At 51.2% G+C, this 115,343-nt stretch carries 97 protein-coding genes, 3 tRNA genes and 3 rRNA genes (2 of these 103 running past the window's edge); 63 read left to right on the forward strand and 40 right to left on the reverse strand.

The genetic code is table 11. From position 1 onward, the window contains the following. A protein-coding gene (locus HQ393_RS00525) for a mechanosensitive ion channel domain-containing protein (RefSeq protein WP_179356933.1) crosses the window boundary here: on the reverse strand, positions 1 to 1,550 show its 5' portion. 778 nt of this gene lie to the left of the window's left edge; only the first 1,550 of its 2,328 coding nucleotides appear in the window; its start codon is at positions 1,548 to 1,550; the stop codon falls past the left edge of the window. Positions 1,551 to 1,707: 157 nt separating this feature from the next. Here HQ393_RS00525 and thiS point away from each other — a divergent pair, with 157 nt between their 5' ends. From thiS to HQ393_RS00560, 7 genes are all read left to right on the forward strand, one after another. Next, the gene (gene thiS / locus HQ393_RS00530; protein ID WP_179356934.1) at positions 1,708 to 1,911 is read left to right on the forward strand and encodes a sulfur carrier protein ThiS; all 204 of its coding nucleotides are present in this window, start codon (positions 1,708 to 1,710) and stop codon (positions 1,909 to 1,911) included. 79 nt (positions 1,912 to 1,990) lie between these two features. Further along, positions 1,991 to 2,791, forward strand: coding sequence for a thiazole synthase (locus HQ393_RS00535; protein ID WP_281361476.1), 801 nt, complete (start codon positions 1,991 to 1,993; stop codon positions 2,789 to 2,791). A 347-nt stretch (positions 2,792 to 3,138) separates the two neighbouring features. Continuing rightward, positions 3,139 to 3,585 (forward strand): GNAT family N-acetyltransferase, encoded by a 447-nt coding sequence (locus HQ393_RS00540; RefSeq protein ID WP_179356935.1) that lies wholly within the window; start codon positions 3,139 to 3,141, stop codon positions 3,583 to 3,585. A 171-nt stretch (positions 3,586 to 3,756) separates the two neighbouring features. Next, on the forward strand, positions 3,757 to 4,494 hold the full coding sequence (gene trmB / locus HQ393_RS00545) for a tRNA (guanosine(46)-N7)-methyltransferase TrmB (protein ID WP_179356936.1): 738 nt from the start codon (positions 3,757 to 3,759) through the stop codon (positions 4,492 to 4,494). 296 nt (positions 4,495 to 4,790) lie between these two features. Further along, on the forward strand, positions 4,791 to 5,375 hold the full coding sequence (locus tag HQ393_RS00550; protein WP_246307919.1) for an LPP20 family lipoprotein: 585 nt from the start codon (positions 4,791 to 4,793) through the stop codon (positions 5,373 to 5,375). A gap of 26 nt (positions 5,376 to 5,401) precedes the next feature. After that, a complete protein-coding gene (locus HQ393_RS00555) occupies positions 5,402 to 6,655 on the forward strand; it encodes a flagellar assembly protein T N-terminal domain-containing protein (protein WP_179356938.1) in 1,254 nt (417 codons plus the stop codon). Beyond that, positions 6,652 to 7,260 (forward strand): hypothetical protein, encoded by a 609-nt coding sequence (locus HQ393_RS00560; protein WP_179356939.1) that lies wholly within the window; start codon positions 6,652 to 6,654, stop codon positions 7,258 to 7,260. The genes HQ393_RS00555 and HQ393_RS00560 overlap by 4 nt, the downstream gene beginning before the upstream one ends. Positions 7,261 to 7,337: 77 nt before the next feature. On the opposite strand, the gene HQ393_RS00565 is transcribed toward HQ393_RS00560, so the two are convergent. The 5 genes from HQ393_RS00565 to HQ393_RS00585 all read right to left on the reverse strand — a co-directional run bounded on the left by HQ393_RS00565 (position 7,338) and on the right by HQ393_RS00585 (position 11,744). Beyond that, a complete protein-coding gene (locus tag HQ393_RS00565) occupies positions 7,338 to 8,072 on the reverse strand; it encodes an SPOR domain-containing protein (RefSeq protein ID WP_179356940.1) in 735 nt (244 codons plus the stop codon). Beyond that, positions 8,069 to 8,812: a type III pantothenate kinase gene (locus tag HQ393_RS00570; RefSeq protein WP_179356941.1), complete on the reverse strand. Its 744-nt coding sequence runs from the start codon at positions 8,810 to 8,812 to the stop codon at positions 8,069 to 8,071. Before HQ393_RS00570 ends, HQ393_RS00565 begins: the two co-directional genes overlap by 4 nt. Continuing rightward, positions 8,809 to 9,783, reverse strand: coding sequence for a biotin--[acetyl-CoA-carboxylase] ligase (locus HQ393_RS00575; protein ID WP_179356942.1), 975 nt, complete (start codon positions 9,781 to 9,783; stop codon positions 8,809 to 8,811). Before HQ393_RS00575 ends, HQ393_RS00570 begins: the two co-directional genes overlap by 4 nt. Before the next feature lie 47 nt (positions 9,784 to 9,830). Further along, positions 9,831 to 10,406: an ATP-dependent protease subunit HslV gene (gene hslV / locus HQ393_RS00580; RefSeq protein WP_179356943.1), complete on the reverse strand. Its 576-nt coding sequence runs from the start codon at positions 10,404 to 10,406 to the stop codon at positions 9,831 to 9,833. Between the two features lie 111 nt (positions 10,407 to 10,517). After that, entirely contained in the window at positions 10,518 to 11,744 is a 1,227-nt protein-coding gene (locus HQ393_RS00585; protein ID WP_179356944.1) for an STAS domain-containing protein, read from the reverse strand. 173 nt (positions 11,745 to 11,917) lie between these two features. Between HQ393_RS00585 and HQ393_RS00590 the strand changes: the two genes are divergently transcribed. Beyond that, positions 11,918 to 15,529 carry a DUF748 domain-containing protein gene (locus tag HQ393_RS00590; RefSeq protein ID WP_179356945.1) on the forward strand — a complete coding sequence of 1,204 codons (3,612 nt, stop codon included), beginning with the start codon at positions 11,918 to 11,920 and terminating at the stop codon, positions 15,527 to 15,529. A 63-nt stretch (positions 15,530 to 15,592) separates the two neighbouring features. On the opposite strand, the gene HQ393_RS00595 is transcribed toward HQ393_RS00590, so the two are convergent. The 5 genes from HQ393_RS00595 to prmA form a co-directional block, all read right to left on the reverse strand. Continuing rightward, complete coding sequence (locus HQ393_RS00595) at positions 15,593 to 16,375, reverse strand: DUF3025 domain-containing protein (protein ID WP_179356946.1); 783 nt, start codon at positions 16,373 to 16,375, stop codon at positions 15,593 to 15,595. Positions 16,376 to 16,501: 126 nt separating this feature from the next. Then, positions 16,502 to 17,002 carry a thiol peroxidase gene (gene tpx / locus HQ393_RS00600; RefSeq protein WP_179356947.1) on the reverse strand — a complete coding sequence of 167 codons (501 nt, stop codon included), beginning with the start codon at positions 17,000 to 17,002 and terminating at the stop codon, positions 16,502 to 16,504. A 143-nt stretch (positions 17,003 to 17,145) separates the two neighbouring features. Next, positions 17,146 to 17,676, reverse strand: a complete 531-nt coding sequence (gene tpx / locus HQ393_RS00605) for a thiol peroxidase (RefSeq protein ID WP_179356948.1) — start codon at positions 17,674 to 17,676, stop codon at positions 17,146 to 17,148. Positions 17,677 to 17,773: 97 nt separating this feature from the next. Beyond that, the gene (locus tag HQ393_RS00610; protein WP_179358347.1) at positions 17,774 to 18,904 is read right to left on the reverse strand and encodes a DUF3426 domain-containing protein; all 1,131 of its coding nucleotides are present in this window, start codon (positions 18,902 to 18,904) and stop codon (positions 17,774 to 17,776) included. A gap of 27 nt (positions 18,905 to 18,931) precedes the next feature. Beyond that, a complete protein-coding gene (gene prmA / locus HQ393_RS00615; RefSeq protein WP_179356949.1) occupies positions 18,932 to 19,819 on the reverse strand; it encodes a 50S ribosomal protein L11 methyltransferase in 888 nt (295 codons plus the stop codon). A gap of 573 nt (positions 19,820 to 20,392) precedes the next feature. On the opposite strand from prmA, the gene HQ393_RS00620 reads away from it, so the two are divergent. The 13 genes from HQ393_RS00620 to HQ393_RS00680 all read left to right on the forward strand — a co-directional run bounded on the left by HQ393_RS00620 (position 20,393) and on the right by HQ393_RS00680 (position 32,986). Then, positions 20,393 to 21,926 (forward strand): 16S ribosomal RNA (locus HQ393_RS00620). A 119-nt stretch (positions 21,927 to 22,045) separates the two neighbouring features. After that, positions 22,046 to 22,122, forward strand: a tRNA-Ile gene (locus HQ393_RS00625). A gap of 39 nt (positions 22,123 to 22,161) precedes the next feature. After that, positions 22,162 to 22,237 (forward strand) — tRNA-Ala (locus HQ393_RS00630). 353 nt (positions 22,238 to 22,590) lie between these two features. After that, positions 22,591 to 25,477 (forward strand): 23S ribosomal RNA (locus HQ393_RS00635). 164 nt (positions 25,478 to 25,641) lie between these two features. Further along, positions 25,642 to 25,755, forward strand: a 5S ribosomal RNA gene (gene rrf, locus HQ393_RS00640). The 16S, 23S and 5S rRNA genes sit together here with 2 tRNA genes alongside, the layout of an rRNA operon. Before the next feature lie 259 nt (positions 25,756 to 26,014). After that, positions 26,015 to 26,506 (forward strand): adenylyltransferase/cytidyltransferase family protein, encoded by a 492-nt coding sequence (locus HQ393_RS00645; protein WP_179356950.1) that lies wholly within the window; start codon positions 26,015 to 26,017, stop codon positions 26,504 to 26,506. A gap of 5 nt (positions 26,507 to 26,511) precedes the next feature. Continuing rightward, a complete protein-coding gene (locus tag HQ393_RS00650; RefSeq protein ID WP_179356951.1) occupies positions 26,512 to 27,828 on the forward strand; it encodes a mechanosensitive ion channel family protein in 1,317 nt (438 codons plus the stop codon). Between the two features lie 69 nt (positions 27,829 to 27,897). Next, positions 27,898 to 29,082 (forward strand): DesA family fatty acid desaturase, encoded by a 1,185-nt coding sequence (locus HQ393_RS00655; protein ID WP_179356952.1) that lies wholly within the window; start codon positions 27,898 to 27,900, stop codon positions 29,080 to 29,082. Positions 29,083 to 29,136: 54 nt separating this feature from the next. After that, positions 29,137 to 29,487, forward strand: coding sequence for a RidA family protein (locus tag HQ393_RS00660; RefSeq protein WP_179356953.1), 351 nt, complete (start codon positions 29,137 to 29,139; stop codon positions 29,485 to 29,487). A 66-nt stretch (positions 29,488 to 29,553) separates the two neighbouring features. Continuing rightward, positions 29,554 to 30,630 (forward strand): glycoside hydrolase family 18 protein, encoded by a 1,077-nt coding sequence (locus HQ393_RS00665; protein WP_179356954.1) that lies wholly within the window; start codon positions 29,554 to 29,556, stop codon positions 30,628 to 30,630. Positions 30,631 to 30,691: 61 nt separating this feature from the next. Next, complete coding sequence (locus HQ393_RS00670; protein WP_246307920.1) at positions 30,692 to 31,183, forward strand: methylated-DNA--[protein]-cysteine S-methyltransferase; 492 nt, start codon at positions 30,692 to 30,694, stop codon at positions 31,181 to 31,183. Continuing rightward, positions 31,180 to 32,097, forward strand: coding sequence for a site-specific tyrosine recombinase XerD (xerD, locus tag HQ393_RS00675; protein WP_179356955.1), 918 nt, complete (start codon positions 31,180 to 31,182; stop codon positions 32,095 to 32,097). The genes HQ393_RS00670 and xerD overlap by 4 nt, the downstream gene beginning before the upstream one ends. 73 nt (positions 32,098 to 32,170) lie before the next feature. After that, complete coding sequence (locus HQ393_RS00680) at positions 32,171 to 32,986, forward strand: mechanosensitive ion channel family protein (RefSeq protein WP_179356956.1); 816 nt, start codon at positions 32,171 to 32,173, stop codon at positions 32,984 to 32,986. Between the two features lie 67 nt (positions 32,987 to 33,053). On the opposite strand, the gene clpA is transcribed toward HQ393_RS00680, so the two are convergent. Next, positions 33,054 to 35,321: an ATP-dependent Clp protease ATP-binding subunit ClpA gene (gene clpA / locus HQ393_RS00685; protein ID WP_179356957.1), complete on the reverse strand. Its 2,268-nt coding sequence runs from the start codon at positions 35,319 to 35,321 to the stop codon at positions 33,054 to 33,056. A 1-nt stretch (position 35,322) separates the two neighbouring features. Next, on the reverse strand, positions 35,323 to 35,631 hold the full coding sequence (gene clpS / locus HQ393_RS00690; protein ID WP_179356958.1) for an ATP-dependent Clp protease adapter ClpS: 309 nt from the start codon (positions 35,629 to 35,631) through the stop codon (positions 35,323 to 35,325). Between the two features lie 244 nt (positions 35,632 to 35,875). Between clpS and HQ393_RS00695 the strand changes: the two genes are divergently transcribed. After that, positions 35,876 to 36,079 (forward strand): cold-shock protein, encoded by a 204-nt coding sequence (locus tag HQ393_RS00695; protein WP_179356959.1) that lies wholly within the window; start codon positions 35,876 to 35,878, stop codon positions 36,077 to 36,079. A gap of 146 nt (positions 36,080 to 36,225) precedes the next feature. Here HQ393_RS00695 and icd read toward each other — a convergent pair whose 3' ends face one another. Further along, positions 36,226 to 37,449, reverse strand: a complete 1,224-nt coding sequence (gene icd, locus HQ393_RS00700) for an NADP-dependent isocitrate dehydrogenase (RefSeq protein ID WP_179356960.1) — start codon at positions 37,447 to 37,449, stop codon at positions 36,226 to 36,228. A gap of 130 nt (positions 37,450 to 37,579) precedes the next feature. On the opposite strand from icd, the gene HQ393_RS00705 reads away from it, so the two are divergent. From HQ393_RS00705 to HQ393_RS00725, 5 genes are all read left to right on the forward strand, one after another. Then, positions 37,580 to 38,209 carry a pseudouridine synthase gene (locus HQ393_RS00705; protein WP_179356961.1) on the forward strand — a complete coding sequence of 210 codons (630 nt, stop codon included), beginning with the start codon at positions 37,580 to 37,582 and terminating at the stop codon, positions 38,207 to 38,209. A 61-nt stretch (positions 38,210 to 38,270) separates the two neighbouring features. After that, the gene (locus HQ393_RS00710) at positions 38,271 to 38,750 is read left to right on the forward strand and encodes an NUDIX hydrolase (RefSeq protein WP_179356962.1); all 480 of its coding nucleotides are present in this window, start codon (positions 38,271 to 38,273) and stop codon (positions 38,748 to 38,750) included. Further along, complete coding sequence (gene mnmA, locus HQ393_RS00715; protein ID WP_179356963.1) at positions 38,747 to 39,814, forward strand: tRNA 2-thiouridine(34) synthase MnmA; 1,068 nt, start codon at positions 38,747 to 38,749, stop codon at positions 39,812 to 39,814. The genes HQ393_RS00710 and mnmA overlap by 4 nt, the downstream gene beginning before the upstream one ends. A 911-nt stretch (positions 39,815 to 40,725) precedes the next feature. Further along, the gene (locus tag HQ393_RS00720) at positions 40,726 to 41,259 is read left to right on the forward strand and encodes a hypothetical protein (protein ID WP_179356964.1); all 534 of its coding nucleotides are present in this window, start codon (positions 40,726 to 40,728) and stop codon (positions 41,257 to 41,259) included. Between the two features lie 155 nt (positions 41,260 to 41,414). After that, positions 41,415 to 42,851: an IS1182 family transposase gene (locus HQ393_RS00725; protein ID WP_179356965.1), complete on the forward strand. Its 1,437-nt coding sequence runs from the start codon at positions 41,415 to 41,417 to the stop codon at positions 42,849 to 42,851. A gap of 199 nt (positions 42,852 to 43,050) precedes the next feature. Here HQ393_RS00725 and HQ393_RS00730 read toward each other — a convergent pair whose 3' ends face one another. Continuing rightward, positions 43,051 to 44,502: a YdgA family protein gene (locus HQ393_RS00730; RefSeq protein WP_179356966.1), complete on the reverse strand. Its 1,452-nt coding sequence runs from the start codon at positions 44,500 to 44,502 to the stop codon at positions 43,051 to 43,053. A gap of 261 nt (positions 44,503 to 44,763) precedes the next feature. Further along, a complete protein-coding gene (gene purB / locus HQ393_RS00735) occupies positions 44,764 to 46,134 on the reverse strand; it encodes an adenylosuccinate lyase (RefSeq protein ID WP_179356967.1) in 1,371 nt (456 codons plus the stop codon). Between the two features lie 312 nt (positions 46,135 to 46,446). On the opposite strand from purB, the gene HQ393_RS00740 reads away from it, so the two are divergent. Next, positions 46,447 to 46,653, forward strand: coding sequence for a hypothetical protein (locus HQ393_RS00740; RefSeq protein ID WP_179356968.1), 207 nt, complete (start codon positions 46,447 to 46,449; stop codon positions 46,651 to 46,653). Positions 46,654 to 47,000: 347 nt separating this feature from the next. On the opposite strand, the gene HQ393_RS17865 is transcribed toward HQ393_RS00740, so the two are convergent. The 4 genes from HQ393_RS17865 to xseA all read right to left on the reverse strand — a co-directional run bounded on the left by HQ393_RS17865 (position 47,001) and on the right by xseA (position 55,511). Further along, positions 47,001 to 50,216 carry a glycosyl hydrolase family 18 protein gene (locus HQ393_RS17865; RefSeq protein WP_179356969.1) on the reverse strand — a complete coding sequence of 1,072 codons (3,216 nt, stop codon included), beginning with the start codon at positions 50,214 to 50,216 and terminating at the stop codon, positions 47,001 to 47,003. Positions 50,217 to 50,735: 519 nt separating this feature from the next. Further along, positions 50,736 to 52,826 (reverse strand): glycosyl hydrolase family 18 protein, encoded by a 2,091-nt coding sequence (locus tag HQ393_RS00750; protein ID WP_246307921.1) that lies wholly within the window; start codon positions 52,824 to 52,826, stop codon positions 50,736 to 50,738. A 189-nt stretch (positions 52,827 to 53,015) separates the two neighbouring features. After that, positions 53,016 to 54,104: a PLP-dependent cysteine synthase family protein gene (locus HQ393_RS00755; protein WP_179356971.1), complete on the reverse strand. Its 1,089-nt coding sequence runs from the start codon at positions 54,102 to 54,104 to the stop codon at positions 53,016 to 53,018. An 81-nt stretch (positions 54,105 to 54,185) separates the two neighbouring features. After that, positions 54,186 to 55,511 carry an exodeoxyribonuclease VII large subunit gene (gene xseA, locus HQ393_RS00760; protein WP_246307922.1) on the reverse strand — a complete coding sequence of 442 codons (1,326 nt, stop codon included), beginning with the start codon at positions 55,509 to 55,511 and terminating at the stop codon, positions 54,186 to 54,188. A gap of 509 nt (positions 55,512 to 56,020) precedes the next feature. Here xseA and HQ393_RS00765 point away from each other — a divergent pair. Together HQ393_RS00765 and HQ393_RS00770 are read left to right on the forward strand one after the other, a co-directional pair. Beyond that, positions 56,021 to 56,632, forward strand: a complete 612-nt coding sequence (locus HQ393_RS00765) for a MotA/TolQ/ExbB proton channel family protein (RefSeq protein ID WP_179356972.1) — start codon at positions 56,021 to 56,023, stop codon at positions 56,630 to 56,632. Positions 56,633 to 56,804: 172 nt separating this feature from the next. Next, positions 56,805 to 57,224: an ExbD/TolR family protein gene (locus HQ393_RS00770; RefSeq protein ID WP_179356973.1), complete on the forward strand. Its 420-nt coding sequence runs from the start codon at positions 56,805 to 56,807 to the stop codon at positions 57,222 to 57,224. Between the two features lie 89 nt (positions 57,225 to 57,313). On the opposite strand, the gene HQ393_RS00775 is transcribed toward HQ393_RS00770, so the two are convergent. Beyond that, complete coding sequence (locus tag HQ393_RS00775) at positions 57,314 to 57,532, reverse strand: hypothetical protein (protein ID WP_179356974.1); 219 nt, start codon at positions 57,530 to 57,532, stop codon at positions 57,314 to 57,316. 596 nt (positions 57,533 to 58,128) lie between these two features. On the opposite strand from HQ393_RS00775, the gene HQ393_RS00780 reads away from it, so the two are divergent. From HQ393_RS00780 to HQ393_RS00815, 8 genes are all read left to right on the forward strand, one after another. Continuing rightward, complete coding sequence (locus tag HQ393_RS00780) at positions 58,129 to 58,560, forward strand: cupin domain-containing protein (protein ID WP_218871236.1); 432 nt, start codon at positions 58,129 to 58,131, stop codon at positions 58,558 to 58,560. A 233-nt stretch (positions 58,561 to 58,793) separates the two neighbouring features. Continuing rightward, positions 58,794 to 59,888 (forward strand): tetraacyldisaccharide 4'-kinase, encoded by a 1,095-nt coding sequence (gene lpxK / locus HQ393_RS00785; RefSeq protein ID WP_179356976.1) that lies wholly within the window; start codon positions 58,794 to 58,796, stop codon positions 59,886 to 59,888. 3 nt (positions 59,889 to 59,891) lie between these two features. Further along, positions 59,892 to 60,071: a Trm112 family protein gene (locus HQ393_RS00790; RefSeq protein ID WP_179356977.1), complete on the forward strand. Its 180-nt coding sequence runs from the start codon at positions 59,892 to 59,894 to the stop codon at positions 60,069 to 60,071. Positions 60,072 to 60,099: 28 nt separating this feature from the next. Beyond that, positions 60,100 to 60,876: a 3-deoxy-manno-octulosonate cytidylyltransferase gene (gene kdsB, locus HQ393_RS00795; protein ID WP_179356978.1), complete on the forward strand. Its 777-nt coding sequence runs from the start codon at positions 60,100 to 60,102 to the stop codon at positions 60,874 to 60,876. Positions 60,877 to 60,944: 68 nt separating this feature from the next. Next, complete coding sequence (adk, locus tag HQ393_RS00800) at positions 60,945 to 61,601, forward strand: adenylate kinase (RefSeq protein WP_179356979.1); 657 nt, start codon at positions 60,945 to 60,947, stop codon at positions 61,599 to 61,601. Positions 61,602 to 61,911: 310 nt separating this feature from the next. Then, entirely contained in the window at positions 61,912 to 62,343 is a 432-nt protein-coding gene (locus tag HQ393_RS00805; protein ID WP_179356980.1) for a BLUF domain-containing protein, read from the forward strand. A 79-nt stretch (positions 62,344 to 62,422) separates the two neighbouring features. Next, positions 62,423 to 63,673 carry a 6-phosphofructokinase gene (locus HQ393_RS00810; protein ID WP_179356981.1) on the forward strand — a complete coding sequence of 417 codons (1,251 nt, stop codon included), beginning with the start codon at positions 62,423 to 62,425 and terminating at the stop codon, positions 63,671 to 63,673. Positions 63,674 to 63,701: 28 nt separating this feature from the next. Next, positions 63,702 to 64,385, forward strand: coding sequence for a MarC family NAAT transporter (locus HQ393_RS00815; RefSeq protein ID WP_179356982.1), 684 nt, complete (start codon positions 63,702 to 63,704; stop codon positions 64,383 to 64,385). Positions 64,386 to 64,450: 65 nt separating this feature from the next. Here the strand turns inward: HQ393_RS00815 and HQ393_RS17485 are convergent, their stop codons facing one another. From HQ393_RS17485 to mutL, 4 genes are all read right to left on the reverse strand, one after another. Continuing rightward, positions 64,451 to 64,948: a PEP-CTERM sorting domain-containing protein gene (locus HQ393_RS17485; RefSeq protein ID WP_218871238.1), complete on the reverse strand. Its 498-nt coding sequence runs from the start codon at positions 64,946 to 64,948 to the stop codon at positions 64,451 to 64,453. 109 nt (positions 64,949 to 65,057) lie between these two features. Next, entirely contained in the window at positions 65,058 to 66,002 is a 945-nt protein-coding gene (miaA, locus tag HQ393_RS00825; RefSeq protein WP_179356983.1) for a tRNA (adenosine(37)-N6)-dimethylallyltransferase MiaA, read from the reverse strand. After that, entirely contained in the window at positions 65,999 to 66,781 is a 783-nt protein-coding gene (locus tag HQ393_RS00830) for a hypothetical protein (protein WP_179356984.1), read from the reverse strand. The genes miaA and HQ393_RS00830 overlap by 4 nt, the downstream gene beginning before the upstream one ends. Then, positions 66,781 to 68,886, reverse strand: a complete 2,106-nt coding sequence (gene mutL, locus HQ393_RS00835) for a DNA mismatch repair endonuclease MutL (protein ID WP_179356985.1) — start codon at positions 68,884 to 68,886, stop codon at positions 66,781 to 66,783. The genes HQ393_RS00830 and mutL overlap by 1 nt, the downstream gene beginning before the upstream one ends. A gap of 85 nt (positions 68,887 to 68,971) precedes the next feature. On the opposite strand from mutL, the gene HQ393_RS00840 reads away from it, so the two are divergent. Continuing rightward, positions 68,972 to 69,352: a response regulator gene (locus HQ393_RS00840; protein WP_179356986.1), complete on the forward strand. Its 381-nt coding sequence runs from the start codon at positions 68,972 to 68,974 to the stop codon at positions 69,350 to 69,352. Positions 69,353 to 69,383: 31 nt separating this feature from the next. On the opposite strand, the gene HQ393_RS00845 is transcribed toward HQ393_RS00840, so the two are convergent. After that, a complete protein-coding gene (locus HQ393_RS00845) occupies positions 69,384 to 70,784 on the reverse strand; it encodes an N-acetylmuramoyl-L-alanine amidase (RefSeq protein WP_179356987.1) in 1,401 nt (466 codons plus the stop codon). Next, positions 70,760 to 71,233 (reverse strand): tRNA (adenosine(37)-N6)-threonylcarbamoyltransferase complex ATPase subunit type 1 TsaE, encoded by a 474-nt coding sequence (gene tsaE / locus HQ393_RS00850; RefSeq protein WP_179356988.1) that lies wholly within the window; start codon positions 71,231 to 71,233, stop codon positions 70,760 to 70,762. Before tsaE ends, HQ393_RS00845 begins: the two co-directional genes overlap by 25 nt. Before the next feature lie 92 nt (positions 71,234 to 71,325). Between tsaE and queG the strand changes: the two genes are divergently transcribed. Then, a complete protein-coding gene (gene queG, locus HQ393_RS00855; protein WP_179356989.1) occupies positions 71,326 to 72,411 on the forward strand; it encodes a tRNA epoxyqueuosine(34) reductase QueG in 1,086 nt (361 codons plus the stop codon). Between the two features lie 27 nt (positions 72,412 to 72,438). Here the strand turns inward: queG and HQ393_RS00860 are convergent, their stop codons facing one another. Both HQ393_RS00860 and HQ393_RS00865 read right to left on the reverse strand, forming a co-directional pair. Continuing rightward, the gene (locus tag HQ393_RS00860; protein WP_179356990.1) at positions 72,439 to 74,325 is read right to left on the reverse strand and encodes a PAS domain-containing hybrid sensor histidine kinase/response regulator; all 1,887 of its coding nucleotides are present in this window, start codon (positions 74,323 to 74,325) and stop codon (positions 72,439 to 72,441) included. Next, on the reverse strand, positions 74,319 to 75,605 hold the full coding sequence (locus HQ393_RS00865) for a cyclic di-GMP phosphodiesterase (protein ID WP_179356991.1): 1,287 nt from the start codon (positions 75,603 to 75,605) through the stop codon (positions 74,319 to 74,321). The genes HQ393_RS00860 and HQ393_RS00865 overlap by 7 nt, the downstream gene beginning before the upstream one ends. An 84-nt stretch (positions 75,606 to 75,689) precedes the next feature. Between HQ393_RS00865 and pxpB the strand changes: the two genes are divergently transcribed. Genes pxpB through pxpA form a run of 3 tightly spaced genes read left to right on the forward strand, consistent with a single transcriptional unit; the run spans position 75,690 to position 78,067 of the window. Continuing rightward, the gene (pxpB, locus tag HQ393_RS00870) at positions 75,690 to 76,337 is read left to right on the forward strand and encodes a 5-oxoprolinase subunit PxpB (RefSeq protein ID WP_179356992.1); all 648 of its coding nucleotides are present in this window, start codon (positions 75,690 to 75,692) and stop codon (positions 76,335 to 76,337) included. After that, on the forward strand, positions 76,334 to 77,275 hold the full coding sequence (locus HQ393_RS00875) for a 5-oxoprolinase subunit C family protein (protein ID WP_179356993.1): 942 nt from the start codon (positions 76,334 to 76,336) through the stop codon (positions 77,273 to 77,275). The genes pxpB and HQ393_RS00875 overlap by 4 nt, the downstream gene beginning before the upstream one ends. 30 nt (positions 77,276 to 77,305) lie before the next feature. Further along, positions 77,306 to 78,067, forward strand: coding sequence for a 5-oxoprolinase subunit PxpA (gene pxpA / locus HQ393_RS00880; RefSeq protein WP_179356994.1), 762 nt, complete (start codon positions 77,306 to 77,308; stop codon positions 78,065 to 78,067). Here pxpA and HQ393_RS00885 read toward each other — a convergent pair. Together HQ393_RS00885 and HQ393_RS00890 are read right to left on the reverse strand one after the other, a co-directional pair. Next, a complete protein-coding gene (locus HQ393_RS00885) occupies positions 78,064 to 78,858 on the reverse strand; it encodes an alpha/beta hydrolase (protein ID WP_179356995.1) in 795 nt (264 codons plus the stop codon). The two genes, pxpA and HQ393_RS00885, sit on opposite strands and share 4 nt — an antisense overlap. A gap of 13 nt (positions 78,859 to 78,871) precedes the next feature. Continuing rightward, positions 78,872 to 79,696, reverse strand: coding sequence for a fused MFS/spermidine synthase (locus tag HQ393_RS00890; protein ID WP_179356996.1), 825 nt, complete (start codon positions 79,694 to 79,696; stop codon positions 78,872 to 78,874). Positions 79,697 to 79,772: 76 nt separating this feature from the next. Here HQ393_RS00890 and HQ393_RS00895 point away from each other — a divergent pair, with 76 nt between their 5' ends. Both HQ393_RS00895 and murI read left to right on the forward strand, forming a co-directional pair. After that, the gene (locus HQ393_RS00895; RefSeq protein WP_179356997.1) at positions 79,773 to 81,419 is read left to right on the forward strand and encodes a SulP family inorganic anion transporter; all 1,647 of its coding nucleotides are present in this window, start codon (positions 79,773 to 79,775) and stop codon (positions 81,417 to 81,419) included. A 157-nt stretch (positions 81,420 to 81,576) separates the two neighbouring features. Further along, positions 81,577 to 82,386: a glutamate racemase gene (gene murI, locus HQ393_RS00900; protein ID WP_179356998.1), complete on the forward strand. Its 810-nt coding sequence runs from the start codon at positions 81,577 to 81,579 to the stop codon at positions 82,384 to 82,386. A gap of 78 nt (positions 82,387 to 82,464) precedes the next feature. On the opposite strand, the gene HQ393_RS00905 is transcribed toward murI, so the two are convergent. Then, on the reverse strand, positions 82,465 to 82,668 hold the full coding sequence (locus HQ393_RS00905; RefSeq protein WP_179356999.1) for a hypothetical protein: 204 nt from the start codon (positions 82,666 to 82,668) through the stop codon (positions 82,465 to 82,467). 158 nt (positions 82,669 to 82,826) lie between these two features. Between HQ393_RS00905 and HQ393_RS00910 the strand changes: the two genes are divergently transcribed. The 5 genes from HQ393_RS00910 to HQ393_RS00930 all read left to right on the forward strand — a co-directional run bounded on the left by HQ393_RS00910 (position 82,827) and on the right by HQ393_RS00930 (position 86,673). Next, on the forward strand, positions 82,827 to 83,204 hold the full coding sequence (locus HQ393_RS00910; protein ID WP_179357000.1) for a CidA/LrgA family protein: 378 nt from the start codon (positions 82,827 to 82,829) through the stop codon (positions 83,202 to 83,204). Further along, on the forward strand, positions 83,201 to 83,932 hold the full coding sequence (locus HQ393_RS00915) for an LrgB family protein (protein ID WP_179357001.1): 732 nt from the start codon (positions 83,201 to 83,203) through the stop codon (positions 83,930 to 83,932). The genes HQ393_RS00910 and HQ393_RS00915 overlap by 4 nt, the downstream gene beginning before the upstream one ends. 77 nt (positions 83,933 to 84,009) lie before the next feature. Continuing rightward, positions 84,010 to 84,405, forward strand: a complete 396-nt coding sequence (locus HQ393_RS00920) for a hypothetical protein (RefSeq protein WP_179357002.1) — start codon at positions 84,010 to 84,012, stop codon at positions 84,403 to 84,405. Positions 84,406 to 84,618: 213 nt separating this feature from the next. Further along, positions 84,619 to 85,041, forward strand: a complete 423-nt coding sequence (locus tag HQ393_RS00925; protein WP_246307923.1) for a DUF411 domain-containing protein — start codon at positions 84,619 to 84,621, stop codon at positions 85,039 to 85,041. 117 nt (positions 85,042 to 85,158) lie between these two features. Continuing rightward, a complete protein-coding gene (locus HQ393_RS00930) occupies positions 85,159 to 86,673 on the forward strand; it encodes a multicopper oxidase family protein (protein ID WP_179357003.1) in 1,515 nt (504 codons plus the stop codon). Positions 86,674 to 87,265: 592 nt separating this feature from the next. Here the strand turns inward: HQ393_RS00930 and HQ393_RS00935 are convergent. Then, positions 87,266 to 87,350, reverse strand: a tRNA-Leu gene (locus tag HQ393_RS00935). A gap of 180 nt (positions 87,351 to 87,530) precedes the next feature. Here HQ393_RS00935 and HQ393_RS00940 point away from each other — a divergent pair. Continuing rightward, the gene (locus tag HQ393_RS00940; RefSeq protein WP_179357004.1) at positions 87,531 to 88,034 is read left to right on the forward strand and encodes a hypothetical protein; all 504 of its coding nucleotides are present in this window, start codon (positions 87,531 to 87,533) and stop codon (positions 88,032 to 88,034) included. 149 nt (positions 88,035 to 88,183) lie between these two features. Here the strand turns inward: HQ393_RS00940 and purL are convergent, their stop codons facing one another. Both purL and HQ393_RS00950 read right to left on the reverse strand, forming a co-directional pair. Beyond that, positions 88,184 to 92,146, reverse strand: a complete 3,963-nt coding sequence (gene purL, locus HQ393_RS00945; protein WP_179357005.1) for a phosphoribosylformylglycinamidine synthase — start codon at positions 92,144 to 92,146, stop codon at positions 88,184 to 88,186. A 229-nt stretch (positions 92,147 to 92,375) separates the two neighbouring features. Beyond that, entirely contained in the window at positions 92,376 to 93,254 is an 879-nt protein-coding gene (locus HQ393_RS00950; RefSeq protein ID WP_179357006.1) for a helix-turn-helix domain-containing protein, read from the reverse strand. Positions 93,255 to 93,461: 207 nt separating this feature from the next. Here HQ393_RS00950 and HQ393_RS00955 point away from each other — a divergent pair, with 207 nt between their 5' ends. Continuing rightward, positions 93,462 to 95,981, forward strand: a complete 2,520-nt coding sequence (locus HQ393_RS00955; protein ID WP_179357007.1) for a beta-N-acetylhexosaminidase — start codon at positions 93,462 to 93,464, stop codon at positions 95,979 to 95,981. Positions 95,982 to 96,044: 63 nt separating this feature from the next. Here the strand turns inward: HQ393_RS00955 and aceB are convergent, their stop codons facing one another. Together aceB and aceA are read right to left on the reverse strand one after the other, a co-directional pair. Next, the gene (aceB, locus tag HQ393_RS00960) at positions 96,045 to 97,631 is read right to left on the reverse strand and encodes a malate synthase A (protein WP_179357008.1); all 1,587 of its coding nucleotides are present in this window, start codon (positions 97,629 to 97,631) and stop codon (positions 96,045 to 96,047) included. Between the two features lie 122 nt (positions 97,632 to 97,753). Next, positions 97,754 to 99,034 carry an isocitrate lyase gene (gene aceA, locus HQ393_RS00965; RefSeq protein ID WP_179357009.1) on the reverse strand — a complete coding sequence of 427 codons (1,281 nt, stop codon included), beginning with the start codon at positions 99,032 to 99,034 and terminating at the stop codon, positions 97,754 to 97,756. 231 nt (positions 99,035 to 99,265) lie between these two features. On the opposite strand from aceA, the gene grpE reads away from it, so the two are divergent. The 3 genes from grpE (at position 99,266) to dnaJ (ending at position 103,083) form a co-directional block, all read left to right on the forward strand. Further along, positions 99,266 to 99,802 carry a nucleotide exchange factor GrpE gene (grpE, locus tag HQ393_RS00970; RefSeq protein ID WP_179357010.1) on the forward strand — a complete coding sequence of 179 codons (537 nt, stop codon included), beginning with the start codon at positions 99,266 to 99,268 and terminating at the stop codon, positions 99,800 to 99,802. Between the two features lie 162 nt (positions 99,803 to 99,964). After that, positions 99,965 to 101,881 (forward strand): molecular chaperone DnaK, encoded by a 1,917-nt coding sequence (gene dnaK, locus HQ393_RS00975; protein ID WP_179357011.1) that lies wholly within the window; start codon positions 99,965 to 99,967, stop codon positions 101,879 to 101,881. Between the two features lie 71 nt (positions 101,882 to 101,952). Beyond that, complete coding sequence (gene dnaJ, locus HQ393_RS00980; protein ID WP_179357012.1) at positions 101,953 to 103,083, forward strand: molecular chaperone DnaJ; 1,131 nt, start codon at positions 101,953 to 101,955, stop codon at positions 103,081 to 103,083. A gap of 112 nt (positions 103,084 to 103,195) precedes the next feature. Here dnaJ and HQ393_RS00985 read toward each other — a convergent pair whose 3' ends face one another. Beyond that, positions 103,196 to 104,341: an ABC transporter substrate-binding protein gene (locus HQ393_RS00985; RefSeq protein WP_179357013.1), complete on the reverse strand. Its 1,146-nt coding sequence runs from the start codon at positions 104,339 to 104,341 to the stop codon at positions 103,196 to 103,198. A 97-nt stretch (positions 104,342 to 104,438) separates the two neighbouring features. Between HQ393_RS00985 and coaD the strand changes: the two genes are divergently transcribed. The 5 genes from coaD (at position 104,439) to HQ393_RS01010 (ending at position 109,133) form a co-directional block, all read left to right on the forward strand. After that, the gene (coaD, locus tag HQ393_RS00990; RefSeq protein WP_179357014.1) at positions 104,439 to 104,939 is read left to right on the forward strand and encodes a pantetheine-phosphate adenylyltransferase; all 501 of its coding nucleotides are present in this window, start codon (positions 104,439 to 104,441) and stop codon (positions 104,937 to 104,939) included. A 70-nt stretch (positions 104,940 to 105,009) separates the two neighbouring features. Beyond that, the gene (purT, locus tag HQ393_RS00995) at positions 105,010 to 106,218 is read left to right on the forward strand and encodes a formate-dependent phosphoribosylglycinamide formyltransferase (protein ID WP_179357015.1); all 1,209 of its coding nucleotides are present in this window, start codon (positions 105,010 to 105,012) and stop codon (positions 106,216 to 106,218) included. 2 nt (positions 106,219 to 106,220) lie between these two features. Further along, entirely contained in the window at positions 106,221 to 106,625 is a 405-nt protein-coding gene (locus HQ393_RS01000; protein WP_218871239.1) for a VOC family protein, read from the forward strand. Between the two features lie 109 nt (positions 106,626 to 106,734). Further along, the gene (locus HQ393_RS01005) at positions 106,735 to 107,667 is read left to right on the forward strand and encodes a class I SAM-dependent methyltransferase (protein ID WP_179357016.1); all 933 of its coding nucleotides are present in this window, start codon (positions 106,735 to 106,737) and stop codon (positions 107,665 to 107,667) included. A gap of 14 nt (positions 107,668 to 107,681) precedes the next feature. Continuing rightward, the gene (locus HQ393_RS01010; protein ID WP_179357017.1) at positions 107,682 to 109,133 is read left to right on the forward strand and encodes an exonuclease domain-containing protein; all 1,452 of its coding nucleotides are present in this window, start codon (positions 107,682 to 107,684) and stop codon (positions 109,131 to 109,133) included. A 363-nt stretch (positions 109,134 to 109,496) separates the two neighbouring features. On the opposite strand, the gene HQ393_RS01015 is transcribed toward HQ393_RS01010, so the two are convergent. After that, complete coding sequence (locus HQ393_RS01015) at positions 109,497 to 110,354, reverse strand: PIG-L deacetylase family protein (protein ID WP_179357018.1); 858 nt, start codon at positions 110,352 to 110,354, stop codon at positions 109,497 to 109,499. A 250-nt stretch (positions 110,355 to 110,604) separates the two neighbouring features. Here HQ393_RS01015 and HQ393_RS01020 point away from each other — a divergent pair, with 250 nt between their 5' ends. Together HQ393_RS01020 and HQ393_RS01025 are read left to right on the forward strand one after the other, a co-directional pair. After that, on the forward strand, positions 110,605 to 111,633 hold the full coding sequence (locus HQ393_RS01020) for a DUF475 domain-containing protein (RefSeq protein WP_179357019.1): 1,029 nt from the start codon (positions 110,605 to 110,607) through the stop codon (positions 111,631 to 111,633). Positions 111,634 to 111,865: 232 nt separating this feature from the next. Next, on the forward strand, positions 111,866 to 113,719 hold the full coding sequence (locus tag HQ393_RS01025; RefSeq protein ID WP_179357020.1) for a type IV pilus assembly protein FimV: 1,854 nt from the start codon (positions 111,866 to 111,868) through the stop codon (positions 113,717 to 113,719). Between the two features lie 58 nt (positions 113,720 to 113,777). Here the strand turns inward: HQ393_RS01025 and HQ393_RS01030 are convergent, their stop codons facing one another. Further along, a complete protein-coding gene (locus HQ393_RS01030; protein ID WP_179357021.1) occupies positions 113,778 to 114,779 on the reverse strand; it encodes a TerC family protein in 1,002 nt (333 codons plus the stop codon). Positions 114,780 to 114,851: 72 nt separating this feature from the next. Between HQ393_RS01030 and HQ393_RS01035 the strand changes: the two genes are divergently transcribed. Beyond that, a protein-coding gene (locus tag HQ393_RS01035) for a TatD family hydrolase (RefSeq protein ID WP_179357022.1) crosses the window boundary here: on the forward strand, positions 114,852 to 115,343 show its 5' portion. 306 nt of this gene lie beyond the right edge of the window; only the first 492 of its 798 coding nucleotides appear in the window; the start codon lies at positions 114,852 to 114,854; its stop codon lies beyond the right edge, outside the window.

Genomic DNA, 115,343 nt, shown 5'->3' on the forward strand with positions numbered 1-115,343 from the left:
TTTAGGGTGATAAAAAAGCCAATCGTAATCAGCAAAATGGCATATACCACTTTGCCAACGGTGACGCTGCGGGAAATATTGATGGTTTGGCCGTCCACTTGCATGGTATCGGCGACACTAAATATTTCGAATTCCCATACACTGTGCAGTTTTTGCACTATTTTGTCTTGCCAGATTTCCCAGCGCATCGCCAAAGTCTGTTCGGTGTCTTTAACACTAAACTGCTCGCCCCAGCGGTTGATTAATAAGCGCAAGCGCGACACTTCGGACTCCGCGGCGCGAAAAGCATCCGCGCGATCTAGCCAGAGTTGGCGCTCGGTTTTCGCTAGTGCATCAGCGCCTTCAATCAGCGACGCTTCCATTTGCGCAACGGTAATGGATTGTTGAATTTCTGCTGCGATGCTGGTGAGGTGAGAGTCCCATTTCAAGGTGAGACGATGAAATGCGTCGAGGTCGGTGGTTTCTTTATTTGTACCCAGATTGTATTGCATTTGCCAGAATGCACTTTCCAGCGTGTAGCTATTCATCAAGTCGAGCAAGATACCGATGCGCAGCGAATTATTATCTAAGCGCAAATAATTGATGCGTTCTTGCGCGCTAATCTGTTCCAGCGCTTGTTCGAGTTCTGCTGGACTTCTACGCGTGGCTTTCTTTTTATTGTGTTCAGCCGGTGCCTCTGCCGCTTCTTTTTCTAGCAAAATTATTTTACGTTGATCACTTAACGCTTGAATTTGATCGAGCCATTGTTGCTTGGCTTCGCTAAGACTGGCAATTTGCTGACTGACCTGTTGTCGTTGATTTTCAATCCGTTGTTGTACCGTTTGTAATTCTTCGGTATTGATTTTTGGCGTTTTGGGCATGTCTTTCATCGCCAACGTCAGTGCTTCTTGACGCTCGCGACTGTTTTGGATTTGCACGCGAGTGTAGTTTTGGCGCTCTTCCATCGACTGCAAGACCGCCGTCCGAGCATCAAGCTGTAATTGCGCCAGTTTGAGTTGCTCCAACGCCGCCGCTTGGTCGGCAGGTTTGGCGCGTTCCAGCGTTTCATTTTTCAGCCGCAATTCAGCTTGGCCAGCTTCCAAATTATCGCGTAACTCGCTCAATTGCAGCTCTTGGGTTTTGAATACTGCAGAGAGATTGGCCAAATCCAGTTGATTGGCCTGAATGATTTGTCGCTGCGTATTAAGCGCAATCACGCCACTGGCGATGGCCTCCACCGGCGGGCGATTTTTGGCTAAACCTTCTTGTGCTTTGATCCCCGCTAAAGCGGCGAGATGCTGACGATAAGCTGTGATTTGAACTTGCAGTAGAAATCTGCGGTTATAACCGGCGCTACCGGGGGTGGCTGTTTCGCTCAGTTGCTTGAGCTGAGTCTGAGCTAATTCCAGACGTTGTTGGATTTGCGCTGTTTTATCATTGTCACTGACGGGGCTGGCCGCAATAGCAGGGGAAACCACATGATCGGCTGTGCTCGGTAAACCTGGAATGGTGATCGCGTGCGCACTGAGGTGCAGTATCAAGAGCGAAAAAATAAAAAGGCGATTGAGCATAGTGATTCCGTGTGGCCGCATGGGGCGCAATTTATGCGTTTGTACTCAGTTTTTACTGTGTCTAATCAAGGTAGCTGTTGCGCTGCATGATACACTGCAAGGCAATTGATTCAGTCAGTTTAGCGATTTAGCATCGAATTAAAATAGGTTAATAACCATGATCCAGCTTTCAATTAATGGCGCGGCGCGCGAGTTTGCCGAATCACTGAGCATTGCGCAGATGATCGTTGAGCTTGAGCTGACCGGCAAACGCATTGCGATTGAGCGCAATGGCGAAATTGTGCCCAAAAGCCAATATGAACAAACGATTTTGCAAAACGGTGATGTACTTGAAATGGTCGTTGCAGTCGGTGGTGGTTAAGGGGGTATGTCAACAAAGGCAAATAAAATAATAGCCTTGATGGATATACCTGATTAGTGATTTACCTTTTAGGAAATAAATGATGAATACAGTCAATGATGCCTTCCAAATCGCTGGTAAAACTTACCAATCTCGCCTGATCGTCGGTACGGGCAAATACAAAGATTTCGCCCAAACCCGCGCCGCAGTGGATGAATCGGGCGCCGAGATTGTGACCGTGGCGATTCGCCGTGTGAATATCGGCCAAGATGCATCGCAACCTTCCTTGCTCGATGCGCTGCCACCATCGCAATACACCTATCTGCCCAATACCGCAGGCTGCTACAACGCCGAAGACGCAGTACGTACTTTGCGCCTAGCACGTGAATTACTCGACGGCCATAAATTGGTGAAACTCGAAGTGCTGGGCGACCCGAACACGCTGTACCCGAATGTGCGTGAAACGCTGAAAGCAGCTGAAACGCTGGTGAAAGATGGTTTCGACGTGATGGTGTATACCTCGGATGACCCGATTATCGCCAAAGAGCTGGAGCAAATCGGTTGCTGCGCAATCATGCCTTTGGCGTCTTTGATTGGCTCGGGCATGGGCATTTTGAACCCATGGAATCTGCGCCTGATTATCGACTCGGCCAATGTACCGGTCTTGATCGATGCGGGTGTGGGCACGGCATCTGATGCGGCTGTGGCAATGGAATTGGGCTGCGATGGGATTTTGATGAATACCGCGATTGCTGGTGCGCAAGACCCAATCCGCATGGCGCGCGCGATGAAATTGGCCGTGCAAGCGGGTCGCGATGCCTTCCTCGCTGGTCGTGTGCCACGCAAATTGTATAGCGCTGATCCATCGAGCCCAACATCGGGCCTAATCGCCGCCAAATAAAAATCGGCTTGATCAAGCCGCTGCGCCAGCATACTTTGAGCTAGTACGATGCTCCCATTATCTTTGGGAAAAGGGGCCTCGTGTATTTCAGTACACTCCGGTTTCTGTGCTTCGGTCTAGCTCAAATCATTTTGGCTCGCAGACTTGCTCAAACAGATTTTGGCGTTTGCTGAGTGCTGCGTGAAGTGCTGATTTTCAGGTCTACGACGCAATGTTGAATTGACTCAACTTGTTTTGTATATCAATAAATACACAGTGTTTTTGAATTGGCATCAATAGGGTATTGCCCTGCAGATTAGATTTCAAATATTCTGCAGGCCAATACCCTATTCTATGGATGTCATTCAATGAGTATTATTCGCTACGCCACACTCGATGATCTGGATTTAATCGCACCGCTGTTTGCGGCGTATCGCGTATTTTATGAACAGCCTCACGATCTGCTGGCGGCACGAAAATTTATCAGCGAGCGACTAAGTCTGCGCGAATCGGTGATTTTGCTCGCGCAAAATGATGGTGGCGAAGCCTTGGGTTTTATTCAGCTCTATCCGATCTTTAGCTCGATTGCCGCCGAGCGCATCTGGCTGTTGTCGGATTTATATGTCAGCGACACCGCGCGCGGGCAGGGCATTGCGCGTCAACTCATGCAAAAAGCCACGCAACACGCAAAAGACAGTGGCGCCGCTTGGCTTGAGCTTTCCACCGCGCATACCAATACCACAGCGCAAGCGTTGTACGAATCACTCGGTTATCAACTCGATACGGTGTATCGCTATTACAGTTTGTCGGTCTAAGCCTTCGCGGGTGAGAGGTTTCCGCTGAGCATTTTCCATATTTTCGTCGCAGCTCAATCGGGCTTTCTGAGTTAAAATAGCGCTATTAAATCAAACGCCGCTGCTAAATTGATTGCGCTGAGATTTCAGTCAAATCAAAGAGTGCGGCGTTTTTGCATCGAAGGATAGGCTATGAGCACCGAAAACGAACACATCAGCAACGACGCAGGCGACGAGCAAGCCGCAGAAAATCCGCTACGCCGTGGTATTCGCAGCTTTGTGCTGCGCCAAGGGCATTTATCTAGCGGCCAAGCGCGCGCGTTGGAAGAATTCGGCCCGAAATTTTGTATCGATTACGCGCCAGCTGCGCTTGATCTGGATGCCGCTTTTGGCCGCCAAGCACCACGCGTGTTGGAAATCGGCTTTGGCATGGGCCAAGCGACCGCGCAAATTGCTGCGGCTCGCCCTGAAACTGACTTTTTGGGCGTTGAGGTCCACACGCCGGGCGTCGGCAGTTTGCTCAAATTAATCGGCGAGCAATCGCTGACGAATTTGCGCATCGTGCAACACGATGCAGTTGAAGTGCTGGAGCATATGCTCACACCTGATTCACTCGACGGTGCGCATATTTTCTTTCCCGATCCATGGCACAAAAAGCGTCACAACAAGCGTCGCCTGATCAAGCCAGAATTTGTCAAACAACTGGTTTCGCGCATTAAAACCGGCGGCTATTTGCACTTGGCGACCGATTGGGAAGATTACGCGATCCAGATGCTCGAAGTGCTCAGCGCCGAGACTGCGCTGCAAAATACCGCAACGAGTGAAACGGGCTATGCCGAGCGCCCTGATTATCGTCCGCTGACCAAGTTTGAAAACCGTGGCATTAAGTTGGGTCATGGTGTTTGGGATCTGGTGTTCAAAAAGATCTAAATAAAGGACAAAAATTTTGGCCCGGGGCCACCCCGCCGCGCAAGGGGCAAAGCCGCAGACCGTACAGCTGGTACGGCAAGGCGAAGCAACGATGCGCTGGAATTTTTGGTTTAATAAATAAAATCATCTGTTTGGCATGAAATAGTTGTAGAAACCAAACTTCCTGCCGATATAGATAGAACCATGCTTTCCATTGCAGCAAGGATTGAGTGGTTGCTGTTAATGGAATGGCTGGCGTTCTGGCTAGTGCTTGCTAGAGTACAGAACAGCCCTGTTTATATCGTCAGGAGAGCATGATGTCTCGTACGCCTCAATCAAAATCAGCATTAAAAATCAGTCTACTTGGGCTTGTGTTGCTCAGTTTGAGCGCGTGCGCGAGCCATACTCAACCGACCAATACCGCCAGCAGCGAAGGCGTGATGAATCCCCCCGTGACGCTGCCGAGCAAAATCAATGCCGTTGGCTACGGTGCGATGCCAACGATGGAAGGTTTATCACCTTCGCAACGCCGCCTACTGGCGATGCGTGCGTCCAAGCTGGATGCATATCGCTCACTGGCTGAGACTGTTTCAGGTGTCAAAATCACCGGTAACAGTACAGTTTCCGCCATGGCGCTTAATAACGACGGCTTTCGCGCCTATGTTGAGTCATATTTGCGCGGCGCACGCGTTGTCACCGTGACGCCATTGCCAGATGGTGCATTTGAGACGACACTGGAGCTCAATTTGGGCGGTGAGTTCTATCGTACCGCTGCCCAGAGCGCCAACCCCACCTCGGCCGCCAATGAATCTGCACCTAGTGCCGCAACGCCGATGAAGGTTGTTCCTCAACCTGTTTCGATGAAGGTCGATCCTAGCCAGAATTTTTATCTCTCATTGTGAATATACGACGATTATTTTTAGTATTAATGGGTTTGATGTGCGCACAGCCAGCGTTGGCGGTGCAGCAAGAAGGGATAGCGCCGGTTGGCTCTGAAGGGCTGGCTGTCGCGCGGCAGGCTGCGATCGCCGATGCTTTGGAAAATGCAGCTTTATTTAATGGCGCAAGCGTAAAAAGCGGCAGTCAAAAAACGGGCCAGACGTGGGCTGAGTCGGCGCAGGTGCGCGGGGCTCCCGTCGGAGATTATCAATTGATTCGCGAATGGCAAAGCAATGGCTTTGTGCATGTGATTATTGATGTCGCGCCTCCTGCGGTGGCGGCTGCGACCAATACCGTGGCTACGCCTGAAACGAAAAGACCCGCTTTGTGTTCGGGATCGGATTTTAAGCGCAAGGTATTGATTACCAATTTTTGGGTGCAACGTCCGGCTCAGGCTAGCGATTTAGATCGTTTTCCCGAAGGTTTGCAGCTCGAAATGCTGCGGCAGTTTTATGCGAGTGGCAGCTATTTTCCGCAGCGCTCGGGTGCTGAAGCCGTACTTGATGTTCAGCCGCAATATGTTGACCCCATTTTGCAGCCCGACCGGGTCCGTGACCTGGCGCGGCGATATGCGGTGCAGTTTGTTGTGGGCGGTATTGTGCGGGATATTTCGACCAGCGGTGAGCGCTATACCACCACCCACGGTAACGATGTCCGGCCGGGCGAGCGCAAATTGGAACTCAATTTGCCCCTGATTAGCTTTACGCAATTTGGCTTGAAAGCCACGCCCTCTAGCCGTCGTTTTGAGTATGAGTTATTTGTATTTGATGGTGTGTCGGGGGCCTTGATCAATCGGCATCGTCTGGCGGGCACTGCAACGGGATCAGTAGCGCAAGACCCCGCGACGAGCATGGGTACGATGGGTTTTCAGGAAACGGATTTCGGTAAATTGGTTCAGACCAAATTACAGGAAGGCACCAATCTGGCGATACAGGATTTATCGTGTATCCCATTTTCAGCACGCGTAACGCGCGTTGAAAAAGGGCGGGTGTATTTTGATGCAGGCGTTACATCTAAAGTTGCTGTGGGCGATACCCTGCAGGTGTATCGAATTTCCCCCAGCGCGTTACTTGTGCCTGCCGCTAGTTATGATCCTGCAATGAGTCTGGGTTTGCCAGAAGACATTGTGGGTAGTTTGAATGTGGTACAAGTTCAGCCCTTGTTCTCGGTCGGGCAAGTTTCTGGTGCGAATGTCTTGCCCGGAGATTATGTGCGCTTTGTGGGTCAGGAGAAGAAAAGATGAAATACTGGCTAGTTGCAAGTTTGATTTTTCCTGCCGTGGCGATGGCCAATGAGCCTGCGCACACGACTGAAACGAAGCCTATTAAAGCGGCGCCAGCCCCCGAGGCGCATGCTGAGGCAAAACCCACCGCGCCGGTGATGAAAAATGCACCACCGACACAGGTTGATAATCTAAAGCCGCATAAAGAAGGGGCAAAGCCCAAAGCCGAGGTCGCCGCAGTAGAGGCTAAACCGACTGAGCCACCGGTCGTGCAATATGTGCCGCCGAAATATGGGACTTCTCGCCCGGTGGTGATTTCCAAGGCGCCTCGCGCACAAGCGGCAATTCATGGGCGTACGACGACAAGCAAAGTCGTTAGAACCGAAAATATGGCGGTGACGCCAGGCTTGGTGCGCACTATGCCAGCAAGCAGTTTGCCTGCCGGCAAAGTATTACCCCCCGCAAAGGGCTTGAGTGGTAATACGGTCGCGGCAAATACCGCAGAAAGCAAACCCCGTTTAACTTGGGGTGAGACGACCATCGTCAAGCCTGCTGCTGCGCCGGCACCAGAAATCTACATTGTGCGTGACCCCGAATTGCGCTGGCAGCAGTACAGCTACCCTTAACTCCAGCTTGCTGTTGCAGATAAAAAAAGCCCCAAAGGGGCTTTTTTTATGGCTCTACTTTGTTGATTGCCGATGGTTTATTTGCAGGCGACTTCACGAACAATCGAGCCGCGATATTGCAGGCTCAATTTATTGAGCTTATCAAGTTGCGCATCGGTGAGATTTTTACTGCTAAAGCTCGCTTGTTTCAGCGTATCGTCGCGATCGCGGACCACGGCTGATTTGACGCCCAATGCTTTTAGCTCTTCCAGATGACGCTCACCCGCTTCACGCGTACTAAAAATACCGAGCGAAATCGCATTTTGCCAGCGGCCACCATTGTTGACGACAAAGTAGTCCGTTACGCCCATGGCCGCCAATTGCGTCGCTTTGGCCTTGGCTGCGTCTAATGTCTCAAGCGGTGGCATATACACCCAGACTTTGGTTGATTCGCCGCTGCTGGTTTCCGTGCTTGTGATGCCCAGCGCTTTAAGCTTCTCACGCGCTGAATCAATCTGTTCACCCGTAATCCCCGTCCAACGCGTACAGATGCTGGCCACTTTGGCGGGCGTGGCACTGGGTTGCGGTTTCGGCGTGATTTGCGCTGCTGGCGTCACTTCGGGCTTGGCGTTCGTCGCCTGAGGCGGTTCGGTCGGTACGGGGCTTGCTGCGGCTGGCGTGCTTGCTTCGCCGAGCTGGCCTGTCACCACTTTGACCGCAGACGCGTTCTTTTCGCGATTCTGGATTTGTACCGTTAACGGCGTGGCATCTAGCTTATACCAGCCGTAGACCGCTAGATTCGCCAGCACTAAAAAGGTGAAGATCCATTTCATTCGCTAAAGACTCCGTCGGTGGCGAGGTGGAGGGCATAAAGGCCATCGAGGACTAGATTATCTACTGTCTGCGTCTTTACGTTAAGCAAGGCTTGCAGTGTTGCAGCATCACCACCAAATACGATCACTTGATCTGTGGGTATATTGATCAAATTCAATTGATTTATGGCTTCTAGGATGATACCCCTGATCGCTCTTTGGCAGCCTGTTTCAATGGCGTCATGGGTGCACTGCGGGAAATCAACCATCGCCCCAGCGGCATGCGGCAATTTGGCCGTGCCTTGGTATAAGGATTGTTTCATCAAGCCCAATCCCGGGCTGATCGTTCCGCCTAAAAAATCGCCCGCCGCGGTTAATGTGTCGACGACCAGCGCAGTGCCTGCCGACACAATAATCAGATTTTGCCCGGCAAAGCGCTGACTGGCGCCCAGTACAGCCGCCCAGCGATCGGCGCCTTGTTCACTAATATCGCGGTAGTGATTGCTTACACCCAGCGCCCGGCGACTCACACGCAATCTTTGCGGCGTGATGCCCCAGCGTGATCGACATAGCTCGGTCAAATCGGCATAGCGCTGCTCATCGCCGACCACGCACGCCAGAATGGCGCTAGGGTGGGGGAGCGCTTCAGTCAATTTGGCAAATTGGGCAATATCGTGGGTGCTTTGGCTGGCTTGAGTTGCATCGCCAAGCCGCCATTTCATGCGGGTATTGCCCAGATCAATCAATAAAACGTCATTCATTGCGCGCGCCTTAAACTCACATCGCCCGTGTGAATGAGTTTTTCACCTTCGGTGCTTAATAGCCGCAGCGAGCCGTCGGGCGCGAGCCCGATTAAAGTACCGCTTTGGATTTGCCCATTGGGCGCGATGATATTGACCATCTGCTGCTGCCAGACGTTTAAGGTTTCCCATTGTGGCAAAAAGGGCGCAAAGCCTTGCTGGGCAAACGTGTCTAGGCCCGATTCGAGCGCCGACAAGAGGCGGCCGAATAATTCGTTACGACCGCAGCGCAAACCATGGTGAGACAGGCTGGTCGCGGATTGATCGAGTTCGCTTTGCCAATGCGCCGGAAAAGCGATGTTTAGCCCGATACCAATCACCACTTGTGCGGGGCCCAAGGCATCGCCTTGCATTTCAATCAAAATGCCACCGACCTTGGCAACCTCACCCGTGTCGTTAAGCTTGATCAATAAATCGTTGGGCCACTTCAGACCGATCTGCTCGACGCCTAATTGGCGCAGTGTCTGCGCGACAGTGGCGCCCACGGCGAGTGATAAGCCGGCTAATTGGGCTGGGCCGCCATTAAATTGCCACGCCAGCGAAAACATCAGGCTGCCGCCAAGGGCGCCCAGCCAGCGACGACCAAGACGACCGCGTCCGCCTGTTTGCCATTCGGTGGCAAGTACCTGGCCATGCTGCGGGTTTTTAATCAGCTGGCGATTGGTCGACTCAATGGTATTGCTCAGGGAAATAGATAATACCGAGTCTTTAGCTAGATACTGCCCGATAGTATGGCTGTCTAGCCAATCTATGGCTTGGGCAAGTTGGTAACCCGCGCCACTACGGCGTTCGAGTACGATGCCATATTGCTCGGCCTGAGCCAGTGCGGTTGAGACACTGGCCCGTGAAATCCCGAGTCGCTCTGCAATGACAGTGCCAGAGGTGAAATGGTGCGCATCAAGTTCGCGCAAAAGGCGGATGGTGTCGGTCATGGGCGTATTTTACGAGAAATGCCGCCCATACGGTAATTCGTGCGGCCTTAGATGCCGTTTTCATCGCCGGTTAATAAAGCGGGGCTGGCACCCATGCTTTCAACGACGTGGTTTTGGTTGGTGTAAATACACAAATCACCGGCGATTTCGAGCGCTTTTTTCACACAAACTTCGGGCGGGAAATCGGTGTTTTCCAATAAAGCGCGTGCAGCCGCTTGTGCGTACGCGCCGCCCGAGCCAATTGCGGCAATGCCGCCTTCGGGTTCGAGCACATCGCCATTACCAGTAATCACGAGCGTTGCCGTTGGGTCGGCCACAATCAGCATCGCTTCCAGTTTGCGCAACATGCGATCGGTGCGCCAGTCTTTGGCCATTTCGACCGCCGCGCGGGTGAGGTGACCTTGGTGTTTTTCTAGTTTGGATTCAAAACGCTCAAACAAGGTAAACGCATCTGCCGTACCGCCAGCAAAACCAACAATGACCTGATCCCGATAGAGTTTGCGCACTTTACGGGCGGTGCCTTTGATCACGATATTGCCCAGCGTCACCTGCCCATCGCCGCCGACCGCCACGTGACTGCCGCGGCGTACCGATACGATCGTTGTGCCGTCAAATTGCTCCATGCTTTACTCCTGCTGATTCAGTTGGATGCTGTGTATGTGGCGGCGGTAGGTCGGAATTACAAGCGAAGTAGGCGGAGGCGACGCTGAGATGTGATTATTTTGGCCTTGAATTTACTTTCTGAGCTCGACGCTGAGCATTTCATGAATGCTCATCACTCGCAGTAGGGTATGGACCAGCGGATTGGTATTGATAAAGCGGACTTGACGCCCTTCTTGCAGCCATTTCATCGCCAAATTAAGCATTTGCCCCGCAGAATCAAAGTCGATTCGCGTAATCTGGCGTAAATCAATGACGGGCGACAAGCTGCTTTCGACTTGTTCGATCAGCTTTTCCAGATTGGCCGGGGTTTGTGCTGTGATCGTGCCCGTCAGTAGACTTTTTTCCTTTTCCGCGGCTTGAATTTCAGCCTTGGCCAGCGCTTCGGCGGCTGCAATTTGCGCGACTGATTTTGAGGTCTGGCGCGCATCCCATGAGGGCGGGGAGACTTCAAATGTAATGGCGTAATCGACTGCTAGGTTTTCAAAATCATCCTGCAAACCCAGCAATTGCTGCAGCTCAATCAGCAACAGCCAGAAAGGAGCTTCGGCCGGATGACGGCGGCCCACCTCGATTTTCTCTTTGAGTAATTGAGTGAGGACATCACTACCAATTAATTGCAGACTGTTGGGGTTTTTGTGGTTGTGCTGCAAGGCCGCCAGTAATTCGGCCGCGGCGAGGGTATCAACGCCGGTTAATTTACTGAAATCAATCCGTAGCTGATCATTTTTCTCTTGGAGCAGACGCAAGGCATTCACTTGCTTATCGATGGTGTCGTGCGTCAGATTGCCTGAAAAAGCGTGGTAGCCGCTGGCCGAAGCTTTCACTTGCGTGTTGCTATGCACGGCTTGCCAAGTGGGTGGTGTTTTTTCAAATTCAACCACAAAATCCAGACCCAAGGCATCGAAGGCTTCTTTCTGGTTATGTTGTTGCAGTAATTCAAACAGCATTAGCCATGATTCAAGACGGCGTTTGCCGACAAAATGCGGCTTGTCATTGAGCAAAATATTGATCGCGGCATTGCTTTGACCATTGGCGTACAGCATGGCTGCTTGCTCTTCGGCCGGGCTTAGCGAGTCACTGCTGCTGGACACTTCGATCGACAATTTGGATAAATCGTAAGCCGATTCGCTGCTGGGGGCAGGGGCGCTTGCCGTTGCGGGGGCGTTCGGTGCGGGCACTGTATTGCCCGTATTGGATTGCACGCGAGCTTGTGTCGCGGGGCCAGTTTGAGTTACTGGACCTGTTTGCGTTAAGACCTCTTGTCCGTCTGGACCTTTTTTGCGGAAGAACGAAAACACTACGGCAATCCTGAGTCGAAAGACAAAAATTCACCCTTGGGTGAAGGTTTATTTTACTGCGTTCAAGCCCTTTAGTCGCGTTAAGATTTGGCAAGTGCAGTGATAAATTGCTGGTATATCATTTATAGTTAAGTAGATTACTATTGCACCTAAATCTTGCCTGAAGGGTTGTAATGCGACATTTCAATTTGCTTTCGCCACCTGGCTCAATCAGAAAATATTTGCGCGCCGCGCTCTATGCAGGTTTGGGTTTGATTGCATTGGGTGTGTTGAGTATTTTTGCCTTGCCGCCCTTGCTCAAGCCCTACCTTGAGCAGCAAGCCAGTCAGGCTTTGCACCGTGAGGTGCGCTTAGAGCGGATTGCTTTTAATCCTTTTTTACTCAAAATTGAACTGGAAGGCTTGTCGATTAAAGATCAATTTGGTGAATTTGTCCGTGCCAAATCGATCACGATCGATGCTCAATTGATGTCGATTATTCGCGGTGGCCCGGTGTTGCGGGAGTTGACCTTGGTCGAGCCCAAAATCAATGTGGTGCGCACTGGCGAGAAGTCGTTTAATTTTTCCGATTTGATTAAATCCGATTCGCCTGAGTCTGAGCATTCAGAGCCTTTGCATTTTTCTCTCAACAATATCCAAATTCAGCAGGGTGCCTTGACGCTGGATGACCGAGTCAAAAGCACAAAGTACACGCTGGATCAATTCAATCTGGCTTTGCCTTTCGTTTCCAATTTACCGCAGCGCATCGATGAATATATCCAGCCCGCACTGTCAGGGCGCATTAATGGCGAAGTGTTTTCTCTCAAAGGGCAGAGCAAGCCATTCAAAGATTCGCTAGATACCTCCCTGAGGTTAAGCCTCAAAGACTTTGATATTACTGAATACATGAGCTATACCCCTCTGCCTGAAGCCTTGGCTGTTGGGAAAGGGCGCTTAAGCACCGAGCTGGATATTGTTTTTCGCCAGCAACGGGATACGGCGAGCCTACTGCTCAATGGACAAGTGCAACTATCCGATTTGCAACTCAAGCTGGCCCAACAAGAAGCCTTGCAGCTGGGCAAACTCACCGTGCAGCTGCACGATCTCAAGCCCATGCTGGGCGATTTCCACTTCAAAAGTTTTAACGTCGATGCGCTGCATGTTTTGGCCGAGCGCAGTAAACAAGGCGAAATGAACTGGTTGGCTTTAGCCCCGAAACCCACATCACCCAAGGCCAGTGCCGTGGCGGCCAGTGCGATCAAGGCGGATGCCCGTGCTAAGCCTTCGTCGTTCAGTGTCAAGGTCGATGATTTTGCGCTTAAAAATAGCAAAATCACTTGGCGCGACGCCAGTGTTGCGCCGGCGCTCGAATACCAAATTCACGATCTGGCGCTGTCAGGGCAGCATTGGGCAAGCGATTCTGCGCAGCCATTTCCGATTGATGTATCTGCGCAATTGGCGCAGGGGGCCACAGTGGCGGCTAACATTCAGGCGGCTACTGCGCCGCTGACGCTCAAGAGCCAACTTCAGCTCAATCAATTGCAACTGGCTGATTTAGCGCCGTATTACGCACCGTATCTGAATGGGCAGCTTAAAGGGGCACTGAGTACCCAGTTTGGATTCGATTGGCAGGCTGAGTCGAATCAGTATCAGATCCACGCGGGTGAATTGCGCTTGAATCAACTGGCCTTGAACTTGCCCAAACAAAGTAAAAGCGCCGTCGCCATTGCTCAGCTTGAGCTGAAAGGGATTGAGCTCGATAGCGCGCAACATTTAATTCAAATTGCCAATCTATCGAGTCAGCAAGGCATGCTCGATGTTTTGCTGTTGCCTGAATATCACATCAATTTGCTCGACTTCATTCCTACATCGAGCACGCCAAAATCAGAGGCGAAGCCTAGTAAATCGATGCAAGCCAACGCCTCACCCACATGGCGGGTGAAGCTAGATCAAACATCAATCGCGGATTATCAAATTCGGCTAGAAGACAAAGGCTTGGCCAAATCGACCCCTATCATCCTGCGTAAACTGGCGATGGATGTGCAAAATTTAGATACCCAAGCAGGTGTGCGCTCGCAGTTGAAATTTACTGCTGATGGTGGGCGTGGCTCGCATTTTGCAATTAGCGGGCCATTTATTGCTCAGCCTTTTTCTAGTCAGTGGCAGATTGATTTCCGTGGCGCCGATGCTGCGTACACTCAGCCATATTTCAGCAAATATCTCAATGTGTCGCTGGCCAGTGGTTTTGTCGATCTCAAGGGAGTGCTGCATTTGGCGCTAGAGCCCACATTGACCGGCTCTTACCAAGGCAATATTGGTGTGCGCCAATTTTATGCCTTGGATAAAAGTACGGGCGATGATTTTCTAAAGTGGAAAAATCTATCCTTAAATGGGGTGAAAACGGATTTCTCGCCGCTAAAAATAGATATTGCCGAGATCAAGCTCAATGACTTTTTCTCGCGCCTGATTTTATCGGCCAATGGGCGCTTTAATTTGCAGGATATCGTGGTCAGCGAAGAGGGCGCGACCTCGGTGACGCGTGAGTCGACGCGTGACACACATGCTGATGCAGCCAAAAAAGCCGATGATGCGGCTGCCAGCATGATCCCGATTCGAATTGGCAAAATCGACTTAAGTGGTGGCAATATTCGTTATAGCGACCTATTGATTCGCCCTAATTTCACCGCGAATCTGACCGAAATGGGCGGCCAGATTGCAGGGATATCCAGCCAAAATGACACGCGAGCAAGTCTTGATTTGAAAGGCAGTGTCGACAATATTGCTCCGGTGCAAATTCAAGGTAGCCTCAATCCATTAGCGAAGGATATTTTTTATGATGTCAAAGGCGGTGTGAAAGGTTATGAGCTGACGTCTGCGTCGATGTATTCGGAAAAATACACCGGCTTTGGTATTACCAAAGGCAAGATGTCGATGGAGGTGGCCTATCACATCGAAAATGGCAAATTAAAAGCCAGCAATAAACTGTTTTTAGATCAGCTGACTTTGAGTGGCGATAAAGTCGATGGCCCTGACGTGACCAAATTGCCCGTTAAATTTGCCCTTTCTTTGCTAACCGATCGCAAAGGGCAAGTGAAGCTCAATTTACCGATTGAGGGCTCGCTCGATGACCCTGAGTTTCGCATCGGAGCGATTATTTGGCAGGTGGTCGGTAATGTGCTGGAGAAAATTGTCACCGCGCCATTTGATGCATTGGGCGCCGCTTTTTCGGATGGCCCAAGCCTGTCTTATGTGACGTTTGAACCCGGTCGTGCGCGCATTAGTGATGCAGCCGCCACGTCGATTAAGCAGGTTGCGGACATATTGCTTGATCGACCCGCCTTGAAGATTGAAGTCACTGGTTGGGCTGATCGCGCTATGGATAGTGATGGGATTAAGCAGTACCTATTGCGTAGTCAGATGCGAGCAGTGAAGGCCGACAAGCTGGGTAAATCTGCTGAGTCGGTCGAGTCGGAAGATGAATTAAATTTCACTGAGGAAGAAAAGCCCGCACTGATTGCAGCAGTGTATAAAAAAGCCAAATTTGAAAAGCCGAGTAATTTGTTAGGTTTGGATAAAAAACTGCCCGTGGAGGAAATGCAGGCTTTGATTTTGAAAAATACAGTGGTCAGCGAACAAGACTTGCTCGCCATGGCCAATCTAAGGGCAAAGCGGGTTGAAGAGGCATTAAAAGCGGCGGGCCTGCCTGCTGAGCGCGTCTTTATTACCAAGTCGGTGCTTGATCCTAAGCCTGCGCAAAGTGAAAAGGATCAGGGGCCAGTAACGCGCGTGCAATTTAAATTAGAATAATGCATGGGGTATATTCATCAAACCTAATTTGAATAAAGATTTGGTGACTATACCCATGGCTTTCTAAGCGCTTGCCTTTTCTCGCTTGGGGCGAAAGTAAGCCGTATTGCAATAAAACGCATCATCTTGCTGAGCGTACCAATCTGGGATGCCCAAGTAGGGCAGTGGGGGTAGTTGCTTGGGCTTCTGAAGTGCATCGCTTGCAATGAGTTGGGCCAAAATGGCGTCGAGCTGCTGGCATTGCGCGTCAATATCTAAATTGAAAAAATCGGCGCCGACCGCAATCGGCCAGCATTTTCCCGTTAAGCCAATAAAGGGCGCCATCAGATTTTCAAAGTTGGCATGGCCAAAGGTGATGGCTGAAATCGATTTCCCCCATTGCTCGCGCTGCGTGACAAATAAGTCATGCCATTGATGTTGGGTGACCAGCTCAAGGAGCTTGGGGTCGCTATAGGGCAAAATTAGGCCGCATTCATCCAGAAGCGTGGCGGCATCCCGTGCAGCGCCGCGAATTGTGGCCGCCGGGTTGCTATTGATGATACGAAAATGCATGGCATTGAGTGCCGACTTGCTACGCGGGAAGGCGTGCCAGATCATCGCATTAAAGGTATCGTGCCAATTGAGTCGGGTGGCGACCATGCCATCCCGATAGACCGCCAATTCATAATATTCAGTAATTTGTTCGCTGGGTACAAAACGAATCGGTGAGCCGCCTTCACTGATCGCCACCGTCGGAATACTTTGCCAAGTAGCGTAATCGGGCGGGGCGCTAAATTGTGCCAAATGGCGTCGGATGGGGCTAAATGCGGGGTGCTGATTGAAAAAATCGCTAGGCCAATTCGTCATGAGTACATCTTTGAGTAAATATGCAGGGCAGCAAAAAGGGCAAACCCATAAAATTGCATTTTACGGTATTTGCCCTTATTGAGCCTGACTACTGACTCAATTCAACTAAGCCATGAAGCGTAAAGCTTAAGCCAACGCAGCTAAAGCGGCTTCGTAGTTAGGTTCATCTTTGATTTCAGCAACCAATTCGCTATGTACAACTTGATCGTTGGCGTCGAGAACGACAACGGCACGTGCAGCAACGCCCACCAATGGGCCGTTCGCAATTTGAACGCCATAGTTCGCGAGGAATTCGCTACCGCGCATAGTCGACAAATTGATTACGTTTTCCAAGCCTTCAGAGCCGCAGAAACGGCTTTGCGCAAATGGCAGGTCAGCAGAAATGCAAACCACAACGGTGTTTTCGAGTTTCGATGCCGCTTCGTTAAAGCGGCGCACCGATGCTGCACAAGTTGGGGTGTCCACGCTTGGGAAAATATTCAAGATCTTACGTTTACCGGCCAAGCTGGCCAAGGTCACGTCAGAGAGATCTTTTGCAACCAGTGAGAAAGCAGGCGCAGCGCTGCCTACCGCTGGGAATTGGCCGTTGACATTGATTGCATTGCCGCCAAGGGTAACTGTTGCCATGGTGTACTCCGGTAGTGATTTAAAGTGGTTTGAATTAAATAAGTGATGCATCTGCATCTTTATAGTGTCTTGCCTTGATTAAGTGGGGGCGGGTGAAATAAAAAAAAGCCGGAGAACCGGCTTTTTTGTATTGAAGGGTGAAATTATTCTTCGCCCTTGGGCTCAACCTGCGGTGGATTAAGAATTTCCATCGCCGCCTCATAGCGGGGTTCGTTCATTAACTCAGACACCAATTCGGCGTAGAGCACCATATCGTTGGTGTCGAGCACAAATAAAGCAGTAGTCATTAGCCCAGACAATGGGACATCGGTGATCATTACGCCATAATCTTTGTGAAAATCGCGACCGCGTAAGGTCGACATTAATTCGATTTTTCGAAATCCTTCAGCTTCGGCAATGCGGGCTAGTGCATAGGGGGTATCAACCGAAACGGTCATAATGACGGTGTTGCTGAGCTCATACCCCAGCTTTTCAAGTTGGCGCGCGATATTGAGGCCGATGGCGGCATCAAGGCTGGGAACGACGGCAATCAGCTTGCGCTGCCCCCAATATTTGGACAAAGCTACATCTTGCAAATTGGTGTCGACCAGCATAAAGCTGTGAGCCGTGTCGCCAACATGTGGAAAACGGCCGCCAATACTGATTGGTGCGCCATTGAGCATCACGGTAGACATGATTTACCCTCCGAAAGTGATTCTTTCAGTATGGCTGCTGGTGCTGGAAATACAAGTTACGATGCCGGTGGGGCAAGGATGCGACCTAGAGTGTGAGTTACTCGTAGAACCAATAGATCGAGTAGCCGGTGGAGTGCAATTGCCCCAGATCAAGTTGCAAAAAGGCATGTACTTCATCGTTGGCGAGTAAAGAGGCCTGATTAGGTTCGCTTTGGGCGAGATATTCTTTGGCCGAGAAAATCTTGCGCGCCACCAAGCGCTCATTTTCATCGGTGAGCGTTAGCTCCAGTTTCGGCATTGCTTGTTCGAACGGCGCCAGATTGCGCAAAGTCGCTTTGACCTGCACCAAGGTTGGGTGGTCTGGAATGTAGGTGAGTTCTGACCATTCAGATCGCAGCAAGTCAGCTTGGCGTGGCAATGGCATGTCGCAACCGAGTTTGGCGCACAGGGCTTGCCATTTGGGGCGCAGCGCGGGAAATTCTTGGCTTAATTCAAGACGGAAGTTGAATGACAGCTGCAAAACCAAAGCCATACTTAATAGCAGGCTGCCGACTGCCCAGAGCCAACGCCAGCGACTTGGTTTTGCCTCCATAAACAGTGGATCGGTGTCATCCAGAATCGGGCGATATTCAGCGTCATTTTCAATTTGTTCTTGCTTGCTCTGCGCTGGGCTTTGCTCGGGATTGAGCTCTTCTTCCGCTAAGGCGGACATCGCGGTGGGTTCAATCGTGCGACGAGATGGCTTGCGGGTGCGACGAATTTTCTGGCTACGTGTTTTCTTAACGAGTTTGGCCAAGGCGCGTTGCAAATCTTTTTCGTTATCTTGAGTGCCTTCGCTGTCGGGCTTGGGGGCTGCGGTGGGGAAATTGATCACATTACTTGCAGAGGCCGTTTCACCGTTCACTTCGGTGTCGTGGTTTATGGCAACTGCTTCATGCTCAGTTGAGCCTGAATATGTGGTTTCTTCGAGCGGTTTGTGTTGTTCTCTGTCGGGTATTGACCTGTATTCTTCTACAGGCTGTGCTTCTGTAGTGATACGTGTATCAGGTATGGGGTCAGTTTTCGTTGTGTCAGCAATTAACTCTGGATCAATCCGCTGTAAAAAATCACGCGCATTAAAAATAAACGAGCAGCGCCCGCAGCGCACCTTGCCTTGGTGGGCTGCGAGTTGATCATCGGTAACGCGAAATGAAGTGCTGCAATTAGGGCAGCGCGTGATTTGGTTCATGGGGCAAGTTTAACCGATATTGACGACTTATTTACGTGTACCAGATAAACACACCCAGCCTTCGTGTTCGTTTGGCGCAACAAAATCAAACCATTCGCCATAAATTGCCACGATTTCATGCGCTTGTTCCGACAAAATTCCTGACAGCACAATACGACCACCCTCGCGGCACCGACCAGCGAGGAGTGGCGCCAGTGCTTTGAGCGGATTAGTCAAAATGTTCGCGACAACAACATCATAAGTTTGTGCCGGAGCCGCATCGGGCAAGAAGAAACGACCTTTAACGCCGTTTTGCTCTGCATTTTGCTCGGAAGCGATCATGGCTTGCGCATCAATATCGACGCCATCAGTTGGGCCTGCGCCCAATTTCATAGCGGCAATCGCCAAAATGCCGCTGCCACATCCGTAATCCAAAACGGTTTCGCCGCCTTGAATATTGGCATCAAGCCACTGCAGGCAAAGACGCGTTGTTGGGTGACTGCCCGTACCGAATGCCAAACCAGGGTCGAGTTGAATATTGACAGCCTGAGGGTCTGGGCACTCATGCCAAGTCGGCGTAATCCAAAGACGCGGTGAAATAGGGATCGGATCGAACTGAGATTGTGTCAAACGCACCCAGTCTTGTTCTTCCACCACGACGACGTCAAATTTTGGCGCTGTTTGCTTTAATTGATTGGCTGCGGCAGCCACAACCAGTGCGACTTCTGCATCCGCTTCAAAAAGCGCTATTACAATACTCGTATCCCAAAGCTGATCGACCGGCTCACCGGGCTCGCCAAAAATAGGTTTCTCGGCGCTTGTGCCTGCTGCAGCATCTTCAATCGAAACAGACAGTGCACCTAAATCGAATAGTGCATCTGAATAGGCTTCGGCATGTGCCGAGTCGGTGGTCAGGCGGAGTTCTTGCCAAGGCATGCTGCTTCCTACTTATATATGTCATTGAATAGGGCGAATTGTCGCACCTAATATTACTGCTGAACAGTAATGGAGCCGATTTATCCAGAAAACACAGCCCGCGTTAGCGGGCTGTGTGCTTTTCGGGGTGTTGATTTCGCTGTTTTCATGCCTTTCGTGTTTTTTCTACAGCTTATCTGCTTCTTTTTTGCACTCTTTGACTAAATTCGCTGGTGCTGCGGACGTGGCTTTTGCCTTTGCTGCAAAAATGTTTCAATCTGGGTTGCTAATTAGATCAACCACTTAGCGCCTTTCTTCGCTTTTCTTTGCCGATAGGTGTTGACGGGTTTCGAGGCGGTGGGTATAGTTCGGCCTCTCTGCTGATGACGCAGCGAAACGAAGTGATGTTTCTGCAGTCTCAGATCGATCTTTAACAATATACAGCCGATGAGTGTGAGTGCTTGATTCGTAAGTCGAAACAAGTGCTTGCACTCAATTGAAAAAGTAATATTTGTAGTCTGAACTTCGGTTCAAACTCGGATGTTCTTTTGAGTATTGAAGTACAAGCCAAGTAGTAAAAATAGCATAGCGATTAAACGAAAGAGTTTGATCCTGGCTCAGATTGAACGCTGGCGGCATGCTTTACACATGCAAGTCGAACGGCAGCACGGACTTCGGTCTGGTGGCGAGTGGCGAACGGGTGAGTAATACATCGGAACGTACCCAGTAATGGGGGATAACTATCCGAAAGGATAGCTAATACCGCATACGCCCTACGGGGGAAAGAGGGGGATCGCAAGACCTCTTGTTATTGGAGCGGCCGATGGCTGATTAGCTAGTTGGTGAGGTAAAGGCTCACCAAGGCGACGATCAGTAGCGGGTCTTAGAGGACGATCCGCCACACTGGAACTGAGACACGGTCCAGACTCCTACGGGAGGCAGCAGTGGGGAATCTTGGACAATGGGCGCAAGCCTGATCCAGCAATGCCGCGTGCGTGAAGAAGGCCTTCGGGTTGTAAAGCGCTTTTGTCTGGGAGCAAATCCTTGTGGCTAATACCCACCGGGGATGAGAGTACCAGAAGAATAAGGACCGGCTAACTACGTGCCAGCAGCCGCGGTAATACGTAGGGTCCAAGCGTTAATCGGAATTACTGGGCGTAAAGCGTGCGCAGGTGGTTTGTTAAGCACGATGTGAAATCCCCGAGCTCAACTTGGGAATTGCATTGTGAACTGGCTAACTAGAGTACGGCAGAGGGGGGTGGAATTCCACGTGTAGCAGTGAAATGCGTAGAGATGTGGAGGAACACCGATGGCGAAGGCAACCCCCTGGGCTGATACTGACACTCATGCACGAAAGCGTGGGGAGCAAACAGGATTAGATACCCTGGTAGTCCACGCCCTAAACGATGTCAACTAGTTGTTGGGCTTTTCGGAGCTTAGTAACGCAGCTAACGCGTGAAGTTGACCGCCTGGGGAGTACGGTCGCAAGACTAAAACTCAAAGGAATTGACGGGGGCCCGCACAAGCGGTGGATGATGTGGATTAATTCGATGCAACGCGAAAAACCTTACCTGGTCTTGACATGTACGGAATCCTTGAGAGATCGAGGAGTGCCTTCGGGAACCGTAACACAGGTGCTGCATGGCTGTCGTCAGCTCGTGTCGTGAGATGTTGGGTTAAGTCCCGCAACGAGCGCAACCCTTGCCATTAGTTGCTACCATTCAGTTGAGCACTTTAATGGGACTGCCGGTGACAAACCGGAGGAAGGTGGGGATGACGTCAAGTCCTCATGGCCCTTATGACCAGGGCTTCACACGTCATACAATGGTCGGTACAGAGGGTCGCTAACCCGCGAGGGGGTGCCAATCTCACAAAACCGATCGTAGTCCGGATTGCACTCTGCAACTCGAGTGCATGAAGTCGGAATCGCTAGTAATCGCGGATCAGCATGTCGCGGTGAATACGTTCCCGGGCCTTGTACACACCGCCCGTCACACCATGGGAGTGGGTTTCACCAGAAGTAGGTAGGCTAACCTTAGGGGGGCCGCTTACCACGGTGGGATTCATGACTGGGGTGAAGTCGTAACAAGGTAGCCGTAGGGGAACCTGCGGCTGGATCACCTCCTTTCAAGAGAAAGACCTGCGGGTCAAGTACTCACACTCATCGGCTGTAGAATTTGAAGATACAGAGAAAGTAACTGCGAGATGAAGCAATTGATCTCAGGGTTACGGACTTGGTTGGAAGCTGGGTCAGTAGCTCAGTCGGTTAGAGCACCGTCTTGATAAGGCGGGGGTCGCTGGTTCGATTCCAGCTTGACCCACCACTTACCTAGTAAGTGGAAACAGCTTAGTAATGCCAGATTGGGGGATTAGCTCAGTTGGGAGAGCACCTGCTTTGCAAGCAGGGGGTCGTCGGTTCGATCCCGTCATCCTCCACCACACCTTGCGGCGAGCACTGTGCAAACAGTGGTGCAGCAAAAAAGTCACTGTCAAGAATTTAGAATTCAGTCAATAGACGGATCAGTAGTTTGGGTTCTGGTTGTTGATTTTGTTCTGGTTTCTTAAATCGGAATGTCGAAAGACATCTGTATCGTTCTTTAACAAAATAGAAGAAGTAATATCTCCTAATTAAACAATGTGAAAACAGGGTGACTTGTTTTTACAGTAATAAATTGGGTTGATTGTATCTGCTGATGTAAAAGTCAGCCGTTGAATAGCGTGAGAAACTATTCAACAAGTCGTAAATACGAAACTCTGACCAAGAGTACGGTAAAACGTGTTTGAGGTTATAGGATCAAGCGAATAAGTGCATCTGGTGGATGCCTTGGCGATGATAGGCGACGAAGGACGTGATAGCCTGCGATAAGCGTGGGGGAGCTGGCAAAGTGCTTTGATCCCACGATTTCCGAATGGGGAAACCCGGCCCTTTTGGGTCATCCTTGACTGAATACATAGGTCATGTGAAGCGAACGCGGTGAACTGAAACATCTAAGTAACCGCAGGAAAAGAAATCAACCGAGATTCCCAAAGTAGTGGCGAGCGAAATGGGAAGAGCCTGTACGTGATAGCAGTCGTGTTAATAGAACGGAATGGAAAGTCCGGCCATAGTGGGTGATAGCCCCGTATATGAAAACACAATTGTGGTACTAAGCGTACGACAAGTAGGGCGGGACACGAGAAATCCTGTTTGAAGATGGGGGGACCATCCTCCAAGGCTAAATACTCATCATCGACCGATAGTGAACCAGTACCGTGAGGGAAAGGCGAAAAGAACCCCGGGAGGGGAGTGAAATAGAACCTGAAACCGGATGCATACAAACAGTGGGAGCGGACTTGTTCCGTGACTGCGTACCTTTTGTATAATGGGTCAGCGACTTACGTTCAGTAGCAAGCTTAACCAAATAGGGGAGGCGTAGGGAAACCGAGTCCGAATAGGGCGCATAGTTGCTGGGCGTAGACCCGAAACCAAGTGATCTATCCATGGCCAGGATGAAGGTGCGGTAACACGCACTGGAGGTCCGAACCCACTAACGTTGCAAAGTTAGGGGATGAGCTGTGGATAGGGGTGAAAGGCTAAACAAACTTGGAAATAGCTGGTTCTCCTCGAAAACTATTTAGGTAGTGCCTCATGTATCACTGACGGGGGTAAAGCACTGTTATGGCTAGGGGGTCATCGCGACTTACCAAACCATGGCAAACTCTGAATACCGTCAAGTGCGAGCATGGGAGACAGTCCTGGGGTGCTAACGTCCTGGGACAAGAGGGAAACAACCCAGACCGCCGTCTAAGGTCCCAAATGATCAATTAAGTGGAAAACGAGGTGGGAAGGCATAGACAGCCAGGATGTTGGCTTAGAAGCAGCCATCATTTAAAGAAAGCGTAATAGCTCACTGGTCGAGTCGTCCTGCGCGGAAGATGTAACGGGGCTCAAATTGATAACCGAAGACGCGGATATGTACGATGTACATATGGTAGAGGAGCGTTCTGTAAGCCTGTGAAGGTGTCTTGAGAAGGATGCTGGAGGTATCAGAAGTGCGAATGCTGACATGAGTAGCGATAAAGGGGGTGAAAAGCCCCCTCACCGAAAACCCAAGGTTTCCTGCGCAACGTTCATCGGCGCAGGGTGAGTCGGCCCCTAAGGCGAGGCAGAAATGCGTAGTCGATGGGAAACAGGTTAATATTCCTGTACTTGGTATAAGTGCGATGTGGGGACGGAGAAGGTTACCTCAGCCAACGGTTGGAAGAGTTGGTTTAAGCGTGTAGGTGTGTGGCTTAGGCAAATCCGGGCTGCTTTAACACTGAGGCGTGATGACGAGTCTACTTGTAGACGAAGTGAGCGATACCCTGCTTCCAAGAAAAGCCACTAAGCTTCAGCTTATATTGAACCGTACCGCAAACCGACACAGGTGGGTAGGAAGAGTATTCTAAGGTGCTTGAGAGAACTCGGGAGAAGGAACTCGGCAAATTGACACCGTAACTTCGGGAGAAGGTGTGCCTCTAGTAGGTGAAGGTGTACAACCGGAGCCCAATGAGGCCGCAGAGAAATGAGGGCTGCGACTGTTTATCAAAAACACAGCACTGTGCTAACACGAAAGTGGATGTATACGGTGTGACGCCTGCCCGGTGCTGGAAGATTAAATGATGGGGTGCAAGCTCTTGATTGAAGTCCCAGTAAACGGCGGCCGTAACTATAACGGTCCTAAGGTAGCGAAATTCCTTGTCGGGTAAGTTCCGACCCGCACGAATGGCGTAACGATGGCCCTACTGTCTCCTCCCGAGACTCAGCGAAGTTGAAGTGTTTGTGAAGATGCAATCTCCCCGCTGCTAGACGGAAAGACCCCGTGAACCTTTACTGTAGCTTTGCATTGGACTTTGAAGTGGTTTGTGTAGGATAGGTGGGAGGCTTTGAAGCTGGAACGCTAGTTTCAGTGGAGCCGTCCTTGAAATACCACCCTGACCCCTTTGAGGTTCTAACCTTGGTCCGTTATCCGGATCGGGGACCGTGCATGGTAGGCAGTTTGACTGGGGCGGTCTCCTCCCAAATTGTAACGGAGGAGCTCGAAGGTCGCCTAGGTACGGTCGGACATCGTACTGATAGTGTAATGGCAAAAGGCGGCTTAACTGCGAGACCGACAAGTCGAGCAGGTGCGAAAGCAGGACATAGTGATCCGGTGGTTCTGAATGGAAGGGCCATCGCTCAACGGATAAAAGGTACTCCGGGGATAACAGGCTGATTCCGCCCAAGAGTTCACATCGACGGCGGAGTTTGGCACCTCGATGTCGGCTCATCACATCCTGGGGCTGTAGCCGGTCCCAAGGGTATGGCTGTTCGCCATTTAAAGTGGTACGTGAGCTGGGTTCAAAACGTCGTGAGACAGTTTGGTCCCTATCTGCAGTGGGCGTTGGAAGTTTGAGGGGGGCTGCTCCTAGTACGAGAGGACCGGAGTGGACTGACCTCTGGTGTACCGGTTGTCACGCCAGTGGCATTGCCGGGTAGCTAAGTCGGGAATAGATAAGCGCTGAAAGCATCTAAGCGCGAAACTAGCCTCAAGATGAGACTTCCCTAGGTCTTTAAGACCTCTAAAGGATCGTTCGAGACCAGGACGTTGATAGGTCGGGTGTGGAAGCGCAGTAATGCGTTAAGCTAACCGATACTAATTGCCCGTGAGGCTTGATCCTATAACCTGAGACGCGTTAAGCGACTGATGGTATAATCGACCCAATACAAGTTAAGAGATATGAGATCAGTTGATGAGTGTAGCGAGTCAACTGATTGTTAAGACTTCTTCTATTTCGAGTGGTTGTTTGCACAAAAGTGAAAACAGCTAACTCACCCAGTTTTGTCTGGTGACCATAGCGAGGTGGTCCCACTCCTTCCCATCCCGAACAGGACAGTGAAACGCCTCAGCGCCGATGATAGTGCGGATAGCCCGTGTGAAAGTAGGTCATTGCCAGACTCCCCTAAAGAAAGCCCAGCTCAATCGAGCTGGGCTTTTTGCTTTGCGCTGAGGGAATGAAATACTGCTGGGTCTATTCTTTAATGCTAAGTGTTTATTAGTTCCTGTTAAGGTACGTAGATGGTGTATATGTTGTTAATAAATACCAGACTGTGAACTTATGGCTTCTGGTATTCTCCAAATATTGATACTTCATGTGCATATGAGCTTTGCTTAATATCTTGAAGGCAAAGTAGATTTAATGATTAAGGATTTACGAATGAGCCAGTATGACGCTCCACAATTCGAACTAAAAATTTGTGCGCCAGAAGAATTGCCGCTGAAACTAGCTCAGCTAGCGCGCCCTCTGGTGTTCACGAATGGCTGTTTTGATATTTTGCACCGTGGTCATGTGACTTATTTGGCGCAAGCACGGGCATTGGGGGCAGCGATGGTCGTAGCGCTCAATACCGATGAGTCGGTACGTCGATTGGGAAAAGGCAATGATAGACCAATTAATCCATTGCTTAATCGCGCGGCAGTGATGGCAAGCTTGGCATCGGTCGATTTGGTGACTTGGTTTGATGACGATACGCCGTTTAATCTTATTGAATTGATTCAGCCTGAAATTCTGGTGAAGGGCGGTGATTGGCTGCCCGAAAATATCGTCGGTAGCAAAGAAGTGCTGGCTCGAGGCGGCACGGTGCATTCGATTCCATTTCTGTTCGATACTTCGACGACCAAAACATTGCAAATGATTCGGGGTGAGTGAGCTAGATGGCGCTTGAACGACATAATTTATTAGCCCAATTGGTCACTGATGTTGGGCAAATGGGGATTTTCAATTCACAGATTGTATTGCAGGCCATATTGCTGCTGATCTGCTGGGGCAGTGCCTATTGGTTTTCTTTGCGGGTCTTGCGTCACCAGGCGGTAAAGGATTTGCGTTGGAAAACCGGCGGTGATGGACTGGCTCGAATCTTGTTTCCAAGCCTCGCTTTATTGCTGGTGAGTGCGGCCAATTTAGTTTTGCATTTGCTTGAAGGCCATAACAATTCATTGCTGCGTGTCGCGAATCTACTGATGTTGGCCATGGTCAACATTCGTATATTGGTTTACGTGATTCGCCGTGTATTTGAAGGCGCTCAGTGGGTGCAGCGGTGGGAAAAGTATATTTCGCTATCGATTTGGGTTTTGTATGTTTTACATGTCGTCGGGATTTTGCCTGAGGTATTGGCGACACTTGATTCGATTAGTTTTGATGCGGGCAAAGTCCATATTTCGGTACTGACGGTCTTGCAGGGGCTCATTTCTGTTGGGGCGACCCTGCTTCTCGCGATGTGGATTGGCCGCACGTTTGAGCAGCGTCTGATGCAAACCGATGTGATGGAGATGAATGTCCGCGTCGTCCTCGTCAAGGTGATGCGCTCCGTCTTGGTGGTTGTGGCAGTGCTGCTGTCTTTATCGCTGGTCGGTATTGATTTAACTATCTTGTCGGTCTTTGGTGGAGCATTGGGTGTTGGCTTGGGTTTTGGCTTGCAAAAAATCGCATCCAACTATGTGTCGGGCTTTATTATCTTGCTCGATCGCTCCATTAAAATGGGGGATTTAATTTCGGTAGATAATCGGCAAGGCGTGATCAGTGGATTAACTTCACGCTATATCGTGCTCAAGGCCGCGGATGGCACCGAGTCATTGGTGCCTAATGACACCTTGATTACGCAAACGGTTGTTAATCAATCCTATAACGATCGCTCGGTATGGGTTGGGATGCCGGTTTCGGTGGCCTATAACTCAGACCTCGACTTGGTCATGCAAGTCATGATTGCTGCTACTGAGGGTAACCCTCGCATCCTGAAAGATCCCGCGCCAGGTGCTTTTGTAACAGCTTTTGCCGATAGTGGCATTAACTTGACGCTAGGGTTTTGGCTTGCTGATCCGGAAAATGGTCAGATGGGGCTAAAATCAGAAATTAATCTAAACATCTGGCGTGCCTTCAAAGAAAACGGCATTGAAATTCCATACCCACGGCGCGACATCATGGTATTGCCTGCTGCAGATGGACGTAGTTCGTCGCTCAATTCTGCGCAATGATTTATTTATGAGTAAAATCTAATCTAGGCGGCGAAGCTGTTTTCACTGCCTTGTAAAAGGAATACTGGTATGGAATGGCTCAATGGCCTAATCGATTTGCCGTGGTGGGGGTATATTTTAGTTACCCTTGTATTGACCCATATTACGATTGCATCGGTCACGATCTTTTTGCACCGCCATCAGGCGCATCGCGCATTGGATCTGCATGCAATTCCGAGTCATTTTTTCCGGTTTTGGCTGTGGCTAACGACGGCGCAAATTACCAAGCAATGGGCGGCGATTCATCGCAAACACCACGCTAAATGTGAAACGGCAGAAGACCCGCATAGCCCGCAAGTATTGGGGATTAAAAAAGTCTTTTTTGAAGGTTGGGAGCTGTATCGCGCAGAAGCCGCCAATATTGAGACCATGCAAAAGTACGGTCATGGCACGCCCAATGACTGGCTAGAACGTAATGTGTATAGTAAATATGCCAGCTGGGGGCCAACATTAATGGCCGTCATCGATTTGCTGCTATTTGGTGCAAATGGGATTTGGATGTGGGCAGTGCAAATGCTCTGGATTCCGGTGAGTGCTGCTGGCGTGATTAATGGTATTGGTCATTATTGGGGTTATCGCAATTTTGAATGTGAAGATGCATCTACCAATATCGTGCCATGGGGTATCTTGATTGGTGGTGAAGAATTGCATAACAATCATCACACCTTCGGAACTTCGGCCAAATTATCGTATAAATGGTTTGAGTTTGATATTGGCTGGATGTATATCCGTATCTTATCGGCTTTGGGTTTGGCACAAGTACGTAAATTAGCCCCCAAAATCAAATTAGCTCAAACCCGACCTGTTTTGGATGAAGCAGCATTACAAGCGGTGATTGCTAATCGCTATGCGATTGCGGCCAATTATGCTCGCACCTTAAAAGACACGGTATCGAAAGAGCTGGATGCGTTGAAAGTGGGCGCTAAATTGCCGTCATTGAATATGAATCCAGCCAAGCAAATGAAAATTTGGCTGAAACAAGATGAAAAAGATGTGCCCATGAGTGAGCGTCTCCACTTGCAAGCCTTGCTCGCACAAAGTGCCGTACTTACGCAGGTATACCAGATGCGCCAAGAATTAACCCGTATTTGGGAGCGCTCTTCACTGACCAAAGATGAATTGCTAGAGCAATTGCAAGATTGGTGTGCCCGCGCTGAATCGAGCGGGATTAAAGCGTTGGCGGATTTTTCTTTACGTTTACGTGCTGTAGCATAATATTTAATGCGCCAAGGCGAGCTTCGGCTCGCCTTTTTTATTTGGAGTTTCAATATGTCTTCTATTCAACGCTATCATGTCGGCCCACGTTTGTGTGAAACAGTCGTGCATAACAATACGGTGTACTTGGCGGGGCAAATCGCTGAATCATTAGAAAAAGATGCGCTCGGGCAAACGGAAGAAGTTTTGGCATGCATTGACCGACTGCTGGCCGAAGTAGGCTCTGATAAATCGAAAATGCTGCAAGTGACTATTTTCCTCTCGGATATGGCGGATTATGATGCGATGAATCAGGCGTGGTCTGAGTGGATTCCACATGGCCACACGCCAGCGCGCGCGACTGTCCAGGCCAAATTGGCCGATCCACGCTATCTGGTAGAAATGACAGTCATTGCGGCTTTGTAATTTTTACTTAGCGCCGCGCGATGTGAAAAGTTAACATCATTTTTTGGCCGGAATTAGGGAACGACAATGTCACGCATACTCTTGGCTTATTTGGCCACCTGGAATCCATTTGATCTGGATAAATTGCCCGCCGAAAAGTTAACTCACCTTTGTTATGCCTTTGCCAAAGTGGTGAATCACCAAGTTGGGCTGCAATTTGCTTTTGAAGATGCGCGCGATGAGGTCGAGTTGGCGCGCTTTGAGCAGTATTTTGTCGATCTGCAGGCGCTAAAACTGCGTAATCCTGATTTGAAAATCATGATTTCAATCGGTGGCTGGACTGCGGATGGTTTTTCCGATGCGGCTCTCAGCGCAGCGTCTCGTGCCGAGTTTGCCGATTCGGCGGTGAAATTTATGCTGGATCGCCAGCTTGATGGCATCGATATGGATTGGGAATACCCCAGCAATGATATGGCGGGGATTAAAGCACGCCCAGAAGATAAGCATAATTTCTCGCTCATGCTCGAAGCGCTGCGTGACCGTTTGGATGCGGCTTCGGATCGGGAAGGGCGCGTTGGCAAGCATCGCTATCAATTGAGCATCGCAGCCGGTGCCGGGCAATATTATCTGGATGGGGTAGAAATTGGCCGGGTCGCAGCGGCCTGTGACTTCATCAATATGATGACTTACGACTTTTACAACGGTTGGGCTAAGCGAGCTGGCCATCATTCCAATCTATTTAATTCGGCGGTAGACCCTGATGGAGATAGTGCCGATAAAGGGATTCAGCTGTTTATTAATAATGGCGTCCCCCGTGAAAAACTGGTCATCGGCTGCCCATTTTATGGCCGTTCGCTGAAAGGTGTGGGTGCCAAGGGCTTAGGCGAGTCGGGGCTGGCTGGTAGTAATGGTGCTTATGGTTTTCGAACCATTGATACCGAGTTGCTCCCCAGTGGCCGCTACACCCGCCATTGGGATGCGGCGGCACAAGCGCCGTGGCTGCAAAATGGTGATGAATTCGTCAGTTATGAAGATCGTGAATCCATTGCATTGAAAGGCCGCTATGCGGTCGAGCAGCAGTTGGCTGGCGCCATGTTCTGGGAATACACCGATGACCATAATAATGCGCTACTCGACGCTTTATATCTTTCATTACAAGACTAGGGTATATCATTGGGTTTCCTAATTTAGCTTGTTTATGCGTTGATACGCCAAGGGGTATGTGATGGCCACCGATGTTTTATCGATGAAAATGAATCTACCCTTTGGTGCGATTGAGGTTATTGCCAGCGAAAATGCCCTGGTGCGGCTGGATTTTCTCAGTGGCCAAGTCGTTGAAACGGCGCCAGCCAATGCCTTGCTGCGAGAAACACAACAGCAGCTCTTTGCCTACGCACAGAATGCCAAGTTCCAATTTGATTTGCCTTTGCGGCTTGATGGCACTGTCCATCAACTGAAGGTGTGGCATGCCATTGCCGACATTCCCGTGGGGGCTACGCGGCGCTATCTAGATATAGCGCAGCAAATTCAATCTAGCCCGCGTGCTGTCGGCGGCGCTTGTGGGCGAAATCCGTTGCCGATCGTGATTCCATGTCATCGCATTGTGGCGGCGCATGGTTTGGGTGGGTTTAATGCCAATCGCAATGGTGTGGACTGGATGCCCATCAAACGTTGGCTCTTGGCGCATGAAGGCATTATTTCCAAGTCTGAGTTATGAATTCCGAAGCATTACCCGAAGCCGAAGTTGCATTAATTGATCAATTTCTCGATGGCATCTGGCTGGGGGATGGTCTAGCCAAAAATACCATCGACAGCTATCGGCGAGATTTACTTATTTGGGCGCAGTGGCTACATCAAGAGCGCCATCTGACCCTATGGCTGGCTGATCGCGATGCGGTGCAGGCATTTCTGGCGCGGCAAGCGCGAGATTTAAAAGCCGCCAGCTTGGCGCGTCGCATGGCAAGTTTGCGCAAATTTTATCGCTATTGGATTTTGCAAAATCAAATTGCATTTGATCCATGCGCACAGCTCACTTCGCCCAAGCGAGTGCGGCCACTGCCCAAATCATTGCCAGAATCTACGATCGAAAATCTACTCAATACCCCTGATGTCGCCACGCCTGCAGGTTTGCGGGATCGCGCGATGCTGGAGCTGATGTATGCAACGGGATTGCGCGTGACCGAGTTAGTCACTTTGCCTATTTCACAGGTGTATTTGCGTGAACGTTATTTACATATCACCCAAGGCAAGGGCGGTAAGCAGCGCTTGGTGCCGCTGGGCGAAGTGGCGGCTGAATGGGTGGGGCGCTATCTGAATGAGGGGCGCAATCTGCTGCTCAAGCATGCCGCAGAGCCGTGTTTATTTCTGAATCAGCGGGGCGAGGCGATGACGCGCCAAGGTTGCTGGTTCATTATCAAGCAATACGCAGCCGCGGTTGGGATCGATGCGAAGCTATTGAGCCCTCACGTTTTGCGCCATGCCTTTGCAACGCATTTACTCAATCACGGCGCTGATTTAAGAGTGGTGCAGACTTTACTCGGGCATTCGGATATTACGACGACCCAAATTTACACTCAGGTTGCTGCTGAGCGTCTCAAATTATTACACCAAAATCATCACCCTCGCGGTTAAATTTTCAGAAGTTGCATAGATTCGGGTAAGATTTATCCACGTCATATGAGTGACGACTTCAGGAGATAAGGCAATGGATGCATCATTAATTACAAAGTACCAGGACATCGCGCTGGGCTATGTCGCTGAATTTGGTGTGAAAATTCTGGCGGGTATTGCTTTCTGGGTGATTGGCCGCTGGCTGATCGGTGTGGTGGTTCGGTTTGTTCAGGGCGGATTAAGTCGGCAAAAAGTTGACCCGACAGTATTACGCTATGTAGGCTCGGCAGTGACGGTCTTGCTTAATGTATTACTGGTTATTGGGATTCTGGGCTATTTCGGCATTCAAACAACGACTTTTGCCGCTTTGCTGGCCGCTGCTGGTGTGGCCATTGGTATGGCGTGGTCTGGCCTGTTGGCTAATTTTGCCGGAGGCGCTTTTCTAATCGTGCTGCGCCCGTTCAAAGTCGGCGACATGATTACGGCCGGCGGTGTAACGGGTGTCGTACATGAGGTTGGCTTGTTTGCTAGCACGATTCTGACACCAGACAACATCATTACCTACGTGGGCAATGGCAAAATTTTTGCTGACAATATCCAGAACTACACGGCAACGCCATATCGCCGCGTTGATCTGAAAGCGCAATTGTCTGGCGCGGCAGATGTGCCTGCTGCGATTGCTCAGTTGAAAGCCAATATTGCCAAGATTCCAAATGTCGTGACCGAACCTGCGGTCGATGTGGAAATTATGGATTTCCAATTGGTGGGCCCGGTCTTGGCGGTGCGTCCGTATTGCCATAATGACAATTACTGGCAAGTGTATTTCGATACCAATCGCGTGATTATGGAAACTTTGGCGGCGTTCCCAGCGCCAACGCCTTCACAAGTGGTAACTGTGCAGCAAAAATAAGTTGTGTTGATTTTTGTTGGATGAAAAAAAACCCGCCTTGGCGGGTTTTTTATACCTAGTCAGGGTATTAGGCTGGGATTGTTTCTTTTTCTGGCATTTCGAGCAATACCTTGCCATCCTTATCAATGCCAATGGTCACTTCACCACCAGTTACCAAACGTCCAAACAGCAGCTCATCGGCCAGCGCTTTGCGGATCGTATCCTGAATGAGTCGCGCCATTGGGCGAGCACCCATTTGCGGATCAAAGCCGTGTTTAGCGAGGTAGTCTTTGAGCTCATCAGTAAAGTGCGCTTCGACTTTTTTCTCGTGCAATTGAGCTTCGAGTTGCATCAGGAATTTCTCAACCACTTGCAAGATGATCTCGTGCGTGAGTGAGGCGAATGGAATAATCGCATCAATCCGGTTACGGAACTCTGGCGTGAACATGCGCTTGATTTCCTGCATCTCGTCGCCTTGCTCTTTCTTCGCCGTAAAACCAATCACCGATTTATTGAGTACTTCTGCTCCCGCATTGGTCGTCATGATGATGACGACATTGCGGAAATCGGCTTTGCGACCATTGTTGTCGGTTAACGTGCCGTGATCCATTACCTGCAGCAGTACGTTGTAGATATCAGGATGCGCTTTTTCGATCTCGTCGAGCAGCAATACCGCATACGGATGTTTATTGATTGCCTCGGTCAATAGACCGCCTTGTTCAAACCCAACATATCCCGGAGGCGCGCCAATCAGTCGGCTCACCGCATGGCGTTCCATGTATTCCGACATATCAAAACGAATCAGCTCAATCCCCATCGTGTAGGCGAGTTGACGTGCGACTTCGGTTTTACCCACACCAGTCGGGCCACTGAAAAGGAATGAGCCAATTGGTTTTTGCGGATTGCCCAAGCCAGCACGCGCCATTTTGATTGAGGTGGCGAGCACTTCGATGGCTTTTTCTTGGCCAAAGACGACATTTTTCAAATCGCGTTCCAGCGTTTTGAGCGTGTTTTTATCGTCATTCGATACCGATTTAGGTGGGATGCGGGCAATTTTGGAAATAATGTCCTCAATCTCGCCTTTACCGATGGTTTTTTTCTGTTTCGAGCGAGGCAAGATTTTTTGCGCCGCACCTGCTTCGTCGATCACGTCGATGGCTTTATCTGGCAGATGACGGTCATTGATAAATTTGGCTGATAGCTCGACCGCGGTCGTGATTGCCGCTTGGGTGTATTTCACACCATGGTGGGCTTCAAATTTATCTTTGAGGCCTTTCAGAATCTCGATGGTTTGTTCAATTGTTGGTTCAACGACATCGATTTTCTGGAAGCGACGAGACAGCGCATTGTCTTTTTCGAAAATGCCGCGATACTCGGTGTAAGTCGTTGCGCCGATGCATTTGAGCGTGCCGTTCGAGAGTGCAGGTTTAAGCAGATTGGACGCATCCAATGTCCCGCCTGAGGCTGCGCCAGCACCGACCAGAGTGTGAATCTCATCAATAAACAAGATCGCGTTGCGCTCTTCGCCCAATTGCTTAATTACAGCTTTGAGGCGTTGCTCAAAGTCGCCGCGATATTTCGTACCCGCCAACAGCGCGCCCATATCGAGCGTGTAAACCGTCGCATCTGACAGCACATCTGGAACATCGCCTTCAACAATGCGGCGTGCCAGGCCATCAGCGATGGCGGTTTTACCCACGCCAGCTTCGCCCACCAACAAGGGGTTATTTTTACGGCGACGGCATAGGATTTGAATCACGCGTTCCAGCTCATGCTCGCGACCAATCAAGGGGTCGATTTTGCCGGCGAGGGCTTGTTGATTCATATTCTGGGTGTAGTTTTCTAGCGCGCCACCGGGGCTGTTTTCGCCTTCGGATTCCTCAGATTGCTCGTGCTTGGGGGCTGCTTGCTGGTTGCTGCTGGTGCTTTTGCTGATCCCATGGGCGATGAAGTTCACCACATCAAGGCGAGTAATGCCTTGTTGATGCAGGAAATACACCGCGTGGCTGTCTTTTTCGCCAAAGATCGCAACCAGTACGTTTGCACCGGTGACTTCTTTTTTGCCCGACGATTGCACATGCAAAATGGCGCGTTGAATGACGCGTTGAAAACCAATCGTTGGTTGCGTTTCAACTTCGCTGGTGCCCGACACCACGGGGGTATGCTCGGTTACGAAATCGCCGAGTTGGCGGCGCAATTCTTCAATATTGGCGCCGCATGCTTTCATGACTTCGATGGCCGATGGGTTATCGAGCAGGGCGAGCAAGAGGTGTTCGACGGTGATGTATTCATGGCGCTTTTGACGTGCGTCCATGAACGCCATATGTAGGCTAACTTCGAGTTCTTGGGCGATCATTTTATTTCACCTCCATGATGCATTGCAGCGGGTGCTGGTGCGCCCGAGCGTACTGCGTAACGTCGGCCACTTTGGTGGCGGCGATGTCTTTGGGGTAAACCCCGCAGATGCCGCGACCTTCATGGTGTACTTTAAGCATGACTTGTGTGGCCTGGTCCGATCCTAATCCGAAAAACTGCTGCAATACGTCAATGACAAAGTCCATTGGGGTGAAGTCATCATTTAATAACACAACCTGCCACATGGGCGGGGGAGCGGTACGAACGTCTGCTTCTTTTAATTCGGTATCAAACTGGTGGGTTAGTGCCATTGTGTTCCACTTACCTGTGTATCACTTCTATTTTGGCTCTCTATGCCGTTTTTTCAAGCGTGATAGAGATGACACACTGTTAATTAGTAAATATTGTTCCGCTTGACCAACTTGGTTATTTTCGCGTAAAAAGTAATGCAAGTTTGATGGAAGTATTTCTGTCTTGCTAGCCCTCGGCAGAACCATTTATTTGCTTTGCCGATATTTCATGATTATTTAATTTAGTTTGCAGGATTATTTCGACATGGCATTAGGTACTGTTAAGTGGTTCAATGATTCTAAAGGTTTTGGCTTTATCACTCCAGATGACGGCGGTGAAGATCTGTTCGCGCATTTCTCTGCGATCAATATGCCAGGCTTCAAAACTCTGAAAGAAGGTCAGCGTGTTTCTTTCGAATTGACGCAAGGCCAAAAAGGCAAGCAAGCTGGCAATATCCAAACTGCCTAATTTTTGCTTGAGCTAAAGCCCGCTGCTTAGTGGCGGGTTTTTTTACGTCTGTTGTTTCAGTATATCGGCGAAAAATGCCAGAAATAAAAAAACCCCGCTTAGCGGGGTTTTTTGTCGATCAACGCGCTTAGCGAGTGATCAGCATATTACATGCGTTCGATCATGGCTTTACCGAAGGCAGAGCAAGAAACTTCTTGTGCGTCGTCCATCAGGCGGGCGAAGTCGTAAGTCACTTGTTTGTCTGCAATGGCTTTGCCCATCGCTTCGATGATCTTGTCAGCGGCTTCAGTCCAGCCCATGTGACGCAACATCATTTCAGCCGACAAGATGATAGAACCTGGGTTCACTTTATCTTGACCTGCGTATTTTGGTGCTGTGCCGTGAGTTGCTTCAAAGCATGCGATGTTGTCAGACAAGTTCGCGCCTGGAGCGATACCGATACCGCCCACTTCTGCTGCCAAGGCATCAGAAATGTAGTCGCCGTTCAGGTTCAACGTTGCGATTACATCGTAATCTGCTGGACGCAACAAGATTTGTTGCAAGAACGCGTCAGCGATCACGTCTTTGATCACGATGCCGTTTGGCAATTGCAACCATGGGCCGCCGTCGATCTCAACGCCGCCGAATTCGTTTTTAGCCAGCTCGTAGCCCCAAGTGCGGAACATACCTTCGGTGAACTTCATGATGTTACCTTTGTGAACCAAGGTAACGCTCTTACGGTTGTTGTCGATTGCGTACTGAATCGCTTTGCGAACCAGACGCTCAGTACCTTCTTTAGATACTGGTTTGATACCGATAGATGAAGACTCTGGGAAGCGAATCTTGTTCACGCCCATTTCTTTTTGCAGGAATTCGATAACTTTCTTCGCGCCTTCAGAGTTGGCATCCCACTCAATACCCGCGTAGATGTCTTCAGTGTTTTCACGGAAGATCGTCATGTCAACGCGTTCTGGGTGTTTTACTGGCGAAGGAACGCCTGAAAAATAACGTACTGGACGCAAGCAAACGTACAGGTCCAGGTTTTGACGCAGAGCCACGTTCAATGAACGGATGCCGCCGCCAACTGGCGTCGCCAATGGGCCTTTGATCGATACAACGTATTCTTTTAATGCGTCGAGTGTTTCTTGTGGCAGGTAAGAGCCGTCTGGGTACAATTTAGACGCTTTCTCGCCGCAGTAGATTTCCATCCAGTGGATTTTACGTGCGTCGCCGTAGCATTTTTTCACAGCAGCATCGACTACATCGATCATTACTGGGGTGATATCCACACCAATGCCATCACCTTCGATGAAAGGGATAATTGGATTATCAGGAGTGGCGAGGTTAGGAACGATTTTCGCGCCGCCTTGAGGTACTTTGATCAGACTCATCGTGCTATTTCCTGTGATATACAGTCATTGATAACGTTCTGCGCGGCTTTATATTTTATTTTTTACAAGCCAAACAGAAAAAACGCACTATTATCACAGGTTTGACGCTTCTCTGCCAAGTCCGTTCGCCATGCCACAGCTTATCCTGTTGAATAAACCCTACGGTGTGATTTGCCAATTTACACCTAGCCCGCCGCATCAATGCCTTGCTGACTATGTGCCGATCAAGGATGTGTACGCCGCCGGGCGGCTCGATACCGACTCGGAAGGCTTGCTGCTGCTCACTGGTAATGGCGCGCTGATTCATCGCATTACCGATCCCAAACATAAATTACCGAAGATTTACTGGGTGCAAGTGGAAGGCATTCCCGATGAGGCTGCGCTGCAAGCCTTGCGTGCGGGTGGCTTGGATTTGGGTGATTTCAAAACCCAGCCCGCCGGGGCGAGGATTATCGAGCAGCCCGAGATCGTTTGGCCGCGCGTGCCGCCCATCCGTGAGCGCGCCAATATCCCGACGACGTGGCTGGAAATCACGATTGCCGAGGGCAAAAACCGCCAAGTGCGTCGCATGACGGCCAAGGTAGGGTATCCGACGCTGCGCCTTATTCGCTATGCTGTGGGTGGCTATACCCTGGACAATATTCCCTTGGGGCAATTCAAAAAACTCAACGTCGCCGCGCCGGGAGTCGCCAAGCCTGAGCCAAGCGAGCCGGCACGACCCAAGCAGCGTGGCCGCCGCGGGCCGAATAAAGTGCGGTGAACTTTACCGACTGGCGCAGGCGATTCGAGCGGTAAATTGCGGTAAAATCCTGTTTTGCCTGATGAATTCAAATCCCATGTGGAAACCCAATACCACCGTTGCGGCCGTGATCGAGCGCGATGGCCGCTTTTTGATTGTTGAGGAACGCATTCAAGGTGAGCTCAAACTCAATCAGCCTGCTGGCCACGTAGACCAGAATGAATCGATTATTGCCGCTTGCCGCCGCGAAACGCTGGAAGAAACCGCGTATCACTTCACACCGACCGCCTTGGTCGGCATTTACCAGTGGACAGTGCCCGGCACGGATCTAACTTATCTGCGGTACGCGTTTTGCGGCGAGTTGGGCGAGCACGATGCAGCGCGTCATTTGGGCTTGGCCGATGAAGGGATTGAAGCGGCGGTGTGGCTGACGCGGGATGAATTGCTTGCGCGCGCCGCACAGCACCGTAGCCCGCTGCTATTGGCGTGTATTGATGATTATTTAGCGGGTCGACGTTTTCCAATCGACCTGATCCGCGACTTTGATGGTAATAGTTTATGAGCAGCAAAATTGTAGTGGGTCTGTCTGGCGGCGTTGATTCTTCGGTGACGGCACATCTGTTGAAAGAGCAGGGCTATGAAGTGCATGGCGTATTCATGCAGAACTGGGAAGACGACAATAACGACGAATATTGCTCGATCAAAGAAGACTCGATGGACGCGATTGCGGTCGCCGATTTGCTCGGTATCGACATCGAGCTGGTCAATTTTGCTGCCGAGTATAAAGACCGTGTGTTCAGCCATTTCCTCACCGAATACTCTGCCGGCCGCACGCCGAACCCCGATATTCTGTGCAATAGCGAGATCAAGTTTAAATCGTTTCTGGAATTCGCGATCAAGCTCGGCGGCGTCAAACTTGCCACTGGCCATTATGCAAAAACACGTTTGCGCGCAGACGGGCGCACCGAAATGTTACGCGCAGCCGATCAAAGCAAAGATCAAACGTATTTCCTCTATCGCCTGAGCCAAGAGCAAATTTCGCATGCGGTGTTTCCGCTCGGTGATTTACTCAAATCCGAAGTGCGCGTCATCGCCGAAAAAATCGATTTGCCCAATGCGAAGAAAAAAGACTCGACCGGTATTTGCTTTATCGGCGAGCGGCCATTTCGCGAATTTTTGAATCGCTACCTGCCGAAAAAACCGGGTGCGATGGTCACGCCTGAAGGCAAGGTGATGGGCGAGCATCAGGGGTTAATGTACTACACGCTCGGCCAGCGCCAAGGCTTAGGTATCGGCGGCACCAAAGGCAGCGTTGAGCCGTGGTTTGTAGCGGGCAAAGACATGGAACGTAACGAATTGATCGTCGTGCAAGGCCACGATCACCCGCTGCTGCTCAATCCGGTGCTGATCGCCAAAGACTGCTCATGGATTTTGGGCGAAACGCCAGCCGAAGGTCGCTACACCGCCAAAACCCGCTATCGCCAGCAAGACAGCGCGTGCACATTGACTCATATTGATGGCGGCGTGCAGCTGGTGTTTGACGAGCCACAATGGGCCGTGACGCCGGGGCAGTCGATGGTGCTGTACAAAGACGAAGTTTGCTTGGGTGGCGGGATTATCCAGTAGGGGTATGGGCTGCTAATTGAATTCAGGATTTGTCTGTAGGGCAATACTATGTTGAGTATATAAAACCGCTGGCGCTGCTGGCGGTTTTTTTATGTGCAGTGTGTACTGCGCAGAGCAACGCACCGAAAGCGCGGGTTAATTTTTTGCGCGACAGAACATCGCGCCAACGGCGCAGAAGTTCAACTGATCTTATGCATTAACGATTGCATGGCCTGCTGCGCAGGCGATGAACCGGCCGTTTCGCCGGCCAGACGAGCAAGGTGCGGGTCTTGCGCCGCCCCTTGCAACCCGCGCGCGCCCGATCGACGCTAAACCTCGTCCGTCCGGCAATTGGCAAGGCGCCGCAAAACTCGCTGCGCGCTAGCGTCGCGCAGCTCAAACAGGTTGCGGCTTAAAATGGCCCAAGGCCACAGTCTCCGCTAAGGCAACAAGTTGCCAAGCTACACCATGCCTTGCCAATCACCTCCCGAACGGCGCGTCTCCACGGGCAATCCGCTCTAATTAGCAGTAGGGGTATTCGCACCAAAACCAATGCCAAAAAGATTTTCAAAGCAACACTACGGCAGGTATGTGTCTTGATGCTTGGTCTAGGACTTGAATTCCCGTGTAGCGAAAACCGCAGCAAGGAGAGAGACAAACGGTTGTATCGTTTGGCTCACGACGCGGCAAGGGCAGCGCGGAGCGCTTTGAGCCCGGGTCGCCTTTGGGGTGCAGGGGGCTTTGGCGAAGCAAAGCCCCCTTCCTGTCTGCGCGGCGGAACGCGCACTAAAAACAACGTGCCGTAGGCACTAAAGATAATTACAATCGTTGATACTGGCTCAGGCAGTAAACGGTCAGAAGCGGAAGTAATGCCGAGTTTGTTCATACCAGAATGAGTGTTTTATTAGTTGCTAATTCATTAGGAGCATCACTTGAATCGCCTTGTCCTAGCCTTACCTCTCCTTGCTCTGACCGCAATGATGGATTGTTCAGCGATTGCCAACGAAAGTACCGTCACTATTTCAATTCAGACATTTTCGCAGACTGCATTGCTGGGAATGCAGCTTGCTACTCAGGACAGAGCGAAAGACGGCAAGATTTCTAATGCCGTCGCTAACTGCGTCTCGGCACTAAAACCAGACAGCTTTTACTCTGTCTTTGAGCAGGTTCTAACTAGCGAATTTTCGACTTCAGAGCGAAACGCCATCGATATGTTCTTATCCAGTGTCGTAGGGGAAAAGTGCGCCAAACATGGTTTACTACAGATATACACCAGCACAGGCCATCAACTACCCGAGCCGCTCCCCAAATTTTCCAGCGATGAAATGAATGAATTGGTCAATTTCGGTAAGACGACTGCAGGTCAAAAATTATTGGTTAATAAGGTATTACAATCATCCTCTGCAGCGGGTTTATTCAATACTCGAATCAATGCTCTCCTAGTAGCGTGCAATGAAGGTACTTAATATCCCCAAACAAATCAGCTCAAGATGAGGCAGCGTTAGTATTACCTGTCACACATCGTTTGGCAGTTGAATGTCGGCAGTGGGTCCAGGCTGTGTAAAAACACATAAACACTCGACCGGTATAATTCTTGGAACTCTCCGCCAAGGATGATTCTATGCCCAGATTCATTGTAGGTGAAAGCAGAACCCAAACATTGCTGCTGCCTGAATGCTTGGAAGATTATATCAGCGCGGACAACCCCGTCCGGGTCGTTGACCAGTTCGTTGAATACCTAGATTTAAAGGCACTCGGTTTCGATGGGGTTGAGCCAGAAGCCACTGGCCGCCCAGCCTACCATCCCAGCACGATGCTCAAGCTGTATATCTACGGCTACCTCAACCGAATCCAATCCAGCCGTCGCCTGGAACGTGAAGCCCACCGGAATCTGGAGCTGATTTGGCTCACCGGTCGCTTAATGCCCGACTTTAAAACCATCGCCAATTTCCGCAAAGATAATGGGCCAGCGATTTGCAAGGTTTGCGGGCAGTTTGTCCAGTTATGTCGGCAACTCAGTTTATTTAGCAACGCCATTGTGGCAATTGATGGCAGCAAGTTCAAAGCCGTTAATCATCGCGACCGCAACTACACCAGCAACAAACTCGCTAAGCAACGGGAGCAAATCGAAGCGAACATTGCAAGTTACCTGCGGGAGATGGAAATTACAGACCGGCAACCGCCCGATATTGCAGAAGCCAAGGTCGCCCGCTTGCAGGACAAGTTGGCGCGACTGAAGTCGCAGATGGCCCGCCTGGATGAGGTCGAGGCTCAACTCGCCAAGACGCCAGACAAACAGATTTCACTCACCGACCCAGATGCCCGTTCCATGGCGACCAGCGGCCGTGGCAGTGGTGTTGTGGGTTATAACGTGCAAACCGTTGTCGATGCCAAGCACCATTTAATTATTGCGCATCAGGTCACCAATCAAGGGCATGACCGTACGCAGCTGGCCAATATGGCCCAACAAGCCAAAGCAGTCCTCGCACAAGAAACAATAGAGGTGGTCGTAGACCGAGGTTATTACAACGGTGATGAAATACTGGCGTGTGAACAGGCGGGCATTACGGTTTTGGTGCCGAAACCGCAAACCTCAGGTGCTAAAGCAGATGGGCGCTTTGGCAAAGATGAATTCCACTATGACCCAGCTCGTGATGAATATGTCTGCCCAGGCAATAGCCGACTAATTCATCGTTTTGTGAGCTTGGAAGCTGGGCGCTACATGAGCCGGTATTGGAGTTCTGACTGCCCACGTTGCCCGCTCAAGACCAGATGTACACCGAGTGATTACCGGCGCGTGAGTCGCTGGGAGCATGAGGCCGTACTGGAAAAAGCGCAGCAGCGATTGGAATTGCAACCAGATGCAATGCGTGTTCGACGGCAGACCGTCGAGCATCCCTTTGGGACGCTAAAAGCCTGGATGGGGGCAACGCATTTCCTAACGAAGACCTTGAAGCACGTCAGCACAGAGATGAGTTTGCATATACTCGCGTATAACATGAAGCGAGTTATGAACATAATGGGAAATCAAGCAATGTTGGTGGCAATGAAGGGCTGAAAGGCCTTTTAATTGCTGTTTTTAGTGGTGTTATTCATGAAGTTTTACGTTTACTTCAAGCAACACGCGCGTGATTCAAATTGGTTAGGCAAAATAACCCACGTCGGTCTTGGCGTTTTTACACAGCCTGGGTCGATCCCCGCCAAAAATAAAACCCGCTTTCCAGCGGGTTTTATTTTTTGTACTAAGCCAGAGCCCTTTATTGCGCTGGTGCTGGCTGATCCCACGGCAGCGGTACGGCGATGTCGTTGAGGATGAACTTGCCGCCTTTAAGCGAAGCTTTGGCGGAGAGCAAATCGCCATTCACGCGAATCAGGTTTTGATCTGCGAGTTTGTTGATTTGGCCTTCGACAAATTGCCCTGCCAAAAAGTCGATATCGTCGTGATTGACTTGGCCATCATTGGCGCCGCCGCTAAACATATTGCGCGCTTGCCACATTACTAGTGTTTCTACGACTTTGCGTGGAATCGCGAAATCAGCTTTGGCGTCGAGTTTGTTGACTAGATCGACAGGTTTTTCCAGATCGGCCTCAACAAAGCCTTTGAGCCCCACTGAGCCAGAGAACTTAATCGCGCCGTCGGGGAGTTTGACTTCGAGCTTTTTGATCGCAAATTCAGGATCGTTTTGCAGCAATGGCAGGCCGTGTTCTTTGGCGAGCTTGGTCAGTGCGGTGGTGAGTTGCTCGCGATTGAGTTTTTGTTTTTGCAGCACGGTGACTTCGTCGCCGAGCTTGGCCAGGGTTTTGCCGTGCAGATGGTTAGCTTCGGCGATCATGATGGCCGGGCCGTAGGGTTTGCCATCCAAGATCAATTTGGCCAAATCAATTTGGGCGCTGCCATTGATAAAGTCGCCTTTTTCTTCCACCTTGCCTTGATAGGTCAGATTTTCCAAGCTGAGCTTGATCGGCGTGTTTTCGAGTAGATTGAGGTCGAAATTAGTGACTTTGGCGCCGGTAGTGCCGATCATCAGGCCATTGATGCCTTCACGGTGATCCATGCTGACGCTGAAATCTTTGAGATGAAATGCGCCTTTGCTTTTGGCTTCGCCAGACAGACCCGGTGCAGTGGCGTCAAATTTGACGCGCTTGAAGTCGCCGCCGTAGTCGAGCGTGGCTTCCAACCCTTGCCATTTGGCTTTGACGCCAGAGAGCGCTTCTTCGTAGTCAAAGCTCGGTACGCTGATCTTCATGACGCCATCGTCGTTAAACGAAATGCGGTTTTCGATGTGGATGGGCTTTTGTTCGCCAAAAAATTTGGCGAGGAATTTTTGCGTGTCGGCCGAGTAATTAAATTCGGTGCTGACGACGGCTTTGTAAGGAATCGGGTTGAGGCGATTGAGCAAGGGGAATGGGCCATGCTGGATGTGGTTGGTGTAGGTCACCTCAAACATCTGCAAGGGTTCGCCTTCTTTTTCAACCAGAAAGCGATAGATTTCAGGATTGACCTGCAAGGTGGTCGTCTCGGTTGAGCTCAACCAGCCGCGCTGATAGCTGTGCGATTTGACGATAAAGTAGGGCAGCTTGCTGATCCAGTCGTGCTGTTTGAGCATGGTTTGTTCAACGGCTTGCCCAGCGTAATAGCTACCACCCAAATAGCCTGTGGCCAAAACGACTAAGCCAAGTGCGCTGCCTGCGATTACTTTACGTTTCACCCTGAAACCTCTAATCAATGAAATTTTCAACTTACGTCGCTTGATTATATCTGATCGATGTAAAAACAGGCGCCGCAGCGCCTGTGATTATTGAATAAATTGCCGTAGAAAATGCCTCGAGAGCATCGAGGCTCCCTCTCAGGGAGAGGGCGGGGGGAGAGGGTATCGCACATCAGGTAGGCCAATGGCCCATTCAAGAGAGCTAGGGCTCGGCTTTGCCGAGACCTGTCATCGTGATGAACCACTGAATGCCTGCCGTACTTAGATCCGGCGAGCAAGTTCCTCAGCGGTACCGAGGTAAGTGCTCGGCGTCAGTGCCTTGAGGCGATCTTTGGCGTCTTGTGGGATTTCGAGGCCATCGATAAATACCGCCAATGCTTCTTTGCTGATGCCGGTTTTGCCGCGCGTCAATTCTTTCAATTGCTCGTACGGGTTAGGCACGCCATAACGACGCATTACGGTTTGGATCGGCTCAGCCAAAACTTCCCAGTTATTGTTCAGATCGAACATCATCGCATCGCGATTGGCCATCAATTTGTTCAGGCCTTTCAGTGCCGCCACATAACCGAGCAGTGAGTAACCCAAGCCAACACCCATATTGCGTAATACGGTTGAGTCGGTCAGGTCACGCTGCCAGCGTGAAACCGGCAATTTCTGGCTCAGGTGGAACAACACTGCGTTGGCGATACCCAAGTTACCTTCGGAGTTTTCGAAGTCGATTGGGTTTACTTTGTGCGGCATCGTTGAAGAGCCCACTTCGTTTTTGTTGACTTTTTGCTTGAAGAAGCCGAGGGAGATATAGCCCCAGATATCACGGTTTAAGTCGACCAAAATGGTGTTGGCACGCGCGAAGTCGTCGTACAACTCGCTCATGTAATCGTGCGGCTCGATCTGGATCGTGTATGGATTAAAGGTAATGCCAAGGCTTTCTACAAAGCGGCGGCAGAAACCTTCCCAATCGAGCTCTGGATAAGCAGACAAGTGGGCGTTGTAGTTGCCGACTGCGCCATTGATTTTACCGAGCAGCTCAACGCTGGCAATGCGTGCGTATTGACGTTCGAGGCGGTAGGCCACGTTGGCCATTTCTTTACCCATGGTTGTCGGCGTCGCTGGTTGGCCGTGGGTGCGGCTCATCATCGGCGCGTCGGCCAATTCGTGAGCTAATTCTTTCAGTTTGGTGATGATTTCAGCCAATTTTGGCAGCATCACACCTTCACGCGCGCCTTTGAGCATCAGTGCGTGCGACAAGTTGTTGATGTCTTCTGAAGTACATGCGAAGTGAATGAATTCGCTCGCGGCAGAGACTTCGGCATTACCTGACAGACGTTCTTTGAGCCAATATTCAACGGCTTTCACGTCGTGGTTGGTGGTGCGCTCGATGGTTTTCACTTCGAGGGCGTGTTCGGTACTAAATTGAGCAACTACGGCGTCGAGCTCGGCGATGGTGGCCGCTGAAAATGGTTTGATTTCACCCAATGCAGCTTCGCTGGCCAGGGCTTTGAGCCAAGCCACTTCTACCGTTACGCGATTTTTAATCAGGGCGTATTCACTGAAATGGGCGCGCAAATCGGCCAGTTGTTTTTCATAGCGGCCGTCTAGCGGCGAAAGCGCGGTCAGTGCAGAAAGTTCCATAATGCCAACCCGTCCGTAGGTCTCAATCGATCAAAGGCGAGATTCTAACACAGCGCGATACGGCTGACTGCCTAACACGATCAACGCGCGGCTGTGCTGTTCTGCAACAAAATTATGACGCCACTGTGAACTGCGTGACTAATCTGCTAGCCGGTATGTAAGAAAGAGTGACAAGTAGCCCGTTCGCATGAATAATGGGTGTTCCTTACAAAGTTTCTCGCGACCTCTGTTTTGGCGACGAGAATAATAAGCTGCCGTGTGTATTCTACAATGCGATAGCAAGCCGAATTTATTGGATGGAGAGGCGTTTTAATGGGCCGTTTTACTCAAATTACTCCCGAATGGCAGGAGTGGATTATCGAAAACCTGCAGCGCGGCTGTCAGGCGCAATCAATTGTGGAAATCATGATTGATAAAGGTTTCGATCCCATGTTTGCCAATGCCGTCGTGTTTCATTTCTCGACGAGCCCGACACAGCGTTATGCCGAGGCTGAGAAAGGTGCAAGCGACGCGAATTAAGATTGCGCTAGTTTGGAAAAGGGCGATATACCTATCTGGGTATGTCGCCCTTTTTCTTTTTGGATATGGTTTTGATTGATATACCCCGAATAAAAAGGGCATGTTCAGATTATGTGTTGATATGAACAGAACTTGGTTTGACTACGAAGAACGATATTCGTAGGGTGGGTTAGGCTAAGCCGTAACCCACCGTTACGCTGCTTTTCTTTATGTCGCGTCACGGTGGGTTATGCCCTAAGGGGCTAACCCAACCTACGATTCTTGTTATCAACACGTTATCTGAACATGCCCAATAAAAAAGCCCGCCTTGAATCAGGCGGGCTTTTTTATTGGATACTACAGCTTAATTATTGATTGATGGTGGCCATTGCATTGACCAATTCAGCGCCATCATCACCATCGGCTTCCCAGCTAAATACGCCGCCCAGACCATTGTCTTTGGCATATTTGGCTTTCTCGACGATATTGGCTGGCGTGTCATACGACCACCAAGTGCCTGTCGCACTGTCAAACTTATAGGCTTGGTGTGTTGCAGCATGGTTGTAGACGGTGCCTGCGGCTTTTTTCAGCACTTTGTAGTCTTCAATACCTGCTTCGTAAGTACCTTTTGCTGCGCCTGTTGCCGCTTGATAAACGCCGTTGTTGACGTTTTTCACGCCTGTCCAGCCACGACCATAGAATGGCACGCCGACATTCAATTTCGCTTTAGGTGCGCCATTGGCAATCAGGTTTTTCACGGCAGCATCAGTGCTAAAGTCTGGGTTGCTGGCGTAGTTCGGGCTCGCTGGGTCTGAGTACAAATTCGACTGGAAGTCAGTCGGGCCTTGTGCCGCCCAAGCGCCGTTGTAGTCGTAAGACATGATGTTGACCCAATCAGCGTACTGCATATAGCCCGCTGGATCGGTGGCTTTGATGTTTTTCAAGCCTGCACCAATGGCGGTAGACAGGTAGAAGCGCTTGCCCACGCTGGCGCCGTAGGCGTCAAGCTGAGCGCGCAATTCTTTGAAGAACGCCACTTGATTGGCTTTGTCATTGATTGCATCCACGGTGTTGTAGCCAACGCCTTGTACGCCTGGGTATTCCCAGTCAATATCGATACCATCAAATACGCCTGCGCCTGAACCTTTACCGCCGGCATTGGTGCCCGCATCGAATGGCAAATTGCCTTTGATGTATTGGTCGATACACGATGAAACCAGTGTTTTGCGCAGTGCATCGGTCGCCGTGGCGGCAGAGAACCATTTAGACCAAGACCAGCCACCCAATGAAATCATCACTTTCAGGTTTGGATTGAGCTTTTTCAGTTTCAGTAACTGGTTAAAGTTACCTTTCAGTGGCGCTACGCCGCTACCTTGACGTGCATCGCCGTAGGGGAAATCCCAAGCGTCGCCAACGCCATCTACTGAATCTGTTGCGCTAAAGCCTTTGCCATAAGCGGCAAATTGATCGCCGCCGTCACCGTTGCCAGATTCGGAGCGAGTGATACTTGCATCGCACTTGTAAGTACCATCTGCTTGTTTAAATACATTTGCAAATGCGTAATTCAAGAAGGTTAATTTGCTGGCTTGTCCGCTGGTTTGCATGTTTTTAACATAGAAACTGCGGCCATAAATGCCCCATTCTGCAAAATAAGTCCCAACGTGTTTGGTACCTGCCGCTGGTGCTGGTGCTGTCGCGACAGGGCCAGTTGATACGGTTGGTGTCGCAGTGGGCACTGCAGTCACGACTGGCGTAGCGCTTGCAGTGGCAGTTGGCTTCGCCGTTGGTGTTGCCGACGGTGTCGCGCTCGCCGTTGGTTTTGTCGTAGCCGTAGCACTTGGTGTCGCAGTGATGACTGGAGCGACGGTCATTTGCGGTGTTGCCGTGGCAATTGGAGCTGTGCCATTGCAGCTACCGAGGTCGGTCCAAGGTTTGCCTGAGCCGACGTTGCTGCTTGGCTCGTCACCTTGAGTCCACCATTTAGCTTGGTAAGTGTGGCCGTTGTAGCTAACCAGTTGATTTGTTGAGTATGCCGTGCTGCTCGACCAAGCTGCATTGTTGCACGCGCCAACGCTAGGTTTTGCTGTTGGCGTTGCAGTAGGAGTTGCTGTTGGAGCCGCTGTTGCAGCAACTGTGGGGGTAGCACTCGGTGTTGCGCTAGGCTTGGCTGTTGGGGTAGCCGTTGGCGTTGCTGTGGCCGTTGGGCTTGCCGTTGGTTTTGCACTTGGCGTGGCCGTAGCTGCAGGTGCTGCACCCAATGGCAGCCATACCAAACCTGTTCCCACCACGCCGGCATTGGTCGCAGGGCTGTCGCCGCGCGTCCACCATTGGGCTTTATAGGTTTTGCCGCCAAAACTAACGCATTCACCGCCGATATAGGTTTGATTGGCGTCCCATGCCGCACAACCCGCAATTGGGGTGGTGCTGGGCGTTGGTTTCGGTGTTGACGTGATGGCTGGGGTTGCAGTTGGAACTGCTGTCGCTGTTGGAGCGGGTGTCGCAGTAGCCGCTGGGGTTGCACTTGGTTTTGCGCTGGCCGCTGGAGTAGCGCTCGGGCTCGGTGTGGCAACACTTGCACCAGTATTCACGCTATTGAACGCAGTAAAGAATTGCAGATTGCTGGTGTTTACACCACTGTAAACACCCAGATCGCCTTTGCCGACTTGATCGCGCTGCAAGGCCCAGTAAGACAGCAAGCCGACGCCATTGGCTTTGGCAAAATTGGCCACGGTTTGGGCGTGTGCTGGCGTGAAGACTTCTGCGGCCACGTCGTTAATGCCGATCATTGGCGTAATGCCGATCAAATCCCATAATTGAGCTTCGCTCAAGGCTGGGAACAGTGGGCGCATTTGTTCACGCGTACGGGTTGCCGCATCGATGGCCAATTGCCCCAAATCGCTGCGACCTGCTGTAGCGTATGAGCCGTAATCCATCGCCATGATATTGACGCGATTTACTTTTACGCCTGCATCGACGGCTGATTTCACCACTGCGATTGATTCAGCAGTCAAACCACCTGCATCCAAGCCCCAAGAGTGCAGTGATGGAGGCACTACGGCCAATGTGAACGAGATTTTCAGGTCGGCGTATTTGCTTTGTAGGCGTTTGATTGCTGCTGAGCGCACCGCGTTGGCTGCAGTATTACCTACCGCGCCACCTTCAACGTCAAAGTCCAGCGTCTTGATGCCCGAGCTTTGAATCAAGGCATCAATTTGCGCGACCATTTGATCGGCAGTACAGGCCGCTTCCAGATACGTGCCATTGGCACCACCGAAAGACAGAATTAATTTGCCACCAGTTGCTTGATAGCTGGCAATGTCGTTTTTCATGACACCGGTAATGGCGTTGCTGCTGCCGTCTGTCGTTGCAACGCACCCATTGCTGCCATTGATAATAAAGGCCAAGGTTGCTGCGTTCACGCCCTGGGCTTTTGCCGCAGTCAGCGAAGAAATCTGGTAGGCAGAGCTATTGCCAAAGCCCCAGGTATAGAAGTACGGGGCAACGTCAGTGGCTAATGCGGCGTTGGATAGCAGCAATGAGGCAATGATTGATTTGATGGCAAATGGGTGTTGGGTACGCTTCAAAGTACAACTCCGTCAGGATTGGATGTTCAAGTATGCTGTTGTTCGCGATCCCTCAATAAATCTGGGTTCGCCCAAATTCAATCGCTTGTTTTAATTGTGTGGCGCATCATAGCGCCTGTTTTTTTTGCGTCAATATGCCATTTGTCGAGAAGTGGTATTGTTTGAAAAATTAATAAATGCCATTTTGATGGCGTTATTTCTATTTTTGAAAGCTGTAGATATGTAGGTGAAAGCAATTAGGCTAAACACAAACTAAGTTGTTGATTTTATAGTAACAAATATGAAATTTTTGGTGTTTTTTTATATATTATAAAATGCTAATATATGACAAGTGCATGATTGAGCTTTGCAAATAAATTGACAAAAGGTGATGTTGTTCACTGAGACTGCGTTTCAAATTACAGCGCGCACTGAATTCGCAAATAAAAAAAGCCCCACTGCTGAGCAGCGGGGCTTCAAATTTTGTCGATAATTTGTTGTAGGTGGAATTATCCCTACAGGCAAATTATTTCCAAATCATTACTTCACTTCGGCCATCGTTTTAGTCAAAGTGGCATTGGCATCATCGCCGTCCAGCGCCCAGCTGAAGTTACCACGCAAGCCTTTGGCCTTGATGTAGTCATTTTTCAGACGGATTGTTTGCACGTCATCGTAGCTCCACCAGTCGCCAGTTGCTGTGTACATATACAGCTGTTTGGTCACTGGATGGTAGAAGCGAGGACCTGCCAAGTTTACCAGTGCTTTGTAATCGGCATAGCCAGCTTCGGTTTGAACGCCAACCAGAGCTGCAGATTTGGTTTTTGGCTGATACAGACCATTATTGACGCTGGTATTCACACCGCCGAAACCACGACCGTAGTTAGGAATGCCCAAGACCAGTTTCTCAGCAGGGAAGCCCAGATTAATCAGTTTGCTAATCGCTTGGTCAATATTGTAGCTGCCTGCAATCGTGCCGCGTTGTGGGTCAGCAGGATCTGGATACAGGTGTGAATGGAAGTTCACTGTGGTATCCCAATCGCCGTGGAAGTCATAGGTCATCACGTTGACCCAATCCATCGATTTGCTGTACTCAGCTGGCTCGGTTTGGTCGATCTTCTCGCTACCTGCACCAATCGCTGCAGTCAGATAGAATTTCTTGCCGCCTTGCGTTGCGCTGTAGGCATCCAGTTGTTTGCGGAACTCAGCCATCAACAAGGTTAGGTTGTGCTTGTCATTGACTGGATCAACCACGTTAGTACCAATACCTTGTACGCCTGGGTATTCCCAATCGATATCAATACCATCAAAGATGCCTTTGGCTACGCCAGTACCACCAGCAGGGTCGCCACCCGATTTTTTCAGATTACCTTTGAGGTAAACGTCGATACACGAAGCCACCAGTGCTTTACGGTTTGCATCCGTTGATGCTGCAGTCGAGAAGTAACGAGACCAAGTCCAGCCACCCAGTGAAATCATCACTTTCAGATTTGGATGCTTAGCTTTCAGTTTTTTCAGCTGGTTAAAGTTGCCCTTGAGCGTGCTTTCCCAAGTGTCGCCCACACCATCGACTGAGTCAGCGGCTTTGTAATCCATTTGGTAGTCGGCCCAGGCATCGCCGCCATCGCCATTTGGATTATTGTCATTGGCTTTGTTGATACCGCTATCACATTTAATCGTGCCATCTGCTTGTTTGTAGATGTTGCCGAATGCGTAGTTAATGTAAGTCAGTTTGTCGGCAGCACCGCTGGTGTCCACTGCCTTAGCAAAGAACGCGCTGTCGTACACACCCCATTGAGTGAAGTAAGAACCCACTTCACGGCTACCGACGGGCGCTGGCGTGCTTGATGGCGTAGTAACTGGTGTAGCAGTTGGTGCCACGGTAACCACTGGGTTTGCGGTTGGAGCAGTAGTGACAGCAGGGGTTGCAGTTGGTGCTACGGTCACAACTGGCGTTGCAGTTGGCGCAATCGTTACCACTGGCGTCGCAGTTGGTTTGGCCGTTACCACTGGGGTAGCAGTTGGCGCTGCAGTAACTACTGGCGTTGCAGTTGGGGCAACGGTAACCGCAGGAGTGGCTGTTGGCGTTACGGTGCCGCAAGTGCCGCCCACTTTCCACAAGGTTGGTGTTGTCGCTGGCGTCCAGCCTGCACCTACATAAGCAGTATGTGCGCTCAATGCGGTGTAGCTCACGCCGTTGTAGCTCACTACGTCGCCAGCTTTATAGCTGCTGCCTTCCGCCCAAACAGCACAAGTGCCTGCTGGTGGGGTAGTGACTACTGGTGTAGCGGTGGGTTTTGCAGTTGGAGCCGCGGTTGGAGCGGTTGTTGGTGCAACAGTGACCACTGGCGTTGCAGTTGGTGCTGCGGTTACAACGGCTGTTGGAGCTGGTGTCGCTGTGCCTGCGCCGCAAACACCTGCATCAGTCCATACCCCGTAAGCACCAGATTTGCTTGGGTCTTCGTTCAGTGTCCACCATTTATTGGTGTAGTTGTGTCCGCCTTGACTTACTGTGGTGCCCGCGCTGCTGTAGGTGGTGCCTGCAGACCAAGGGGTCGCGCAATCAGCCGCCATCGCATGGCTACCAATCATGACGAGCGAGCTCGCCAGTACCGTTTTTGCTAGGTATTTCATCTCTTCCATCTCCTCGAGTTTTTGGTACGCCCGATGTCATTAAACTGACATGGCACTAACATTTTTTAATGTTTTTGTGCGTGCCCTATCGTTGTAAGTTTTGGGCGCAACCGAAGCATGCTCTTGGATGAAAAGAAAGTAAATAACTGGCATCACATTAATTTTAATTAAGATACCACTTGGATCTGCCTAAGGGATTCTACTTAGGCTAGGTAGTGGGCTGCCATGTTCACAACTGCTGCTGATTTGTGCAAGTGCAGCACTGAGATCGAAACCATTTTGTGTTAGCCACTCGGCAGAATAATAAGTCTGCGCATAGCGTTCACCACTGTCGCATAGCAGTGTGACGATGCTGCCCGCTTGCCCCTTGGCCTGCATGTCCTGCGCTAATTGCAGCGCACCAATCCAATTGCAACCCGTTGATCCGCCGACTTTCTTGCCTATTTTTTGGCTCAACCAGTTCATGGCCGCCAAGCTCAAGGTGTCGGGGATCTGCAACATCGTATCGATGACGCTGGGGATAAACGACGGCTCAACTTTAGGGCGGCCAATACCTTCAATTCGTGAACCTTTGGTGAGGGTTAGGTCGCGCTGGCCACTCTGGTAAGCGCTAAAGAAAACCGAGTTCTCCGGATCTACACAGGCAATGCCACTGGCTAATTTTCGGTAGCGCACATAGCGCCCCAAGGTGGCACTGGTACCGCCAGTGCCGCAACTGGCAACGATCCATTTTGGGATAGGAAATCGCTCCAAAGCCATCTGATTAAAGATGGATTCGGCAATATTATTATTCGCCCGCCAATCGGTCGCACGCTCGGCGTAGGTAAATTGATCCATAAAATGGCCGCCAGTTTCGCGCGCCAATCGCTGAGATTCAATGCTGATCTCGCCAGCGTTAGCCACTAGATGACAACGGCCACCATAAAACTCGATCGCCGCGATTTTCTCTTGGCTGGTGCTGGCAGGCATAACGGCAATAAATGGTAAATTGAGCAAGCGCGCGAAATAGGCTTCTGACACCGCTGTTGAACCGCTAGAGGCCTCAATGACTGTGCTACCTTCCTTGAGCCAGCCGTTAGATAGCGCGTACAGAAACAGCGAGCGGGCCAAGCGGTGTTTGAGGCTTCCGGTGGGATGGCTCGACTCATCTTTCAGGTAAAAATCAATATCGGGATAGGCATCCAGTCGCACAGGGATCAAATGCGTATCGGCCGAGCGATTGTAATCGGCTTCGATGGTTTGGATGGCTTGATTGAGCCAATGGCGCTGTTGCGGCATATTGATCTCCTTATAGGTATATGCTTCAGAAGTACATTTAGAATGATTTTCAGAGTTAAACCTATAAGGAGTATCTCTAATCTATAAACCTAGCTCGGTCTGCTGTTGGATGCCTTGGCGAACTTCGACTGCAATGGTTTCATCGCTAAAGCGTACATTGAGCATCTCGCCGGCACGAACGTCAGTGGCGAGGCGAACTAAATCGCCGCTGGGGCGGGTCACTAAAGCATAGCCGCGTGCGAGCACTTGTTGTGGATCCCACGGTGCGAGCTGCAATTGGGCTTGCTGAAGACGATGCTGTTGGCGCTCCAATCCTTGCCACATGCTGCGCTGTAGTCTTTGCTGACGTTGGTGCAATGCTTGGCGTGCACTGATCGTTTCTGGTTTGAGATGAGCGAGACGCAAGCTCAGTCGTGCCATGTTTTGTTGCTGACGACTTAAAATGAAATGAAATTGCTGCTGCAATTGGCGTGATTTTTGGGATACATCGCGTTTTTGTTGCACCAGACGCTGACCGGGGTGTACGAGGCGACGGCTGATTTGATCCAACTTTTGCATGTGTTGCTGCAAGTGGTATTGCATCACGCGGGCTTGGCGCTGCTTGAGTTGCGCCAGGCGTCCCAATAATTCGTGGCGATTGGGGCTGACCAATTCGGCCGCTGCAGTCGGCGTTGGCGCGCGAACATCGGCCACAAAATCAGCAATCGTAAAATCGGTTTCATGGCCGACGCCACTCACCGTCGGAATCGGGCAAGCCGCAATCGCCCGCGCGACGATTTCTTCATTAAATGACCATAAATCTTCCAAGCTTCCGCCGCCGCGACACACAATCAGTGTATCGACTTCTTGCCGCGCGGCCGCCAAGCCAATTGCGCGCACAATTTGTGCTGGCGCATCGGCGCCTTGCACGGCGGTAGGGTACAAAATAACCGGAATATTGGGCATCCGGCGCGCCAGTGTGCTTAATACATCACGCAAAGCCGCGGCTGCTGGCGAGGTAACAATCCCGATTGCTCGCGGGAAATGTGGCAAAGCTTGTTTGCGTTCACTCGCAAAAAGCCCTTCACTGGCGAGCTGCTTTTTCAGCGCTTCAAAACGCTCAAATAGCGCGCCTTGACCGGCCATGCGCATGGCTTCGATTGTGAGCTGAAAATCGCCACGGGCTTCATACAGCGACACCACGGCGCGCACCTCGACCTGCAAACCCTCACGCGGGGCAAAGTCGAGCAGGGCAGCGCGGCCGCGAAACATCACGCAGCGGACCTGCGCATTGGCGTCTTTGAGGCTGAAATAGCAATGCCCGGAATCGTAGCGTTTGAAATTCGAAATTTCACCCGCCACCCACAAGCTGGGAAAACCCGTTTCTAGCAACATGCGAACGTCACGATTCAGTTGCGTGACAGACACTACGCCTTTTTGGGGGCTTGACAAATCAAGATTCACGGCAAAAACACCTTGAGTAATCCACAAAATCCAGCTTCTAAGCCACTTGGGGGCAAATTTGGATGTTGTAGTTTATAAAGCAACGCTATCGTGTTGATTTATATAGATATAAGAAAATGTTCAAATGCTAAGCAAATACGTGAGAAGGCAGTATTTATGCCGTTTTCAAGCCGGTTTAGCTAACTTGCTCACAAAGTTATCCACAGAAAATGTGGGCAAAATAAAATTTCCTAATCAGATCTGCAACTTAGCTAAAAAACGCAGTCGCCTCGCCATTTTTCAGCCGCAAACGCTTGCAAATTGCAGCAGATTTAGGCAAATGATCTGGGCGATGGCTTAGGCGAAAGTCATTTACGCGCTGTGCACCGCGTCTCAATGCACTACGCCGCCTCTTCCCCAACCGGCAAATAGCGGCTAAAGTTACGCGGTTTCGCGAAAGTCTTCAGACCCACTTTTTACTAAGGTTTATAACTATGCTCGCCATCATTCAGGCCGCTGGCTGGCCGATTTGGCTGATTATCGCCGCTTCTGTTGCCACTGTGACCATTATTATCGAGCGTTTGCTCACTTTGCGTAAATCGCAAGTGTTACCGCACGGCACGCTAGTCAAAGTGGTACAAGAATATCGCAGCCAAGGTGTCACGGCAGATTCATTGACCAAATTATCGGCAAGCAGCCCATTGGGTCGTGTGCTGGCTGCTGGCTTGAAAAACGTGAAAAGCTCACGTGAAATTATGAAAGAGTCGATCGAAGAAACCGGCAGCGCCGTGGCGCATGAGCTTAATCGCTATTTATCGACTTTAGGCACACTCGCAGCGGTGACGCCGCTATTGGGGCTGTTTGGTACCGTCATCGGGATGATCGAGATTTTCGGCTCGCAATCGCCAACTGGCGGCAGCAATCCAGCTGCATTGGCGCATGGTATTTCAGTGGCGCTGTATAACACCGCTTTCGGTATTATGGTGGCTGTGCCGGCTTTGATGTTCTACCGCTACTTTGCCAGCAAGGTTGATGACTTTGTGGTGGAGATGGAGCAGCAAGCGATTAAACTCGTCGAAATCGTTCACGGCGAGCGCCACCACTGATAAAACGGCTCAAAGGCCAAATACTGCTAGCTGTGCACTTGCTGCGCGGCGACAAAACTGGCTCGAAATCCTCATTTACTCCAGTAAATTCCGGTTTCTCCCCAGCCTTGTTTCGTGTCTTTGGCCTTTTCGCTCGTTTTCTGCTTCGAATTAGCAAAAGGCAATAACAGTTATGAAATTTCGTAAAGGACGCGAACGCGTCGAGCCCGAAATCAACTTCATCCCGCTGATCGATGTGCTGCTGGTGATTTTGATTTTCCTGATGGCGACAACGACGTATTCCAAATTCGCCGAGCTGAAAATCAATCTACCGACGGCCGATGCTGAAAAACAAGTCGAGCAGCCCAAATCGATTCAGATTGCGATTTCAGCGCAAGGGCAGTACGCCATTAATGGCGAAACGACGGCTTTTGCTAGCGCAGATGAATTCGCCGTCCAGCTGCGTCGTGCGGCGGGCAATGACGCAGATCCGATGATTGTGATTAATGCGGATGCGCAAACCAGCCATCAATCGGTGGTTAATGTGATGGAAGCCGCTAGAACGGCAGGGTATGGTAAATTGACGTTTGCCACGCAAACCAGCGGAAAATAATTGAAATCTCTTTCGCAAAATAAAGGCCAGATGTAAATCTGGCCTTTTTTTCTGATTTAAATTAACTCAGAAATACTGAGTAAATCTAATTATTTAGTTGCATCTTTAGCTTTAGCCGCATCTTCAGCATTCATAGCGTGGCTAGCTTTATGTTTTTTAGCTTTCATCGTTGATGAAGCTTTTTCGATTTTAGTGTTTTGCTTGGCTTTGGCTTCTTTAGCCGCGTCTGTGTTGTTGGTTTCAGCGAAAGCTGGCAATGCAAAGGCAGCAACCACGACCGCAATGACTGCTTTAGTAGTAAATGACATGGTAATTCCTCTCGTGTAGTTTGGATTTGCTTACTGGTGTATTTACAATTTAGTATGTCTTGCGTTGTAATTCGCAAGAATTTAAGCCTACTATCCTTGCTTGATGATTGCAATTGTCCTGATGTAACTCTGTGTAGGTGTGTTGTATTTTGTTAAGCTATTGATCGATATGGAAAATATTCTAGGGTCGAAATGGCTATGATTCCCGTCCGAATGTCCCGTTATTTTCTAAGTGCTAACTCAACCGAGTTATTAATGCTCAGTTCTCGCTCTGAACATGTCTTGCCTGGGAGGGATGCAAAAAGCATGATCGCACGGTAGGGTGCAATAAGGCCTCGCCGCATTTCACCTGCTCGCATGACTCGGTACGAAGGCGCAATGCGCTTTGCTTATTGCACCCTACAGCTTGCATTGTTCTGTGCTTGGGTATCTGGCTTAGGGCTAATTAATCATTGGTGTTTAAGGCTATACGTTGCCATGTATGTACGGCTCGGCATTGGGTTGGGCGAGAACGCGATTCCATCTACGGGTTTTCCTTTATACTGCGGCCCGAGCGCACGGCGATGAACGTGGGCCGTAACGAATGGAGAGCAGGGGTGTTGAAGCAATTACTGATTCTGAGTGCGGTGTGTCTTGGTCTGAACGCGCAGGCTGAAGAGAGTAAGGAAGTTTACAAAAAGGAAGTCACGGCCACCGTCGTATTTAAAACGGGTACGACAGCCAATGGTCAGCCGATTTTGTATCCGACCACCGACGCACCTGAAGCGACGATGTTGCATGTCGAAATCCCGGCGGGTAAAGAAACGGGCTGGCATAAACACCCCGTTCCCGGTTATGCCTATGTGCTCAATGGCCAACTGACCGTGCAATTAAAAGATGGTAGCAGCAATACTTTCCGTGCCGGCCAAGGTTTTGCCGAAGTCGAAAACACGCTGCATAACGGTAAAAACGAAGGGACTGAGCCAGTTAAATTGGTCGTGGTATTTACGGGTATTGTTGGACAACCCTTTACGGTAAAGGCGCAGTAAGCAATACCCCTTTTGTTGGTCTTTCAGCCGTTCAAAAAAACTTCGCGTGATTGAGTGTGAACTGTTGGTGTGAATGGTTTTTCATCACGAACAGGTTTTGCGTTCACCACGCGGTGCCGTAATATGCCCATGTCGCGGCGAGAGCCGTGGCGGGCACTTTGCCATCCGGCCAGCTGTCATATCAGCGGCACTTTTCGCCTTTCGCCGCTGCCCGACGAATATACCCACTCAATATGAATCTCGAATCGCTTATTCACCGCATCTGGTATCGACGCTCGCCCTCGATTGGGGCGATTTTGCTGTGGCCGCTATCGCTGGTTTTTGCTGCGCTGGCGGCGGTGAATCGGCTGTTGTTCCAGTTCGGGTTGAAAAAGTCGGCGCGTTTGCCTGTGCCGGTGGTCGTGGTGGGCAATATCACGGTGGGCGGTACGGGAAAAACGCCTCTGACGATCGCGCTGGCGCGGCGTTTGAGTGAGTTGGGTTGGCGTGTCGGGATTATTTCGCGCGGTTACGGGCGGCAGGGTGATGATGGCGCAGCTCGCACGGTGGCGCTGGATAGTTTGCCTCAGGATGTGGGCGACGAGCCGTTGTTGATGCGCCGTGCGTTGGCGGATTTGAATGTCCCTGTCTTTGTCGCGCGCCGACGTGCCGAGGCGGGTCGGGCGCTGTTGGCGGCCAATTCCAAGGTGAATCTGATCATCTGTGATGACGGTTTGCAGCATTACGCGTTGGTGCGTGATTTTGAAATCTGCGTGATTGATGCGGCGCGTGGGCTGGGCAATGGCTTGCGTTTACCCGCAGGCCCATTGCGCGAAGGTAAATCAAGATTAAACACCGTTAATGCCGTCGTTTTAAATGGGGTATTACCTTCAAATCAAGAAGGCTACTTATCTACAGGGCAATACAGAGGTGAGTATCCGTCGCTGCATCAAATGCGTTTAGCCGCCCAAAGCTGCTATCGCCTCAATGACCCTAGTCAAACTCGCCACGCCAGCGATTTTGCCGCGCCTCTGCAGGCCGTGGTGGGGATCGGCAACCCGCAGCGCTTTTTCAATACCTTGGCAGAATTGGGCTTTCGCTATTCCGAGCATGTTTTTCCTGATCATCACGCCTTTACACTGGCCGATTTGCCGCCCAGCGGTGAGATTATTCTGACCGAAAAAGACGCGGTGAAAATTGCCGCATTGCTGCCCCCGATCGGTACGGACAACGCCACCGATGCCGCGTGGAGTGATAGAATCTGGGTTTTGCCCGTCAAAGCGGTGATTTCGCCCGATTTGGCGCAGCGCATCGATCTGCATTTCGACTCATTTGAAAGAAAAAGGTAAATCATGGACGCCAAATTGCTTGAGATTTTAGTCTGCCCAGTTTGCAAAGGCCCCTTGGTGTTCAATAAGGCCGCGCAAGAGCTGATCTGCAAAGCAGATCGTTTGGCATTTGGCATTAAAGACGGCATTCCGGTGATGCTTGAATCTGAAGCGCGCCAGCTTGCCGCTGACGAAGAAATCTAAGCCACAGCCTTTCGCCGGAAATCAATCCATGAGCTTTCACGTCATCATTCCCGCGCGCTTAAAATCAACGCGCTTACCCAATAAACCGCTGGCCGATATTGGCGGCAAACCCATGATTGTGCGTGTCGTCGAGCAGGCGCTTAAAACCGATGCGGAAGCAGTGATGGTGGCGTGTGACGATCTGGCGATTCAGGACGCCGTGGCGTTGGCGGGTTATGCCTGCATGCTCACCAGCGCCGATCACGCATCGGGAACTGATCGATTGGCCGAAGCGGTTGATCGCATGGCTTTGCCGGATGACGCGATTGTGGTGAATGTGCAAGGTGACGAGCCTTTGATCGATCCCGATTTAATCACCGCCGTTGCGGCGCATTTGGCGAGTGATACGAGTCTGGCCATGGCGACGGCGAGTCACAAAATCGATAGCGCCGAAGACTTCTTTAACCCGAATGTGGTGAAAGTTGTTTGCAATGCACAACAACAAGCCATGTATTTTAGCCGCGCACCGATTCCGTGGGATCGCGACTCATTCGCCGATGACAATAGCGATGAAGACTGGGTATTGCCTGCTGAGCTAGATGCACAAAGACATATCGGGCTATACGCCTATAGAGCTGGCTTTTTACGTGCCTATGCCAAGCTGTCGGCCTCACGTTTGGAAGACATTGAAAAATTAGAGCAGCTGCGCGTTTTGTGGCATGGCTATAAAATTGGCGTCTATCGCGCTGCACAAGCACCGGCCGCAGGGGTGGATACACCCGAAGATTTAGAACGCGTACGGGCGGTGTGGGCGCAATCCAAATAATAATTTGAAAAATAAGAATCGAAATAGATCACGGTAGTACTTTTTATTACACGATGGGGAACCGAGCAATGCGATTAATCCTTCTGGGCGCACCAGGCGCTGGTAAAGGCACTCAAGCCAATTACATCCGCGAAAAATTCAATATTCCACAAATCTCGACTGGCGATATGCTGCGCGCGGCGGTCAAAGCTGGCACGCCGCTGGGCTTGGAAGCGAAAGCGATTATGGATGCGGGTGGTTTGGTGCGCGATGACATCATTATCGGCTTGGTGAAAGAGCGTATCGCTCAGCCAGATGCGGCCAATGGTTTCCTGTTTGACGGTTTCCCACGCACGATTCCACAAGCCGAAGCGATGATCGCTGCTGGCGTGGATATCGATTACGTGGTTGAAATCGACGTTCCTGATGCCAACATCGTTGACCGCATGGCGGGTCGCCGTGTGCACGTGGCTTCAGGCCGTACTTACCACGTGAAATACAATCCACCCAAAGTGGAAGGCAAAGACGACGACACCGGTGAAGATCTGATCCAGCGTGACGACGACAAAGAAGAAGTGGTACTGAAACGCCTTGGCGTTTACCACGAACAAACCGAAGTATTGGTGGGCTTCTACGGCAAAATGGCCGCTTCTGGCGCGGCCAACGCGCCTAAATACATCAAAATCGACGGCACACAAGCTGTTGAAGCCGTCCGCGATGAAACGCTGAAGGCTTTGGGCGCTTAATTTCGCCCTGACGAATAAAAAAACCGCATCTGCTGATGCGGTCAGATTGAAGACAGACCCTACTCGCGTAGCGAGTTACCCCTCAAGGAGGGGGCGGGAGGGTGGGAATAAAACATGAAGGCTGCATTACTACGCCTTGTTTCTGAGGCTCGGCTTTGCCGAGTCTTGGAAAATGTTATTTCTCGCGCTGTCAGCAGCCTGGCCGCATCTGCTAATGCGGTTTTTTTACGCCCAAAATCCCTGCCACTGGTAGGGATATCCTGATTTTTATTACTTTTTCGCCTAAAAAGTATAAAAAGAGGAGGCGATTATGTATCTAGGCCTGACTTATATTAGTCATTCGAAAAAAATGCTGACCGAAGACATGCGCATGCAGTTAATGCGCGAATGTCAGGTGCGCAATGCACATAGCAATATCACCGGTTTATTGCTCTATCAGCAGGGTTTTTTTCTGCAATACATCGAGGGTGAGCCCCATACTGTGCGTTCAGTCTATCAGCACATTCAGCGAGATCAGCGGCACGAGGATATTGAGCTGATCAGCGAGGAGGTATTGATGGAGCGGCGCTTTCCACATTGGACGATGTTCTTTCGCGATTACGATTTTGTCTATCCGCATATCCGGCAGGATTATGGTGAGCTCACCACCTTGGCCAAGGTGGTCGAAGCGCTGGAAGAAGATCCTGCCTTGCAAAAAACGATGTTTGATTTTCTGAAAATCACCCACGATCAAAGCGCATAGCAGCCTTGCGGAAAGACCTTATCGCAGAAATTGTTGCAACGCGCAAAATGAACTGATCTTCCTACTATAGGTAGCCAATATGCCAAGAAATGCAATCTATGCGCAATCTGGGGGCGTTACGCCGGTGATTAATGCTTCAGCTGCGGGTTTGCTACTCACGGCAAGGCAATATCCCCAGCATATTGAGCGATTTTTCGCGGCAAAAAATGGCATTTTGGGCGTGCTCAATGAGGCGCTGATCGATACCGCTGTGCTGTCCGAGCGCGAACTGCATCAGCTCAAACAAACGCCCAGCGGCGCATTTGGCTCGTGCCGGCATAAGCTCAAAACCGACGCCGAGTTAAAGCGTTTGCTCGCGGTATTTCAGGCTTGGGATATTGGCTACTTTTTTTACAATGGTGGCGGCGACTCGGCCGATACTTGCTTGCGCGTGAGTGAATTGGCCCGCGCAGCGAATTATCCACTACAGGCAATTCATATTCCCAAAACCATTGATAACGATTTGCCGCTAACCGATTGCTCGCCCGGCTTTGGCTCGGTGGCCAAATATGTTGCCACCTCGGTGCGAGAGGCGGGATTGGATGTGGCTTCAATGGCGGCCAGCTCGACCAAAGTGTTTGTATTGGAAGTGATGGGGCGGCATGCGGGCTGGATCGCTGCGGCCAGTGCGCTGGCCAGCCGCCAAGCGGGTGAGCCCCCGCATTTGATTTTATTACCCGAAGTACCATTTGAGTCCGAGCGTTTTATTACACTAGTGCAAGATACCGTGGCGAGGTATGGCTATGCAGTGATTGTGGCTGCTGAAGGTGTGAAAGATACCTCGGGTCAATTTTTAAGTGAAACGGGTCTGCGCGATGCCTTTGGCCACGCCCAACTAGGTGGGCTAGCGCCGACCTTGGTGGCGCAAATCAAAGCGGCCACGGGGTTTAAGTGCCACTGGGCGGTGGCGGATTATTTGCAACGCGCTGCACGCCATTTAGCGTCGGCGACCGATTTGGCGCAGGCGGTGGCGGTGGGGGAAGCTGCGGCGCAATTGGCGGTGGCCGGCCAATCTGAAGTGATGATTACTGTCGAGCGTCTGAGTGATAAGCCGTACACTTGGGAAATCGGCGCAGTACCGCTGGCGATGGTCGCCAATGTCGAAAAGACCATGCCGCCCGAGTTTATCGATGCGCAAGGTTTTGGCATTACCGATCTGGCGCGACGTTATTTATCGCCCCTGATTCAGGGCGAAGCGCCACCGCCCTTTATCGATGGCTTGCCTGATTATGGGTTCTGGCAATGGCAGCTTGAAACTCCAAGGTTGCCTAGGTATAGTCAGGAAGTTTAATAAAATATAGGTTTAGCAAGCTATACCCATGGAAAAAATAATCTTTGAAATGTTTGCTACCGTGCTGGCAACCATTTCGGCGCTGTTGCCCATTGCCAACCCTTTGATGACCGTCGCCATCCTGCCCGGCATGGCGGCGCATTTAAGTGACGCCGAGCGCGAAGCTCAGGTCAAACGCGCCTGCATCTATATGGCGGCGATTTTGGTGACCTTCCTACTGGCTGGCGCCTTAATCATGGACTTTTTCAATATCTCGATTCCCGGCTTGCGTATCGCAGGCGGCTTGATCGTCAGCTATTTTGGCTTTGACATGCTGTTTGCCGAGCCGGGTGATCATGAGATCGCGCCTGATGATAAAGGCAGCGGCAAAGGCAAGCGCGATATTTCTTTCACGCCCTTAGCCATGCCCTCGCTATCTGGCCCAGGCTCGATTGCCGTGGTCATTTCGATGTCGACTGGCGTGCATAGCCAAACTGCGTTGCCGGTTTGGCTCGGCTATTTGACGGTGGTATGCGGCATTTTACTGGTCGCCTATATTTCATGGCTGACCCTGCGTGCCTCGGGCAAACTCTATCGATTCTTGGGTGAAGATGGGATTAACGCCATTTCACGGATTATGGGCTTTTTGCTAATTTGTATCGGCGTGCAGTTTGTCATTAATGGCATCGGCAACCTGTTGCACGACCCTGCATTTTGGCCATTAGCGAAGTAAATCTGTAGATTGACGCAATAAAAAACGGCACCGAGGTGCCGTTTTGCATGTTTAGCTAAGGCTAATTAAGCTTGTTTTGCTTTGCGACGACGCGCAGCAAACAGGCCAACCAGACCCATGCCCATCAAAGCGTAGGTTTCTGGTTCTGGTACTGGGGCCACTTGCAAGGTTGATGGCAATGCAGTGTCTAACGCATTGGCAACACCAAACGTGATTTGGCCTGTGTATGCAGAAGCAAAGGTATAGGTTTTCCAGCCAGAATTGCCATAGTTGCCGACAGTCGCAACATTTGACAGCGTTACTTGACCCAATGATGGGGTGCTAAAAAAACCATAGTCATTAAATGGTAAGTAATCACCTGCAGTAAATTTCCAGCTAAATGAAGCTAGGTCTACCACATTGCCAGTCAGGCTGGAGGTGCCGCTTACTGATGCAAAACTGCTGCTGCTTGAGCCTGTGCCACTGAGTGAGAATGTGGACAGATCAAATGTTGCAGCTGAAGCTGCAACACTGATGGAAGCCAAACAAGCGATCAATGCTGCTTTAACTACAGTGTGTTTCATGGGTTTTCCTATGAATTATGAGTATAAAAGTGCGCCGTAAGGCGCAACCAGATTATATCAGGGAAAACCCTTATTCTTTCTTTTTGATTACATGTGAGTGCTTGTTGTATTAATTTTTTGTGATTTTCGTTACACATTGACTTAGCACGGCTGCGGGTAAGTCTTTTGAAACACAGTCGAGGACTGTCAGATTTTCCATCCCTCTTAGCCACGTCATCTGCCGTTTCGCCAGTTGGCGCGTTGCGGCGATGCCTTTTTCGCGGCTGGTTTTCAGATCGATTTCGCCATCGAGGTATTCCCAAGTTTGGCGATAGCCGACGCAGCGCATTGATGGTAGATCGAGATTAAGCGGGTATTTTTCGCGCAGCATTTTCACTTCGTCGATTAAACCGCTTTGCAGCATGATGTCGTAACGCTGCTCGATCCGCTGATGCAGTACGGCGCGATCGGATGGCAGGAGCGCGATTTTCAGTAAATCGTAGGCCAAGGTGTCTTGCGCTGGCTCAGCCAAAATCGCCGACATGGGTCTACCGGCCAAAATACAAATTTCAATTGCGCGCTCGATGCGTTGCGAGTCGTTGGGGGATAGGCGCGCGGCGGTGATCGGGTCGAGCGCGGCTAACCGTTCGTGCATTTTGGGCCAGCCGATTTGCTGTGCCTCGACGTGAAGTTGCTCGCGCAGCGCTGCATCGGCTTCGGGTAAATCGTGGATACCTTGCTCTAGCGTATTGAAGTACAGCATCGTGCCGCCGACAAGCACCGGCACTTTGCCGCGCGCCGTGATGTCGTCCATCAACGCGCGGGTATCGGTGCGAAATTGCGCCGCCGAATAGACTTCGGTCGGGTCAATGATGTCGATGAGATGGTGCGGCGCGCGGGCTAATTCGGCGGGAGTGGGTTTGGCTGTGCCGATATTCATATCGCGAAACACCAGCGCCGAATCGACCGAAATCAGCTCAACGGGTAAGCCCGATTCGAGCAGATGCATCGCAGCCGCAGTTTTGCCGCTGGCGGTGGGGCCCATGATGAAAATGGCGGGAGGGAGTTTATTCATGTTCGAGCCGGAAAAAGTGCGCGTTGCGCGAGAAAATGTAGGCTAGCCGTACAGGCAACTGCCGCAATCAGTGCTGGAATCAGCGCCGCAAAACCCCATTGCGCAATGCCGAGCGGCCACAGTAAAAAACACAAGGCAAAGCCAATGAGCCCAAGTACAAAGCCACGCAGTTGATGCAGTAGCGCAGCGCGTCCGTGCAGCGCAAAGGTAAACGCAGGCAAAATCAGTGAGGCCACTGGAAACGCGGTAAAGATCCCGCTATACGCTTCGCCTAGCGCTGGAGCGGTGGCGCTTAAAGTCATAATCAAAGCAGCGGCCAAAGCCATTCGCGCGAATAACTCGCTGTTGGGTAGACTTGACTTGATAGCGGGTTTTTCTTGTATGGGTATGGCCTTGTAGACTAAAGCTAGAAAGGCTAATGAGTAAATACCAGTGTAATGTATATGCAGGGCTTCGATCTTGACGAGTAACTCCGCCATTAGAAAATAGCCCAGCAACGCGACCACGACCGTGCCAAAGCATTTAAAAAATCGACTCGCGTGCGCAAGCAGCAGGATATAGACCGCATTGGCAAACAAGCCGATCGGCGCATATTCGATCACATGCCGGGTAAAATCCGCGCCTTGCTCCAGCCAGAGCACGCCAATAATCAGCAAGGCTAGACTGGGCAAGCCTGCCAACACCCCCGCGATTTGCTGCCCCCAGCGTTGACCCGCCAGGCTGGTGATCCCAATCACGAGCGGGCCGGCAATGAGTTTGGCGAGCACGACGCTGCTCATTACTGCCCCCGCATGAATAATTTATCCAAGTCGTTCATCGACAGGCGAAACCACGTTGGGCGGCCGTGATTACACTGGCCGCTGCGCTCGGTAATTTCCATTTCGCGCAGCAGCGCATTCATTTCGGGGATGGTGAGTTGGCGATTGGCACGCACCGAGCCGTGACAGGCCATGGTTGCGAGCAGCTCATTGCGGCGGCCAGACAAGACTTGCGAGACGCCGACTTGGCGAATATCGCGCAGCATCGCTTGCGCCAGCTCGACCGGATTACTGCCTTGCAGCAGCATCGGTACGGCGCGCACGGCGAGCTGGGTCGGGGATGACACAGAAATTTCCAAGCCCAGCCCGGCCAAATCTTCGGCGTGATCTTCGACGGTGGCCACGTCAAGTTTGTCAGCGCTGAAAACGTGCGGAATCAGCAAGGGCTGCATGGGCATGGCTTGCAAATCGAGCGCGGCTTTTAATTTTTCGTACACCACGCGTTCGTGCGCCGCATGCATATCAACGACGATCATGCCGTCGGCAACTTGGCTCAAAATATACACACCATGCAGTTGGGCCAGCGCGAAACCCAGCGGTGGAATGGCCGAGTCATCGGCTTCGGGCATGCTTGGATTGGCGGCGCTGCGATTGTTTGCACTCCCTAGCGGAAGAAAGTCATTCGCTGACGTCGTGCGCTCCGGGATGGGGCGCATTGCGTCGAGCTGCTTCATCCACGCGGGTTGCGCATTGGTATTGCCTGACGAAGCAGAGCGTAAATCGGCAAACTGCTTATCGTAAAACGCCATCGGCTCGCGGGCGCTTGCGCCGCTGCCATTGGCATAATCGCGCGAGAAGGCGGGGTAGTTGGCAGATCGCTCGCTTTGGTTTGCTGCATTACTGGTGAGCGGCTCAGCCGAGATGGCGCCATAACTGGCCAGCGATTCGCCCGCCATCGGCATCGGCAGCGGCATCGCTTGCTGATGGCGATAGGCCCTTCGCGCATAGTCAGCATAATCTTGTGGTTTGAGCTCGCCTTGGGGTATGGCTGTAGAAGCCAATACTTCACCAGTTTCTGGGTCGATACTAACTGGGGTATCTTGAGTCGCTGCACCGGCCGTGGTTTTTGCCAAGGCTTTTGACAGGCTGGTAATCAGGAAGCGATAAATCGCCTGACTTTCGCGAAAGCGCACCTCGATTTTGGTCGGGTGCACATTCACATCCACGCCCTCGGGGTCCATCTCCAGAAACAAGCAAAATGCCGCGTGCATATTGTGGTGCAGCACATCGCGGTAGGCTTCGCGCAAGGCGTGCTGCACCACTTTATCGCGCACAAAGCGGCCATTTACAAAAAAGAACTGCGCGTCACGGCTGGATTTACCCAAGGTGGGCGAACCGGCAATACCGTGCAAACGTAGATTCCCAAAGCCTTCGTCAACGGGAATCCCTGTTTTGACAAACTCGTCGCCGATAATCGCGGCGGCGCGTTTCGCCAAATCACCGGCCATCCAGCGATGCTGCGCGCGACCATTGTGCATCACAGTAAATTGCACGTTCGGGTTGGCCAATGCCAGCCGCTCGATCATCGCGGCGCAATGCGCGTATTCGGTCGCGTCCGATTTGAGGAATTTTTTGCGCGCAGGCACTTGATGGTACAAGTCGTGCACTTCAATCGTCGTGCCGATGGCCAAGGCGGCGGGCTCAGGATCGAGCATGCGACCATGATCGGCTTCAACGCGCCAAGCATGCGCCGACATTTGGCCGCCATTATCACGGTCTGTGAAGCGGCTGGTCAGACTCAAGCGCGATACGGAGGCGACCGAGGCCAAGCCTTCACCGCGAAACCCCAGCGTTGCCACGCGCGCGAGGTCTTCCATGCTGGCGATTTTGCTCGTGGCATGGCGATGCAGCGCCAGCGCCAAATCTTCCTTGGCAATACCGCAACCATCGTCGATGACTTTCAGTAATTTGGTGCCGCCCGCTTGCAATTCGATCTGCAAATTTTGACTGCCCGCATCCAGACTGTTTTCCAGCAGCTCTTTGAGCGCCGAAGCAGGGCGCTCGACCACTTCACCGGCGGCAATTTGATTCACTAAATGATCGGAAAGTAACTGAATACGTGGCATTGGTCTGGCTTGGTCTAATATGAATCAAGTGAGCTTGCAGTATATCAGTCGGCTACTTGTTCTTAGAGATCTGGGATGATATTTGATGAGTACAAAGAAAATCAGCTGCGTCATTATTGATGACGATTCAATTATCCGAAATCTAATGGCTGCGCTACTTCGGCAGCTGGAATTTACTGTGATTGGCGATGTGGGCCATGCACACGAAGGGCTGAAATTGTGCATGGATCACACCCCCACGGTGGTGCTGCTGGATATTAATTTACCCGAGTCCGATGGGCTGGAACTGTTGCCGCAGTTACTCAAGCTGACGCCGCAGCCCAAGGTGATTATGGTGAGTAGCGAGGCAACAGGGGAGCGGGTTCGCGAAGCATTAACGGGCGGCGCGAGCGGTTTTGTTGTCAAACCCTTTACCCCCGCACGCCTGCTCGATGCCATTGGCAAGGCTGTGGGCGTCAAGCTCTAAGTCAAAATATGGCCCAGAGCTTGGCCAGTGATTACTTGCTATCGTTTTGCGCGATACGGGTGCGTGCCAAGGGCGGGTTTTTCGCAAAATAGCGCTTAATGCCTTTGAATAAGGCTTGCGCCATTTTTTGTTGGTAATCGTCGTCGATCAGCTTTTTCTCTTCTTCTGGATTCGAGATAAACGCAGTTTCGACCAAAATCGACGGAATATCGGGGGCTTTGAGTACTGCGAAGCTCGCTTGCTCAACACTGGCTTTGTGCAATCGATTAATCCCGCCCAGCTCGCCGAGCATGACCTTGCCAAGCTTGAGGCTGTCGTTGATGGTGGCGGTGGTGGTCAGATCCATCAGCGTTTTGCGCAAATCCTCGCCACCTTTGATTTTGACCCCGCCAATCAAGTCGGCATCATTTTGCGTTTGCGCCAACCAGCGCGCCGCAGTGCTCGATGCGCCGCCTTCGGATAAAGCAAACACCGAGCTGCCATTGGCATCGGGACGCACAAAAGCATCGGCATGAATCGAGACAAATAAATCGGCTTGTACTGCGCGGGCTTTTTTGACACGCGTGCCCAGCGGCACAAAAAAATCATCATCCCGCGTCATCACGACACGGAAATTCGCTTCATTTTGTAGCAATTCGCGCAGCCGCTTGGCAATTTGCAGCACCACGGTTTTTTCGTGATTACCGCCTGGGCCCACTGCGCCCGGATCTTCGCCGCCATGCCCCGGATCCAGTACCACGGTGATGAGGCGGTCTACTTTGAGTTTGCTGCGATCAACGGTTTCCGAGTCTTTCGGTTTGCTCTCGTTTTGGCTGGCTTTTTTCTCGGCGGGCTTGCTGCTACTGGCCTGACTGGCGGTTTTTTCTGGCGGAGGAGGGACGATCACTGGTGCGTTATCTAGGCCTTTGATCTGTCCATTGTCATTCATAAACGCCAGCAATTCGTCCGTTTGCACCGCAGGATAAAGGTCGATCACAAGGCGATTTTTGTATTCGGCAATCGGCTCTAGAGTAAACACTTGCGGCTTTACTTCGGTTTTCAGGTCGAGCACCAGACGTACCACGCCCGGCTTATTGCGCGCTGCGCGTAGTAGTTTGATATAAGGGTCGTTATCGCCGACCTTACCAGCCAGACTTTGCATTTCGTTATTGAGCTCGATGCCTTCCAGATCGACGACTAAGCGCTCTGGGTCTTTCAGCGCAAATTGCTTAAACGTGAGTGGCGCATTCGATTCGATCGTGACGCGGGTGTAGGCTTTCGCCGGCCAAACGCGCACCGCGACAACGCTGGCGCTCGCTGCGGCCAAGCCTTTGGTCGACACCGACAGCAACAAGCTAGCCGCTACGCCGCGCAGTACATCGCGGCGCTCAAGCAGTGGAGATTGAGCGATGAGTTTGCTTGAAGTGTTTAAGAGGTCAAGGAGTTTTGACATGCCAAACCTAAAGGGGTCAATGCGTTAATTACCAGTCGTCGCCCCTCGTTTTCGGGGCTTAATTTAATCAGCCAGTCGGGTTGGGGTAATTGCCCTGCGGCTTTATCGGCCCATTCAATCAGGCAGACCGACTCGGGATTGAAGTAATCGCGAAAGCCAGCGTCTTCCCATTCAGATGGGTCGTTAAATCTATATAAATCAAAGTGATAAAAGTATAAGTTAGAAATAGCATAAGGTTCAACCAAGGTATAGGTTGGACTCTTTACTCGGCCATTAAAACCGAATCCGCGCAACACCCCGCGCGTTAATGTGGTTTTACCAGCCCCTAGATTGCCTTCCAGAAAAATCGTCATGCCAGGCGCGATGGCGCGCGCCAATTGCGCCCCAAAGGCAATCGTCGCGTCTTCATCACTTAAAAATACCGAAAAAGCGCTATCATTGGGCTGCATTTATTTAATCTTCCGCATCTAGGTGCTCAATCAATTATTTCCCACGCCGCTTGGCGTGAGCACTTTTGTCCAATTTCTAAGCAAAAAATTCAATGGATCCTACAGGCCATCAACCCAGCCCCGATTATCAGCAACTGGCGCAATCGATTAAAGATTGGGCCCAGGCGCTGGGCTTTGCGCGTGCGGCGATTACCGGCATCGATTTATCGCACGCCGAAAGTGGCTTGAGCGACTGGCTCGCACGGGGTTTTCACGGCGAGATGGATTATATGGCAAGGCATGGCCTAAAGCGTGCCCGACCAGCGGAATTAGTACCAAATACGCTCTCTGTGATCAGTGTTTTCATGCCGTATCTGTCTGGCGGCCAAGACCCTGATGCTGTTCTGGCCGATACATCCAAGGCGTATATTTCACGCTATGCCTTGGGGCGGGATTATCACAAAGTTTTGCGCAATCGTCTGCAGCAATTAGCGGATCGGATTAGCGCGGTGGCCGGCCAGTATGGGCATCGCGTGTTTGTCGATTCTGCCCCCGTTTTGGAAGTGGAGCTGGCCAAGCAGGCGGGGCAAGGTTGGCGTGGTAAGCATTCTTTGCTGCTCAATCGCGATTATGGCTCGTTTTATTTCCTGGGCGAGCTCTTCACCGATTTGCCTTTGCCCACCGATCCGCCCTTACCCAAAGAGCATTGCGGCAATTGCAGCGCCTGTATGGATGCGTGCCCGACGCAGGCGATTGTCGCGCCGTATCAGGTCGATGCGCGGCGCTGTATTTCCTATCTGACGATCGAGCTCAAAGGTGCGATTCCGCTGGAGTTTCGTCGCGCGATCGGCAACCGTGTCTATGGTTGTGATGATTGTCAGCTCGTTTGCCCGTGGAATCGTTTTGCCGCAGCCAGCCCCGAGACCGATTTTGCGATTCGGCATGGGCTGGATGATGTAAGCCTGCTCGAGCTATTTGCGTGGAGCGAGGCTGATTTTGGCCAGAAAATGGCGGGCAGCCCGATTTACCGGATTGGCTACGCCAAATGGCTAAGCAATCTGGCGATTGGTTTGGGCAATGCTGCACCTAATGCGCAAATCGCGGCGGCCTTATTGGCACGTCGTGATGATGAGAGTGAAATCGTGCGTGAGCATGTTGAATGGGCTTTGCTTGTTGGTGGGTATATTCAGCAAATCTAAGCCATTATTTGATTTCGTGGCAATACGCTATCTGGGTATGTGCTTGCCCTGACTGAGCACCTGATCAATGGTGAGCAAGGCTTGGGAGATTTGCACCGGTTTACTGAGATAGGCGCTAAATCCGGTGCGCAGTGCGTCGTTAATTTGTTCGGGGAGCGTATTGCCCGATAAGGCGATGCAGGGCGTATTGCAGGTGCGTTCGTTCAATTGCAATTGCTCGTAAATCATTGCCCCCGTGGCATCGGGCAATTGTTGATCGAGCAAAATCAAATCAGGAACCAGTTGGTGCGCCAGCGCCAAGCCTTCTTGACCCGTTTTGGCGACAAAAATCTGATATTGCGGCCTTTGCTTAGCCAGTATGTTCTGTATCAGTTTTTGCGACAGCAGATCATCTTCGATATACAAAATCGTGCGCGTATCGGTGGTTATGGCACTCGGGGTGTGGAGTGCGACGATGGCCGAGTCTGGGGCTAATGCGGCGGGTAGGTCGATCCAGAATTGGCTGCCGACATTCACCTCGCTGCTCAAGCCGACTTGGCCTTTCATCAACAGTGCCAGTTTGCGGGTAAAGGCCAAGCCGATGCCCGTGCCTTCAATCTGAGTCTGTGCATCGCCGACGCGATTAAATGGCGTAAATAATTTGCGCTGATCTTGCTCAGAAATGCCCACGCCCGTATCGCTTACCGTAATGCGCCAGTGTCCTGCTTGCTCTTGTGTGACGAAGAGCGTGACTTTCCCGGCTGGGCGATTGTATTTAATGGCGTTGGAGATCAGATTGAGCAGCATCTGCTTAAAGCGGCGTTGATCGGCTTGAATAAAGCAATTGGCCGCAATGGGCTGCGCCGCTATCGTAATGCCTTTGTCTTTAGCTAGAAACTGGGTGAGCTCGATGCAGTCATGAATCACCTCGGCCACATTGATCGATTCAAGCCGCAGGGCGAGTTTGCCCGCTTCAATACTCGCCAGATCGAGCACCTCGTTGATGAGCCCAAGTAAATGTTGGCCGGCTTTGTGGATATAGCTGCCTAAAATCTGGTGCTGTCCTTCATCGTCGGCCTCGATGACTTGCGCAAAGCCCATAATGGCATTCAGAGGGGTGCGCAATTCATGGCTCATATGCGCCAGAAAATCTGATTTGGCCTTATTGGCAGTTTGCGCTTGATCGCGGGCGATGCGCAGCGCAGCTTCTGTGGCTTTCAGCTCCGAAATATCATGTACGCTAAATACGCGCCCAATCGGTGCATCGCGATATTGTTGTGGACAAGTAGCAATTTCATACACGCGCCCATCGAGCAGGCTGCAAGTAAATTTGTCTTCCAGATAGGGGTCGTGATACAGGTCGGTGAGCCAGTCCGCAAATTGCTCGCGCTCTTGCAGCTGGGTTTTGAATTCGAGCAATAAGGTCGATATTTTTGCTTCGGTTTGAATTTGCCAAGGCCAGATTTGGGTGAGGCGATGGTTGAAATTGATAATCCGGCCATCCAGATCGGTGACCAAAATACCATCCACGGTCGATTCCAGCGTGGCGGCGAGCAAGGAGCTGCTGCGGGCGCTTTCTTCCTCTAGCCGTTTGCTCGCCCCAATATTGCTGGCCGAAATAATGCAAATCACGCCTTCAGCTTGCTGGACGACGCGAATAGTTTTGCTAACGGGGAGAAATTGGCCGTTTTGATGGCGGTATTCACTTTCAACATGCAGCACTTCTTGCGCGCCGCATTGACGCACGTCTTCCCAAAAAAACACATCTTGCAGACCCACTTCGATGTCGGCGATTTTCATGCCGATCAGTTGCGCGAGTGGATAACCCAGCAAGGTTTCACTCGCTGGGTTAGCCGCGATAATCGTTTCGCTATCGAGGTGTACCGCCATAATCGCGGTGTCGCAATACTGGCTCAATAGCTGGGGATCTAGCATGGTGCTGGCTCGCTGGGGCTAAAGAAATAGGTCATGCGCTTTCTTGGGTTGAGATAGGCCAGAACTGGGCGAGGGAGCTGACTGGCCTTGAGCGCTTTGCTGATATTAAGATCGGCATGCCGCTCCAGATCAAGCACGATGGGATCATCGCGCGATACAGATGGATCATGCACCAAGACTTGTGGCTTGAGTGGCCGCGAGGCATTGACTGCCACTACTAGCCCAAATAGCTCATTTGATAACTGCACCAGCGTACCGGGTGGATAAACGCCCAAGCTGCGAATCAAGATATTCATGGCCGCAGGGTCAAATTTGGCTTTCTGGTGTGAAAACATCATCGCGAGCCCTTCGTGCGGCGTCAGCGAGTCGGCTGGATTGACCTTGTTGCAGAAGTTGTCATAGGCATTGACCATGACCAAAATGCGCGCGAGCGGATCGATACCGTCGAGTTTGAGCTGCTTGGGATAACCTGTGCCATCACAGTATTCATGGTGCTGCTCGATGATGCGCAATACTTCGAGTGATAAACCCGCGCGTTTGCCGGCCTCTACGCCCCATTGGCAATGTTGCTCGTACAGGCTTTTTTCCGCGCGATTGAGTGCCTCAGTTTTGAGTAAAATGCGATCAGGCACTTCGACCTTACCGATGTCGTGCATCAATGAGGCCATGCCCAGTGTTTCAATCGCAGCGCGCTCAAGCTTCATTTCACGCGCCAAGAGCAGCGCCAGCACCGTTGTGTTGAGCGAATGAAAATACATATCGTCACCCAACGATTTTTCATTCATCAGGTGGATGGCGATGTCATTGTCGGTGAGTAAGGATTCGAGCATTGACCCAACCAATTTCTCGGCGGCGGCGATGCTCTCGCGCGGATTACTCTGAATTTCCTTCGTGAGCTTGCGCACGGCACCTGCGGCTGAGCTAAAAGCTTTGACGCACTCGGCCAGCTGCGCTTTACGCTGTTCTTGCTCGGCTTGCCTTTGCCGCTTGGCGGCAATTTCGGCTGCGATGGCAGGGTCGATTTCTACGGTGACGCTTTCACTGGTTTGAGCGGCGGGGGCGGTGGTGATATTGATACCGGGCTGACAATCGCTTTTCTCGGGAATGTAGCGTATTCGCGTCAAACCCAGTTTTTTTAGCGTATTAATTTGTTCGTCAGATTTAACCTTGAAACTACCAAACGGAAATGGATGCGCCATCCAATGCATATCTAAATGGATAAAAAGGCCGATTTGCAATTGATCCGGCGTAATAAATAGCGCAGTTTCTTCTTGGTTCATTACTCTGCAAGGCGCAAGCTATGGAATGAGTAATAAGTATGGCTGGTTTTTAGCGTTTATGCTGCGCAAAAAAATGGAAACTCGATGAGCGCATTAATGATTTACCCCCTTGGGGAAACCGCAATGGTGCTGCAGGCAGGGCTTGAGCAGCAGGATCGCTTGATTACCATGGTGCGCCGATTTGACGCCAAGCGCACAACACAGATGTATCAGCTGATTTTGGGGGTGGGCAATATCACATTACGGTTTAACCCTTTGCAACAGCACGCCGCCGCAGCGCTCGAATGGCTACAAATGCAGTGGAGTGAGGCCGAATCCATCGCGCCTTACCAAGGCGTAGTGCATCATATTGAGGTGCAGTATGGTGCTGACGCGGGGCCCGATCTGGATGTGGTCGCGCAGCACTGCCAAATGACGGCGGCGCAAGTCATCGAGGCGCATGCCACGCCCTTGTATCAAGTGTTGTGTATTGGTTTTTTACCCGGTTTTCCCTATCTAGCGGGCTTGCCGACCGCCTTGGCGACGCCACGCCGAGAATCACCTCGTTTGTCGGTTGCAGCGGGCTCGGTCGGCATTGGCGGCGCGCAAACTGGCATTTACCCGTGCGAGAGCCCCGGCGGCTGGCAGTTGATCGGTCGAAGCAAACAGCCATTATTTAACCCGAACGCCGCGCAGCCCTGTTTATTGCAAGCGGGTGATCGGGTGCGTTTTGTCCCCGTGGAGCGTTTATGAAGCCGCTATTGCGTATTTTAAAGGCGGGTTTACAAACCACGGTGCAGGATTTGGGGCGGCCACAAGGCGCAAGCTGGGGATTGCCAGTGGGCGGCGCCGCAGATGGATTTGCGCTGCAATTGGCCAATCTGATGTTGGGTAATCCCTTGGATGCGGCGGTACTGGAAATTACCTTGGGTGGTTTTCAGGCGCAATTTGAACAAACCAGCTCATTTGCGCTGGCAGGCGCTAATTGTCAGGCCACCTTGGACGGGCAATTATTATTACCCAATGCGGTGTATCGGGGCGTCAAAGGGCAGGTGTTGCGATTCATGCCACCCGAGCAAGGTGTGCGTAGCTATCTGGCTTTACCGGGCGGCATTGATGTGCCGCTGCTCTGGGGCAGCCGCTCGACGCTGCTGGCCAGCAAAATCGGCGGGTTTGCTGGGCGAGCATTAAAAAAAGGCGATGTGCTGAGTGCCTTGCGCCGCGACAAATCCCGCAGTCCTTGTGCCGTGGCGATGCCTGAGCGCGGCGAGTTGATCCGTTTTCTGCCTGGCCCACAATGGCTGCAATTGGGGGCGGAAGGGCAAAAATTATTGACCAGCCAAGCTTGGCAAGTTGATATACATAGCAATCGTATGGGCTTGAAAATAAATGCTAGCAAGCTCTTTATGGATATACCCATGGAGATGTCTTCGCATGCCGTCATGGCTGGCACCATCCAATTACCGCCCAATGGCCAGCCGATTATTTTACTGAGCGATGCGCAGGTGACGGGGGGTTACCCCGTGGTGGGGCAGGTGATTCAGGCCGATTTATGGCGTTTGGGTCAATTACGCGCGGGCGAATCAATTCATCTGTTCGCGGTGTCTGAAGACAATGCGCTCGATGCGCTGGCGCGACAGCAGGCTTGGTTTAAGCGCGTAGCCAGCGCTTTGGCAGCACATTCGCTGTGATGGTGGCCGTAGCCTGCTAAACTAGCCAGTATGAAAACGCATATTGATCTTAACGCCGATTTGGGTGAGGGCTATCCGCTTGATGCCGATTTAATGGCGATTATTAGCTCGGCCAATATTGCTTGCGGTGGTCATGCTGGCAATGTCGATAGTATTCGTGCCACGGTGCGCTTGGCGCATCAGCATGGCGTACGCATCGGCGCGCATCCGAGCTATCCCGATCGGGAAGGGTTTGGTCGCAAAAGCATGGCGATGACACCCAGCCAACTGGTGTTTAGCTTAACGGCGCAATTGTGGGCGATTAAGGCGGTGAGTATCGAGGAATGCGTGTCTATTTCCTACGTCAAACCGCATGGCGCGCTATATAACGACGCCGTGCGTGACCCCGAATTGGCGCAACAAATTGCCAATTTGATCCGCGAAATCGACCCCGATCTGGCTTTGATGGGATTAGCGGGCAGCGAGTTGATCAAGGCGGGGCGTGAAGCGGGTTTGCAAGTGATTGAAGAAGGTTTTGCCGATCGCGCCTATCTGCCCGATGGCACTTTAATGCCGCGCGAGCAGGAAGGTGCGGTGCTGCATGATGCCAATGCGGTATTGGTGCAGGCGCTGGAACTCAGTCAGCACGTTGATTCACTGTGTTTGCATGGCGATAATCCGGCCGCACTGGCGCAGGCGATTGCTATTCGGGACGGCTTGCGCAGCGCAGGCATTCGCATTTGCGCTTTTTCCGACCCACGCGATGAGCTGGTGGGGGATTTGCCGCTGGATGCGATGATCGACGACGATTAAGCGATCTGTGCCAGCCAATTAATCAAGCATTCTGATAACAGCGGCTGGGTGCGGTCGCACATCATCGCATGACCCGCCTCGGGCAACATTACCGGCGAAACGCCCCAAGCCTGTGCGGTCATTTGCACATCGCCGTACGGAATAATGCTGTCATCCCCTGCGCCGAGTACCAGCACTGGAAAACTCGGCATTTTGGGCATGTTTTTCCAAAATTGCGGCATCCACAGTTCGGATAGCGCTGCCATAGATTCCAGCTGGGCATGCTGGGCAAAATCGTCAACCACGCTCATGTCGGTGTCTTTGGCAAACAGCAAATGTTGCAACAGTGCTGATTCGGGCTTTTGCGTATGGCCGAGCGCAAAACTCTGCAAACCCATCAGCAAATTGGGGTGTAGCGCCGACATAAAAGTGAGTGAGCCCGATAAGCCATACGGTGGAATGCTGGCCAGTAGCGCCAAGGCCGCCACATCTTGCCGTTCGGCAATGTGCTGCGCCAGATAGCCACCCAGCGAATGGCCAATCAAAACGCAAGGTCGCCCTATGGTGTCGAGCGCGACTTGCACGTCGGCGATGTAGTCATTCATTGTTGCGCTCGCCAGCAGCATCGCGCCGTCACTGTTGCCATGGCCGCGCAGGCTGAGCGCGTAGCTTTCCCAACCTGCGGTCGCCAAATCTTGTTGCACCTGTTGCCAGCACCAAGCGCCAGCAAATGCGCCGTGCAGTAATAAAATCGGAGGCCGAGTGCTTGGGCTTGCTGCATTCACGTGGATCAGTTCGAGCTGCAAAGGCATGAGGTTTTCCGCTTTAGGGCTTACGTTTTGGGGTGAGGGGTTCAAGGCCATCTGCCGCTTGCATCGCGCGCGTGAGTCGTTGGCCTAAGGCGGGCAAATCGACGCTGTGCTGGCTGGCTAATTGACGGCAGCGTTGCTGTAATAAACGCGGCGCAGGCAGTCGAGATTGATTAAAACCATAGACGATTCGATTGGCGCAGCCATCGGCACCGATGGCGATCGCTGCGCCGTCAAAAATCGTGCGGATGCGTGAATAATAACTCTCAAAACGCTTATCGCTGCCCCACAAATTCACCACCAAAATGCCAGCGGGGCTCAATTGTGCGCGGCATTGATCGAAAAACACCGTGCTAGCCAGATCTTCTGGCATCCCTTGTGGGCCGTAGGCGTCGATCAACAGCGTATCAAACTGCGTTGTGGTGCGTGCTAGCCAGTGTGCGCCATCGGCGCATTGAATCCGCAGGCGCGGGCTGGTGCTGGGGATTAAAAAATGAGGGCCCAGATCAATGACACGCTGATCGATCTCGGCCACTTCAATCTGGCTCTCGGGCAAATAATGGTGGCAGTATTTCGCCAACGAACCTCCGCCCAAACCTATCATGCCAATCTTATGGGTATATTCTTGCATTAAACAAAAACCGAGCATTGCACGCGTATACCCGAGGATTAATTCATTGGGTTGCGTGCGCTTCATCCGGCTTTGCACCGTCGCTAGATCAAACATGAGCGAGACTTCATCGCCTTCGTCGTAAACAAAAGGTTTACCGGTTTCGGTTTCGGCGAGCATCGCGGCGAAGGTGTCGGCAAAGCTGGTGTGAATGTTGTTACTGGAAGTCACGCAAAACCCTAGTTTGGTCAATGTTATATCTGATAGGGGGTCTAAACTGAATCAGTTCCCCTGTCGAGTCAAAGAAATGATCGCCGTTTTGGAAGCCCAGCGTGCAGGATTATTCAAGCGCCAACACATCTTACCCAATTTAATCGCTGGGGTGGTGGTTGGTGTGGTGGCCTTACCGCTGGCGATGGCGTTTGCAATCGCCAGTGGCGCCAAGCCAGAACAGGGGATTTATACCGCACTGATTGCTGGTTTGGTCGTTGGTTTATGCGGCGGGTCGCGCGTGCAAATCGCGGGGCCGACCGGCGCTTTTATCGTGATTCTGGCCGCGATTACCGCGCAACACGGCATTGTGGGGCTGGAAATTGCCACGATGATGGCGGGCGTGATTTTGCTACTGATGGGGGTGGCCAAGCTCGGTGGCGTGATCAAATTTATCCCTGCACCGGTCATTGTTGGGTTTACCGCTGGGATAGGCGTGATTATCTGGCTGGGGCAATGGCCAGCTTTTTTTGGTCTACCTACGCCTACTGCGACGCATTTTCATGAAAAGCTCTGGGTCTTGTTGCAGTCTTTGACGCATCTGCATTGGGCGACGACGGCGCTGGCGGCGTTGGGTTTGGCGGTGCTGCTGATTACGCCCAAAGTGAAATACCTCAATCGCCTGCCGGCGCCATTGATTGCGATGTTGCTAGTGACGCTCATTCAATATTTCGCTCAGTTTGCGGGCGTGAAAACGATAGGCTCGGCCTTTGGCGGTATTCCACAAGGCTTGCCCGCTTTTGCGTGGCCTGAAATTACGCTGGCGCGTTTAATTGAATTAATTGGCCCTGCATTTACCATCGCCATGTTGGGGGCGATTGAGTCGCTCCTTTCGGCCGTGGTGGCTGATGGTATGGCAGGGACGCGACACGACTCAAATCAAGAGCTGATCGGGCAGGGCTTGGCCAATATGGTGATCCCCCTGTTTGGCGGTTTTGCCGCGACGGGGGCGATTGCACGCACGGCGACGAATATCCGCAATGGCGGTAATAGCCCATTGGCTTCGGTGATTCATTCAGTCACTTTATTGCTGATCTTGCTCTTTCTGGCGCCTTTGGCTGCGCATATTCCGCTGGCGGTGCTGGCGGCCATTTTATTTATCGTGGCGTGGAATATGAGTGAGGTGAAGCATTTTTTCTATATGCTCACCCATGCGCCGCGTGCCGATGTGGCCATTTTGCTGATTACGTTTTTTCTTACGGTGTTTGCGGATTTGGTGGTGGCCGTCAATATCGGCGTGATTCTGGCGACGATGCATTTCTTGCGGCGAATGTCGATGTCGGTCGAGGTTGCGCCGCAAGATGAAAAAACCTTGGCGATGGATTTACTCAGCCAAGGCTTGATGAAATTGCCCACCGGGGTGCTGGTGTATTCGATCGAAGGGCCATTTTTCTTTGGTGCGGTAGAAAACTTCCAGCGCGTGCTGCACGACACGCATACCGACCCGAAAGTGCTGATTATTCGCTTACTGCGCGTACCCTTTATGGATATGACCGGGCTGCAAACGCTAGATGAAGTGGTTGCCAGCTTGCAAGAGCGGGGGGTGGTGGTGATCTTGTGCGAGGCCAACGAGATGGTTAGTACCAAATTAGCTCGCTCGGGCGTCGTCGAGACCTTGAAAGCTGAAAATCTGCTGCCGACTTTTGCGGCCGCCATTTGCCGAGCGGATGCGGTTTGCCAATAAGCGAGCTGCTTTGCCTGCTGCGTTCAGTCAAATGTTTAGTCAAATCAAATAATCAGAAATAAATCAGGTTTTGGCATGGCTTGGGCGGCTCTCACCCTATCAGCGCTGCGGCGCGCAAGGTAGAATTGCGTTTTGCTTTAAGAAGTCCTCGGCGCATATGCAATCATCTCTTCCTTCTCATCCGATTGGTGTTTTTGATTCTGGCGTTGGTGGCCTCACGGTGGTGCGTGCCTTGATGGACAGACTGCCGTTTGAAAATATCATCTATTTCGGCGATACGGCGCGCGTACCTTATGGCGTAAAGTCCGTTGCAACGATTGAGCATTACACCCAGCAAATCGCTGACTTTCTGCAGCAACAACAAGTCAAAATGTTGATTATTGCCTGCAATACCATGGCGGCAGTGGCGGCAGATAAAGTGCGAGCCAGCGCCAAGGTGCCGGTGCTGGATGTTATCGAAGCGGGCGCGAAAAACGCGGTAGCGCAAACCAAAACCGGCGGGATAGGTGTAATCGGTACGCCAACAACGATTAACTCAAACGCCTACGCCCGCGCGATTCATCAGCTCAATCCTGCTTCGCGTGTCTACTCACAAGCTTGCCCATTATTTGTGCCGCTGGTCGAAGAGGGCTGGCTCGATCATGCGGTGACGCGTCTAACCGCGCAGGAATATTTAAAGCCTGTGTTTGTCGAGTCGATTGATACGCTGGTGCTGGGTTGCACGCATTACCCGCTGATCAAGCCATTGCTGCTTGATGTGTGTGGTAATCGTATGCAGCTGGTGGATTCGGCTTTATCGATTGCCGATCAAACGGCCGATATTTTGCAAAGCAGCGGTTTGGCCAATCCGGCGCATACGATGCCCGAATATCGTTTTGTCGTAACCGATCTGCCGGTCAAATTCCAAACCATTGGTGAGCGTTTCCTGGGGCGTAGCTTAGGTAAAATTGAACTAACCCAGCTCTAAACACCTAAAAGCGCCAAAAATACCAAAGCCCGATAAAAACATCGGGCTTTGCTTTGCGTACAATATGCGAATTGGTTTTCAGGCGACGTGGCGGCGCGATTGTTGGCGGTCAAACAAAATGCATTCGATAGCCTCACGCATTGAGTGCGCTTTAAAGACTGAAAAAGCACTGGGTTTTTGCGTGATCAATTCGTGCAACCCTTTTTCTAGGGTTTCTAGGTCGCGATCTGGCAGCTCATACAGCCAGTCATAAGGTGCGGCACCGTAGCTTGGTCGATTCATGATAAAACCTCTTTCATTCCTATGTCATTGCTATTCAAAATTAAAGCAAGATGTGCCTGATGTGAAGCTGATATAGACAAAAGGTAATACCAGTTGATTGTTGTAAGTATTTGTTTGGCTGGTGTTTTATACGCTGCATCCACGCAGGGAGTTTGACCATGTTATATGGTGCAACAGTGATTTTTATTGCGCTCTTTGCCGGTGAGGCACTGGTGAGGTTGGCGCATATTCCGATTCCCGGCCCGGTGTTGGGTATGCTGTTATTGACCTTGCTGGCGCTGTTTCGGCGTGGCATTGACCGACGAGTGGCGCATTTTTCGACGAGCTTACTGCGCTATCTGGCGCTGCTGTTTATCCCTGCAGGAGTCGGATTGATGACCTTGGGCGATAAAATCAGTCAGCATGGCATTGCCTTATTGCTGACGATCGTCTTCTCGACCTTGATTACCATGGGGGTGACGGGTTTGTTGCTGCAATATCTACTCAAACGAAAAGCGCTGCAAGCCCAAGCCGAGACTCAAAAGGAGTTGCCATGAGTCTCAATTGGGCCCAGATCTGGATGCAAATTAATGATATTCCGGCGATCTGGCTGGCGGTAACGCTGGCGGCTTTTGCGGTGAGTGATGCGATCCATATTCGGGCATACAATTTTCCACTGTTGCATCCGGTGCTCATCAGCGTGTTGATGATTATTGCCCTACTCAATCTCACTGGGGTTAGCTATCAAACTTATTTTGACGGCGCGTATCCGATTCACCTGCTGCTTGGCCCTGCGACGGTGGCTTTGGCTGTGCCCTTGTATGCCAATTTGCAGCGCATTCGCGATTATATCGGGCCATTATTGATAGCATTGGGGGTTGGCTCGGTGGTGGGGATTTTTGCCGGATTGCTGATTGGGCATCTGTTGGGGCTTTCTCCGCTTAGCTTGATTTCCATTGCGCCCAAATCAGTGACGACGCCGATTGCGATGGCGCTGGCGCAACATGCGGGCGGTAATGTGTCGTTGGCTGCGGGTGTGGTGATTTTAACGGGCATTTGCGGCGCCATTTTAGCGACGCCACTGTTTCAATTGCTGCGCATTAAAGATGAAGTTGCCCAAGGCTTTGCGATGGGCATGGGCGCGCATGGGGTGGGAACTTCGCGCGCGATTCAGATGTCCGAAACGACAGGTGCTTTTGCCGGCTTGGCAATGGGCTTAAATGGGATATTGACTTCGCTGATCTTGCCCTTGATGCTCAGCATTTGGTTTTATTTTTTCTCATGAGTTACAAATTACTTCACCGAGTAGGGCTGTGAATTGAGCACTGTACAGTTCAGAAATAAAGCAGGTAAGCTGGCGGCATGAAACCACTGCGCGCCATTTTGCTGATCTTGATGTGTATCGCCATACCGTTTAACGCGGCGTTTGCCCAGTTGCAACTTGGCACACAGCAAGGCACTGTGCCGCCCGTGGCACAAGCCGATTGCCACTCTACGCCTCAGCATCAGGTTCGCAATGCTTGCTCGGAGCCACATCTACACCACGGCTTATTTCAGCAAAGCCAGCTGCATATGCATAGTGACCTTAGTAAGCCCGATTGCATTAAAGCTTGTCAGGCCATGCCGACTTCGGTCATTTTTAGCAGTACTGCGATTATTTCCACCCCATTTCATGCCGTCTTGACGGCTCCTGCTGTGATTGCGTTCAGTAGCCTGAGCATTTCTCCGCTCGAAGACCCTCCGCGTTTTACCGCCTAAATACCCCTGTTTCTCCCCGTTTGAATTTGACCTGCTGGGCAGGGGTGCGACCAAAACATTTAGCCTCTGCGGTGTTGGTTGGCGCTTTGCCGCCAGCGCATCGCGACGTTAATGTTCGCCGTGCCCGCCTAGCGGCAGATTGCGCGCTTGAGGATTGTTTCTTCAGTCTTTGCTCAAGCTGCGTCTACAGTGAATTTATCTCTAGGAATGAAAATGAAAAAATGGCTTGCAGTATTCATGATGGCTTTTGTGGCTTCGCCTAGTTGGGCTGCAGTTGCGGCGACTTTATATAAAGACCCCAATTGCGGTTGTTGCGAAGAATATGTGAAATATCTCAATGCTCATGGCTTTGCGGTGAAAGCGGTGAACTCCAGCAATATGAGTGCGATTAAACAGCAATATGGCTCGGATAAGCTAGCCAGTTGCCACACGATGCGTGTTGGTCAGTACACGGTAGAAGGGCATGTACCTGTGGCGGCGATTCAGAAAATGCTCAAAGCGCAGCCCAAGATCACAGGCATTAGCGTGCCGGGTATGCCCGCCAATTCACCGGGGATGGGGCCAGAAGTCAAAGGAACGTTGAAAGTTTATGTATTAAACCAAAGCGAGAAACCGCAGCTGTTTTCGATTGAGTAAAGGGTATGTGCGTTTAGATATTTAATACTCTAATTTTGAGTTAAATACAGTGGGTGGGTATGTGTGGCGGTCTGCGTTACAGTGGCCGCGAAGTACCCAGCTCCAGAGGACAAAATAATGAATCGTCGACATTTTTTACTCAATGCGTCTGCCTTGGGTTTTAGTAGCATGCTGGCGCCCTTGGCGTGGGCTGAAGGTGAGCATGCTGATCATATGATGCATATGAATCACGGCGGTGGCGCCAGTGATGGGATGGCGGGTTTAAAAGTCGTGCCCGACATGCCCTTATTGCCAGAAACGGCGTTGCCAGCAGGGCGGCCGCATCGCGCGCTGGCGCGCTTGGCAAATACGGCCAAACAGCGTGGCGTGGTGAAGGCGACCCTCACCGCCGCAGCGCACGATGTTGAACTAGTAGCAGGTCAAACCACGCCGATGTGGCTGTATAACGGTCAAGTGCCCGGCCCGCTGATCGAGGCCTTCGAGGGTGATCGGGTTGAAATCCGTTTTATCAATCAGCTGGCGCAGCCGTCAACCATCCACTGGCACGGCATGCCTGTGCCGCCTGATCAGGATGGCAACCCGCAAGATGCGGTGCCTGCGGGGGGCGAGCGGCTTTATCAATTTACGCTGCCCAAAGGTAGCGCGGGTACGTATTGGTATCACCCGCATCCGCATGGTGACACGCCCGAGCAAGTGTATCGCGGTTTGGCTGGCTTATTTATTGTGCGGGCCAAAGATGACCCGCTATTGAGCTTTAGCGAGCAGCATTGGGTGATTTCCGATTTGAAACTCGATGCTGAAGCGAAAATCCCCGATAACACCGCCAACGACTGGATGAATGGGCGCGAGGGGCAATTTGTACTGATTAACGGCCAGCATCAGCCTGTGATGAATATTTTGGGGCGACAACGTATTCGGATTTGGAATGCCTGCAGCGCGCGCTATTTGCGTCTGGCGATCCCTGGCCAGAAATTGACTTTGGTGGGCACCGACGGCGGCTTATTAGAAAAGCCAGAAATCGTGCCCGAAGTGCTGTTGGTGCCTGGGCAAAGGGTGGAAATATTGCTGGGTGACGGTAAAGCCCAGCATGCCGAGTTGAAAGCGCTGATTTATGATCGGCAAAAAATGGGGCGGGTTGCCCCCGAAGTGGAGCGTACCCTCGCTAAACTGCAATTTAATACCGGTGCAGTACCCAATACGCCGAAATTGCTGCGAAAAATCAGCGATCCGGGCAAGGCGACTGCGCTGAAAAAAGTTGAATTTAGCGAAACCATGAGCATGGAAAACGGCCAACATACGATGTCGTTTATGGTCAATGGCAAGATCTACGACATGGATCGTGTGGACTTGATCAGCAAGGCCGGTGAGGTGGAAATTTGGCAGATTTTCAATAACTCACACATGGATCACCCTTTCCATTTGCATGGCACGCAATTTATCGTGCTCGATAGCGAACTGGAAGGAAAACGCCAAAATGCGCCATATCGCGCGTTGCACGACACAGTGAATTTGCGCCCGTATGAGACTTTACGCATCAAAGTGGTACAGCATGATAAAGGTCTGCGGATGTTCCATTGCCATATTTTGGAGCATGAAGGGCAGGGCATGATGGCGCAGGTGAAGGTTATATAAATGATGGCAGAGCAATTGAGATGTTTAGTCGCAATTGCTCTGTTCATATTGATGGGTATATTGCTGAGTATATTTAATTTAAATAGATCTTGGCTTATACCTCTATGCGAAGAGGTGTTGTAGCTCCATTGGGCAGAATGGGTCTATAGCGGCTAGGACAGAAATATATAGCCTTGCAAATGTAAGATTTACAAGGTTTATCGTACTTCTTGGGACCTGTGGGAGGGCGCGGACGCATCACGGCTAAGGTGTGGCTGTTTTTTCAGGGCTCTACTGGCTTTGGGGATAAGCTGAAATTAAATGCGCCTTGTTTCTCTCTGATTTTTCTAATTCGAGTCTCGTGTTGGGACTGATTTTGTGCTCAAGATAAATTGCGAATTTACACGTTCAGTTATCTGGGGGGGGGCTTGGTTGTTTTGTCCAAATTAAGAATTTGAAAATTTCTACTTATGGTTCTTTTTGGGGGCTATGTTCAAGATAACGAAGGTAGTTCGCGGTGGCTTTTTGCGGGAAAGACAAAATGAAAAAAGCCCCTAAAACCTAGTAAATACGTGGCTTTAGGGGCTTTTCTACTTGTCCTGCAAAATACTTGTGGTGCGCAACACGAGACTCGAACTCGCACGCCTTGCGGCACAGCGACCTCAACGCTGCGTGTCTACCAATTCCACCAATCGCGCACTAATCTGAATTGCTAATGAGGTATGCAATTCATGAGGTGGCGAATATTAACGAATATTATCGAGCTTGTCTAGCCTTGTTTGAAAAATAACGTTTTGTCGTGATCAGACTTGATGCACGTTAAAAGCGCAGTCACACTCTCGCTATAGACTGTATGACAACTTACTTTGGAGGTCGTAATGAGCACTAAAGCCCGTTTCGTGGTGAACGCCCGAGCTAGTAGTAAATTGCCTGAAGCTTTGCGTAGCAATGATGGTATTCGCCAGGCTTTGAAAGCTGCGGATGAATATTTCCCATTGCTGTTGATTTTGGATGATCAACAACTCGAATTGCTCAAGCAATGCTCTAAAACACTGGCGAGCCATTTGGTGCCAGGCAGCGTGGTTGATGTGTCTTTGCAGTTTGCTGACCTGTGCGAGGTTTCCAGCGAATTATTCAAAGAAGTAAAAGATGTTCGCAAAAAAGTGAAGGGCATCGTCAGCGATCACGAAGAAGAGTTGGAAAGCGATCACGTAGGTGCACTGCAGTATGTCAGCGAATTCCGCTCTGAAATGGGCCCAGCGCTGGCTAAATCGATTGTATTGCGCCGCTTTGCCAATCGCGTCGATGCGGTATTGTTGGCACAGATTCAATATTCGGCTGAGAACGTCGAAATCGAGTTGCACATTACTGAAGAGCAATAATCCAGTTTGATGAGGCCTCCACGCGCAGAGCAGGGCTTTCCCGCGATGCAGGAATGTTGGCGGCGTAAAGCATCAAGGGGCTTCAATTTATTAAGCCACCAGAAAAAAGCCCCGATTCAATCGGGGCTTTTTCTTTGGGGTATTGCTGCTTAGCCTAGGAAAGCTCTGGCGTTGCGGAACATACGCATCCATGCGCCATCTTCTTCCCAATCGCTTGGGTGCCAGCTGTTTTGCACGGTGCGGAATACGCGCTCTGGGTGCGGCATCATGATGCTAAAGCGACCGTCTGCCGTGGTCACGCCAGCGATGGCTTCTGGGCTACCGTTTGGATTCAGCGGATAGGCTTGCGTTGGCTTGCCGTGGCTGTCTACATAGCGCATTGCCACCAGTGCTTTGCTGATGTCGCCTTGCTGGCTAAAGTTCGCAAAACCTTCACCATGGCTCACTACAACCGGCATTTGGCTACCGGCCATGCCGTTGAAGAACAATGATGGCGATTTTGGCACTTCAACCGTCACAAAGCGCGCTTCAAACTGCTCACTCTGATTGCGAGTGAATTTTGGCCAGTGCTCTGCCCCCGGGATGATGCCAGACAAGTTAGCCATCATCTGGCAACCATTACACACGCCCAAACCGAAAGTATCGGTGCGGTTGAAGAAGGCTTCAAACTGCGCACGTGCTGAGGCATTAAACAGAATCGATTTCGCCCAGCCTTCGCCTGCGCCCAATACGTCGCCGTACGAGAAGCCACCACAAGCAGCCAGACCCATAAAGTCGGCCAATTGGACGCGGCCAGCGATCACGTCGCTCATGTGCACGTCGACCGCGCTAAAGCCTGCGCGGTTGAATGCTGCGCCCATTTCGATATGACCGTTAACGCCTTGCTCACGCAATACCGCAACGCGTGGTTTAACGCCTTTGGCGATGTAAGGCGCAGCGATGTCGTCGGATGGATTGAACGTGAGTTTAGCAAACAAACCTTTGTCGTTTTTGTCGCTAATGCGCGCGTATTCAGCGTCAGCGCATTCAGGGTTGTCGCGCAGGCGCTGGATTTGCCAGCTGGTTTTGCTCCAGGCCTGTTGCAGGCTGACACGTTGTTCGTCAAGCAGCATGCGATTGCGCTTTTTGATTTTCAGCTTGTCGTCGTTATTGGTGGTACCAATCACATGCAATTCACCCGCCAAATGGGCATGCATAAATGCGGCGATCACAGCCGCTGTGTCGCTGCGACGAACTTGCAAGACCGCGCCCAACTCTTCGTTGAACAATACGCCCATCACGCGACCATTTTCAGCGCGCGCCACGTCTTCTGGCGTGATTTCATCTTGCTGGCGTTGACGCACGCGGCGGTCAATACACAGCTCGTCGATTTCCAATGTCACGCCGCAATGGCTGGCGAACATCATTTCAGTAATGGTCGCGAGCAAACCACCGTCAGAGCGGTCATGGTAAGCCAGCAATTTGCCATCCGCATTGAGCTTTTGTACGGTCGCGAAGAACGACTTCAGGTGATCCACGCTCACTACATCCGGCGCCCAATTACCGATTTCCCCGTGAACTTGTGCCAGCGCAGAGCCGCCAAGACGGCATTTGCCCGTGCCCAAATCGATCAAGATCAGGTCGGTGTCGATGCCTGTTACGAGTTGTGGCGTAAGCGTTTTGGTAACGTCTGTAACTGGCGCAAAACCAGAAATAATAAGTGACAGCGGTGCCACAACGGATTTGTCGCCATCTTGATCTTTCCAGACCGTTTTCATCGACAGCGAATCTTTACCGACTGGAATCGAAACACCCAATTCACGGCATAGATCAAGGCCTACGGCTTTGACGGTGTCGTACAGATTCGCGTCTTCACCGGGGTGGCCCGCAGGTGCCATCCAGTTGGCAGAGAGCTTCACATCGCCCAATTTAGCAATCGGTGCAGCGGCCAAGTTGGTGAGTGCTTCACCCACGGCCATGCGACCAGAAGCAGGGGCAGAAATCAATGCCAGAGGGGTACGTTCACCCATCGCCATTGCTTCGCCTTGTAGCGTGTTATACCCCATGGTAGTAACCGCAACGTCGGCTACCGGAATTTGCCATGGGCCAACCATTTGATCGCGAGCGGTGTAGCCGCCAACGGTACGATCGCCGATGTTAATCAAGAATGATTTATCGGCCACTGAAGGCAATTGCAATACTTTATACAGCGATTCTTTCAAGTCGAGCGCTGACGAATCAAAAACCTTGAGTTCTGGTTTGATGCGTGTCACGTCGCGCGTCATTTTTGGAGGCTTGCCGAGCAATACATCCATCGGCATATCCACTGGCTTATTGCCAAAGTGTGGATCTTCCACGGTCAGGTGACGCTCGTCGGTGGTATGGCCGATCACGGCAAATGGGCAACGCTCACGCTCGCAAATGGCTTCGAAAGTCAGCAAGTCATTCGGGTGAATGCCGAGCACATAACGCTCTTGCGATTCATTAGACCAGATTTCTTTCGGCGCCATGCCGCGCTCTTCGATATTTACTTTGCGCAAGTTAAATACCGCGCCCATGCCTGCGTCGTTCACCAACTCTGGGAAGGCGTTCGAAATGCCGCCTGCGCCCACGTCGTGAATCGATTGGATTGGGTTTTTATCGCCCAGCTGCCAGCAGCGATCGATCACTTCCTGACAACGACGTTCCATTTCTGGGTTGCCGCGCTGTACTGAGTCAAAGTCCAGATCCGCTGCGTTCGAGCCGGTATCCATCGAAGATGCTGCGCCGCCGCCCATCCCGATCAGCATGCCTGGGCCGCCGAGTTGAATCAGCAATGAGCCATCAGGCAAGCCGTTTTTGGTCACGTGCGCGTCGTTGATATTGCCCAAGCCGCCCGCGATCATGATCGGTTTGTGGTAGCCACGACGCTCGCCGTTCACGTCCAATTCAAACGTACGGAAATAGCCAGCCAAGTTTGGACGGCCAAATTCATTATTAAATGCCGCCGCGCCAATCGGGCCTTCGATCATGATATCGAGCGCCGAAGCGATGCGGTCTGGCTTGCCGTAGGCTGGGCTTTCCCAGTCTTGCACGTAGCCTGGCAAATTCAGATTAGAAACGGTAAAGCCACAGAGGCCGGCTTTCGGTTTTGAACCACGGCCCGTTGCACCTTCGTCACGAATCTCGCCGCCCGAGCCGGTTGCTGCGCCTGGGAATGGAGAAATTGCCGTTGGGTGATTGTGCGTTTCCACTTTCATCAGAATGTGGGTTTTTTGTTTTTCGAACGTGTATTCCGCGCCATGGCTAGCAGGGAAGAAACGCTCGATTTCTGCGCCTTCGATCACCGACGAGTTGTCCGAATACGCGACCACCGTGCCTTCAGGTGCGGCTTTATGCGTTTCGCGGATCATGCCAAACAAGCTGTAGTCTTGCGCTTGGCCATCGATGATGAAGTTGGCGTTAAAGATTTTGTGACGGCAATGCTCAGAGTTAGCTTGAGCGAACATCGTCAATTCAACGTCGGTTGGGTTACGACCGAGTTTGTTGAAGTTTTCAACCAGATATTCAATTTCGTCGCTCGACAGGGCCAGACCATATTCGATATTGGCTTGTTCCAGCGCCGCTTGACCGCCGCCGAGGATGTCGACCGATTTGAGCTCAGTAGGCTCAAAGTGTCGGAATAATTCATTGCCTGCCGCCAAGCCATCGAACACTTGCTCGGTCATACGGTCATGGATCAGTGGCAACAGAATGTTTTTTTCTGCGGTAGAGAGTGTCGCGCCATCGGCTTTGGTGGCGTACACGGCCATGCCGCGTTCAATGCGAGCGATTTTGCCGTCGAGGCCACAGTGCAATGCGATATCGCTGGCTTTCGATGACCATGGCGAGATAGTGCCCAAACGTGGCAAGACCAGAATCGGTGTGCCTACGGCCAATTGAGCCTGGGCTGGTTCGCCGTAGCTCAAAATGCGCTCAAGTACCGCTGTATCGTCTGCCGATAAGCTGGCGAGCTCGGCAGCTAATTCGGCGAAGTGCCAATACTCAGCGTAGAGGTTGACAGTCAGACCTTGCGCGGCGAGCGCAGATGCTAATTTTTCAATCCGGAACGGCGAGAGCGCGGTACCGCCGCGTAGTTGGAGCACATTGGCCATGTCTTTGGAACCCAGAATTGTGGCAATAAGTACGTAATCATACCGAAAAATGGCGGACTCTAGGAGAAAGAAAGTGACTTTGCATGGCCAAAAGTAGGGGGTAAAGCGCTCGCTCTTGCACGAAGCTTCCTCGTATCTGGCGAGGGTGATGGGCTAGGAAATGAGGATAGTGCCAAGAATAGCGCTGCTTGTTTGTGGGTATATCGATGTAAGCTCTTTAATTATTGGTCTACATGGATATACCTGTACTCAATTGGCTTGGGTTGCGCTGTTTGGCTTGCCGGCGAAATGCGCTGGGCGTTTGGCCTTGTCGCTCGCTAAACTGTTGATAAAAATGACTAATGCAGGGGTAGCCGCTTTGGCTGGCAATCCAGTCGATGCCACGATCCGTTGTTAGCAATAAATTGCTGGCATGGGCGATGCGCAGTCGAGCGAGTTCTTGGCTAAAGCTCGATTGCATTTGCTGGGCAAAAAGGCGCTTTAAGGTGGTGGCGCTGCAATTGGCGATCTGGGCGAGCTCATGCAGCGAAATGGGCTGCAAATAATGAGTTTGCAAATGGGTCATGGCTTTGATCAGGCGTCGATCAGGGTCGATTTGTGTCACTTCGCCAGCAATAAATCGGGCGGCGATGTCTTTTTCCAACTCAGCCAGAATATCGAGTAGGGCAGTCAGCCGCCGTAGGCCGTGTAATTCATGCAGTTTGGCCAGACGCGGCGCGACATATTGTGTGCAACTCGGGCTAAAAATAACGCCTTGCCGAATTTGGCCTAGCCATTGGCATAAATGTCGTAGCTCGGGCATGCCGTGCTCGGCCAGTGAGACCAGCCAGTCGAGGCGAAAAAGCACCACCTGTAATTCAATCGCTTGGCCATCACTGCGCGATGGCGCTTGCCAGCTGTGCGGTTGATTGGGCGCGACCAGCGCTAGATCACATTCGGAAAATTGTTCGACATCGCTACCGATGTGTCGTTGACCATTGGCGCCGAGCGTGAGGGTGAGCTCGTACTCAGGATGAAAGTGAAAACTGAACGGAATATGCTCGGCAATATGATGGTTGAGTCGCCATGCGTGCCCTTGCGAATTGCCTATCCATTCCCTTATCAGCATTGCGTTCTCCTTTTGGGCTGATTGTATGCTTTATTGGGCTAATAGTGGATAAAAAGGCCGTTGGGCAAGGTATAACTAAGTTCAGCAAGTGTGGGCGCATCATCCTAACGACAGCGCGCAGGCAGTGCTTGGCATTCCAAGTGCTGCACTTCTACACTGTCAGGATTAAGTGCAGGACCCGACTAACCAATCGAAGGGATACTAAGAATGAATAAGCCAGCTGGTGCGCATTTAAAATTAACATGGGCATGCAAAACCAATGCCCATAATGGCGATAACTTCCTTGCCGAATTAACGCTGACCAATCTATCTGATCAGTCATTGCCTGCATCGGGCTGGGCGATTTATTTCAATACTTGCCGCAAAATCAAACCTGAAACGGTATCGGGTAATGTGCATGTGACCCATGTGAATGGCGATTTTTGGAGCTTAGAGCCCAAAGCTGATTTTGGGGTATTGCAATCGGGCGAGACCCGCACTTTTGCCTACGAAGGCTTATTCTGGGTCATCAGCGAAACCGACGCGCCTTTGGGCTTTTATATTGTGTACGACGTGGGTACGCCAAACGCCAAAATGGAAACCATCGGCGACCCAGTGATTGCCGAGTTTGCTACGCCAGCACAGCGTAACCGCAAGTCTGACGATGCCGTTGCTTTAAGCACACCGGCTCAAACATTTGAAGAAAACCAAGGCCTGAGCCTGTTGGCGACTGATGCTATCAGCAAAATCACGCCAACTCCGCTCAGCTACCTAGCTGGCCAAGGCCAATTTAGCATTGCTAAAGATACGTTGATTGTTCATTCGGCTGATTTGGCTAATGAAGCTGCCTTTTTGCAATCGAGCTTACTCGATGTCAGTGGTGTGGTGTTGCAACGCGCGGCGATTACGCCAGCGGGTGCGGCAAGCATCAAACTGCAAATCGGCGCTGTGAAAGTGAACGATACCTTGGCGCCGAACGAAGCGTATCAGCTTGACGTTAGCGCCGCAGGCATCGTGATTACAGGCGCTTCGGCTGCCGGCGTGTTCAATGGTATTCAAAGCTTGCGTCAATTGCTGCCGGTTGAGGCTTACCTCAATCCACAAGCCAAATTGAATGTGGCAGCTTGTCAGGTTATCGACGCGCCACGTTTTGCCTATCGCGGTATGCATCTGGATGTGGGTCGTAACTTCACCAGCAAAGATACGATTTTGCGCTTGCTTGAATGCATGGCGCTGTACAAGCTGAATCAATTCCATTTCCACCTTACCGACGATGAAGGCTGGCGCGTTGAAATTCCTAGCTTGCCCGAGTTGACTGAGATTGGTAGCCAACGTGGCTACACAGCGGATGAGACCGATAACCTCGTGCCTTGCTTTGGCTCGGGTGGCGATGTGGCTGGCGAGGCGGGGAGTGGCTTTTACAGCAAAGCCGATTTTATCGAGATTCTGAAGTTTGCCACGGCACGCCATATTGAAGTCGTGCCCGAAATTGACGTACCAGGTCACGCGCGTGCCGCGATTAAAGCGATGAATGTGCGTTATACGCGTTTGATGGCACAAGGTCGTGAAGCTGAAGCGAAGCAATACCTGTTGTGTGATTTCAACGATGCGTCGGTGTACGAGTCTGTGCAGCTCTGGCACGACAATGTGATCTGCATTGCGCAAGAGTCTTGCTACAACTTCATCGAAACCGTCTTGGATGATTTGAAGGCGATGTTTATCGAGGCGGGCGCGCCATTCACCACCATGCACACCGGTGGCGACGAAGTGCCGCACGGCGTGTGGGAGCAATCGCCTGTTTGCCAAGCCTTTATGAAAGAGCAAGGCATGAGCTCGATTGTTGAGTTGCAAAACTACTTCTTGGCGCGCTACCGCGATTTGCTGAAAAAACACGGCTTGGTATTTGGCGGCTGGGAAGAAATTGCGCTGGTGAAACAGGAAGTCAACGGCGCGCATGTCCATGGCCCGAATCCAGAATTTGTGAACGCCAATTTCCGCCCTTATGTGTGGAATAACGTGTGGGGCTGGGGTCAAGAAGACTTCGCTTACCAATTGGCCAATGCGGGTTACAAAACCGTATTGTCGAACGTCACGAATCTGTATTTCGATCTTGCCTACAACAAAGATCCGCTGGAGCCTGGCTACTACTGGGGCGGCTTTATCGAAACGCGAGGTGCGTTTGAATTTGTGCCGCTCGACATTTTCACTACCGCGACAGTGAATCTGATGGGTCAGCCGCTGGATAAAGACAATATCGCCAGCAAAGTGCGTTTAACGCCAGAAGGCACCAAAAACATCATCGGTATCCAAGGCCAACTGTGGGCGGAAAACATTCGCAACCGTGGTCGTCTGGAATACTTGGCGATGCCACGTACGATTGCTTTGGCCGAGCGAGCTTGGGCGAAAGATCCTGCTTGGACATCCATCGCTGATGCGGCTGCGCGTCAGACTAAGATCGATGCGGATTGGAACGAATTTGCCAATCGCTTGGGTCAGCGCGAGTTAGCTCGCCTGGATGGCTTTGTGGGTGGATACGGCTACCGTATTCCATTGCCAGGCGTGAAAATCGTTGATGGCAAATTGCACGCCAATGTATCGGCTCCAGGCTTGGTGATTCGCTTTACGAGCGATGGCTCTGATCCAACGCCAGCTTCTGCTGCGTACACAGCGCCAGTGGCGGTGAGCGGTACAGTCAAAGTCGCGGTATTTAGCAGTACTAACCGCCGTAGCCGGATTGTGACGGTTTAACTTAGCTGTTTAAATAAAAAAGCCTCGCAATGCGAGGCTTTTTTATTGCTCAATAGATTGGCTTTAAGCGAGTCGGTTGTAGCCCGGAAGGGTTAGAAAATCGACAAATTCGTTGCTGGTTGTAATCTGATCAAACAGCTTGGCGGCTTCAGCGAGTGTGGCGCTGTAGCGCCCTTGTTGTTCGATTTTGGCAACTTCTTCAGGAAGCCAAGCGCGGAATAATTCCACCGTCACTTTGCGTCCATCATCGAGTACGCCTTTGCTCGAGCGTATCCATTGCCAGATTTGCGAGCGACTGATTTCGGCGGTGGCCGCGTCTTCCATCAGGTTGTGAATCGGTACGCAGCCCATGCCCGCCAGCCAAGACGCCAGATATTGCACGCCAACCGAAATATTGCCGCGTACGCCAGCTTCGGTGATGGGCGCTTCTGGGTGAAAATTGAGCAAATCAGCCGCGAGTGTTTGCACATCAGGGCGTTGCTTGTGAATTTGATTGGGGTATTGCCCTAAAACATTGTCCCATGCTGCTTTTGCAATGGGTACTAGCCCAGGGTGTGCAACCCAGCCGCCATCATAGCCATCGCCGGCATCGCGCTCTTTATCGGCGCGAACTTGCGCCATGGCGCGCTCATTCGCCTCCAGATCTGATTTGACGGGGATATACGCCGACATGCCGCCCATCGCGGGTGCGCCGCGTTGGTGGCAGGTTTTGAGGAGTAATAATGAATACGCGCGCATAAATGGCACGGTCATGGTGATTTTGCCGCGATCGGCGAGGCAGAAATCTTGGTCGCTACGGAATTTTTTGATGCAGCTAAAGATGTAATCCCAGCGACCCGCATTCAGGCCTGCCGAGTGTTCGCGCAATTCATACAAAATTTCGTCCATCTCAAAGGCCGCGAGGATGGTTTCGATCAGTACCGTGCCTTTTATGCAGCCGTGCGGCGCTTTGAGCTCGGCTTCGGCCCATGTGAAAACATCATTCCACAAACGGGCTTCTAAGTGCGACTCCATCTTGGGCAAGTAGAAATAACACGAGCTGCCCACGCTGAGGCGATATTGCAGGTTGTGAAATACCACCAAACCGAAATCGAATAGCGAGCCTGACATGATTTCGCCATCAACTTCGACATGCTTCTCCATTAAATGCCAGCCACGTGGGCGAGTTAGCAGCGTCGCGATTTCATGGTTCAGTGAGTATTCTTTGCCTTCGGGGCTGGTGTAGCTAATGGTGCGACGATAGGCATCAAAGACGTTGATTTGGCCTTCAATCTGGTTTTCCCAGGTCGGCGTGTTGGAGTCTTCAAAATCAGCCATGAAGGATTTCGCGCCTGAGTTGAGCGCATTAATCATCATTTTGCGCTCAACGGGGCCCGTGATCTCCACGCGGCGATCTTGCAGGTCTTCGGGTAAGGGGCTGATTTTCCATTCGCCATGGCGTATATGCGCGGTGGTGGGTAGGAAATCGGGTTTCACGCCTTGGTCGAGCATCACTTGGCGTGCAATACGCGCCGCCATGAGTTCGCGACGGCGCGGTTCAAATAATCGATGTAGTTCAGCCAGAAAGGCGAGCGCATCTGGGGAGAGTATCTTCCCAAACTCGGCGCTGATATGGCCTTTGACGCGGATACCTGCCAATGTCGTTGACATATCGTGTACTCCCTTCACGTGCTTGTAGCCTAGTGCGAACTAGGCTGTGCAGTTTATTTTTTGCCAATAACGTCGGCGGGGCTGCAAGGTGATTCAAGATCACCCTGCCGCCCGCCAATTTCTTAATGGAACTGTTCTGCTTCGGTCGAACCTTTCAGCGCCGTCGTTGACGACTGACCTTGCTGAATAACTTGCGTGACTTGGTCAAAGTAGCCGGTGCCGACTTCACGTTGGTGTTTCACCGCGGTAAAGCCACGATCTGCGGCGGCAAATTCAGCTTGTTGCAGCTCGACAAATGCGGTCATGCCCTCACGTGCGTAGCCATGTGCCAGATTGAACATGCCGTAATTGAGTGCGTGAAAGCCCGCCAGCGTGATGAACTGGAATTTGTAGCCCAGCGCGCCAAGCTCTTTCTGGAATTTGGCGATGGTCGCGTCGTCCAGATTTTTCTTCCAGTTAAACGACGGTGAGCAGTTGTAGGCGAGCATTTTGCCGGGGAATTTGGCATGAATGGCTTCGGCAAACTTGCGTGCGTACTCCAGATCAGGCTTGCCGGTCTCACACCACACCAGGTCAGCATAGGGGGCATAGGCCAGACCGCGAGAGATCGCTTGGTCTAGACCGGGATACGTCTTGTAAAAACCTTCAACCGTGCGCTCACCTGTACAGAATGCTTTGTCATTATCATCGACATCGCTGGTCAGCAAATCGGCGGCTTCGGCATCGGTGCGCGCCACGATAATCGTTGGAACACCCATCACATCGGCAGCTAGACGAGCGGCAACGAGTTTTTCAACCGCTTCGCGCGTTGGCACTAATACTTTGCCGCCCATGTGGCCGCATTTTTTCACTGAAGCGAGCTGATCTTCAAAGTGCACGCCCGCGGCACCGGCTTCAATCATCGCTTTCATTAATTCAAACGCATTCAATACGCCGCCAAAGCCTGCTTCGGCATCGGCCACAATCGGCGCAAACCAATCAATACTGTCGTCGCCTTCGGCATGATGAATTTGATCGGCGCGTGCCAGTGTATTATTGATGCGGCGCACGACTTGCGGCACGGAATTGGCGGGATACAAAGATTGATCAGGATACATCTCACCAGCCAAATTGGCGTCCGCCGCCACTTGCCAGCCAGATAGATAAATCGCTTTTAAGCCGGCTTTCACTTGTTGCATCGCCTGATTACCGGTCAGCGCACCCAATGCGTGCACATAAGATTGCTCGTGCATCAGCTTCCAGAGTTTGTTCGCGCCATGTTTGGCGATGGTGTATTCCTGCAATAAATTACCACGCAGGCGCTCGACGTCGGCGGCCGAATAAGGGCGTTTAACGCCAGCCCAGCGTGGGTTGGTTTTCCAGTCGTGTTCAAGTGCGGCAATGCGTTCTGATGCTGTACTCATGGCGTGCTCCCTGTGATCTCTCAAAGCGGCGAATCAAAATAACTAGCTGTTTTTATTGAAGCAGGTAAATTTTGCAATGCAACAAATATTGCGATGCAACACAAATTGTAGTCGCAAAAAAAATACTACATATTGGGAGAATTACTTAGGCACGTCGGTTTTTTGAGCATAAAACCCTTGAAAACATGTGGCTTATCCCAATCTATCGCTCATTCGCTGTTGGAGAACATCATGAACCAAGAAGTAAACCCAGAAATTCAAGAAGAAGTAGCCGCTCCTGCTGTTGAGCAAGAAGGCGCAGAAGCCGCCGCGCCAAGCACGGAAGATCTATTGACTCAAGCCTTGGCTGATCTGGAAAAAGCACGTCAGGACATCTTGTATGTTCGCGCAGAGGCAGAAAATGCACGTCGCCGTGCGCAAGACGAAACCGAAAAAGCCCGCAAATTTGCCGTTGAAAAATTCGCCCGTGAAATCATCTCGGTGAAAGACGCGATGGATATGGCCTTGCTCGATCAATCGGGTAATTTTGAAGGCCTGAAAATGGGCGTTGATTTGACCGCCAAACAATTGGTCACCGTGTTCGAAAAATTCGAATTACGTGAAATTAACCCGATGGGCGAAAAGCTCGACCCAAACAAACATCAAGCAATCTCTACGATGCCAAGCGAAGAAGAAGCCAACACCGTAGTACAAGTGATGCAAAAAGGGTATGAGCTCTCAGGTCGTACGATTCGCCCTGCGATGGTGGTAGTGGCTGCGGCCAAATAAGCTGTACTGATTCAAGAGCTTGAGTGAAATCTGCATAAAAAAGGCTCTTGAAATAGCAAACAGTATCCCCACTTAGTAGTCATGGTTATTTGTAAACATTGCCGCCTTTAAAAAGCTTTGAAAAATCAAGGCGGCGAGCATTAGAGATGAAGGAAGATAAAAATGGGTAAAATTATTGGTATTGACTTGGGTACAACCAACAGCTGTGTGGCTGTGATCGAAAACGGTCAACCTAAAGTGATTGAAAACTCGGAAGGCGCACGCACTACGCCTTCGATCATTGCTTACCAAGAAGATGGTGAAATTCTGGTTGGCGCGCCTGCTAAACGTCAGGCTGTAACTAACCCAAAAAATACTTTGTACGCTGTTAAGCGTTTGATCGGTCGCCGCTTCGAAGACAAAGAAGTGAAGAAAGACATCGACTCAATGCCATTTAGCATCGTACAAGCCGACAACGGCGACGCTTGGGTTTCTGTGCGCGACAAAAAAATGGCGCCACCGCAAATTTCTGCCGAGATCCTGCGCAAAATGAAAAAAACCGCCGAAGACTACCTCGGTGAAGAAGTAACTGAAGCGGTGATTACTGTTCCTGCTTACTTTAACGATAGCCAACGTCAAGCCACTAAAGACGCGGGTCGTATCGCGGGTCTGGACGTAAAACGTATCATCAACGAGCCAACTGCTGCGGCAATGGCCTTTGGTATGGATAAAGTAGCGAAAGGCGACCGTAAAATCGCCGTTTACGACTTGGGCGGCGGTACATTCGATATTTCGATCATCGACATCGCTGACGTTGATGGCTCAACGGCGTTTGAAGTATTGGCTACTAACGGCGATACATTCTTGGGCGGTGAAGACTTCGACCAACGTCTGATGGACTACATCATTGCTGAGTTCAAGAAAGAGCAAGGTATTGATCTGAAAAACGACGTAATGGCTCTGCAACGCCTGAAAGAAGCAGCCGAAAAAGCGAAGATTGAACTATCTAGTGGCGCGCAAACTGAAATCAACTTGCCATACGTAACGATGGACGCAACAGGTCCAAAACACTTGGTATTGAAGATTACTCGTGCGAAATTTGAGTCTTTGGTGGACGACCTGATTACTCGCTCTATCGAGCCATGCAAAATTGCATTGAAAGACGCAGGTTTGAAAGCGTCTGACATCGACGACGTGATCTTGGTCGGTGGTCAGACTCGTATGCCTAAAGTCATGGACGCAGTGAAAGACTTCTTCGGCAAAGAGCCACGTCGTGACGTGAATCCAGACGAAGCTGTCGCTGTTGGTGCGGCATTGCAAGGCTCGGTATTGGGTGGTGATCGTAAAGACATCTTGTTGCTCGACGTGACGCCATTGTCATTGGGTATCGAAACACTGGGCGGCATCATGACTAAGCTGATCCAGAAAAACACGACGATCCCAACGAAAGCGTCACAAACGTTCTCGACTGCAGATGATAACCAAAGCGCGGTAACGATTCACGTACTGCAAGGTGAGCGCGAAAAAGCAGCGGCGAATAAATCGCTGGGTCAATTTAACTTGGGCGATATTCCACCAGCCCCACGTGGCGTGCCACAAATTGAAGTGACTTTCGACATCGACGCAAACGGTATCTTGCACGTTGGCGCGAAAGACAAAGCATCAGGTAAAGAAGCGAAAATCACGATCCAAGCTTCTTCAGGTTTGTCTGAAGCTGAAATCGAAGCCATGGTACGTGACGCTGAATTGAATGCGGAAGAAGACAAAAAACTGCACGAATTGGTAACGGCTCGCAACTCTGGCGAAGCAATGATCCATCAAGTGAAGAAAATGTTGACTGATGCGGGCGACAAAGTAACTGCTGATGAAAAAGTCGAAATCGAAGCCGCTATCACTGAACTTGAAGGCGTAGTCAAAGGCGACGACAAAGAAGCGATCGAAGCGAAAACTGAAGCGCTGATGAAAGCGAGTCACAAAGTTGCTGAGAAAATGTACGCTGAGCAAGCGCAACCAGAAGCCGGCGCACAAGCCGCTGGTAGCGAAGCTAAGGATGACGGCAACGTAGTTGATGCTGAATTTACCGAAGTTAAAGACAAGTAATTTGGCATAAATAATAGGCACAGCGCTTGCATTGCAGGCGGCTGTGCCTTTTTGTCTCATGGAAAAGCATCATGGCAAAGAAAGATTTTTACGACATTCTGGGCGTTAATCGCGACGCCTCAGATGACGAAATCAAAAAGGCGTATCGCAAATTAGCGATGAAGTACCATCCGGACCGCAATCCCGATGCGAAAGATGCCGAAGACAAATTTAAAGAAGCCAAAGAAGCCTACGAGATTTTGTCGGATGGCCAAAAGCGTGCTGCGTATGACCAATACGGTCATGCTGGTGTTGATCCGCAATCCGGTATGGGCGGCGGTGGTGGCTTTGGTGGCGGTGGTTTTGGCGATTTCGCTGATATCTTCGGCGACATCTTTGGTGGCGGCGGTGGTGGTCGTGGAGGCCGCAGCAATGTCTATCGCGGTGCGGATTTGCGCTACAACATGGAAATCACGCTGGAAGAAGCGGCGCGTGGTGTTGAAAAGCAAATCAAGATTCCATCGCATGACGAGTGCGATAGCTGTCACGGTACCGGCGCCAAGCCTGGTACTGAAGCGAAAACCTGCCACACGTGTAATGGCCATGGCCAAGTACGGGTAGCGCAAGGTTTTTTCAGTATTCAGCAAACGTGTCCGACATGTCATGGCACAGGCAAATACATTCCTGATCCATGCCGTAAATGTAGCGGTACCGGCCGCGTTTCAACGCACAAAACATTGGCGGTGAAGATTCCAGCGGGTGTGGATGAGGGTGATCGTATCCGCCTCTCTGGTGAAGGCGAAGCCGGTGTGAATGGTGGCCCTCCAGGCGATCTGTACGTGGTAACGCACATCAAGAAACACGCGGTGTTTGAGCGTGAAGGTAATGATCTGCATTGCGAGATGCCGATTAGCTTTACGGTGGCGGCTTTGGGCGGCGAAATCGAGATTCCGACTTTGTCTGGCAAAGCACGGATTACGATTCCACCAGAAACCCAAACAGGGCAGGTCTTCCGTTTGCGCAGCAAGGGGATCAAAGGCGTGCGCAGTGCAATTACTGGTGACTTGATGTGCCATGTGGTCGTTGAGACGCCAGTGAAGCTCACAGGCCGTCAGAAAGAGCTCTTGAAAGAGTTTGAAGAAATCAGCCAAGGCGATTCGGATAAACACAATCCTCGTGCCAAATCGTTTATGGATAAAGTGAAAGACTTCTTCGGTACTTAATGGGTATGGGTCTGAAGGTATTGCTGCTAAATATCTTCAATCCAATACTTGTGTAGGGTATAAAAAAGGCCACTCTTTGAGTGGCCTTTTTCTTGAGTGATGTAACGAGTGCTTAGCGGGTCAATGCACCTGTCGGTGACATCATCGTCAGCTCGACAAAGCTGGAGCCAACGTGTTTTTTGTCGCTGAAATCAATGGCAAAGCCGCCCAAATCCAAACGTCCCATATTATTGAGCGCATTGAGCACGCCTTCACGCGTTGGCGCTTTGCCAGCACGTTTGATCGCTTCGGCCACCACGCGCGCCGCTAAATAGCCTTCGAGCAAGGCGTATGAAGGGTAATCGCTACTTTTGTATTCAGCTGCTGGATTGTTTCGCAATACCATTTCGGCATCAGTCTGGAATTCGCGAATAAAACGCACTTGCGTGTTGTAAGGGTAGGGGAAAGTCTGACTAATACCCAAGCCATGCGCTGTTTTATTGCCAATGGCGCGACCGACTTCCTCAAACTGAATCGGAGACAGACCATAAATCTGTGATGTGCCGCCTTTTTCTTTAAATTGCTTGATGAAGCTGGCCGCAGGTTTAGATACCGCGACTAGGATAATCGCTTCAGGGTTGAGCTTGGCGAGCTCAGCCGCCGCTTGCGCGGTGTCGGGTTTATTTTTGTCATACCAAACTTCTTGCAGCACTTTCAGCTGGCGTTTGTCGAGCGCGGCTTTCACGCCGGCCATACCGGCTTCACCATAAGCGTCTTTTTGCGCCAAAACGGCTACTTTGGTTACGCCCAGATTGCCGGTGAGCAATTTAATGATTTTTTCAGTTTCCTGCGCGTAGCTAGCGCGGGTATGGAAGACATAAGGATTAACTGGGTTGCGCAGACTTTCGGCGCCAGAGTGCACGCCAACCAGGGCAGTGCGGGAATTTTCGAGGACTTTGGATTTAATCAGCTCGCCGACACTACCTGTGCCATAAAACGAAATCAGCGCCAGAGCATTGTCTTTTTCAATTAAATCTTTTGCATTTTGTACGGTGCGATTGGGATCGTAAGCATCATCTTTCACCACCAGATTGATGTTTTCACCATTAATGCCGCCACGCGCATTGAGTCGGCCAAAATAGATGGATGCCCCCAAAGCTAATGCTTTACCAGTATCGGCAGATAGACCCGTTGTTGGTACTGATTGACCTACCGTGATATCGGCATTTGCGATTGATGCGATGGCGATGCTAGAAACGATGATTAGCTTTTTTAACACAATGCACTCTCCCCTTGCATGTGAATCTATGCGGCTCATCTTAAATTAATGTTCGCTGATGGTATAGTGTTCGCTGTAATTGGGCGGAGAATTTGCAATGCGGCGTGGGGTTTATGCAGGCAGTTTTGATCCAGTGACCAAAGGTCACCTCTGGATGATTGAGCATGGGGTGAATTTATTTGACGAAATGATCGTTGCCATTGGTGAAAATCCAGATAAAAAATACACCTTTAGCCTGGAAGAACGCGTAGCCATGTTGCGCGAAACAACCAGTCAAATGCCCAATTTACGGGTGGAAGTATTTCAAAATCGTTTTTTGGTGGATTACGCCCGCGAACAAGGCGCGCAATTTATTTTGCGCGGCATTCGGGAAGCGGCAGATTATGAGTTCGAGCGAAAAATGCGCTACGTCAACGCGGATTTGGCGCCACACATCGATACTATCTTTTTAATGCCACCACGCGAAATCGCGGAGATTAGCTCTACCATGGTCAAAGGCCTAGTTGGGCCCCAAGGTTGGGAAGGCGTGGTGAAACAATATGTGCCCGATCCAGTCTTTATGCGTTTATTGCACGGTTATAAAACTGTCGCTAAATAACCGCACTAATGACGATGAAATGCTGATCGTATTTTTTCAGGCTCAATTTATTGAATGAAGGATGTAATCCGTGAGAATTGGTACCCCACTGAGTCAATCTGCCGTCAAAGTCATGCTGCTCGGCTGCGGCGAGCTTGGCAAAGAAGTCATCATCGCTTTGCAACGCCTTGGCGTTGAAGTGATCGGTGTTGATCGCTATGAAAACGCGCCAGGCATGCAGGTGGCGCATCGCAGTCACGTTATCAATATGAGTGATGCCCGCGCCTTACGGGCACTGGTTGAACTGGAGCGTCCGCACTTTATCGTGCCGGAAATCGAAGCGATTGCCACCGATGAATTGGTGCGCATTGAAGCTGATGGTCTGGCAACGGTGATTCCGACCGCGCGCGCGACACAATTGACGATGAATCGTGAAGGTATTCGTCGCTTGGCGGCAGAAGAGCTGGGTTTGCCAACGTCGAGCTATCGGTTTGCGGATTCCTTGTCTGAATTGCAAGCTGCTGCGGCTGAAATTGGATTTCCTTGTTTGGTCAAACCGGTGATGTCTTCATCAGGCAAAGGCCAGTCCTTGCTCAAATCGGCCGCTGACGTTGAGGCGGCGTGGAACTACGCTGCCGCCGGTAGTCGCGTTGATCATGGTCGCGTGATTGTCGAGGGCTTTGTCGATTTTGATTATGAAATCACCTTGCTGACCGTGCGCTCGATTGGTGGTGATGGCGAGGGCGAGATTGTGACTTCATTCTGCGCGCCAGTCGGGCATGTGCAAGTGAAAGGCGATTATGTCGAAAGCTGGCAACCACAAAAAATGAGCGACAAAGCTTTGGCGCGTTCGCAAGAGATTGCCCGCAAAGTAACGGGCGCTCTGGGCGGTCGTGGCTTGTTTGGCGTTGAGTTATTTGTGAAGGGCGACGACGTGTGGTTCTCGGAAGTGAGCCCGCGCCCGCACGATACGGGTCTGGTCACCTTAATGAGCCAGTACTTCTCTGAGTTCGAGTTGCACGCCCGTGCGATTCTGGGCTTGCCGGTCGATGTGGGCCAGCGTGAGCCAGCGGCCAGCGCAGTGATCTACGGCGGGATGGAGCAAAGCGGTATCGCATTTGACGGTGTCGCCGCGGCGCTGGCCGTACCACGCAGCGATTTACGTCTGTTTGGTAAGCCCGAAGCTTTCGAGCGTCGCCGCATGGGCGTCGCGCTGGCGGCAGGCCACGACACCGATGTGGCGCGGGATCGTGCCAAGTTGGCTGCGGGTTTGGTGCAGCCTGTCATTGTTGAGGTTTAAGGGTGGGTATTCCTAGTTTGGATGTCATTGACCACATTCATGTTTATGTGGCTGATCGTGCCGCTGCCGAAACATGGTATCGACAGGTTTTGGGTCTGATACGTGTCGCTTCGCTTGAATTTTGGGCCGCAGATGGTGGGCCATTAACGCTGCAAAACGATGATTCAAGTGTGCATTTGGCTTTATTTCAGAAGGCGAATGTCCAATATCGTTGCACGGTGGCTTTTCGGGTCAGCGCGCCAGCCTTTTGCGCTTGGCGCGATCATTTGTCGCAATGCGAAACTGCCTGGACTGTCGCAGATCATCAGGTCTCGATGTCGCTGTATTTCGCCGACCCGGATGGTAATCCCTACGAAATTACGACGTATGACTACGCCGAAGTGCGGGATTTACTCGCGCATAATTGACCGTTGGTTGGGTTGATTGCCCATTTTGTACCAAAAGCTAACAGGCAAGACCGCAGTGCTTTGATACACTGCGGTCTTTGTACGTTTACACCCCTTAAAGTTGAATCAAATGGATCTCTCCAGTTATCGCAATCGTCTTGCCAAAAATGCCCGCCACTGGGGCAAATGGGCGCGCCGCCAAGGTTTGCAGTGTTATCGCATTTACGAGCGTGATGTGCCGGAGTTCCCGATGATTGTCGATGTGTATGGCGATCGGGTGCATTTGCAGGAATACGATACGGGCTGGATGGAGTCGGACGAAGACTATTCGGCGTGGATCGACGAAATTCACGCCGCGACTGCTGAAGTATTGGGTCTGCCGATCGAGCATGTGTCGCTGAAAATTCGCAAGCGAATGAAAGGCCTGACGCAGTACGAGAAGAACGAAGAATCCGGCGAGTTTTTTGTCGTGGAAGAAAACGGCTTGAAATTCGAGGTCAATCTCGACGCTTATCTGGATACGGGTCTTTTCCTCGACCACCGCAATACGCGTAAACGTGTCATGGGCGAGGCTGCTGGCAAACGTTTCCTCAACTTATTTAGCTATACCGGCGCGTTCAGTGTCTACGCTGCCGCGGGCGGCGCAAGCAGCTCGCTAACTGTGGATTTGTCGAATACCTATCTGGAATGGGCGGGTCGTAATTTTGCTTTGAACGGTATGGATCCGGTGAAGCATCAGCGCGTGCGCGCCGATGTGTTTGAGTTTTTGCGTGAGGCGACGTGTAGCCCGCAAAAATACGATCTGATCGTGATGGACCCGCCGAGTTTTTCCAACTCGAAAAAAATGCTCGGTGTGCTCGATGTGCAGCGTGATCATGCGTATTTGATTGAGTCGTGCATGTCGATGCTCGCGCCCGGCGGCGTGCTGTATTTCTCTAATAATCTGCGCAGCTTCGAGCTCGATCCGATGTTTGTCGGTCGTTGCGAAAACCTCACTGCGCAGTCGATTCCGGAAGATTTCCGCAATAAACGGATTCATCAGTGCTTCCGTTTTACTAAGTAAGTGCTGAGTTTGGTATGAGCTATCCGTTTTACCCTGCGCCGCTGGTGCTGCTTGACCTTGAAACCACGGGCGCAAAACCGGCCACTGATCGCATTACCGAAATCGGTCTGGTTCATGTGAATACGGACAGTGAGGGTATTGCTCAGTGGAGTAACCTGGTTAACCCCTGTCAGCCTATACCCCCATTTATCCAAAGTTTGACGGGTATTAATGACGCGATGGTGGCCGATGCGCCAACGTTTGCCGCTTTGGCTGACGAAGTGTTGGCCAAACTGCAAGATCGCGTTTTCGTCGCGCATAATGCGCGCTTTGATTACACCTTTTTACGTAATGAATTCAAACGTCTGGGGATGACGTTTCGCGCCAAAGTGCTATGTACTGTGCAGCTCTCGCGCAAGCTTTATCCCGATGAATTCAAGCACAGTCTGGATGCGCTGATTGCGCGCCATGGGCTGGAATATCATGGCGAGCGCCACCGCGCGCTGACCGATGCCGAGCTGATTTATCAATTTTTGCAAGCGGCAGTGAAAGATCTGGGCGCGGCGCGGGTGCACGAGGCGATCGACGAGCTGATTCGTCCTCCCGCTTTGCCCGCGCACATTGATGAAAAAGTCATCGATGATTTGCCCGACACAGCGGGCGTGTATATTTTCTACGGCGAGGATCGTGCTGGTAACAGCGACGAGCCGTTGTTTGTCGGCAGTAATAGCAATCTGCGCCGCCGTGTTTTACAGCACTTTGGTAAAAAAGCCGGCGAAGGTCAGGCGGCGTTGCTGGCTGCCGCTTTGCGCCGCATAGATTGGATCGAAACCTCGGGTGATTTGGGCTCGGCCCTATTGGAGCGGCAATTACTTACCCGCTTACGTCCTCGGTTTAACCCGTCGGTGCGCGCGAAAGTCGATCAAACACAAAGCGTGTGGGAGATTGTGCAACCCGAGTCGGACTCGGCTGAGCTTGAGGTCGCCTTAACGCCGAAATTGTTGCCGCTGGGTGAAATTGCCAATGCGCGTGGCGATTTATTTGGCCCTTTCCGTGGCGCGCGCGAGGCGCAAAATGTGCTCAATCGCATTGTCAAAGGGCAGGGCTTGTGTCGTCAGGTGTTAGGTTTGGAAAAACCGAAGAAAAATCAGGCGGTGAGCCCGTGTACGGCGTTGGCGAATGGCGAGTGTCGCGGCGCCTGTGTGGGGCGTGAGCCACTCAGCATGCACAACGCGCGTTTATTGGCATCCTTCGCAAAGCATAAATTGGCCGACTGGCCGTATGCTGGCCCGATCGGCATTACAGAGGGGCCTGAGTGGGCGCAGGTGATGCATGTCTTTGATCAATGGGTATACCTTGGGGTGGTACACTCAGCAAATGATTTAGCTCAATTGCTTTCAGCGCCATACCCTGCATATGATCTTGATATGGCTAAGCTCATTCGCAGTGAACTTAAAAAAGCCAGTGAGATTCAAATCCTAGTTTAGTGCTCGCTGCCTCAGTTTGGCCGATGTTCAGCGTGCCGCCAGCAAACCTGCGCGCTTTCATCGGGCCAGCATAGCGGTTCCTGATTAAAACTCTGGCTGGGTTTAGGTATTGCCATCACGCCAGCCACAGCCGTAGTGGCTAATACGATTCCCAAAAGGGCTATGATTTTGTTCATCATGTCCGTTCCTGTGCGTCCATATCTCGAGCAAATGCTTATTATTATTTCTAATTGTGAAATCTACGTGATTGATTTTAGTAAGTGTATTGTTTTGCATTGAGAAGGCGATGAGCGGCGGCGCATTTAGCTGCAAATGAAAAAAGGCTCTACCGTAGTAGAGCCTTTTTTATAGATACCGACTTGATTAAGCGAGGATCGCTTTAATGTCATCCGTTTCGTTGATCGTGTATTTTTTCTCGGTAGGCACAAAATTGCTGCCATCAAATTGGCCAACATGATAAATCGTACCAAATGAGAAAGTTGGCGCCGCTGCACCTTGGCCGCCACAGACTTCAGCACCACGGCGAACGTTGTCGGCCATATAGCCTGGCAGACGCAAGTGGTATGGATTGCGGCGAACTTCTTCGACGTGGCAAGCCAGCGCTGCAATCAAATCGGCCGTATCTTGCAGATTGGTCGCAATCAATGCATTTGGCGCTTCCATTTGACGCCAGAATTCGCTTTGTACTAAAACGCAGCTGTGATTGGCCGCTTTCAGTGCATCCACAACCAGATAATGCGTACCGATGTGCGCTGAGTGGTAGTCATTGTTGTGCGGGCAAACAACGACTTGCGGTTTGTTTGCACTAATGATTTTTGCCAACACAGCCACTTTTTCAGCCCAGGCTGCTGGGTCTTCACTGCGTGTTTTTGTTGTAACCGACATTAAGCCGCCAGGAATAGTTTCGAGCAAATCCCAACCGAGATAATCACACGCATTTTTTACTTCAACCCAGCGCTCTGGTTGACGTTTCAGGCCAGAGCCTTGCGTTACGGCCACGTTAACTACTTTAAAGCCTGCTTCGCGTTGTAGGCGCAATGGCAGCGCGCCAATGATGCATTCGTCATCAGGGTGTGGCGCAAAGATCATCGCAATCGGCGCATCGGCAGCGGCTGCTTGAGCAGCGGTACCGAGCGTGGCCAGATCGCTAAACAGCGGGGCATCTTTTTTTTGCAGTAATTCGTCGTGTGCTTTTACGAGGGCGAGGTAAGGATTGCTCATTAAATGGCTCCAATGATGAAGGAATGGCACCAGAAATCGGGTGCTAAAACACCGCAATTAGCGACCGTAAGGATATGCAAGAGTATAGGCGCTCTCGAGTTTGTGACCAAGTGCTTTTGCCGCAAAGCTAAGCGCAGACTGATTTAGCGCAGGAATTTAGGCACTCTAGCGATACGCGCAAAAAAAATACGCCATATTTACGGCATAATGCCGAGTCTATTATTGCTGATCGCCAAGGTGCATTGAGGCCATGCCTTATTTTTATTCATCGTTTGTCGTGACTATTATCGGCTTACTGGGGGCATGGTTTATTGCGGGTTGGACGGGCTTATGGATCGCTTTTAATCTGGCCTTGCTGGAAACGAGCTTGAGTTTTGATAATGCGGTAGTCAATGCGTCGGTACTCAAGCATTGGGACGAAAAATGGCGGCAGCGTTTTTTGCTGTGGGGCATGTTGATTGCCGTATTTGGGATGCGGGTGATTTTTCCGCTGATCATTGTGGCTTTTATCGCTGGTATTGCGCCCATGCCAGGGCCGATGGCACTGTATGATTATTTCAGTACAGGTGTGTGGCCCGCGCAGGATGTGCTCTCAATGGCCATCGTGCAGCCAGATCAATATGCCAAAATTTTAACTTCCGCCCATATCGAGGTGACCGCATTTGGTGGCGCATTCTTGCTCTTGGTGTTCCTAAATTTCTTCATCGATTACGAAAAAGAAACGCATTGGTTTGCGCCCTTGGAGCGCCTATTGGCCAAATTAGGACGCTTGGAAATGGCGGCGGTGCTGCTCAGTTTGATGGTGCTGCTGTTTATGGCTGAGCAAATGCCCGTGGCACAGGCGCATCGCTTTTTTGTGGCGGGCATCTGGGGCGTCGTCGTCTTTGTGATGATCGATGGGCTGGGTGATTTGATCGGTGATGAAGGCGCTGCGGCGAAAACAGGCTTGGCAGGATTTGTATATCTGGAAATTCTTGATGCGTCTTTCTCGTTTGATGGCGTGCTGGGCGCATTTGCATTAACTAAAAACATCTTTCTGATTGCCATCGGCTTGGGTATTGGTGCGATGTTTGTGCGCAGCTTTACCTTGATGCTGGTGGATAAAGGCACGTTGAATGCGTTCAAGTACTTAGAGCATGGCGCTTTTTGGGCCATTGGCGCGCTTGCCGCCATTATGTTGCTTTCAGCCCGATATCATGTGCCGGAGGCTGTTACGGGGGGATTGGCGGCGATTTTGATTTTATTTGCCGCCCTGCATTCATGGCTTGTTCGCAGATAATAAAGGGTATGCTCTCAAACTTATTATTTGGAATGGTCTTGAAGCATATACGTAGTGGTAGTATCGGTTGCGAAGAATTTATTTTTTCTTTGACGTGTTGTTCGCAATTGCCAATGCGAGCGTGATTATTTATCCGTTAATGACGCCTTTTGATGAGATTGAATTTGGCTTTTTGACTTTGTCAGCTACAAACAAAGCAAAGACAAATTAAGATTCATCAAGGAAGGCGGATATGAACAAGCATTGCTCGCCATTTATTTTGGCTCCGATTGCATTCTTGCTTGCGATGCATGCCGCGCAAGGCATGACTTTAGGGGAAGTACAGCTCAAGTCTTATATTGGTCAGCGATTTAAAGCTGATATACCCTATCGCCTCAATGCCGATGAGCGCACACCAGAGGGGTGTCACCAACTCTTGCCGAGCAATAATGATGTCACTTTCATCGGCTCTGCTACCGTACAAGTCATACCACAAGGCGATGGTAAATCGGGTGTTGTGCGAATTCTAGGTCGCCAAGCCGCAGAAGAGCCGATCGTTGGTTTTGCCCTGCATTTTGAATGTGACAGCATCAATCTAACGCGCGATTACAATGTATTTCTAGATCCTGCCCCCGTGGTCGACGTACCAATTGTGAGCTCCGCCGCGACCATAACAACGACAGCACCTACTTCCTTAGAAGCGCGCAAATCGAGCAAAGCAGTCAGCACGACGAAAGAGGTGACCTTACAGCAATTGGCTGAAAAGTATTACCCAATTAACTCGGCTGGCTATGAGCGCTATCTGAATAAGCTCAAACGTAATAACCCAGATTTCGGCGAAACAGATCGCATTCCTGTTGGGAGTATGATCGTGATCCCGCCTCGGCCTAAGGTGGCCAATGCCGCGCCAAAAGCGCCTTCAATGGTGTCTGTCGCGTCAGAGCAAAGCCATCTACGCCTCGAAGGCGACGAGCGCCAGCCGCCAGTCATGAGTTCAGGTAATACCAAAATCACCCCTGAAGCCTATGTGAAAGAGCTCGAAGCCAAAGTGGCGGAGCTCAGCGAATTGAGGAAAAAACTGCAGCTTGAGATTGATGCATTGGATCAGCGACTAGCGCAAAGCCAAAGTCCAGCGAGCCATGTTGTTGCCAGCGCCGCTGTCGCCGTTGCAAGTGCTGCGCAGGTCGTGGCGAGTGCACCAGTGGTAGCGGTAAAAGCACCAGAGCCCAAACCTGCAGTACCTCGCATCAAATCAGAGCAGACCAGTTGGCAATGGCCCGCATTGGGCATCTTGGGTCTACTTGGCCTAGGCACCTTGTGGTGGCGCCGTCGTTCATCGCGTGAAGAGGGCGTAGAAGAAGTCTCTGAAAGCATATTGAGTGCGCTTAAAACGAATTTCTCACCTCGCCGTGCGATGCCGACTCAACTCTCGATGATGCACAATATGAATACGGGATTTGAGGTGGTGCATGAAGATACGAATAGTTTGGATCAAGCACAATACTTTCTGGCGCAAGGTGATACGCTGCGGGCGATTGAATTGCTACAGCAATTGCTCAAGGCTGATCCACTCGATGCTGAGCGTTGGTTGATGTTGTTTAGGGTGTATCGCCAGCAAGGGATGAAATCGGATTATATTCAGTTGGCCAATAAATTTCGCGCTCAAACCCCCAAACCAAGCGAAGATGATTGGGAGTTGGTGCGTAGCATCGGCTTTAAACTTGCACCTGAGCATCCCTTGTTTGCTCGTGTGGAAGAGCCAAAACCAATCGTAGAAACGCCGGTTGATTTGGCGATCAGCAGCCTTGAAAGATCAACTCAAGTTAGTGCCTTAACCGCCAGTGCAGCGGCTGTTAGTGAAACGATCAATACCCGTGCCAGCAGTAGTGGCTCGATGAGTGATGTGAATTTAATCGACTTATTGCAACCGAAACCAGCGCCTGCACCTGCGCATTTTGTGCGCCCGACGATTGCTGAAGAGGCGGTGGATATTCAATTGCCACCGATTTCAGGGATTAAAGATCCCGTTGAACTATCGTCGCTAGAGGAGTTGGAGTTTAATGTAGAAAAATTAGAGTTTGAGGGTGGGAAAGTCCCGAAAGAATAAGTTAACTCACCAATAAAAAAGCCCACTGCTGTGGGCTTTTTTATTGCTTACATCGGAATCATGAGTGAGCTTTAGTTTCAGGAATCGGCTCGCCGCGTGTTTTCCAGAGCGAGTAAAGTACGCCCGCCAAGAGCAAACCAAACGTCACACCCAGTGATACCGCGGTTGGGATTTTGAAGTCGATAATCCCTTCGTGGTTGAAATACACCAAGCCAACTTTCACGCCAATGAATACCAGCACTACAGACAGTGCGTATTTCAGATAGTGGAAACGGTGCACCATAGCTGCCAAAGCAAAATACAAAGCACGCAAACCCAAGATCGCAAAAATATTCGATGTGTAAACGATAAATGGATCTTGTGTGATCGCGAAAATAGCTGGAATGCTATCTACCGCAAATACCAAGTCTGCCGTTTCTACCAAAATCAAGGTCAGAAACAGCGGTGTGGCCCACCAGCCTTTGGCCAAACCATGGTTCTCACCACGCACCCAGAAGCTTTGACCGTGCAAAGTCGGGGTGAAACGCATGTGTTTGCGTAGCCATTGGTAGAACTTATTGTCTTCGATTTTGCCATGCTCATCATCCGACATCAGCATTTTGACGCCAGTGAAAATCAGGAAGGCGCCAAATAAGACCAGCACACCTTGGTATTTAGCTACTAGCACTGCACCCAAGCCGATCATCACCGCGCGCATTAAGATCACACCCAAGATACCCCAGAAGAGTACGCGGTGCTGATACATGCGAGGTACACCAAGGCTGCTGAAGATCAGCGCAATCACAAAGACATTATCCATCGAGAGCGATTTCTCAATCAGATAGCCCGTGATGTACTCCATCCCCGAGGTCGCACCCTTATACCACCACAGCCATGCGCCAAAGGCCAAACCCATGAAAATGTAAAAAGCGGAGAGTTTTAAGCTCTCTGAGACGCTGATTTCGTGCTGGTCTTTATGCAAAACGCCCAAGTCAAAGGCCAACAGGCTAATGACTAGACCAAAAAACATCAGCCAGACCCAAAGCGGGTAGCCAACCCAGAGTTCACTAAAAAATTCCATAAATGTTCCTTACCCCGTTAGGTATTACAATGATCTAATTAAAATATAGAGTGAATGTGTACGATTTACACTATGAGTATGGAATTCACAATAAGTTTCATTGATAGTCACTGTCATCTTGATGCCGCTGAATTTGACGCAGATCGCGATGAAGTTGTCGCACGCGCTCGCGCAGTAGGCGTGAGTGAATGGCTTGTGCCCGCCGTGACTGCAGATACCTTTGCTTCGACGTTGGCAATGCGCGAACGCTATGGCGCGCATATCGCATTCGGGCTGCACCCAATTTATGAAGCAGCGCATCGTGCTGAGCATTTGATCCTGCTGCGGCAGCAGCTTGATTCTGGCTTGGCAGTGGCGGTGGGGGAAATTGGGTTGGATTTTTTTCTGCCCGATTTAAATACCCAGCGGCAAATTGATTTTTTTGAATCGCAACTCAAAATAGCCCGAGATTATGATCTCCCCGTCATCGTCCATATACGGCGTAGCCAAGATCAGGTGTTGAAATATTTGCGCAAATGGCGCGTCAAAGGCGGCATTGCCCACGCGTTTAATGGCAGTGAGCAG

Source organism: Chitinibacter bivalviorum (assembly GCF_013403565.1).
GTDB lineage: Bacteria > Pseudomonadota > Gammaproteobacteria > Burkholderiales > Chitinibacteraceae > Chitinibacter > Chitinibacter bivalviorum.

What these genes read in the sequence shown, in the direction of transcription:
- thiS (WP_179356934.1), top strand. Translation starts at nt 1,708, where the DNA reads ATGATCCAGCTTTCAATTAATGGCGCGGCGCGCGAGTTTGCCGAATCA.
- HQ393_RS00535 (WP_281361476.1), top strand. Translation starts at nt 1,991, where the DNA reads ATGATGAATACAGTCAATGATGCCTTCCAAATCGCTGGTAAAACTTAC.
- HQ393_RS00540 (WP_179356935.1), top strand. Translation starts at nt 3,139, where the DNA reads ATGAGTATTATTCGCTACGCCACACTCGATGATCTGGATTTAATCGCA.
- trmB (WP_179356936.1), top strand. Translation starts at nt 3,757, where the DNA reads ATGAGCACCGAAAACGAACACATCAGCAACGACGCAGGCGACGAGCAA.
- HQ393_RS00550 (WP_246307919.1), top strand. Translation starts at nt 4,791, where the DNA reads ATGTCTCGTACGCCTCAATCAAAATCAGCATTAAAAATCAGTCTACTT.
- HQ393_RS00555 (WP_179356938.1), top strand. Translation starts at nt 5,402, where the DNA reads ATGGGTTTGATGTGCGCACAGCCAGCGTTGGCGGTGCAGCAAGAAGGG.
- HQ393_RS00560 (WP_179356939.1), top strand. Translation starts at nt 6,652, where the DNA reads ATGAAATACTGGCTAGTTGCAAGTTTGATTTTTCCTGCCGTGGCGATG.
- HQ393_RS00565 (WP_179356940.1), bottom strand. Translation starts at nt 8,072, where the DNA reads ATGAAATGGATCTTCACCTTTTTAGTGCTGGCGAATCTAGCGGTCTAC.
- HQ393_RS00570 (WP_179356941.1), bottom strand. Translation starts at nt 8,812, where the DNA reads ATGAATGACGTTTTATTGATTGATCTGGGCAATACCCGCATGAAATGG.
- HQ393_RS00575 (WP_179356942.1), bottom strand. Translation starts at nt 9,783, where the DNA reads ATGACCGACACCATCCGCCTTTTGCGCGAACTTGATGCGCACCATTTC.
- hslV (WP_179356943.1), bottom strand. Translation starts at nt 10,406, where the DNA reads ATGGAGCAATTTGACGGCACAACGATCGTATCGGTACGCCGCGGCAGT.
- HQ393_RS00590 (WP_179356945.1), top strand. Translation starts at nt 11,918, where the DNA reads ATGCGACATTTCAATTTGCTTTCGCCACCTGGCTCAATCAGAAAATAT.
- HQ393_RS00595 (WP_179356946.1), bottom strand. Translation starts at nt 16,375, where the DNA reads ATGACGAATTGGCCTAGCGATTTTTTCAATCAGCACCCCGCATTTAGC.
- tpx (WP_179356947.1), bottom strand. Translation starts at nt 17,002, where the DNA reads ATGGCAACAGTTACCCTTGGCGGCAATGCAATCAATGTCAACGGCCAA.
- tpx (WP_179356948.1), bottom strand. Translation starts at nt 17,676, where the DNA reads ATGTCTACCGTGATGCTCAATGGCGCACCAATCAGTATTGGCGGCCGT.
- HQ393_RS00610 (WP_179358347.1), bottom strand. Translation starts at nt 18,904, where the DNA reads ATGAACCAAATCACGCGCTGCCCTAATTGCAGCACTTCATTTCGCGTT.
- prmA (WP_179356949.1), bottom strand. Translation starts at nt 19,819, where the DNA reads ATGCCTTGGCAAGAACTCCGCCTGACCACCGACTCGGCACATGCCGAA.
- HQ393_RS00645 (WP_179356950.1), top strand. Translation starts at nt 26,015, where the DNA reads ATGAGCCAGTATGACGCTCCACAATTCGAACTAAAAATTTGTGCGCCA.
- HQ393_RS00650 (WP_179356951.1), top strand. Translation starts at nt 26,512, where the DNA reads ATGGCGCTTGAACGACATAATTTATTAGCCCAATTGGTCACTGATGTT.
- HQ393_RS00655 (WP_179356952.1), top strand. Translation starts at nt 27,898, where the DNA reads ATGGAATGGCTCAATGGCCTAATCGATTTGCCGTGGTGGGGGTATATT.
- HQ393_RS00660 (WP_179356953.1), top strand. Translation starts at nt 29,137, where the DNA reads ATGTCTTCTATTCAACGCTATCATGTCGGCCCACGTTTGTGTGAAACA.
- HQ393_RS00665 (WP_179356954.1), top strand. Translation starts at nt 29,554, where the DNA reads ATGTCACGCATACTCTTGGCTTATTTGGCCACCTGGAATCCATTTGAT.
- HQ393_RS00670 (WP_246307920.1), top strand. Translation starts at nt 30,692, where the DNA reads ATGGCCACCGATGTTTTATCGATGAAAATGAATCTACCCTTTGGTGCG.
- xerD (WP_179356955.1), top strand. Translation starts at nt 31,180, where the DNA reads ATGAATTCCGAAGCATTACCCGAAGCCGAAGTTGCATTAATTGATCAA.
- HQ393_RS00680 (WP_179356956.1), top strand. Translation starts at nt 32,171, where the DNA reads ATGGATGCATCATTAATTACAAAGTACCAGGACATCGCGCTGGGCTAT.
- clpA (WP_179356957.1), bottom strand. Translation starts at nt 35,321, where the DNA reads ATGATCGCCCAAGAACTCGAAGTTAGCCTACATATGGCGTTCATGGAC.
- clpS (WP_179356958.1), bottom strand. Translation starts at nt 35,631, where the DNA reads ATGGCACTAACCCACCAGTTTGATACCGAATTAAAAGAAGCAGACGTT.
- HQ393_RS00695 (WP_179356959.1), top strand. Translation starts at nt 35,876, where the DNA reads ATGGCATTAGGTACTGTTAAGTGGTTCAATGATTCTAAAGGTTTTGGC.
- icd (WP_179356960.1), bottom strand. Translation starts at nt 37,449, where the DNA reads ATGAGTCTGATCAAAGTACCTCAAGGCGGCGCGAAAATCGTTCCTAAC.
- HQ393_RS00705 (WP_179356961.1), top strand. Translation starts at nt 37,580, where the DNA reads ATGCCACAGCTTATCCTGTTGAATAAACCCTACGGTGTGATTTGCCAA.
- HQ393_RS00710 (WP_179356962.1), top strand. Translation starts at nt 38,271, where the DNA reads ATGAATTCAAATCCCATGTGGAAACCCAATACCACCGTTGCGGCCGTG.
- mnmA (WP_179356963.1), top strand. Translation starts at nt 38,747, where the DNA reads ATGAGCAGCAAAATTGTAGTGGGTCTGTCTGGCGGCGTTGATTCTTCG.
- HQ393_RS00725 (WP_179356965.1), top strand. Translation starts at nt 41,415, where the DNA reads ATGCCCAGATTCATTGTAGGTGAAAGCAGAACCCAAACATTGCTGCTG.
- purB (WP_179356967.1), bottom strand. Translation starts at nt 46,134, where the DNA reads ATGGAACTTTCTGCACTGACCGCGCTTTCGCCGCTAGACGGCCGCTAT.
- HQ393_RS00740 (WP_179356968.1), top strand. Translation starts at nt 46,447, where the DNA reads ATGGGCCGTTTTACTCAAATTACTCCCGAATGGCAGGAGTGGATTATC.
- HQ393_RS00750 (WP_246307921.1), bottom strand. Translation starts at nt 52,826, where the DNA reads ATGAAATACCTAGCAAAAACGGTACTGGCGAGCTCGCTCGTCATGATT.
- HQ393_RS00755 (WP_179356971.1), bottom strand. Translation starts at nt 54,104, where the DNA reads ATGCCGCAACAGCGCCATTGGCTCAATCAAGCCATCCAAACCATCGAA.
- HQ393_RS00765 (WP_179356972.1), top strand. Translation starts at nt 56,021, where the DNA reads ATGCTCGCCATCATTCAGGCCGCTGGCTGGCCGATTTGGCTGATTATC.
- HQ393_RS00770 (WP_179356973.1), top strand. Translation starts at nt 56,805, where the DNA reads ATGAAATTTCGTAAAGGACGCGAACGCGTCGAGCCCGAAATCAACTTC.
- HQ393_RS00775 (WP_179356974.1), bottom strand. Translation starts at nt 57,532, where the DNA reads ATGTCATTTACTACTAAAGCAGTCATTGCGGTCGTGGTTGCTGCCTTT.
- lpxK (WP_179356976.1), top strand. Translation starts at nt 58,794, where the DNA reads ATGAATCTCGAATCGCTTATTCACCGCATCTGGTATCGACGCTCGCCC.
- HQ393_RS00790 (WP_179356977.1), top strand. Translation starts at nt 59,892, where the DNA reads ATGGACGCCAAATTGCTTGAGATTTTAGTCTGCCCAGTTTGCAAAGGC.
- kdsB (WP_179356978.1), top strand. Translation starts at nt 60,100, where the DNA reads ATGAGCTTTCACGTCATCATTCCCGCGCGCTTAAAATCAACGCGCTTA.
- adk (WP_179356979.1), top strand. Translation starts at nt 60,945, where the DNA reads ATGCGATTAATCCTTCTGGGCGCACCAGGCGCTGGTAAAGGCACTCAA.
- HQ393_RS00805 (WP_179356980.1), top strand. Translation starts at nt 61,912, where the DNA reads ATGTATCTAGGCCTGACTTATATTAGTCATTCGAAAAAAATGCTGACC.
- HQ393_RS00810 (WP_179356981.1), top strand. Translation starts at nt 62,423, where the DNA reads ATGCCAAGAAATGCAATCTATGCGCAATCTGGGGGCGTTACGCCGGTG.
- HQ393_RS00815 (WP_179356982.1), top strand. Translation starts at nt 63,702, where the DNA reads ATGGAAAAAATAATCTTTGAAATGTTTGCTACCGTGCTGGCAACCATT.
- HQ393_RS17485 (WP_218871238.1), bottom strand. Translation starts at nt 64,948, where the DNA reads ATGAAACACACTGTAGTTAAAGCAGCATTGATCGCTTGTTTGGCTTCC.
- miaA (WP_179356983.1), bottom strand. Translation starts at nt 66,002, where the DNA reads ATGAATAAACTCCCTCCCGCCATTTTCATCATGGGCCCCACCGCCAGC.
- HQ393_RS00830 (WP_179356984.1), bottom strand. Translation starts at nt 66,781, where the DNA reads ATGAGCAGCGTCGTGCTCGCCAAACTCATTGCCGGCCCGCTCGTGATT.
- mutL (WP_179356985.1), bottom strand. Translation starts at nt 68,886, where the DNA reads ATGCCACGTATTCAGTTACTTTCCGATCATTTAGTGAATCAAATTGCC.
- HQ393_RS00840 (WP_179356986.1), top strand. Translation starts at nt 68,972, where the DNA reads ATGAGTACAAAGAAAATCAGCTGCGTCATTATTGATGACGATTCAATT.
- HQ393_RS00845 (WP_179356987.1), bottom strand. Translation starts at nt 70,784, where the DNA reads ATGTCAAAACTCCTTGACCTCTTAAACACTTCAAGCAAACTCATCGCT.
- tsaE (WP_179356988.1), bottom strand. Translation starts at nt 71,233, where the DNA reads ATGCAGCCCAATGATAGCGCTTTTTCGGTATTTTTAAGTGATGAAGAC.
- queG (WP_179356989.1), top strand. Translation starts at nt 71,326, where the DNA reads ATGGATCCTACAGGCCATCAACCCAGCCCCGATTATCAGCAACTGGCG.
- HQ393_RS00860 (WP_179356990.1), bottom strand. Translation starts at nt 74,325, where the DNA reads ATGCTAGATCCCCAGCTATTGAGCCAGTATTGCGACACCGCGATTATG.
- HQ393_RS00865 (WP_179356991.1), bottom strand. Translation starts at nt 75,605, where the DNA reads ATGAACCAAGAAGAAACTGCGCTATTTATTACGCCGGATCAATTGCAA.
- pxpB (WP_179356992.1), top strand. Translation starts at nt 75,690, where the DNA reads ATGAGCGCATTAATGATTTACCCCCTTGGGGAAACCGCAATGGTGCTG.
- HQ393_RS00875 (WP_179356993.1), top strand. Translation starts at nt 76,334, where the DNA reads ATGAAGCCGCTATTGCGTATTTTAAAGGCGGGTTTACAAACCACGGTG.
- pxpA (WP_179356994.1), top strand. Translation starts at nt 77,306, where the DNA reads ATGAAAACGCATATTGATCTTAACGCCGATTTGGGTGAGGGCTATCCG.
- HQ393_RS00885 (WP_179356995.1), bottom strand. Translation starts at nt 78,858, where the DNA reads ATGCCTTTGCAGCTCGAACTGATCCACGTGAATGCAGCAAGCCCAAGC.
- HQ393_RS00895 (WP_179356997.1), top strand. Translation starts at nt 79,773, where the DNA reads ATGATCGCCGTTTTGGAAGCCCAGCGTGCAGGATTATTCAAGCGCCAA.
- murI (WP_179356998.1), top strand. Translation starts at nt 81,577, where the DNA reads ATGCAATCATCTCTTCCTTCTCATCCGATTGGTGTTTTTGATTCTGGC.
- HQ393_RS00905 (WP_179356999.1), bottom strand. Translation starts at nt 82,668, where the DNA reads ATGAATCGACCAAGCTACGGTGCCGCACCTTATGACTGGCTGTATGAG.
- HQ393_RS00910 (WP_179357000.1), top strand. Translation starts at nt 82,827, where the DNA reads ATGTTATATGGTGCAACAGTGATTTTTATTGCGCTCTTTGCCGGTGAG.
- HQ393_RS00915 (WP_179357001.1), top strand. Translation starts at nt 83,201, where the DNA reads ATGAGTCTCAATTGGGCCCAGATCTGGATGCAAATTAATGATATTCCG.
- HQ393_RS00920 (WP_179357002.1), top strand. Translation starts at nt 84,010, where the DNA reads ATGAAACCACTGCGCGCCATTTTGCTGATCTTGATGTGTATCGCCATA.
- HQ393_RS00925 (WP_246307923.1), top strand. Translation starts at nt 84,619, where the DNA reads ATGAAAAAATGGCTTGCAGTATTCATGATGGCTTTTGTGGCTTCGCCT.
- HQ393_RS00930 (WP_179357003.1), top strand. Translation starts at nt 85,159, where the DNA reads ATGAATCGTCGACATTTTTTACTCAATGCGTCTGCCTTGGGTTTTAGT.
- HQ393_RS00940 (WP_179357004.1), top strand. Translation starts at nt 87,531, where the DNA reads ATGAGCACTAAAGCCCGTTTCGTGGTGAACGCCCGAGCTAGTAGTAAA.
- purL (WP_179357005.1), bottom strand. Translation starts at nt 92,146, where the DNA reads ATGGCCAATGTGCTCCAACTACGCGGCGGTACCGCGCTCTCGCCGTTC.
- HQ393_RS00950 (WP_179357006.1), bottom strand. Translation starts at nt 93,254, where the DNA reads ATGCTGATAAGGGAATGGATAGGCAATTCGCAAGGGCACGCATGGCGA.
- HQ393_RS00955 (WP_179357007.1), top strand. Translation starts at nt 93,462, where the DNA reads ATGAATAAGCCAGCTGGTGCGCATTTAAAATTAACATGGGCATGCAAA.
- aceB (WP_179357008.1), bottom strand. Translation starts at nt 97,631, where the DNA reads ATGTCAACGACATTGGCAGGTATCCGCGTCAAAGGCCATATCAGCGCC.
- aceA (WP_179357009.1), bottom strand. Translation starts at nt 99,034, where the DNA reads ATGAGTACAGCATCAGAACGCATTGCCGCACTTGAACACGACTGGAAA.
- grpE (WP_179357010.1), top strand. Translation starts at nt 99,266, where the DNA reads ATGAACCAAGAAGTAAACCCAGAAATTCAAGAAGAAGTAGCCGCTCCT.
- dnaK (WP_179357011.1), top strand. Translation starts at nt 99,965, where the DNA reads ATGGGTAAAATTATTGGTATTGACTTGGGTACAACCAACAGCTGTGTG.
- dnaJ (WP_179357012.1), top strand. Translation starts at nt 101,953, where the DNA reads ATGGCAAAGAAAGATTTTTACGACATTCTGGGCGTTAATCGCGACGCC.
- coaD (WP_179357014.1), top strand. Translation starts at nt 104,439, where the DNA reads ATGCGGCGTGGGGTTTATGCAGGCAGTTTTGATCCAGTGACCAAAGGT.
- HQ393_RS01005 (WP_179357016.1), top strand. Translation starts at nt 106,735, where the DNA reads ATGGATCTCTCCAGTTATCGCAATCGTCTTGCCAAAAATGCCCGCCAC.
- HQ393_RS01010 (WP_179357017.1), top strand. Translation starts at nt 107,682, where the DNA reads ATGAGCTATCCGTTTTACCCTGCGCCGCTGGTGCTGCTTGACCTTGAA.
- HQ393_RS01015 (WP_179357018.1), bottom strand. Translation starts at nt 110,354, where the DNA reads ATGAGCAATCCTTACCTCGCCCTCGTAAAAGCACACGACGAATTACTG.
- HQ393_RS01020 (WP_179357019.1), top strand. Translation starts at nt 110,605, where the DNA reads ATGCCTTATTTTTATTCATCGTTTGTCGTGACTATTATCGGCTTACTG.
- HQ393_RS01025 (WP_179357020.1), top strand. Translation starts at nt 111,866, where the DNA reads ATGAACAAGCATTGCTCGCCATTTATTTTGGCTCCGATTGCATTCTTG.
- HQ393_RS01030 (WP_179357021.1), bottom strand. Translation starts at nt 114,779, where the DNA reads ATGGAATTTTTTAGTGAACTCTGGGTTGGCTACCCGCTTTGGGTCTGG.